Source organism: Phytohabitans kaempferiae (genome assembly GCF_042433955.1).
GTDB lineage: Bacteria > Actinomycetota > Actinomycetes > Mycobacteriales > Micromonosporaceae > Phytohabitans > Phytohabitans kaempferiae.
Map to the genome: position 1 here is coordinate 1 of NZ_JBHLUH010000005.1, position 115343 is coordinate 115343.

The 115343-nt window shown below is 71.8% G+C and carries 103 protein-coding genes and 5 pseudogenes (1 of these 108 running past the window's edge); 34 read left to right on the top strand and 74 right to left on the bottom strand.

Annotation, left to right across the window (positions count from 1 at the left end):
- Positions 1–131 precede the first annotated feature (131 nt).
- The 13 genes and pseudogenes from ACFFIA_RS04430 to ACFFIA_RS04490 form a co-directional block, all read right to left on the bottom strand.
- Positions 132–455, bottom strand: a pseudogene (locus ACFFIA_RS04430) (metal-sulfur cluster assembly factor); the annotation flags it as partial.
- A gap of 110 nt (positions 456–565) precedes the next feature.
- Positions 566–1021, bottom strand: a pseudogene (gene sufU, locus ACFFIA_RS04435) (Fe-S cluster assembly sulfur transfer protein SufU); the annotation flags it as partial.
- Positions 1021–2310 (bottom strand): cysteine desulfurase, encoded by a 1290-nt coding sequence (locus ACFFIA_RS04440; RefSeq protein WP_377245747.1) that lies wholly within the window; start codon positions 2308–2310, stop codon positions 1021–1023. The pseudogene sufU and the gene ACFFIA_RS04440, both read right to left, overlap by 1 nt.
- Positions 2311–2397: 87 nt before the next feature.
- Complete coding sequence (gene sufC / locus ACFFIA_RS04445) at positions 2398–3171, bottom strand: Fe-S cluster assembly ATPase SufC (RefSeq protein ID WP_377245750.1); 774 nt, start codon at positions 3169–3171, stop codon at positions 2398–2400.
- Positions 3168–3515, bottom strand: coding sequence for a bifunctional 3-phenylpropionate/cinnamic acid dioxygenase ferredoxin subunit (locus tag ACFFIA_RS04450; protein ID WP_377245753.1), 348 nt, complete (start codon positions 3513–3515; stop codon positions 3168–3170). The genes sufC and ACFFIA_RS04450 overlap by 4 nt, the downstream gene beginning before the upstream one ends.
- Complete coding sequence (gene sufD, locus ACFFIA_RS04455) at positions 3512–4654, bottom strand: Fe-S cluster assembly protein SufD (protein ID WP_377245756.1); 1143 nt, start codon at positions 4652–4654, stop codon at positions 3512–3514. The genes ACFFIA_RS04450 and sufD overlap by 4 nt, the downstream gene beginning before the upstream one ends.
- A complete protein-coding gene (gene sufB, locus ACFFIA_RS04460; protein WP_377246262.1) occupies positions 4655–6061 on the bottom strand; it encodes a Fe-S cluster assembly protein SufB in 1407 nt (468 codons plus the stop codon).
- An 8-nt stretch (positions 6062–6069) separates the two neighbouring features.
- Positions 6070–6777, bottom strand: a complete 708-nt coding sequence (locus ACFFIA_RS04465; protein ID WP_377245759.1) for a helix-turn-helix transcriptional regulator — start codon at positions 6775–6777, stop codon at positions 6070–6072.
- A gap of 230 nt (positions 6778–7007) precedes the next feature.
- The gene (locus tag ACFFIA_RS04470; protein WP_377246265.1) at positions 7008–7955 is read right to left on the bottom strand and encodes a COX15/CtaA family protein; all 948 of its coding nucleotides are present in this window, start codon (positions 7953–7955) and stop codon (positions 7008–7010) included.
- A 36-nt stretch (positions 7956–7991) separates the two neighbouring features.
- A complete protein-coding gene (locus ACFFIA_RS04475; RefSeq protein WP_377245762.1) occupies positions 7992–11180 on the bottom strand; it encodes a S8 family serine peptidase in 3189 nt (1062 codons plus the stop codon).
- 72 nt (positions 11181–11252) lie between these two features.
- Positions 11253–12161, bottom strand: a complete 909-nt coding sequence (locus tag ACFFIA_RS04480; protein WP_377245765.1) for an ATP-grasp domain-containing protein — start codon at positions 12159–12161, stop codon at positions 11253–11255.
- Positions 12162–12171: 10 nt separating this feature from the next.
- A complete protein-coding gene (locus ACFFIA_RS04485; protein ID WP_377245768.1) occupies positions 12172–12507 on the bottom strand; it encodes a hypothetical protein in 336 nt (111 codons plus the stop codon).
- 220 nt (positions 12508–12727) lie between these two features.
- A complete protein-coding gene (locus ACFFIA_RS04490; protein WP_377245771.1) occupies positions 12728–13729 on the bottom strand; it encodes a heme o synthase in 1002 nt (333 codons plus the stop codon).
- A 255-nt stretch (positions 13730–13984) separates the two neighbouring features.
- Between ACFFIA_RS04490 and tkt the strand changes: the two genes are divergently transcribed.
- The 6 genes and pseudogenes from tkt to pgl all read left to right on the top strand — a co-directional run bounded on the left by tkt (position 13985) and on the right by pgl (position 22434).
- Entirely contained in the window at positions 13985–16117 is a 2133-nt protein-coding gene (tkt, locus tag ACFFIA_RS04495; protein WP_377245774.1) for a transketolase, read from the top strand.
- 31 nt (positions 16118–16148) lie between these two features.
- On the top strand, positions 16149–17261 hold the full coding sequence (tal, locus tag ACFFIA_RS04500; RefSeq protein ID WP_377245777.1) for a transaldolase: 1113 nt from the start codon (positions 16149–16151) through the stop codon (positions 17259–17261).
- Positions 17254–18867 (top strand): phosphoglucose isomerase-related protein, encoded by a 1614-nt coding sequence (locus ACFFIA_RS04505; RefSeq protein WP_377245780.1) that lies wholly within the window; start codon positions 17254–17256, stop codon positions 18865–18867. Before tal ends, ACFFIA_RS04505 begins: the two co-directional genes overlap by 8 nt.
- 12 nt (positions 18868–18879) lie before the next feature.
- Entirely contained in the window at positions 18880–20397 is a 1518-nt protein-coding gene (gene zwf / locus ACFFIA_RS04510) for a glucose-6-phosphate dehydrogenase (RefSeq protein WP_377245783.1), read from the top strand.
- Positions 20398–20540: 143 nt separating this feature from the next.
- Positions 20541–21530, top strand: a pseudogene (locus ACFFIA_RS04515) (glucose-6-phosphate dehydrogenase assembly protein OpcA); the annotation flags it as partial.
- A 133-nt stretch (positions 21531–21663) separates the two neighbouring features.
- Positions 21664–22434, top strand: a complete 771-nt coding sequence (gene pgl, locus ACFFIA_RS04520; RefSeq protein ID WP_377245786.1) for a 6-phosphogluconolactonase — start codon at positions 21664–21666, stop codon at positions 22432–22434.
- Between the two features lie 45 nt (positions 22435–22479).
- Here the strand turns inward: pgl and ACFFIA_RS04525 are convergent, their stop codons facing one another.
- A complete protein-coding gene (locus tag ACFFIA_RS04525; protein WP_377245789.1) occupies positions 22480–22839 on the bottom strand; it encodes a YybH family protein in 360 nt (119 codons plus the stop codon).
- Between the two features lie 64 nt (positions 22840–22903).
- Between ACFFIA_RS04525 and ACFFIA_RS04530 the strand changes: the two genes are divergently transcribed.
- Positions 22904–23923, top strand: a complete 1020-nt coding sequence (locus ACFFIA_RS04530; RefSeq protein WP_377245792.1) for a helix-turn-helix transcriptional regulator — start codon at positions 22904–22906, stop codon at positions 23921–23923.
- A 133-nt stretch (positions 23924–24056) separates the two neighbouring features.
- Here the strand turns inward: ACFFIA_RS04530 and ACFFIA_RS04535 are convergent, their stop codons facing one another.
- Both ACFFIA_RS04535 and secG read right to left on the bottom strand, forming a co-directional pair.
- Entirely contained in the window at positions 24057–24401 is a 345-nt protein-coding gene (locus tag ACFFIA_RS04535; RefSeq protein ID WP_377245795.1) for an RNA polymerase-binding protein RbpA, read from the bottom strand.
- 103 nt (positions 24402–24504) lie between these two features.
- On the bottom strand, positions 24505–24759 hold the full coding sequence (gene secG, locus ACFFIA_RS04540; protein ID WP_377245798.1) for a preprotein translocase subunit SecG: 255 nt from the start codon (positions 24757–24759) through the stop codon (positions 24505–24507).
- 353 nt (positions 24760–25112) lie between these two features.
- On the opposite strand from secG, the gene ACFFIA_RS04545 reads away from it, so the two are divergent.
- On the top strand, positions 25113–28154 hold the full coding sequence (locus tag ACFFIA_RS04545; protein ID WP_377245801.1) for a BTAD domain-containing putative transcriptional regulator: 3042 nt from the start codon (positions 25113–25115) through the stop codon (positions 28152–28154).
- A 114-nt stretch (positions 28155–28268) separates the two neighbouring features.
- Here ACFFIA_RS04545 and ACFFIA_RS04550 read toward each other — a convergent pair whose 3' ends face one another.
- The 18 genes and pseudogenes from ACFFIA_RS04550 to rsgA all read right to left on the bottom strand — a co-directional run bounded on the left by ACFFIA_RS04550 (position 28269) and on the right by rsgA (position 47406).
- Positions 28269–28646, bottom strand: coding sequence for a DUF4328 domain-containing protein (locus tag ACFFIA_RS04550; RefSeq protein ID WP_377246268.1), 378 nt, complete (start codon positions 28644–28646; stop codon positions 28269–28271).
- Positions 28647–29052: 406 nt separating this feature from the next.
- Positions 29053–29430, bottom strand: a complete 378-nt coding sequence (locus ACFFIA_RS04555; protein WP_377245804.1) for a hypothetical protein — start codon at positions 29428–29430, stop codon at positions 29053–29055.
- Positions 29431–29622: 192 nt separating this feature from the next.
- Entirely contained in the window at positions 29623–30015 is a 393-nt protein-coding gene (locus ACFFIA_RS04560) for a hypothetical protein (RefSeq protein WP_377245807.1), read from the bottom strand.
- Complete coding sequence (locus ACFFIA_RS04565) at positions 30008–30886, bottom strand: polymorphic toxin-type HINT domain-containing protein (protein ID WP_377245810.1); 879 nt, start codon at positions 30884–30886, stop codon at positions 30008–30010. The genes ACFFIA_RS04560 and ACFFIA_RS04565 overlap by 8 nt, the downstream gene beginning before the upstream one ends.
- The gene (locus tag ACFFIA_RS04570) at positions 30867–32420 is read right to left on the bottom strand and encodes an RHS repeat-associated core domain-containing protein (protein ID WP_377245813.1); all 1554 of its coding nucleotides are present in this window, start codon (positions 32418–32420) and stop codon (positions 30867–30869) included. Before ACFFIA_RS04570 ends, ACFFIA_RS04565 begins: the two co-directional genes overlap by 20 nt.
- A gap of 55 nt (positions 32421–32475) precedes the next feature.
- A pseudogene (locus ACFFIA_RS42575) lies at positions 32476–32730 on the bottom strand (hypothetical protein); the annotation flags it as partial.
- 192 nt (positions 32731–32922) lie between these two features.
- Complete coding sequence (locus tag ACFFIA_RS04580; protein ID WP_377245819.1) at positions 32923–33300, bottom strand: LamG-like jellyroll fold domain-containing protein; 378 nt, start codon at positions 33298–33300, stop codon at positions 32923–32925.
- A gap of 186 nt (positions 33301–33486) precedes the next feature.
- Positions 33487–33621 carry a hypothetical protein gene (locus tag ACFFIA_RS04585; RefSeq protein WP_377245822.1) on the bottom strand — a complete coding sequence of 45 codons (135 nt, stop codon included), beginning with the start codon at positions 33619–33621 and terminating at the stop codon, positions 33487–33489.
- An 84-nt stretch (positions 33622–33705) separates the two neighbouring features.
- A complete protein-coding gene (tpiA, locus tag ACFFIA_RS04590) occupies positions 33706–34497 on the bottom strand; it encodes a triose-phosphate isomerase (RefSeq protein ID WP_377245825.1) in 792 nt (263 codons plus the stop codon).
- Positions 34497–35693, bottom strand: a complete 1197-nt coding sequence (locus tag ACFFIA_RS04595; protein ID WP_377245828.1) for a phosphoglycerate kinase — start codon at positions 35691–35693, stop codon at positions 34497–34499. The genes tpiA and ACFFIA_RS04595 overlap by 1 nt, the downstream gene beginning before the upstream one ends.
- Positions 35693–36697, bottom strand: coding sequence for a type I glyceraldehyde-3-phosphate dehydrogenase (gene gap, locus ACFFIA_RS04600; RefSeq protein ID WP_377245831.1), 1005 nt, complete (start codon positions 36695–36697; stop codon positions 35693–35695). Before gap ends, ACFFIA_RS04595 begins: the two co-directional genes overlap by 1 nt.
- 160 nt (positions 36698–36857) lie before the next feature.
- Positions 36858–37838 carry a DNA-binding protein WhiA gene (gene whiA, locus ACFFIA_RS04605; protein ID WP_377245834.1) on the bottom strand — a complete coding sequence of 327 codons (981 nt, stop codon included), beginning with the start codon at positions 37836–37838 and terminating at the stop codon, positions 36858–36860.
- 43 nt (positions 37839–37881) lie between these two features.
- A complete protein-coding gene (locus ACFFIA_RS04610; RefSeq protein ID WP_377245837.1) occupies positions 37882–38823 on the bottom strand; it encodes a gluconeogenesis factor YvcK family protein in 942 nt (313 codons plus the stop codon).
- 155 nt (positions 38824–38978) lie between these two features.
- Positions 38979–39869 carry an RNase adapter RapZ gene (gene rapZ / locus ACFFIA_RS04615; protein WP_377245840.1) on the bottom strand — a complete coding sequence of 297 codons (891 nt, stop codon included), beginning with the start codon at positions 39867–39869 and terminating at the stop codon, positions 38979–38981.
- A gap of 9 nt (positions 39870–39878) precedes the next feature.
- Entirely contained in the window at positions 39879–42011 is a 2133-nt protein-coding gene (gene uvrC / locus ACFFIA_RS04620; RefSeq protein WP_377245843.1) for an excinuclease ABC subunit UvrC, read from the bottom strand.
- Positions 42012–42071: 60 nt separating this feature from the next.
- A complete protein-coding gene (locus ACFFIA_RS04625; protein WP_377245846.1) occupies positions 42072–42548 on the bottom strand; it encodes a Rieske (2Fe-2S) protein in 477 nt (158 codons plus the stop codon).
- Between the two features lie 755 nt (positions 42549–43303).
- A pseudogene (gene uvrA / locus ACFFIA_RS04630) lies at positions 43304–46240 on the bottom strand (excinuclease ABC subunit UvrA); the annotation flags it as partial.
- 113 nt (positions 46241–46353) lie between these two features.
- Positions 46354–47406 (bottom strand): ribosome small subunit-dependent GTPase A, encoded by a 1053-nt coding sequence (gene rsgA / locus ACFFIA_RS04635; RefSeq protein WP_377245849.1) that lies wholly within the window; start codon positions 47404–47406, stop codon positions 46354–46356.
- Positions 47407–47588: 182 nt separating this feature from the next.
- Here rsgA and ACFFIA_RS04640 point away from each other — a divergent pair, with 182 nt between their 5' ends.
- The 3 genes from ACFFIA_RS04640 (at position 47589) to ACFFIA_RS04650 (ending at position 50703) form a co-directional block, all read left to right on the top strand.
- Positions 47589–48311, top strand: coding sequence for a maleylpyruvate isomerase family mycothiol-dependent enzyme (locus ACFFIA_RS04640; RefSeq protein ID WP_377245852.1), 723 nt, complete (start codon positions 47589–47591; stop codon positions 48309–48311).
- Between the two features lies 1 nt (position 48312).
- A complete protein-coding gene (locus ACFFIA_RS04645) occupies positions 48313–48966 on the top strand; it encodes an MBL fold metallo-hydrolase (protein WP_377245855.1) in 654 nt (217 codons plus the stop codon).
- A gap of 261 nt (positions 48967–49227) precedes the next feature.
- Complete coding sequence (locus ACFFIA_RS04650) at positions 49228–50703, top strand: Fic family protein (RefSeq protein ID WP_377245858.1); 1476 nt, start codon at positions 49228–49230, stop codon at positions 50701–50703.
- A gap of 308 nt (positions 50704–51011) precedes the next feature.
- Here the strand turns inward: ACFFIA_RS04650 and ACFFIA_RS04655 are convergent, their stop codons facing one another.
- Positions 51012–52223 carry an MFS transporter gene (locus ACFFIA_RS04655; protein WP_377245861.1) on the bottom strand — a complete coding sequence of 404 codons (1212 nt, stop codon included), beginning with the start codon at positions 52221–52223 and terminating at the stop codon, positions 51012–51014.
- Positions 52224–52265: 42 nt separating this feature from the next.
- Between ACFFIA_RS04655 and ACFFIA_RS04660 the strand changes: the two genes are divergently transcribed.
- On the top strand, positions 52266–52943 hold the full coding sequence (locus ACFFIA_RS04660; RefSeq protein ID WP_377245864.1) for a CGNR zinc finger domain-containing protein: 678 nt from the start codon (positions 52266–52268) through the stop codon (positions 52941–52943).
- A gap of 458 nt (positions 52944–53401) precedes the next feature.
- Complete coding sequence (locus ACFFIA_RS04665; RefSeq protein ID WP_377245867.1) at positions 53402–54436, top strand: LacI family DNA-binding transcriptional regulator; 1035 nt, start codon at positions 53402–53404, stop codon at positions 54434–54436.
- A gap of 99 nt (positions 54437–54535) precedes the next feature.
- On the opposite strand, the gene ACFFIA_RS04670 is transcribed toward ACFFIA_RS04665, so the two are convergent.
- From ACFFIA_RS04670 to ACFFIA_RS04705, 8 genes are read right to left on the bottom strand one after another with little or no spacing between them, the layout of a single operon-like run.
- Complete coding sequence (locus tag ACFFIA_RS04670) at positions 54536–55492, bottom strand: DNA topoisomerase IB (protein ID WP_377245870.1); 957 nt, start codon at positions 55490–55492, stop codon at positions 54536–54538.
- Entirely contained in the window at positions 55476–56360 is an 885-nt protein-coding gene (locus tag ACFFIA_RS04675; RefSeq protein WP_377245873.1) for a glycosyltransferase family 9 protein, read from the bottom strand. Before ACFFIA_RS04675 ends, ACFFIA_RS04670 begins: the two co-directional genes overlap by 17 nt.
- Positions 56357–57043, bottom strand: coding sequence for an SDR family oxidoreductase (locus ACFFIA_RS04680; protein ID WP_377245875.1), 687 nt, complete (start codon positions 57041–57043; stop codon positions 56357–56359). Before ACFFIA_RS04680 ends, ACFFIA_RS04675 begins: the two co-directional genes overlap by 4 nt.
- Complete coding sequence (locus ACFFIA_RS04685; protein ID WP_377245878.1) at positions 57043–58419, bottom strand: PfkB family carbohydrate kinase; 1377 nt, start codon at positions 58417–58419, stop codon at positions 57043–57045. Before ACFFIA_RS04685 ends, ACFFIA_RS04680 begins: the two co-directional genes overlap by 1 nt.
- On the bottom strand, positions 58416–59039 hold the full coding sequence (locus ACFFIA_RS04690) for a D-sedoheptulose-7-phosphate isomerase (RefSeq protein ID WP_377245881.1): 624 nt from the start codon (positions 59037–59039) through the stop codon (positions 58416–58418). The genes ACFFIA_RS04685 and ACFFIA_RS04690 overlap by 4 nt, the downstream gene beginning before the upstream one ends.
- A complete protein-coding gene (locus ACFFIA_RS04695; RefSeq protein ID WP_377245884.1) occupies positions 59039–60256 on the bottom strand; it encodes a glycosyltransferase in 1218 nt (405 codons plus the stop codon). The genes ACFFIA_RS04690 and ACFFIA_RS04695 overlap by 1 nt, the downstream gene beginning before the upstream one ends.
- Before the next feature lie 10 nt (positions 60257–60266).
- The gene (locus ACFFIA_RS04700; RefSeq protein ID WP_377245887.1) at positions 60267–61214 is read right to left on the bottom strand and encodes a glycosyltransferase; all 948 of its coding nucleotides are present in this window, start codon (positions 61212–61214) and stop codon (positions 60267–60269) included.
- On the bottom strand, positions 61211–62800 hold the full coding sequence (locus tag ACFFIA_RS04705) for an HAD-IIIA family hydrolase (RefSeq protein ID WP_377245890.1): 1590 nt from the start codon (positions 62798–62800) through the stop codon (positions 61211–61213). The genes ACFFIA_RS04700 and ACFFIA_RS04705 overlap by 4 nt, the downstream gene beginning before the upstream one ends.
- 434 nt (positions 62801–63234) lie before the next feature.
- Between ACFFIA_RS04705 and ACFFIA_RS04710 the strand changes: the two genes are divergently transcribed.
- The gene (locus ACFFIA_RS04710) at positions 63235–64041 is read left to right on the top strand and encodes an SAM-dependent methyltransferase (RefSeq protein WP_377245893.1); all 807 of its coding nucleotides are present in this window, start codon (positions 63235–63237) and stop codon (positions 64039–64041) included.
- Positions 64038–65750, top strand: a complete 1713-nt coding sequence (locus ACFFIA_RS04715) for a putative bifunctional diguanylate cyclase/phosphodiesterase (RefSeq protein WP_377245896.1) — start codon at positions 64038–64040, stop codon at positions 65748–65750. Before ACFFIA_RS04710 ends, ACFFIA_RS04715 begins: the two co-directional genes overlap by 4 nt.
- A gap of 324 nt (positions 65751–66074) precedes the next feature.
- Here ACFFIA_RS04715 and ACFFIA_RS04720 read toward each other — a convergent pair whose 3' ends face one another.
- A complete protein-coding gene (locus tag ACFFIA_RS04720; RefSeq protein WP_377245899.1) occupies positions 66075–67670 on the bottom strand; it encodes a phytoene desaturase family protein in 1596 nt (531 codons plus the stop codon).
- A gap of 10 nt (positions 67671–67680) precedes the next feature.
- Positions 67681–68082, bottom strand: a complete 402-nt coding sequence (locus ACFFIA_RS04725; protein ID WP_377245902.1) for a ChaB family protein — start codon at positions 68080–68082, stop codon at positions 67681–67683.
- 203 nt (positions 68083–68285) lie between these two features.
- On the opposite strand from ACFFIA_RS04725, the gene ACFFIA_RS04730 reads away from it, so the two are divergent.
- Genes ACFFIA_RS04730 through ACFFIA_RS04740 form a run of 3 tightly spaced genes read left to right on the top strand, consistent with a single transcriptional unit; the run spans position 68286 to position 70054 of the window.
- The gene (locus ACFFIA_RS04730) at positions 68286–69119 is read left to right on the top strand and encodes a YihY/virulence factor BrkB family protein (RefSeq protein ID WP_377245905.1); all 834 of its coding nucleotides are present in this window, start codon (positions 68286–68288) and stop codon (positions 69117–69119) included.
- 37 nt (positions 69120–69156) lie between these two features.
- The gene (locus tag ACFFIA_RS04735; protein ID WP_377245908.1) at positions 69157–69567 is read left to right on the top strand and encodes a DUF2795 domain-containing protein; all 411 of its coding nucleotides are present in this window, start codon (positions 69157–69159) and stop codon (positions 69565–69567) included.
- 34 nt (positions 69568–69601) lie between these two features.
- Positions 69602–70054 carry an SRPBCC family protein gene (locus ACFFIA_RS04740; protein WP_377245911.1) on the top strand — a complete coding sequence of 151 codons (453 nt, stop codon included), beginning with the start codon at positions 69602–69604 and terminating at the stop codon, positions 70052–70054.
- Here ACFFIA_RS04740 and ACFFIA_RS04745 read toward each other — a convergent pair.
- Positions 70051–71259 (bottom strand): MFS transporter, encoded by a 1209-nt coding sequence (locus ACFFIA_RS04745; RefSeq protein WP_377245914.1) that lies wholly within the window; start codon positions 71257–71259, stop codon positions 70051–70053. The genes ACFFIA_RS04740 and ACFFIA_RS04745 overlap by 4 nt on opposite strands.
- A gap of 145 nt (positions 71260–71404) precedes the next feature.
- Here ACFFIA_RS04745 and ACFFIA_RS04750 point away from each other — a divergent pair, with 145 nt between their 5' ends.
- Together ACFFIA_RS04750 and ACFFIA_RS04755 are read left to right on the top strand one after the other, a co-directional pair.
- A complete protein-coding gene (locus tag ACFFIA_RS04750; protein ID WP_377245917.1) occupies positions 71405–71614 on the top strand; it encodes a hypothetical protein in 210 nt (69 codons plus the stop codon).
- Between the two features lie 101 nt (positions 71615–71715).
- Positions 71716–72084: a DUF6401 family natural product biosynthesis protein gene (locus tag ACFFIA_RS04755; protein WP_377245921.1), complete on the top strand. Its 369-nt coding sequence runs from the start codon at positions 71716–71718 to the stop codon at positions 72082–72084.
- Between the two features lie 219 nt (positions 72085–72303).
- On the opposite strand, the gene ACFFIA_RS04760 is transcribed toward ACFFIA_RS04755, so the two are convergent.
- From ACFFIA_RS04760 to ACFFIA_RS04775, 4 genes are all read right to left on the bottom strand, one after another.
- A complete protein-coding gene (locus tag ACFFIA_RS04760; RefSeq protein ID WP_377245924.1) occupies positions 72304–73200 on the bottom strand; it encodes a mechanosensitive ion channel family protein in 897 nt (298 codons plus the stop codon).
- Positions 73201–73369: 169 nt separating this feature from the next.
- Positions 73370–73603 carry a PI-PLC domain-containing protein gene (locus tag ACFFIA_RS04765; protein ID WP_377245927.1) on the bottom strand — a complete coding sequence of 78 codons (234 nt, stop codon included), beginning with the start codon at positions 73601–73603 and terminating at the stop codon, positions 73370–73372.
- 40 nt (positions 73604–73643) lie between these two features.
- Positions 73644–74918 (bottom strand): cellulose binding domain-containing protein, encoded by a 1275-nt coding sequence (locus ACFFIA_RS04770; RefSeq protein WP_377245930.1) that lies wholly within the window; start codon positions 74916–74918, stop codon positions 73644–73646.
- A 105-nt stretch (positions 74919–75023) separates the two neighbouring features.
- Positions 75024–75380, bottom strand: coding sequence for a VOC family protein (locus tag ACFFIA_RS04775; protein ID WP_377245933.1), 357 nt, complete (start codon positions 75378–75380; stop codon positions 75024–75026).
- A 178-nt stretch (positions 75381–75558) separates the two neighbouring features.
- Between ACFFIA_RS04775 and ACFFIA_RS04780 the strand changes: the two genes are divergently transcribed.
- The 3 genes from ACFFIA_RS04780 to ACFFIA_RS04790 all read left to right on the top strand — a co-directional run bounded on the left by ACFFIA_RS04780 (position 75559) and on the right by ACFFIA_RS04790 (position 78090).
- The gene (locus ACFFIA_RS04780; protein ID WP_377245936.1) at positions 75559–75879 is read left to right on the top strand and encodes an STAS domain-containing protein; all 321 of its coding nucleotides are present in this window, start codon (positions 75559–75561) and stop codon (positions 75877–75879) included.
- Between the two features lie 157 nt (positions 75880–76036).
- Positions 76037–77425, top strand: coding sequence for a glycoside hydrolase family 6 protein (locus tag ACFFIA_RS04785; RefSeq protein WP_377245938.1), 1389 nt, complete (start codon positions 76037–76039; stop codon positions 77423–77425).
- 80 nt (positions 77426–77505) lie between these two features.
- On the top strand, positions 77506–78090 hold the full coding sequence (locus ACFFIA_RS04790) for a hypothetical protein (protein ID WP_377245942.1): 585 nt from the start codon (positions 77506–77508) through the stop codon (positions 78088–78090).
- 9 nt (positions 78091–78099) lie between these two features.
- Here ACFFIA_RS04790 and ACFFIA_RS04795 read toward each other — a convergent pair whose 3' ends face one another.
- The 3 genes from ACFFIA_RS04795 to ACFFIA_RS04805 are packed head-to-tail and all read right to left on the bottom strand — an operon-like array spanning position 78100 to position 80915.
- Positions 78100–79284 carry a zinc-dependent alcohol dehydrogenase gene (locus ACFFIA_RS04795; protein WP_377245945.1) on the bottom strand — a complete coding sequence of 395 codons (1185 nt, stop codon included), beginning with the start codon at positions 79282–79284 and terminating at the stop codon, positions 78100–78102.
- A gap of 28 nt (positions 79285–79312) precedes the next feature.
- Positions 79313–80269 (bottom strand): non-homologous end-joining DNA ligase, encoded by a 957-nt coding sequence (gene ligD / locus ACFFIA_RS04800; protein WP_377245948.1) that lies wholly within the window; start codon positions 80267–80269, stop codon positions 79313–79315.
- Positions 80256–80915, bottom strand: a complete 660-nt coding sequence (locus tag ACFFIA_RS04805; RefSeq protein ID WP_377245951.1) for a glycerophosphodiester phosphodiesterase — start codon at positions 80913–80915, stop codon at positions 80256–80258. The genes ligD and ACFFIA_RS04805 overlap by 14 nt, the downstream gene beginning before the upstream one ends.
- A gap of 93 nt (positions 80916–81008) precedes the next feature.
- Here ACFFIA_RS04805 and ACFFIA_RS04810 point away from each other — a divergent pair, with 93 nt between their 5' ends.
- Positions 81009–81515 carry a YflT domain-containing protein gene (locus ACFFIA_RS04810; RefSeq protein ID WP_377245954.1) on the top strand — a complete coding sequence of 169 codons (507 nt, stop codon included), beginning with the start codon at positions 81009–81011 and terminating at the stop codon, positions 81513–81515.
- Here ACFFIA_RS04810 and ACFFIA_RS04815 read toward each other — a convergent pair.
- The 4 genes from ACFFIA_RS04815 to ACFFIA_RS04830 all read right to left on the bottom strand — a co-directional run bounded on the left by ACFFIA_RS04815 (position 81512) and on the right by ACFFIA_RS04830 (position 85821).
- The gene (locus ACFFIA_RS04815) at positions 81512–82102 is read right to left on the bottom strand and encodes a DUF1684 domain-containing protein (protein ID WP_377245957.1); all 591 of its coding nucleotides are present in this window, start codon (positions 82100–82102) and stop codon (positions 81512–81514) included. The two genes, ACFFIA_RS04810 and ACFFIA_RS04815, sit on opposite strands and share 4 nt — an antisense overlap.
- Before the next feature lie 58 nt (positions 82103–82160).
- Entirely contained in the window at positions 82161–83057 is an 897-nt protein-coding gene (locus ACFFIA_RS04820; protein WP_377245960.1) for an RNA polymerase sigma-70 factor, read from the bottom strand.
- Positions 83058–83086: 29 nt separating this feature from the next.
- On the bottom strand, positions 83087–84259 hold the full coding sequence (locus ACFFIA_RS04825) for an NAD(P)/FAD-dependent oxidoreductase (protein ID WP_377245963.1): 1173 nt from the start codon (positions 84257–84259) through the stop codon (positions 83087–83089).
- Positions 84260–84711: 452 nt separating this feature from the next.
- Positions 84712–85821, bottom strand: a complete 1110-nt coding sequence (locus ACFFIA_RS04830; RefSeq protein ID WP_377245966.1) for a hypothetical protein — start codon at positions 85819–85821, stop codon at positions 84712–84714.
- 258 nt (positions 85822–86079) lie between these two features.
- Between ACFFIA_RS04830 and ACFFIA_RS04835 the strand changes: the two genes are divergently transcribed.
- Positions 86080–86232 (top strand): hypothetical protein, encoded by a 153-nt coding sequence (locus tag ACFFIA_RS04835; protein ID WP_377245969.1) that lies wholly within the window; start codon positions 86080–86082, stop codon positions 86230–86232.
- Positions 86233–86555: 323 nt separating this feature from the next.
- On the opposite strand, the gene ACFFIA_RS04840 is transcribed toward ACFFIA_RS04835, so the two are convergent.
- Positions 86556–86996 (bottom strand): Hsp20/alpha crystallin family protein, encoded by a 441-nt coding sequence (locus ACFFIA_RS04840; protein ID WP_377245972.1) that lies wholly within the window; start codon positions 86994–86996, stop codon positions 86556–86558.
- Between the two features lie 122 nt (positions 86997–87118).
- Here ACFFIA_RS04840 and ACFFIA_RS04845 point away from each other — a divergent pair, with 122 nt between their 5' ends.
- From ACFFIA_RS04845 to ACFFIA_RS04860, 4 genes are all read left to right on the top strand, one after another.
- Entirely contained in the window at positions 87119–87679 is a 561-nt protein-coding gene (locus ACFFIA_RS04845; protein WP_377245975.1) for a hypothetical protein, read from the top strand.
- Between the two features lie 405 nt (positions 87680–88084).
- Entirely contained in the window at positions 88085–88945 is an 861-nt protein-coding gene (locus ACFFIA_RS04850; RefSeq protein ID WP_377245978.1) for an NAD(+)/NADH kinase, read from the top strand.
- A 59-nt stretch (positions 88946–89004) separates the two neighbouring features.
- Positions 89005–89469, top strand: a complete 465-nt coding sequence (locus ACFFIA_RS04855) for a MarR family winged helix-turn-helix transcriptional regulator (RefSeq protein WP_377245981.1) — start codon at positions 89005–89007, stop codon at positions 89467–89469.
- 12 nt (positions 89470–89481) lie between these two features.
- Positions 89482–90474, top strand: a complete 993-nt coding sequence (locus ACFFIA_RS04860; protein ID WP_377245984.1) for a pirin family protein — start codon at positions 89482–89484, stop codon at positions 90472–90474.
- Between the two features lie 50 nt (positions 90475–90524).
- Here ACFFIA_RS04860 and ACFFIA_RS04865 read toward each other — a convergent pair whose 3' ends face one another.
- Positions 90525–90650, bottom strand: a complete 126-nt coding sequence (locus tag ACFFIA_RS04865; protein ID WP_377245987.1) for a hypothetical protein — start codon at positions 90648–90650, stop codon at positions 90525–90527.
- A 78-nt stretch (positions 90651–90728) separates the two neighbouring features.
- Here ACFFIA_RS04865 and ACFFIA_RS04870 point away from each other — a divergent pair, with 78 nt between their 5' ends.
- Positions 90729–92318 carry a phospholipase D family protein gene (locus tag ACFFIA_RS04870; RefSeq protein WP_377245990.1) on the top strand — a complete coding sequence of 530 codons (1590 nt, stop codon included), beginning with the start codon at positions 90729–90731 and terminating at the stop codon, positions 92316–92318.
- A 7-nt stretch (positions 92319–92325) separates the two neighbouring features.
- On the opposite strand, the gene ACFFIA_RS04875 is transcribed toward ACFFIA_RS04870, so the two are convergent.
- The 3 genes from ACFFIA_RS04875 to ACFFIA_RS04885 form a co-directional block, all read right to left on the bottom strand.
- Positions 92326–93432 (bottom strand): protein-L-isoaspartate O-methyltransferase family protein, encoded by a 1107-nt coding sequence (locus ACFFIA_RS04875; RefSeq protein ID WP_377245993.1) that lies wholly within the window; start codon positions 93430–93432, stop codon positions 92326–92328.
- Between the two features lie 72 nt (positions 93433–93504).
- Entirely contained in the window at positions 93505–94773 is a 1269-nt protein-coding gene (locus ACFFIA_RS04880; protein WP_377245996.1) for an asparaginase, read from the bottom strand.
- Between the two features lie 82 nt (positions 94774–94855).
- On the bottom strand, positions 94856–95884 hold the full coding sequence (locus ACFFIA_RS04885; protein WP_377245999.1) for an MBL fold metallo-hydrolase: 1029 nt from the start codon (positions 95882–95884) through the stop codon (positions 94856–94858).
- Between the two features lie 64 nt (positions 95885–95948).
- Here ACFFIA_RS04885 and sthA point away from each other — a divergent pair, with 64 nt between their 5' ends.
- Positions 95949–97361, top strand: a complete 1413-nt coding sequence (sthA, locus tag ACFFIA_RS04890) for a Si-specific NAD(P)(+) transhydrogenase (protein ID WP_377246002.1) — start codon at positions 95949–95951, stop codon at positions 97359–97361.
- Positions 97362–97563: 202 nt separating this feature from the next.
- Here the strand turns inward: sthA and ACFFIA_RS04895 are convergent, their stop codons facing one another.
- Positions 97564–99459, bottom strand: coding sequence for a HelD family protein (locus tag ACFFIA_RS04895; RefSeq protein WP_377246270.1), 1896 nt, complete (start codon positions 99457–99459; stop codon positions 97564–97566).
- A gap of 56 nt (positions 99460–99515) precedes the next feature.
- On the opposite strand from ACFFIA_RS04895, the gene ACFFIA_RS04900 reads away from it, so the two are divergent.
- Positions 99516–100145 carry a TetR/AcrR family transcriptional regulator gene (locus ACFFIA_RS04900; RefSeq protein ID WP_377246005.1) on the top strand — a complete coding sequence of 210 codons (630 nt, stop codon included), beginning with the start codon at positions 99516–99518 and terminating at the stop codon, positions 100143–100145.
- Here the strand turns inward: ACFFIA_RS04900 and fahA are convergent.
- Both fahA and hppD read right to left on the bottom strand, forming a co-directional pair.
- Positions 100092–101312 carry a fumarylacetoacetase gene (fahA, locus tag ACFFIA_RS04905; RefSeq protein WP_377246273.1) on the bottom strand — a complete coding sequence of 407 codons (1221 nt, stop codon included), beginning with the start codon at positions 101310–101312 and terminating at the stop codon, positions 100092–100094. The two genes, ACFFIA_RS04900 and fahA, sit on opposite strands and share 54 nt — an antisense overlap.
- A gap of 19 nt (positions 101313–101331) precedes the next feature.
- On the bottom strand, positions 101332–102525 hold the full coding sequence (gene hppD / locus ACFFIA_RS04910; protein ID WP_377246008.1) for a 4-hydroxyphenylpyruvate dioxygenase: 1194 nt from the start codon (positions 102523–102525) through the stop codon (positions 101332–101334).
- A gap of 109 nt (positions 102526–102634) precedes the next feature.
- Between hppD and ACFFIA_RS04915 the strand changes: the two genes are divergently transcribed.
- Positions 102635–103138 carry an Lrp/AsnC family transcriptional regulator gene (locus tag ACFFIA_RS04915; RefSeq protein WP_377246011.1) on the top strand — a complete coding sequence of 168 codons (504 nt, stop codon included), beginning with the start codon at positions 102635–102637 and terminating at the stop codon, positions 103136–103138.
- A 90-nt stretch (positions 103139–103228) separates the two neighbouring features.
- Positions 103229–105097 (top strand): sigma-70 family RNA polymerase sigma factor, encoded by a 1869-nt coding sequence (locus ACFFIA_RS04920; protein WP_377246014.1) that lies wholly within the window; start codon positions 103229–103231, stop codon positions 105095–105097.
- A 98-nt stretch (positions 105098–105195) separates the two neighbouring features.
- On the opposite strand, the gene ACFFIA_RS04925 is transcribed toward ACFFIA_RS04920, so the two are convergent.
- The 9 genes from ACFFIA_RS04925 to ACFFIA_RS04965 all read right to left on the bottom strand — a co-directional run.
- Positions 105196–105423, bottom strand: a complete 228-nt coding sequence (locus ACFFIA_RS04925) for a helix-turn-helix transcriptional regulator (protein ID WP_377246017.1) — start codon at positions 105421–105423, stop codon at positions 105196–105198.
- Complete coding sequence (locus tag ACFFIA_RS04930) at positions 105423–105845, bottom strand: hypothetical protein (protein ID WP_377246020.1); 423 nt, start codon at positions 105843–105845, stop codon at positions 105423–105425. Before ACFFIA_RS04930 ends, ACFFIA_RS04925 begins: the two co-directional genes overlap by 1 nt.
- 118 nt (positions 105846–105963) lie before the next feature.
- Positions 105964–107172 carry a D-mannonate dehydratase ManD gene (manD, locus tag ACFFIA_RS04935; RefSeq protein WP_377246023.1) on the bottom strand — a complete coding sequence of 403 codons (1209 nt, stop codon included), beginning with the start codon at positions 107170–107172 and terminating at the stop codon, positions 105964–105966.
- 196 nt (positions 107173–107368) lie between these two features.
- Positions 107369–108382, bottom strand: coding sequence for an allantoicase (alc, locus tag ACFFIA_RS04940; protein WP_377246026.1), 1014 nt, complete (start codon positions 108380–108382; stop codon positions 107369–107371).
- Positions 108383–108449: 67 nt separating this feature from the next.
- A complete protein-coding gene (gene allB / locus ACFFIA_RS04945; RefSeq protein WP_377246029.1) occupies positions 108450–109730 on the bottom strand; it encodes an allantoinase AllB in 1281 nt (426 codons plus the stop codon).
- Between the two features lie 7 nt (positions 109731–109737).
- Positions 109738–110895, bottom strand: a complete 1158-nt coding sequence (locus ACFFIA_RS04950) for a DUF6986 family protein (protein ID WP_377246032.1) — start codon at positions 110893–110895, stop codon at positions 109738–109740.
- 102 nt (positions 110896–110997) lie between these two features.
- Positions 110998–112527, bottom strand: coding sequence for a ferredoxin (locus tag ACFFIA_RS04955; protein ID WP_377246035.1), 1530 nt, complete (start codon positions 112525–112527; stop codon positions 110998–111000).
- Between the two features lie 8 nt (positions 112528–112535).
- Positions 112536–114617, bottom strand: coding sequence for an ABC transporter permease (locus ACFFIA_RS04960; protein WP_377246038.1), 2082 nt, complete (start codon positions 114615–114617; stop codon positions 112536–112538).
- A gap of 368 nt (positions 114618–114985) precedes the next feature.
- On the bottom strand, positions 114986–115343 hold the 3' portion of the coding sequence (locus tag ACFFIA_RS04965) for a type II toxin-antitoxin system VapC family toxin (protein ID WP_377246041.1). Its footprint extends 71 nt past the window's final position; only the last 358 of its 429 coding nucleotides appear in the window; its start codon lies beyond the right edge, outside the window — the gene reads right to left on this strand; the stop codon is at positions 114986–114988.

Genomic DNA, 115343 nt, shown 5'->3' on the forward strand with positions numbered 1-115343 from the left:
CACCCTAACCTGAAGCTACAACTCAAATCGGACCTAAGTCAACAAACTACCGCTAGATGGGCGACCGCCGTGGACGGTCGCGCCGCGCGAAAGCAGTCGCGGCTCGCGCGATGCCCGTCAGGACAACCGGCTCAGACGTTGAACCCAAGGGCCCGCAACTGGTCACGCCCCTCGTCGGTAATCTTGTCGGGACCCCACGGCGGCAGCCACACCCAGTTGATGCGGAAGTCCTTCACGAGGCCGCCGCCCGGACCGGTGGTCAGCGCGGACCGCGTCTGGTCTTCGATCACGTCGGTCAGCGGGCACGCCGCCGACGTGAGCGTCATGTCCAGCGTCGCCACGTTGTCGTCGTCGACGTGGATGCCGTAGACCAGGCCGAGGTCGACCACGTTGATGCCGAGCTCGGGGTCGACGACGTCCTTCATCGCCTCTTCGACGTCCGCGACAGCTGTCTTCGCCACGTCACTCATGCCTTTACCTCCGAACCAGACGGGGCCGAGCCAGAACCAGACGGGGCCGAGCCAGAAGAGGCCGGACCAGACGGGGACGAGTCAGAACCGGACTCGGGCGAGTCGGCCGCACCGGCCCGCACCGCGGCGTCCTTGAACGCCATCCACGGCAACAACGCGCACTTCACACGGGCGGGGTAGCGGGCCACGCCGGCGAAGGCGATGCCGTCGCCGAGCAGCTCCTCGTCGGGCGTGACCTGGCCGCGACCGCCCATCAGCTCGACGAAGCCGTCCATGATCTTGAACGCCTGCCCGGCGTGCTGGCCGCGCAGCAGCTCGTGCAGCACGCTCGCCGACGCCTGGCTGATCGAGCAGCCCATGCCGTCGTACGAGATGTCGGCCAGCACGTCGCCCTCGGTGGCCACCCGGATGGTGACCTCGTCGCCGCAGGTCGGGTTGACGTGGTGCGCCTCGCCCACCGACGAGCCGGCCCCCGGCTCGCGCAGGCCGCGACCATGCGGGTGCTTGTAGTGATCCAGGATGATCTCCTGGTATAGCTGCTCGAACTCCATCAGTCGAACACCTTCCGCACCTGCTCAAGGCCACGCACCAGCGCGTCGACCTCGCCGACCGTCGTGTAGAGGTAGAACGACGCACGGGTCATGGCGGGCACGCCGTAGCGCACACAGAGTGGGCGTGCGCAGTGGTGTCCGACCCGCACCTCCACGCCGAGCGAGTCGAGGATCTGCCCCACGTCGTGCGGGTGAATCCCGTCGAGCCCGAACGAGATCGTGCCGCCCCGGCCCACCGGCGTCGTGGGGCCGAAGACGCGCAGGCCGGGCACGGTGGAGAGAGCGTCCAGCGCGTACGCCGTCAGCTCCTTCTCGTGCCACCTGATGGCTTCCATGCCGATACCGGTCAGGTAGTCGACGGCCACGCCAAGCCCCACGGCCTCGGCGATCGGGGGCGTGCCCGCCTCGAAACGGGCCGGCGGCGCGGCGAACGTCGACCGCTCCATCGAGACCGTCTCGATCATCGAGCCACCGCCGAGCACCGGCGGCATCGCCTCCAGCAGCTCGTACCGCCCCCACAGCACGCCGATGCCGGTGGGCCCGCACATCTTGTGCCCGGTGAACGCGAGGAAGTCGGCGCCCAGGTCGGCCACGTCGACCGGCATGTGCGGCACGGCCTGCGAGGCGTCGAGCAGCACCAGCGCGCCCACCTCGTGCGCCCGCGCGATGATGGCGGAGGTGGGGTTGACGGTGCCGAGCACGTTGGAGACCAGCGCGTACGACACCAGCTTCGTACGCTCGTTGACCAGCTCGTCGAGGTCTTCCAGGTCGAGCCGCCCGGCGTCGTTGACCCGGAACCACCGCAGCGTCGCGCCGGTGCGCTCACACAGCAGCTGCCACGGCACGATGTTGGAGTGGTGCTCCATCTCGGAGATCACGATCTCGTCGCCGGGGCCGAGGGCCAGGCGCGACCCGGCCCGCGAGTTTGAGATCGCGTACGCCACGAGGTTGATCGCCTCGGTCGCGTTCTTGGTGAAGACGATCTCCTCGGGGCGGGCGGCGTTGAGGAAGCGGGCGACCTTGCCGCGTGCCCCCTCGTACGCCTCCGTCGCCTCGGTGCCCACCTGGTGCACCGAGCGGGCCACGTTGGCGTTGTGCCGCTCGAAGTGCGTGCGCATCGCGTCGATCACCTGGCGCGGCTTCTGCGACGTGTTGCCGCTGTCCAGGTAGACCATCGGGTGGCCGTTGACCTCCCGACCCAGGATCGGGAAGTCGGCCCGCACCTTCTCCACGTCGAGGCGCGGCACGTCGCCGAACTGCGGCATGCCCTCCGGGATCGTGATGGTCATGATCCGGTCTCCCGGTCTCTCGCCGCCCGCGGCCACGAATTCGCTGAGTTAGATGATTCGCTCGCAAGCTCGCTCATGTGTAACCCCTCAGGCGGTGGCCGGACCGGCCCCTGCCAGGTAGCGCTCGTAGCCCTCGGCTTCGAGCTTCTCGGCGAGCTCGGGACCGCCCTCCTCGACGATCCGCCCGGCCACGAAGACGTGCACGAAGTCGGGCTGGATGTAGCGGAGGATGCGGGTGTAGTGGGTGATGAGCAGCAGGCCGGTCTCGCCGGTCGCGCGCACGCGGTTGACGCCCTCGCTGACCACGCGCAGCGCGTCGATGTCGAGGCCGGAGTCGGTCTCGTCGAGCACCGCCACCTTCGGCTTGAGCAGCTCGAGCTGGACGATCTCGTGCCGCTTCTTCTCGCCGCCGGAGAAGCCCTCGTTGACGTTGCGCTGGGCGAAGGCCGGGTCCATGTGCAGCCGCTCCATCGCGGTGCGCAGCTCGGCCGCCCAGGTGCGCAGCTTCGGCGCCTCGCCGTCGACCGCGGTCTTGGCGGTGCGCAGGAAGTTGGCCACCGAGACGCCGGGGACCTCCACCGGGTACTGCATCGCGAGGAAGAGCCCCGCGCGCGCCCGCTCGTCGACGGACATGGACAGGACGTCCTGGCCGTCGAGGGTGACGGTGCCGCCGGTGACCTCGTACTTGGGGTGGCCGGCGATCGAGTACGCCAGCGTGGACTTGCCCGAGCCGTTAGGCCCCATGATCGCGTGGGTCTCCCCCGCCTTCACGGTCAGGTTGACCCCGGCGAGAATCGGCTTCAGCTCACCCTCGGGCAGCTTGACCGACACCTGCAGGTCGCGGATCTCCAGGGTGCTCATGACGGGTGTACTCCATTGCTAGGCGTAGGGCGGCCATTTTCGTCAACTGGGATATAGACGTCGCCGTCGCGGATCTCGACGGGGTAGACCGGGACCGGCTCGGTGGCCGGCAGCCCGGTGGGCTCGCCGGTGCGCAGGTCGAAGCGGGAGCCGTGCAGCCAGCACTCGAGTGTGCAGCCGTCGACCTCGCCCTCGGAGAGCGGCACGTCGGCGTGCGAGCACACGTCGTGGATCGCGTAGAAGTTGTCGTCTTCCGCGTGCACCACGGCGATCTCCGTGCCGTCGACGTCGGCGCTCACCGTGGAGCCCTTCGGCACGTCTTCGATCGAGCAGATCTTGATCATGCGCCCGCCTTCGCCAACCGGTCTTCGATCGAGGCGCCGAGCCGCTCGCGCAGCTCCTCGACGGAGATCTTGTTGATCAGCTCGGCGAAGAAGCCCCGCACGACCAGCTTGCGCGCCTCGGCCTCCGGGATGCCCCGGGCCATCAGGTAGAAGAGCTGCTCGTCGTCGAATCGCCCGGTCGCGCTGGCATGGCCGGCACCGGCGACCTCGCCAGTCTCGATCTCCAGATTGGGTACGGAGTCGGCCCGCGCCCCGTCGGTGAGGACGAGGTTGCGGTTGATCTCGTACGTGTCGGTGCCGGTCGCCTGCACCTGGATCAGCACGTCGCCGACCCACACGGTGTGCGCGCCCTCGCCCTGCAACGCGCCCCGGTAGCCGACGTAGCTGCGGCAGTCGGGCACGCTGTGGTCGACGAGCTGGCGATGCTCCAGGTGCTGGCCGGCGTCGGCGAAGTAGAGCCCGTACAGCTCGGCCTCGCCGCCCCGCTCGGTGTACTCGACGCTGGTGAACTGCCGCACCAGGTCGCCGCCGAGCGTGACCTGTACGTGCGTCACGCGGGCGTCGCGCCCCAGCCGGAACCGGACGTGCTGCGCCTGCACCGCGTCGGCGGCCCAGTCGGCGACCGTGACGAACGTGAGCTTGGCACCGTCGGCGAGCGCGACCTCGACGTTGTCGGCGAGCGTGACCGCGCCGGTCTGCTCCAGCACGATCGTGGCCTCGGCGAAGCGCCCGACCTCGACGAACGTGTGCCCGAACGCCACCGTGCCCGCGTCTTCGCCGACGACCCGCAGCACGACGGGCTCGGCGAGGACCGTGTCGGCGGCGACCGAGACGAGCGACGCGGTGGTGGCGCGGCCGTAGGCGAGCGCGCTGATCCGGTCGAACGGAGTCAGCACGCTCCCGATCCGCGGGTCGCTCTTATCCACAGTGGACACGGTGATGCCGGCCGGCAGCCCGGTGTGCCCGATGGCGGGAGCGGGACCACCGACCACCTCGCCGGTCAGGCCGCGCAGGCGCTTGAGCGGCGTGAAGCGCCACTCCTCCTCCAGGCCGGTGAGGGCGGGGAAATCGGCGACGTCGTACGACCGCAGCGCCTGCGACTTGGTCTTTGGAGGCGGTGCGGCGAGGGTGTCGGTCATTTAACCGACGGCTCCTTCCATCTGCAGTTCGATGAGGCGGTTGAGCTCCAGCGCGTACTCCATCGGGAGCTCCTTGGCGATCGGCTCGATGAAGCCACGCACGATCATCGCCATCGCCTCGTCTTCGCTCAGGCCCCGGCTCATCAGGTAGAAGAGCTGGTCCTCGCTGACCTTGGAGACGGTCGCCTCGTGGCCCATCGCGACGTCGTCCTCGCGGATGTCCACGTACGGGTAGGTGTCGGAGCGGGAGATCGTGTCGACCAGCAGCGCGTCGCACTTGACGGTGCTCTTGCTGTGGTGCGAGCCCTCGAGCACCTGCACCAGGCCGCGGTAGGAGGTGCGGCCACCGCCCCGGGCGATCGACTTGCTGATGATGGTGGAGGACGTGTTGGGCGCGGCGTGCACCATCTTGGCGCCGGCGTCCTGGTGCTGCCCCTCGCCGGCCATCGCGACCGAGAGCACCTCGCCCTTGGCGTGGTCGCCGGTCATGTACACGGCGGGGTACTTCATCGTGACCTTGGAGCCGATGTTGCCGTCGATCCACTCCATGGTCGCGCCCTCGTGCGCCACGGCACGCTTGGTGACCAGGTTGTAGACGTTGTTGGACCAGTTCTGGATCGTCGTGTACCGGCAGCGCGCGTTCTTCTTCACGATGATCTCGACCACCGCGCTGTGCAGCGAGTCGGAGGAGTAGATCGGCGCGGTGCAGCCCTCGACGTAGTGCACGTACGCACCCTCGTCGACGATGATCAGCGTCCGCTCGAACTGCCCCATGTTTTCGGTGTTGATCCGGAAGTAGGCCTGGAGCGGGATCTCCACGTGCACGCCCTTCGGCACGTAGATGAACGAGCCTCCCGACCACACGGCGGTGTTGAGCGCGGCGAACTTGTTGTCGCCGACCGGGATCACCGTGCCGAAGTACTCCTTGAAGAGGTCTTCGTGCTCCTTGAGCGCCGTGTCGGTGTCGAGGAAGACGACGCCCTGCTCCTCGAGGTCTTCACGGATCTTGTGGTAGACCACCTCGGACTCGTACTGCGCGGCGACACCGGCCACGAGGCGCTGCTTTTCCGCCTCGGGGATGCCCAGCTTGTCGTACGTGTTCTTGATGTCGGCGGGCAGGTCGTCCCAGGTGGCCGCCTGCTTCTCCGTCGAACGCACGAAGTACTTGATGTTGTCGAAGTCGATGCCGGTGAGGTCGGCGCCCCAGGCGGGCATCGGCTTGCGGCCGAACAGCCGCAGGCCCTTGAGCCGCAGGTCGAGCATCCACTCCGGCTCGTTCTTCTTCGCCGAGATGTCGCGGACGACCGCCTCGTTGAGCCCGCGCTGGGCGGCGGCGCCGGCGACGTCTGAGTCGGCCCAGCCGTACTCGTAGTTACCGAGGACGGCGAGCTGCTCCGCTTGGGTCATCTGCTCGGTCATCTATTGGTCCTCACCGTGGTCGTGTGGCGTGGTTGCGCCGGGATGTGCGTGGTGCACACCCCGTCGCCGTGCGCGATGGTGGCCAGGCGCTGCACGTGGGTGCCCATCAGGCGGGAGATGACCGCCGTCTCGGCCTCGCACAGCTGAGGGAACTCGGCGGCCACGTGCGCCACCGGGCAGTGGTGCTGGCAGAGCTGGCCGCCGGAGGCGATCGTGGACGCGTTGGCAGCGTAGCCCTCGGCGGTCAGGGCGGCGGCGAGCGCCTCCGCCCGCGCGAGAGGATCGGCACCGGCGCCCTCGAGGGCGGCCCGGCAGCGCGCCTCCAGCCCCGAGACCTGCTCTGCGGCGAACTCCGCGACCGCGGCCTCCCCGCCCGTGCGAGCGATCCAGCGCAGCGCGGCGGTGGCCATGCCGTCGTAGAAGTGAGTGCCGCAATCCTGCTTGCCGGCATCGGTGAGCACGAAGACCCGAGCCGGACGACCGCGACCGCGGTGGCCCCGGACCGGGCGCTCGCGCGAGACGACCACGCCGTCGGCCAGCATGGCGTCGAGGTGCTTGCGGATGGCGGCGGAACTGAGCCCCAGCTCGGCACCGAGCTCGCCCGCGGTGGCCGAGCCATGCTCCAGCAACAGCCGGGCGACGCGGTCACGGGTGCGCCCGTCGACCGCCGCCGGCTGCTCAGGGAGGGCCGCCGCGTTTTTCACAACGCCCACGTTACGTATTTCCGCTACTGCTCGCAAACCCGGGTCGGAGTGATACACCCCACCGGGGTGAGCACGATCCCCCGATTGCACGCGGCCACTCTTGATCTTACGGCGGCGGCCGGCCGAGCGTGGGTCGCTGCCATCGCGGGGACGCTCGTGTCCGCCGGTGTGCGCTCCTGAGCGCGGCGAAAACGTCCAGAGGCGGCGGCGCCAGGTGTCGGCGCGACGGGCTACAGGCGGGCGGCGGGCTGGCTCGGCTCGAAGGGCGGCGTGGCCGGCTCCGCGGCGGCGGTGACGGCGGAAGGAACGGCCGGCGAAGAGGCAGCCGGTGACGGGGCCGGGCGCAGGGCCCACATGGCCGCGAGCGTGGCCAGCCACACCAGGCAGGCGCCGACCATGTGGGCGCCGACCAGGATGACGGGCAGCTCGGTGAGGTACTGGACGAAGCCGATCACGCCCTGGCCCAGCTCCACCGCGAGCAGCACCGCCACCGCGCTGGCGGCCACGCGCAGGCCCATCGCGCGCAGGGCCAGCCACGCCGCGACCGTGAGCCCCACCAGCAGGAAGACCAGGTCGGCGTGGACCTGGGAGATGGTCTCCGGGTCGAGGCCGTTGCGGGCGGCGCCGTGGTCGCCGGAGTGCGGGCCGCTGCCGGTGACCCACGTGCCGACCACGAGCACCGCCGCGCTGGCCACGGCGAGCGCCCAGGCCAGTGGGCGCAGCTTGGGAGGTACGGGCGAGGGAGCGGCGGCGGGCGGGTCGGTGGAGCGCCAGAAGGCGTACGCGAGCGCGATCACCGCCATCGAGGCGAGGAAGTGCAGGCCGACGACCCACGGGTTGAGGTCGGTGAGCACCGTGAGGCCGCCGACCACGCCCTGCGCGGGGATGCCCAGGAAGACGGCGACCGAGAGCCACCGCCGCCGCCCGCGGTGGCGCCACGCGGCGATTACGCCGGCCACCGCAACGGCGGCCACGACGAAGGTGAGCAGCCGGTTGCCGAACTCGATGACGCCGTGGATGCCCATCTCGGCGGTCGTCGTGTACGACTCGTCGGTGCACCTCGGCCACGTGGGGCAGCCGAGGCCGGAGTCGGTCAGCCGCACGGCGCCGCCGGTCCCCACGATCGCGACGTTGGCGACGATGGACGCGAGGGCGAGACGGCGAAGCACGGCAACTATCGTACGTAGTAGAGCACCGCCGCCCCGACACACCCCCTACACGGCGAGCTTGTACGCCCGGATCACCGTCTGCGTGACCGTGTTGCCGGCCGAGTCGACGGCGGTGGCGCGGAGCGAGACGTACCCGTCGCGGGCCGGATGGTCGACCGTCGCCTGCCCGGCCGCCACCGGCGCGGGCGACCAGGTCACGCCGTCGTCGTACGAGACCTCGACGCGCAGGCTGGTGTTGGGGCCGGCCGCCGAGTCGGGCTGGGCCACCACGCTCACCGGGATGGTCGCGACCTGCCCGGCCGGCGCCGCGTTCTCGCTGTCGACGCGTGGCGCGAACCGCACCGTGGAGAGCGGCAGCCGGACCGAGTCGGCCACGTGCCCGGAGCGGAACGTCCATGCCACGCTCACCCTGGTCGAGAGCGTCGCCGGGCCGCTCCGCTCGGCACTCATCTCCAGCCGGTAGTCGGCCGGTTCCGGGGGGACCTCGAACTCGCCGGTCAGCTCCTCGACCGAGGCGACCACCTCCCCGTTTCGGGAGAGTGTGATCTGTCCGGCCGCGATCGACGAGTAGCCGGCCCGTCCGGCACCGTCGCCGTACAGGGGGGCGAGCACCAGGAGCGTGTCGCCTCGGCGGGTCACCCACTGGTGCTCGTACGCCGGGGAGGCCACCGTCGGGCCGAAGACCCCGCGGCTCCACTGCTCCTGGTACGCCTGCCCGGGGCGGTAGATGGCCGGCGGAGCGACCGTGGACGTGACGTACTGGTCGGCGGTCATCTCGTCGAACGAGCGGAACCACCGCACGCGTCCCTCGGTGTTGTAGTACTCGGTCCGCGCCGAGGGCAGGTCGACCGGCATCGCGTGGGCGAAGCCGCCCATCACCGTGCCGGGCAGCACCGGCCAGGCCATCTTCTGCCCGGTCGTACCCGCGGCCTCGTGACCGTGATCCGCGCGGACGGTGGCCAGGTCGGCGCCGGTCACGGTACGGCCGAAGCCGGTGGGCATGCGCTCCTCGGTGAGCCAGCCGAGCAGGTACGCGCCGCCGTCGAAGCCGTACGCGGCCGCGACCCGGTTGACGAAGCCGGCGCCGGTGCCCCCGATCCCGGCCGTGTAGAGCCCGCCGAACGAGCGCCCCAGCGTGCCCACCTCGACCGTGCGGCCGGCACCAACCGTGATGGCGGCCACCTCGGCGAACTCCTGCACCGCGTCGGCCCTCGGCACCGTCACCGAGAGCGGTGCGCCCTGGCGCGCGTCGACGGTCACCGCGGTCGCGCCGGCCACGTCGAGCGTGGGCTGACCGACGACGGTGGTGGCGTAGCCGGTGCCGTCCGGCCCGGTGATCGCGCTGAGCAGCGTGTACCGCCCCTTGGGGAGCCGCGTGGTGACGGTGCCGGCGGAGGCGGGCAGGTTGCGGGCGATGGTGCCGTCGGCGGAGGCGAGCACGGTCACGTATCCGTCCGCGTCCGCCCCGTCCCGCCCCACGTGCGACACGGTCACGTCGTAGCTTTCCACCTCGCGGTCGACGGCGAGCGGCAGCCGGAGGTCGCCCGCCACGAGGTGCCCGGTGAGCATGCCGTCCGGCCCCTCGGTCCGCCCGTCCGCGGTGACCGTCACCTCGGCCGCCCCACCGGGAGGGACGGTGACCGACGGCGGCGAGACCGTGAAGGTCCCGGGGCCGTCCACGGCGAGGTCGAGGTCGAGGGCGGCGGAGCCGTCGTTGTGCAGTGCCACGGTGCGGGTGACCGGCTCGTCGTCCGCGTGTGGCCAGGCGAGGCGGCCGAAGCTGAGGCTGGCCGGGCTCGCGGTGAGCGTCCGCGCGACCGCCCGCGCCACGTCGAGGCGCCCGGCTCCCTCGGCGAACACGTCTCCGGTCCGGGGGCGTGCGGAGGTCATCAGCGCGCCCTTGAGCCGCGCCGGCGTCCAGTCGGGGTGCTGCTGGGCGAGGATGGCGGCGGCGCCGGCCACGTGCGGGGCGGCCATGGAGGTACCGGAAAGGCTCGTCCCGGTCTCGCCGGGCAGGCCGGAGTCGGCGCCGCGGGCGGCGACGATGTCCACGCCCGGCGCGGTGATGTCCGGTTTGATCGCGCCGTCGGCACGCGGCCCACGGCTGGAGAAGCCGGCCAGCGCGTCGCTCTTGCTGACCGCGCCGACCGCGAGCGCGGCGTCGGCGCCGGCCGGCGACGCGATCGTGCCCGCGCCGGGCACGTTGCCGGCGGCGACCACGAAGAGCGTGCCGTGCGTGGCGGTCAGCGTGCCCACCGCCTCCTCGACCGGGTCGAGGCCGGGCGTGTCCGGGCCGCCGAGGCTGAGGTTGACGACCTCGGCGCCCTCGGCCGCGGCCCACTCCATGCCGGCGAGGATCCACGACTCCGCGCATCCGCCGACCACGCAGACCTTGCCGTCCAGCAGCCTGGCGCCCGGGGCCACGCCGCCGCTACCGGCCACAGTGGACGCCACGTGCGTGCCGTGTCCGCTGCGGTCCTTGTCGTCCTCGTTCTGTTCGGTGAAGTTTCGCTGGCCGGTCACCCGCCCGGCCAGCGCCGGATGGGTCGCGTCGATGCCGCTGTCGAGCACGGCCACCGTCACGCCGGTGCCGTCGTAGCCGGCCGCCCACGCCTCCGGCGCCCCCACCCGCGGCACGCTCTCGGCGAGCGCGGGCTGGCGCAGGCCGTCGAGCCAGATCGTGTCGACGCCCACGGTGAGCCGCCGCTCCGCCGGCCCGCCGACCGTGAACGTGCCCCAGAACGTGGCCAGCCGCTCCGCCTCGGCCGCGACCGCCAGCGCGTCGACCGCGGGCAGCTCGCGCCGCACGGTGGCGCCGCCCTCGGCCACGCGCTCGCCGACCCGGGCCCGTTCGTCGTCGCTGGCGTACGCCACGATCAGCGGCAGCTCGGCCCGCGTGTCGTAGCCGTACTCCAGCAGCGTCGTCACGTCGAACAGCCGCGGGTCGAGATCGCCGGCCCGGAGCAGCGGCAGCGCGTCGGCGGGGATGACGTGGATGTGGCCGCCGTCCCGCCGGGTCACGAAGGGCATCGCCTCGCGCCCGGGCGCCGGCCGCACCGACGCCTTGTCGCCCGCCGTCACGGTCACCCGGTCGCCGGAGACCAACGTGACCCCGCGCGACGCGACGCCCGCGAGCGGCGCGGGCGCCGTCTCCCCTTCAGCGACAGCGGGTACGACACCGACAGCCCCGCACAGCACCACAAGTGCCGCCGCTTGGCCAATAACCCGCCGCACTATGTCACCTCCACCGAAACGGACATCGATGGATGACTATACGCGTGATCGGCGGAGGGCGCGAGGCGAGCCTCACAGGCGGGCGGCGATCGCCTCCGCGAAGCGCTCCGGCGCGCTGTCGGCCGTCCCCAGGAAGAGGGATGGCTCGGTGAGCTCCAGCTCGACCAGCACCGGCAGGTCGTCGGGGCCGGGAATCAGGTCGACCCGCGCGTAGACGAGGCGTTCGGCGCCACCGGGCACCGCCGCGAGCGCCTGCCGCGCGATGTCGAGCTCGGCGTCGATCGGTCTGCGCGGGCGGACCGACTCCTCCTTGTAGAGCCCATCGACGCGCTCGTGCGGCCCGGTCAGCATCGCGTTCTTGCGGATCGCGTGGCTGAACACCAGCTCGCCGCCGGTGGCGAGGAAGGTGAGCGCGGTCTCCCCGTACGTGTCCACGGCGGCCAGGTACGGCTGCACCATGACCCGCCGCCCCGCGGCGAGGAGGCGGGCCACGTGCGCGGTGGCGAGGTCGCGGTGCTCGGCCCGGCCGAGGTCGTACCGCCCGCTGTCGAGGCTGCCCGCGCCGACGGCCGGCTTGATCACGACATCTCCGCCCGGCGGCCGCCGCCACGCGCTGCCCGGCTCGACCCAGGTGGTGGGCACGACGGGCACGCCGGCGAGGGCGAGGTCGCGCAGGTAGCGCTTGTCGGTGTTCCAGGTGATGACGTCGGCGGGGTTGGCCAGGCGGGGCACCTTGGCCGCCCAGGCAAGGAACTCGTCGCGGCGCGGCGGATAGTCCCACACCGAGCGGAGCACGGCCAGGTCGAAGGCGGCCCAGTCGACGTCTGGCGCGTCCCACACGACGGGCGCGGCGGTGATGCCCCGCCGGCTCAGCTCCGGGATGACCAGCCGGTCGTCCGGGTCGAGGGCGGTGATCTGGCCGCAGGTAACGAGAGCGACCCGGGATCGCTCCCGGGTCGCTGGGACAGAGTTTTCGTCCACGAGATGTATCTCAGCGAGCGAGTGACCGCCGGCCCATCGACCTCCACAGGTCATTGCTCGGGCGCATCTGGTCCATCAGCTCGCGCTCCCACTCGTTTTCCACCTCGACGCCCGCCTTGGCGCACGCCTGGCGCGCTACGTCGGTGGCGTCGGCGAACTGGTCCGCCCACTCTCCGTCACCCCCGACGAGAACGATCCGGGCGCCCCGCTTGCCGACGTACTCGATGACCGCCTTCGCGCCGCCGTGTCCGGCGGCGAAAGCCCGGATACCCGCGACGAGGCCGCTGGAGGCCTGCGCCGTGGCTGTCGGACCAGCGGTCATGTTGGTATCGGAACCATCTGCCATGTGATCGAGCGTAAGCAGATCACGGGGCACTCGACGTCCCTCTCGCGTTCTTTTGTGATGCCAATTACCCGACGTTTAAACCCCGTATCCTTGTCGTTTCGCCCGACTTATCGCCTTAAATCATGGCAATAGGCGCGGACAAAAAGGACACTATTCAAGGGCTTGATCGACCGTCCGGCAAATCCGGCGTTTCACGGATCGAAAGCCTCGAAACGGTCACTCAGACCAGGGCGTCGACGGCCACCGCGATGAAAAGGATCGTCAGGTAGGTGATCGTCCAGTGGAACAGCCGCATCGGGCGCATCTGCTCCCCGCGCCGCGCCCGCCCCACGAGCGCGTGCGACTCGCGCAGCAGCAGCGCGCCGGTGAGCAGCGCGACCAGCACGTAGATCGGGCCGAGCCCGAACGCCTCCCGGCCCAGCGGCCAGACCGCGACCGAGGCCGCGACGGTGAGCCAACTGAAGAGCACGATCTCCACGTTGACCCGGCGCTGCGAGGCGACCACCGGCAGCATCGGGATGCCGGCGCGGGCGTAGTCGGCCCGGAACCGGATGGCCAGCGCGTAGAAGTGCGGCATCTGCCAGAAGAAGACGACGGCGAAGAGCCCCCACGCGGTGGCCGAGAGCCCGCCGGTCACCGCGGCCCAGCCGATCAGCACCGGCGCGGACCCGCACACACCGCCCCAGAACGTGTTGGCCGGCGTGCTCCGCTTGAGCCACAGCGTGTAGACCACGTCGTAGTAGACGATCGCCGCCAGGGTGAGCCCGGTGGCGAGCCAGTTGGTGAACGCGGCCATCAGCGACACCGACACCACGCCCAGCACCAGGCCGAAGACCAGCGCGCTGCGGGGCGAGACCCGGTGCGCCGGCAGCGGGCGTCGCGAGGTGCGCTTCATGACCTGGTCGATGTCGCGGTCGATGTAGCAGTTGAGCGCGTTGGCCGCGCCCGCCGCGAGCGAGCCGCCGACCAGCACGACGGCGACAAGCCACAGCGACGGGATGCCACCGGCGGCGAGCATCATCGCCGGCACGGTGGTGACGAGCAGCAACTCGACGATGCGCGGCTTGGTCAGCGCCACGTACGCCTTGATCACCGCGAGCACGTCGCCCGCGCGCACGCGCTGCCGGGGCGGTACCAGGTCGCGCGGGGCGACCGGCACCAGCGGCCGGGCGGTGGCCGGCGGGTGGGGGCGCTCGGTGATCGTACTCACGTGGTGGGTCACCTTCCGGGCGTCGGCGCGGGGCGCGCGGCTCTGCGGGCGGCTCTGCGACGCGGTGATCCGGCAAGGTCAACGGCGCCGACCGACAGGGTACGCGCTGGCAGAACGCCACCTACTACGACCCCACGTAGATGAGACGGCACGTGCGCCCGGTCACAGCTCGCCGTCTCACGCGTCGGCCGGTCACCCCGCGCACGTTTAGCACGGGTAGATAGGGTCATCGCAAGAGGGTTGCCGCATTGCCGAGGAGCACAAATCGTGACCGCGAACGAAGCTTCACTGACCTGGTCCGAGCTCGACCGCAAAGCGGTCGACACCGTACGGGCCCTGGCCATGGACGCCGTGGAAAAGGCCGGCAACGGCCACCCCGGCACCGCGATGAGCCTGGCACCGGCGGCGTATCTGCTGTTCAACAAGCTGCTGCGTCATGATCCGACGGATCCACAGTGGCCGGGCCGGGACCGCTTCGTGCTGTCCATGGGTCACTCCAGCCTCACCCTCTACATCCAGCTCTACCTATCCGGCTACGGGCTGAGCCTCGACGACCTCAAGTCGCTGCGGCAGTGGGGCTCGCTCACACCGGGTCACCCCGAGCACGGCCACACCCCCGGCGTCGAGACCACGACCGGCCCGCTCGGCCAGGGCGTGGGCAACGCGGTCGGCATGGCGTTCGCGGCACGGCGTGAGCGGGGCCTCTTCGACCCGGAGGCCGAGCCGGGCCAGTCCCCCTTCGACCACCACATCTGGGCGTTCGCCTCCGACGGCGACCTCGAGGAGGGCATCAGCCACGAGGCGGGCGCGCTCGCCGGCCACCAGAAGCTGGGCAACCTGATCCTGCTCTGGGACGACAACGAGATCTCGATCGAAGACGACACCAGGATCGCCAAGAGCGAAGACATCGCCAAGCGCTACGAGGCGTACGGCTGGCACGTGCAGACCGTCGACTGGCGCGGCGGCCACCACGCCGACGAGGGCGAGTACAACGAGGACGTGCAGGCGCTGTTCGCCGCGTTCGAGGCGGCGCGGGCGGAGACCGAGCGTCCCTCGTTCATCGCGCTGCGCACCATCATCGCCTGGCCCGCGCCCACCAAGCAGAACACCGGCAAGTCGCACGGCTCGGCCCTCGGCGCCGAGGAGGTCGCCGCCACCAAGAAGCTGCTCGGCCTGGACCCGGACTCGTCGTTCGCGGTGGACGAGAAGGTGCTCGCCCACGCCCGCGAGGTGGTCGACCGGGGCCGCACGGCGCGCGCCACGTGGCAGGAGAAGTTCGACGCCTGGGCCGCCGCCAACCCCGAGCGCAAGGCCCTCTTCGACCGGCTGGCCAACCGTTCTCTCCCGGATGGCTGGACCGAGGCGCTGCCGGAGTTTCCGGCGGACCCCAAGGGTGTCGCGACCCGGGCCGCCTCCGGCAAGATCCTCTCCGCGCTCGCGCCGGTGCTGCCCGAGCTGTGGGGCGGCTCGGCCGACCTGGCCGAGAGCAACAACACCACGATGAAGGGCGAGCCCTCGTTCGTCCCGCCGGAGCACGCGACCAAGGAGTTCCCCGGCAACATCTACGGCCGCACGCTGCACTTCGGCATCCGCGAGCACGCGATGGGCGCCATCCTCAACGGCATCCTGCTGCACGGCGGTACCCGCCCGTACGGCGGCACCTTCCTGGTCTTCAGCGACTACATGCGCCCGGCCGTACGGCTGGCCGCGCTGATGAAGCTGCCGGCCATCTACGTCTGGACGCACGACTCCATCGGCCTCGGCGAGGACGGCCCGACGCACCAGCCGATCGAGCACCTGTCGGCACTGCGCGCGATCCCCGGCCTCGATGTGGTCCGCCCGGCCGACGCCAACGAGACCTCGGTGGCGTGGCGGCTGGCGCTGGAGCACACCGACCGTCCCACCGCCCTGGCGCTGACCCGGCAGGCGCTGCCGGTCCTCGACCGCGGCGTCGTGGCGAGCGCCGAGGGCGTCGCCAAGGGCGGCTACACACTGGCCGACGCGTCCGACGGGCAGCCGCAGGTGATCATCATCGCCAGCGGTTCCGAGGTGCAGCTCGCGCTCACCGCGCGGGAGCGCCTGGAGGCCGACGGCACGCCGGCGCGCGTGGTGTCGATGCCGTGCCAGGAGTGGTTCCGCGAGCAGGACGAGGCATACCGCGAGTCGGTGATCCCCCGTGGCGTACGAGCGCGGGTGAGCGTCGAGGCCGCGATCGCGATGTCCTGGCGCGATCTGATCGGTGACTGCGGCGAGGCTGTGAGCATCGAGCATTACGGGGCAAGCGCGCCCTACCAGGTGCTGTTCGAGCAGTTCGGCTTCACGGCCGACCGCGTGGTGGCCGCCGCACACGCCTCGCTCGCGAGGGTCGGCGCAATCACCGGCTCAACCACCGGAAACTAAGCAGACGGGCGACTGAGGGAGATTGGTATTCATGACTGACCGGCTTGGTGAACTGTCCGCTGCCGGCGTGGCGGTGTGGATCGACGATCTGTCGAGGGTGCGGCTGGAGTCCGGTGGGCTCGACCAGCTGCGCCGCGAGAAGCACGTGGTGGGCGTGACCACCAACCCGACCATCTTCGCGAAGGCGCTGGGCGACGCCCACGCGTACGACTGGCAGGTGCGCGACCTCGCCCTGCGCGGGGTCTCCGTCGAAGAGGCGGTGCGCATGCTGACCACGTACGACGTGCGGTGGGCGACCGACGTGATGAAGCCGGCGTACGAGGCTTCCGGGGGCGTCGACGGGCGTGTGTCGATCGAGGTCGACCCACGCCTGGCGCACGAGACCGAGAAGACCATCGCCGAGGCGAAGTCGCTGTGGTGGCTGGTCGACCGCCCCAACCTCTTCATCAAGATCCCGGCGACCCGCGCGGGCCTGCCGGCGATCACCGCGACGCTCGCGCAGGGCATCAGTGTCAACGTCACGCTGATCTTCTCGCTCCAGCGGTACACCGAGGTGATGGACGCGTTCCTCTCCGGCCTGGAGCAGGCGCGGGCCAACGGGCACGACCTCACCAAGATCGGTTCGGTGGCGTCGTTCTTCGTCTCCCGGGTCGACACCGAGGTCGACAAGCGGCTCGACAAGATCGGGTCGGAGGAGGCCAAGTCACTCAAGGGCAAGGCGGCGATCGCCAACGCCCGCCTGGCGTACGAGCGGTACACCGAGGTCTTCAGCTCCGACCGCTGGCAGGCGCTGGCCGACGCGGGCGCGCACCCGCAGCGTCCACTGTGGGCATCCACCTCGACGAAGAACCCGGACTTCCGGGACGTCATCTACGTCGAGGAGATGATCGCCCCCGGCGTCGTCAACACGATGCCGGAGCCGACCATCCACGCGTACGCGGACCACGGGGAGACCCGCGGTGACACCGTGACCGGCTTGTACGACGACGCCCGCAAGGTGCTCGACGACCTCGCCAAGCTCGGCATCGAGTACGACGACGTGGTCGAGACCCTGGAGCGCGAGGGCGTGGAGAAGTTCGAGGCGAGCTGGGTGGAGCTGTTGCAGACCGTGGAGAACCAGCTTTCCAATGCCACCGATGCGTGAAGTCGAGGCGGCCGCGGGGCTGGCCGTCTGGGGCGCGGACGCCGTTGGCGCCGCGGCCCGGGCGGCCCTCGTCAAGGACGGAGTCCCCGGGCTCCTCGTGCGGAAGGACCCCACGCTTTGGGGGCCCGACGCGGAGGCGGAAGCCAGGATCAGGCTGGGCTGGATCGACACGCACCGCCGCAGCCGCCAGCTCCTCCCCCTGCTCGCCGAGCTGAAGGAGGAGCTGGCTGACCTCGACCGCGTGGTGCTCGCCGGGATGGGCGGCTCGGCGTTCGCCGCCGAGGTGATCACCCGTACGCTCGGCCGCCCGCTCACCGTGCTCGACACCACCGACCCGGGTCAGATCGGCAGGGCCATCTCCGACCGGCTCGAACGCACGGTGGTGGTGGTCTCCAGCAAGTCCGGCACCACGATCGAGACCGACAGCGTGCGCCGCGCCTACCTCGGCGCCTTCCTCGACGCGGGGCTGACCCCGGCCGAGGCGGGGCGGCACTTCGTGATCGTGACCGACCCCGGCTCGCCGCTGGAGGAGGTCGCCCGCGAGATGGGCGCGACCGTGGTGCTCGCCGACCCGGAGGTGGGCGGGCGCTACGCGGCGCTGACCGCGTTCGGCCTCGTACCCGCGGCTCTGGCCGGTGTCGACGTGGCCGAGCTGCTCGACCAGGCCGAGGAGCTGCTGCCCACGCTCGCCCTGGGGGGCGACAACCCGGCGCTCGCGCTGGGCGCCGCACTCGGTGCGGCCACCTCGTCGGGCAAAGACAAGATCGCCCTGGTACCGGACGGCACCGGCATCGTCGGCCTCGACGAATGGGCCGAGCAGTTGCTCGCCGAGTCGACCGGCAAGGAGGGCACCGGCATGTTGCCGGTGGTGCTCGAATCGCCGGGGGCACCGGTCGACGGCGCCGACGTGCTCACCGTGACGCTGGGCGGCTCGCTGCCGGCCGGCGCGGTGCCCGGCGGCGGTGTACTCCCCGACGTCGCGGTCAACGGCCCGCTCGGCGCCCAGTTCCTGACCTGGGAGTTCGCCACCGCCCTCGCCGGCCGGGTGATCGGGGTCGACCCGCTCAGCCTGCCCAGCAAGAGCGACTCCAAGGACAACGCCGCCCAGATCCTGGCCTCCGGCCCCCCGGTGGAGCAGCCCTCCTTCGTCGAGGGCGCGATCGAGGTCTACGGCACCGGCACCTCCACGCTCGCCGGTGCGCTCAGCGCCGTGCTGCTCGATGCCCGCCCCACCGGGTACCTCGCGGTGATGGCCTACCTCGACCGGCACGCCGACGCCGCGCTCGCCGGTGTGCGGCCGCTGCTCGCGGCGATGGCCCGGCGCCCGGTCACCTTCGGCTGGGGGCCGCGCTTCCTGCACTCGACCTCGCTGTACCACAAGGACGGGCCGCCACTCGGCGCGTTCCTCCAGATCACCGGCGCGGTGGCTGCCGACTTGGCGGTGCCCGGCCGGCCGTACACCTTTGGCCAGCTCCAGGCGGCTCAAGCCGCCGGCGACCGGCAGGCGCTGGTGCGTCGCGGGCGTCCGGTCATCCGCCTCCACCTGACGGACCGGGCGTCGGGCATCGTTCAGTTGTTGGACGCTGCCCGGTCCCTAGGGAACTGAAAGGATAGTCCCGTGGGTAATCCGTTGCGCGATCCCCAGGACCGGCGGCTGCCGCGGATCCCCGAGCCCTGCGCTCTGGTGATCTTCGGGGTGACCGGCGACCTGGCACGCAAGAAACTGCTCCCGGCCGTCTACGACCTGGCCAACCGCGGGCTGCTGCCGCCCGGTTTCGTGGTGCTGGGCTTCGCCCGCCGCGACTGGGACCATGGCACGTTCGAGCAGGTGGCGTACGACGCGGCCAAGGCACACGCGCGCACGCCGTGGCGCGAGGAGGTGTGGGCCCGCCTCTCCGGCAACATGAAGTTCGTCGGTGGGGCGTTCGACGACGACGCGGCCTTCGACAAGCTCGACCGCACGCTCAACGAGCTGCGCGACACGCACGGCATCGGCGGCAACGCGGCGTTCTACTTCTCGATTCCCCCGGCCGCCTTCCCCACCGTGCTCAAGCAGCTCGCCCGCACCGGCATGGCCGACAACGAGAAGTGCGGCGGCTGGCGGCGCGTGGTGGTGGAGAAGCCGTTCGGCACCGACCTCACCTCGGCCAAGGCGCTCAACGACCTTGTCGACGACGTGTTCACCGGCCAGGACGTGTTCCGCATCGACCACTACCTGGGCAAGGAGACGGTGCAGAACATCATGGCTCTGCGCTTCGCCAACTCCCTGTTCGAGCCGGTGTGGAACTCCAAGTACGTCGACTCGGTGCAGATCACGATGGCCGAAGACGTGGGCATCGGCACGCGCGCCGGCTTCTACGACGCCACCGGCACCGCCCGCGACGTGCTGCAGAACCACCTGCTCCAGTTGCTCGCGCTGGTCGCGATGGAAGAGCCGACCAGCTTCGACGCCAGCGAGATCCGGGCCGAGAAGCTCAAGGTGCTGCGCGCGATCAGCCTGCCGAGCGACATCCACGAGGGCACGGTGCGCGGGCAGTACCTCCAGGGCTGGGTCGGCGGCGAGCGGGCCAAGGGCTACCTCGACGAGGACGGCGTGCCGGAAGACTCCACCACGGAAACATACGTGGCGGTGCGCCTCGGCATCCAGAACCGTCGCTGGGCGGGGGTACCTTTTTATATCCGCGCGGGCAAGCGCTTGCCTCGGCGGGTGACGGAGGTGGCGGTGCTGTTCAAGAAGGCGCCGCACCTGCCGTTCAACCCGGCCGACGTCGAGGCGCTCGGGCACAACCAGCTGGTCATCCGCGTGCAGCCGGACGAGGGCGTCGTGCTGAAGTTCGGTTCCAAGGTGCCCGGCACCACGATGGAGCTGCGCGACATCGCGATGGACTTCCAGTACGGCGAGGCGTTCACCGAGCAGAGCCCGGAGGCGTACGAGCGGCTGGTCCTCGACGTGCTGATCGGCGACCGGACCCTCTTCCCGGACGCCGCCGAGGTGGAGCAGAGCTGGCACGTGGTCGACCCGATGGAAGAGGCGTGGCGGGACACCAAGCCGGAGCCGTACCGGGCCGGCGAGTGGGGGCCGCGGGCGGCCGACGAGATGCTGGCCCGGGAGGGCCGCCACTGGAGGCGGGCATGAGCGGGAGTCGCGAGGCTACGGTCTCGACCACGACGGCGGACGAGCGCCGAGCGACGGAGCGGGGTAGGCATGAGCGGGAGTCGCGAGGCTACGGTCTCGACCACGACGGCGGACGAGCGCCGAGCGACGGAGCGGGGTAGGCAATGATCGGCTTGTGGGACACCACGGGGAACGAGGTCGTCAAGGCCCTCGCCGCGGAGCGGCGCAGCGCCGGCAGCGTGGCCAGCGGCATGGCGCTCTCGCTCATCGTCGTGGTCGACGAGAAGCGGGTACGTGAGGCGGAGGCGGCCGCCACGATCGCCACGGCCGCCCATCCGTGCCGGCTGCTGATGGTGGTGCGTTCCGACTTCGAGCGCCCCATCAACCGGCTCGACGCCGAGATCGTGGTCGGCGGGCGGCTCGGCCCGTGCGAGGCGGTGGTCATGCGCATGTACGGCCGGCTCGCCCTGCACGCCGAGTCGGTGGTGATGCCGCTGCTCGTGCCGGACGTGCCCGTGGTCACCTGGTGGCACGGCGAGCCGCCGGAGCTGATCGCCAACGACTTCCTCGGGGTCGTGGCCGACCGGCGGATCACCGACACGGCACAGGCGAGTGACAAGATCGCGGCGCTGCGGCAGCGGGCCAACGACTACGCGCCGGGTGACACCGACCTGGCGTGGACCCGCATCACCCCGTGGCGCACGCTGGTGGCCGGCGCGTTCGACACGCTCGACACGAAGGTCACCGACGCGACGATCGTGGCGCCCGCCTCCGACCCGACCGCGGCGCTGATGAGCGGTTGGCTCAAGGCGCGGCTGGGTATCGAGCCCAAGCTGGAGGCGACCACCGACTTCCCGCGCATGCGGTCGGTCACGCTCCGGTCCGGCAGCGGCGAGGTGCTCTCGCTGACCCGGGAGGACAGCACGGCAACCTTCTCCCGCACCGGGCACGCCGCGCGCAACCTGCCGCTCGTCCGCCGCCCCACCGGGGAGGAGCTGGCCGAGGAGCTGCGCCGCCTCGACTCCGACGAGATTTACGCGGACGCGCTGGGCACCTACGCCGGTGTGTCCGATCTGGACAGTCGGCCGGCCAAGCGGGTACACATCTGGAAGGACCCGGTCGTCGCCGCGCGGCAGCCCGCGTCCGCTCCAGCGCCGGTGTCCGCTCCCACGGTGGGCTTCCCCCCGTCTCCCAGCGCCGTCTCGTCCGATGGCGTCCCTCTGCCTGGCCGGGCCGGGGTAGCGTCGGACGATGCCCGCTCCTCGGGCGGCGAAGGGGGTTCGGACAATGGGTGAGACCAGCGTGATCGTCCACTCGGACGCCAAGGTGCTCGCCCAGGCCGCCGCGGCCCGGCTGGTCGTCCGGCTCATCGACGCCCAGGCCGCCCGCGGCTTCGCCGGCATCGTGCTCACCGGCGGCCGGGTCGCCGCGGCGGTCTACGAGGCCGTCCGCGACCTCCCCGCCCGCGACGCCGTCGACTGGTCCCGGGTCGACGTGTGGTGGGGCGACGAGCGCTTCCTGCCCTCCGGCGACCCCGACCGCAACGAGACCCAGGCCCGGGAGGCGCTGCTCGACGCGCTCCCGCTCGACCCGGCCCGGGTCCATCCGATGCCCGCCGCCGACGGCCCCGACGGCAACGACCCCGAGGCGGCAGCCGCGCGATACGCCGGGGCGCTCGCCGCAGCGGCCAAGCCGGGCACCGCCCAGCTCCCCCACTTCGACGTGCTGATGCTCGGCGTGGGCGAAGACGGGCACGTGGCGTCGATCTTCCCGGAGCACCCCAGCGCGTACGAGACCCGGGTCGTCAGCGCCGTCCGCGGCTCGCCCAAGCCCCCGCCGGTCCGCGTCACGCTGACCCTGCCGACCATCAACACGGCCGAAGAGGTCTGGCTGATGGCCGCCGGCCCGGAGAAGGCCGACGCGGTGGGCATGGCGATGGCCGGCGGCGGCCCGGTGCAGGTGCCCGCCTCGGGCGTACGCGGGGTCGAGCGCACACTCTGGCTGCTCGACCGCGCCGCCGCGGCCGAGGTGGCGCCAAGGCTGCGCAGCCTCCGCTGAGCTGATCTGTGCTTCGCCCGGCCCCGACCGGGCCGGGCGAAGCTGTCAGGCCACCCCGAAGGTCGGGTCGTCGATGAGAAAGCGCCAGCTGCCGTCCGGTTGCCGGCGCGCCACCTCGCCGCTCACTCCGGTGACCTCACCCCCATTGGCTCGGAATCTCGCCGACATCAGCGCGTGGTCGCCGTGGACGATCAGCTTGCGCGTCTCCCCGTCGATGCGGTCCACCGCGCCGACGAATCCCGCCAGCATCGCGCGCAGCGAGGCGTGATCGGAGAGCCGGGCACCGTCCAGGCCGATCGTCACCGAGCCGGGCTCGTAGAGCGCCAGCAGCGCGTCGAGGTCCTTGCGGTTGACGCCGTCGACGAAGAGCAGGTGCAGGTCTTCAGGGCGTTGTGCGTTCGGCATGGCCTGACCGTAGGCCGGCCGCAGAGCCCCGCGATATCCCGCGCCATGGGGGTAGCGTGGCGCTGTGCGCGCGATCCAGACGCAGACCCGCGACCGCGTGCTGCGGGTCGCCGAGTCGGCGCCGGACCTCACCTGGTTACTGCGGCAGTCCGCGGCGGCGCTCGGCCGCGCGGTGCCGGTGGAGGGCTGGTGCGGCTTCACCCTCGACCCCGGGACGCTGGTGAAGACGACCGGCGTGCACGCCACCCAGCTCTCGCCGGCTCTGCTCGGCAGGCTGTTCGAGCTGGAGTACCATCCCGGCGACGCCAACCTCTTCGCCGACCTCGCCCGCGAGCAGCGCCCCACGGCGGTCCTGACCGACCGGGGCGCCAGCAGCCGATACCACGAGGTGCTCCGGCCCAGCGGATACGGCCAGGAGCTGAGACTCGTCCTGCTCGACCGGGGCACGGCCTGGGGCGGTTTCGTCTTCCTGCGCGAGCCCGGCTCGCCACCGTTCACGCCTGCGGAGAGCCGCTTCGTCGCCACGCTCGGCCGTCACCTGGCCCGTGGTGTGCGCCGCATCCTCCTGCGCGCCGCGCCGCCCGAGACCGGCCAGGCGGCGCATCCGGGCCTGCTCCTGCTCGACGAGCGATACCGGGTCGCGTCGTCGACCGCCGGCACCGACGCGCTGCTGGCGGACCTCGCCGGTGGCAGCGCTCATCCCAGAGGGCTCCCGACCGCGGTGTACGCGGTGGCGGCCAAGGCCATCCCAGGGCAGGCACCTGCCTCGGTCCGCGTGCCCACCCGCCACGGTGGCTGGGCCACGCTCTACGGCTGGCGCCTCGCCGACCCGTCGCGCATCGCGATTTCCATCGAGCGCAGCCGCCCCGAGGCGGTCACCACGCTTGCCCTCGACGGCTACGGGCTCTCCGCACGGGAACGGCAGATCGTGGAGCTTCTGCTGGCCGGCCGCTCGACCCGCGAGGTGGCCACCGACCTGTACCTATCTCCGCACACGGTCCGCGACCACATCAAGACGATCTTCGCGAAGACGGGCGTACGAAGTCGCCCCGAGCTGACCGCGGCGCTACGCCCGGTCGGCTAGGGGCCTGTGTGTATCGAGGTCGGTCGAGCGAGGTCCGGGCCGAGTCCGTGCTGCCGGTCGTCGTCTGGGTCCGCCATGGTCCGGGCACGCCGTCGGAAGACAGGTCCTGGACGTGCGGGCTGGGCGACCGGCGTCAGAGCTCGCCCCGGCGGCGGCGCAGCGCGGCCAGCGCCTCGGCGAGCAGGGCCTCGCCATCGGCGTCGCTGCGGCGCTCCTTCACATACGCCAGGTGCGACTTGTAGGGCTCGGACCGCGACGGGCCGGGCGGGTTTTGCCGATCGAGGCCAGCCGGCTGGCCGCAACGGGGGCAGTCCCAGGTGGCGGGCGGGGCGGCCTCAGCCGCGAGAAGGACCTCGATCGTGTGGCCCCTGGCGCACCAGTACGTCACGGGCTGGCGAGGGGCGGGGTCGCACCGCTCGGTGGGCCGCACCGGGCCCGAACCGACGCGAGTGCCTCGGATGGCGCTGCCATGTGGCACGGCTCTTCGCTCCTGTCGTCGATTGAGGGTTCGACGTCGCGATGGGGAACCATGGATAAAACAGACCGCGCAGAGTCTATGACTACGTACGGTGCTGGAGACCCTAGGAGTTCATCGCGAGTTTGAGCCAAAGGCCCAGGCCGACAATGCAGGCGAACCAGACGATCCCCACCAGAATGGTGTAACGGTCCAGGTTTTTCTCCGCCACCGACGAGCCGGCGAGACTGGTGCTCACACCGCCACCGAACATGCTGGAGAGGCCGCCGCCCTTGCCCCGGTGCAGCAGGATCAGCAGCATCAGCAGGAAGCTGGTGATGATCAACAACACGATCAACGTGTATGCGAACGCGATCGGCATGGTGGCGGTCAGTCCTCTCGACACAGCGGCCCAAGGACCGCAGAGGCACGTCGGCAGCTGAAGTCCATCGACAACTGGAACACTGTAAGCCCACCAAGGATAGCGGAAGCTCGTCCGGACGGGCCGGCCCGTACCGCCCCCATATCCGGTGCGAACCGGCCCCTCCGGCCACGAGAACGATATGGATCGCCGCCCGCCGTTGACACAACGCTGAGCAGGTCGGAAGCGTGGCGGCGGCACCCCCGTTGACCGGCGGAAACGCTTTCCAGCCGGAAAGCTGGTTTCCCGGGGCGGCAGAAACCGGCAGGATGGCCCGGGTACCGCCCCGGATGCTCACGAGGAACAAACCGGATATGGCCCCGCAGAACGCCGAGGCGACGGTGGGCTCGTTGTTACGGCGCTACCGTCTGGCGGCCGGACTCTCCCAGCAGGAGCTGGCGACCGGCGCCGCGGTCAGCGTACGCACGATCCGGGACATCGAGCACGAGCGGGTCGACACGCCCCGTGCCCCCTCGCTGCGCCGCCTCGCCGAGGCGCTGGGGCTGGCGGCGCCCGACCGGGAGCGGCTGCTCGCGGCCGTCCCCGGGCCGCGTGCCGAAGCCGCCGCCGACCGCCACCTGCGCGCCGAGGTCCTCGGCCCCCTCTCGGTACGCACCGGCGGCTCGGCGGTCGATCTCGGCCCCGCGCCCCAGCGTGACCTCCTCGCGCTGCTCGCCATCCAGCCCGGCCGCGTGGTGAGCCGGGACGAGATCGTCGACGTGCTCTGGGGCGACCAGCCGCCGAAGACCTGCCTGAGCATGGTGCAGACGTACGTGGGGCGGCTGCGCGTGCGGCTCGACCCCGACCGGGAGCCACGCTCGCCGGGCAAGGTGATCCGGCTGGCCGGCGACGGCTACACGCTCGACCTCGCGGCCGACGAGCTCGACCTCGCCCGCTTCTCCGACCTGGCCGAGCGGGGCACCGCCGAGCCCTACAGTGCCGCTGCGGTCGACCTGCTCGACCGGGCGCTGCGCTGCTGGCGCGGGCCGGTGCTGGCCGGCGCGAGCCCTCGGCTCCGCTCCCATCCGGCGGCGGTGGCGGCGGCGCGGCAGCGCGTACGGGTCGCGCTGGCGTACGCGGACCTCGCCGCCGACCTGGGGCTGCACGCCGCGGCGGTGGCCCGCCTCCAGGAGCTGGCGCCCGACGAGCCGCTGCACGAGGGGGTCGCCGCCAAGCTGATGGTCGCGCTGGCCGGTTCGGGCGAGCGGGCCGCGGCGCTGTCGCTCTTCACCGAGGTGAGCCGCCGCCTCGCCGACGACCTGGGCGTCGAGCCCTCGGCCGAGCTGCGCGACACGCACCTGCGCATCCTGCGGCAGGAGCAGGTCGTCCGCCCCGCCGCCCCCCGGCCACGCCAGCTTCCGGCGGCGGTGCCGGGCTTCACCGGGCGCACCTCCCACCTGGAACGGCTCGACGCGCTGCTGCCCGTCGCGCGCTCCCCGCAGGGCACGGCCGTTATGATCACCGCGATCGACGGCACCGCGGGCGTGGGCAAGACCGCGCTCGCGGTGCACTGGGCACACCGCGTCGCCGACCGCTTCCCCGACGGCCAGCTCTACGTCAACCTGCGCGGCTTCGACCCGGCCGGCCCAGTGCCGCCCGACGAGGCCGTGCGCGGCTTCCTCGACGCCCTGCACGTGCCGGCCCAGCGGATGCCGGTGGGGCTGGACGCGCAGGCCGCCCTCTACCGCAGCCTCCTCGCCGGCCGCCGCATGCTCGTCGTGCTCGACAACGCGCGCGACGCCGACCAGGTACGCCCACTGCTCCCCGGCTCACCCGGCTGCCTGGTGATCGTGACCAGCCGCGACCAGCTCGCCGGTCTCGTGGCGGCCGAGGGCGCGCACCCCGTACCGCTGGATCTGCTCGGTCCCGCGGAGGCCGGCAATCTGCTCGCGGGCCGGCTGGGCGCGGACCGGATCGCGGCCGAGCCGGCGGCGGTGGCCGCCATCGTCGAGGCGTGCGCGCGCCTCCCCCTCGCCCTCGTGATCGTCGCCGCGCGGGCCGCGACCTGCCCCGGCATCTCCCTCGCCCGGCTCGCCGAGGAGCTGCGCGAGGCGCGCGGCGGGCTCGACGCGTTCTCCGGCACCGACCCCGCCACCGACGTGCGCGCGGTCTTCTCCTGGTCCTACCGCGCCCTGAGCGAGGCGACGGCCCGCCTCTTCCGGCTGCTCGGCCTCCACCCCGGCGCCGACCTGACGGCCTCCGCCGCGGCCAGCCTCGCTGGCATGCCGGTACGCCAGGTGCGCCCGCTCCTCGCAGAGCTGGTCCGGGCTCGGCTGCTGGCCGAGCAGGCGCCCGGGCGGTTCGCGTTCCACGACCTGCTCCGCGCGTACGCGGCCGAACTCAGCGCGGAGACCGACCCGGACGCCGAGCGGCAGGCGGCGCCACATCGGCTGCTCGACCACTACCTGCACACCGCGTACGCGGCGGACGCGCAGCTCAACCCGCACCGCGACCAGATCACCCGCACGCCCGCCCGGCCTAGCGTGACGATCGAGGAGGTCGGCGACCAGGGGCAGGCGCTGGCCTGGTTCGGCGCCGAGCACGCCACGCTGCTCGCGATCGTCGAGTGCGCCGCGTCCGACGGATACGACACGCACACGTGGCAGATGGCCTGGGCGATGACCACCTACCTCGACCGCCAGGGGCACTGGCACGACTGGCTAGGCGTGCAGGATCTCGCGCTCCGCGCCGCCCGCCGCCTCGGCAACCGCTCAGACGAGGCGGACGCGCACCGGGGCGTGGCGCGGGCGTACGCGCGGGTCGGGCGCTTCGTCGACGCGCACGTGCACTACTGGCGGGCGCTCGACCTCTTCGGCGAGATCGGCGACCGGCTCGGCGAGGCCAACACGCACCGCAACCTCGCCTTCATGTGCGGCACGCAGGGCCACCGGCGCGACGCGCTCTACCACGCCCGCAAGGCCCTCGATCTGTACCGGGCCGGCGGCCACCGGGTCGGCGAGGCGAACGCGCTCAACAACGTCGGCTGGTACCACGCGCAGAACGGCGAGTTCCGGGAGGCGCTGGAGTACTGCGCGAAGGCGCTGGCCCTGCTCCAGGAGATCGACCACCGGCCGGGCGTGGCGGCCACGCTCGACAGCATCGGCTACGCGCACCACCACCTGGGCAACCAGTGCGCGGCGGTGGGGAGCTTCCAGCGGGCGCTGGAGATGTTCCGGGCGGCGGGCGACCGGTCACACGAGGCGGGCACGCTGACCCGGCTCGGCGACGCCCACCACGCCGCCGGCAAGCTCGAACAGGCCCGCAACGCGTGGCGCCAGGCGCTGGTCCTGCTCGAAGAGCTCGACCTCCCCGAGGCGGACGAGGTACGCGGCAAGCTCGCCGGACTGGTCGGCTGACGCCCGCCCGAGATCTGGTGAGCAGGCGCTCCGGCTCTGCGGTGGCGACGGTGGCCGGCGGAGTGGGTGCGAGCCGCTCCTCCTGGGCGCGGCTGATCCGCGGAATGAAAGTGATCAGGAGCACGCCGACGAGGACTGTGAGGACTGCGCCCGGTAGGTTGCGCGGGATCTGATCCTGGTAGTAGCCGGCGTACTGCTGGAACTCGGCGGGCGTGCACACCGGGCCGGAAGCGCCTCGTAGGCGGCGGTGTCGACGCTGCCGAGGATCAGCTCAAGGCCGGTGCGGCAGACCCAGGCCAGCCACCAGGTCCAGAGCATCACTTCCAACGCAGTGGTACGGGGCAGGCTGGCACGCGCGACAGTGGCGGTGACACGAAACGGGACGACGAGGTTGACGACAGGAATGAGCCAACCGCCGATCGCCCAGCCACGACCGGGGCCGGCATTTGTGACGCCGAGAGAGTCAAGATTTGCCCGAGCGCGTAGAGCCAGATCATGACGAGTACCGCAGCGGTGATCGTAATGAGCTGGACTGCGCTGTTGACAAGGGCTTCGGCGATCAGCGCGTTATCCAGCGGGGTGGCGTCGCGATCTTTGGCGGCCTGCTTGGCGAGTGCGATGCCGACGATTGGCCATAGTGCACCACACACGATGGCGACGGCGGCTGCGGCAACGGCGACAGACGCGGCATGCCGACACCGCATACCGGATAGCCGGGGATCTTCGCCGGTGACGTCGAGCGCGGGCACCGTGCGCATCTCCGCGATCGAGAGCGCAGCGGCATGCCGCAGGTCTGGCAGTTCACTGGCCCTCCTTGCCGGATATGTCCGACGGGCAGCCTTCGCGTGAAGCAGTGTGCGTGGAAGAGAAAAGCAGCAGATCTCCGACTGGGCCGGTGTCAGGTGGTGACGAACAAGCCGACGCAGTCTACGACGATGTCGGCGATTCCCGCTGCCCCTACGGGTTGTGGAACTCGACAGACACCGCCGTGCTGGCGTTTCTGCGCCCAAAGGCCAAAGTCCACGATCTTGCCGTCCGGGATCACGTGAGAGGATCCCTCGGCCTCGACCCGCTCGGCTGTCTCGGTCAGGTCCAGCGCGTGACCGGAAGGGACGAATAGAACTTCGTTGCGATAGTGGTACGAGGTGGCCCGGAACATGCCTACGGGAACGGCAAAGTCGGCGGTGACGTGTTTAGGGTGGTAAATCTCGCGCAGCCAGCGGGCGTGGCCGCGCTGGGTTCGCACCACATCGGCGGTGATGACCTGACCGGTCACCTCCAGCGGGATGAACGCGGTGACCTCGTTGCTGGACTCCGCGGTACTCCTCGACGAACTCGACCTCCCCGACGCCGACGAGGTACGTGGCAAGCTCGCTGCTCTGATCGACCGAGCCCAATTCACGCCCACCCGAGCTCAGGCGGCCAGGCCGATGTCGCGCCGTTCGGATAAGTCATTCATAGGCGACAATTAAAAGTCATTCACATCCAGATCATCATTCTTACCCAGCTCATTCAGCCTAGCAACAGTCGCTTTGTACTGATCAATGGAGGCTCGCATCGTCAACGTAAGCCGGTTGAGGGCTACTAGCGCTTCACAGGTCAGGCTTCCACCCACAATCATCGAGCGAACCGAATTGAGACCCACCCAGGCGTCTTGATACTCCTCGATACGATCTTGAATTTTCTCGTTCGCATCGAACCATCCCTCCGTGCTGGGCTCTCCGTGCGCCAGCACCGCCTCAGTAAGGTCATCATCGACAATAACTATCTCGGCAGCAAGGCGCACGTGATCCCGCCCTACCCGCTTGCTCGCAATTATTTCCGCAAGCACGTCAAGCTGCCGCTTATCACCGTTATCCACCATTATTCATCTGCCGTTTCAACCATATCGCCCCCCGCGCCCCCTCCGGCATATCCACCCCTCCTGCCCTTAGGATAGCAACGCAGTAGGTGACGCAGCTATTGCTTATAGTGGAATAGGGTCCGAGGTCCGCACCCAATCCAGAGAGCTGATGCTTACGCGCCCCCGCCCCATCAGGAAGCGGAATCTTTATAGAGATCGCATTTGGCCCCATGGGATTTGCAATACCACCGGTTGTAGGGCCACCCGCGACACCCCCGTTGGGGCCATAGGCAGTCACGACCTGCTCAGTAGTCATGGCCCTTCCACCGGATGGCGTAACTGTGATCTGCGCATGTTTCATATCTGGATCCCAGTGCACCTCTGCCTCGCCGCAGTTGTGGACGAGGACCGGGGTGTTGCCGGCGAGTACATGGTACGTGTGAATGGTGTCGACGGTGAGGTCGCGCATCGTCTCGGCGCCGGTGAAGTTCTCCACCGCGGTGACCGTCGCCACCCTGCCATCCGCCGTACGCAGCTCGTGGCCGACCCGCAACTCGGACGCATCGACCCACGACCCAGCGGTCTCATCCCAGAATGGGTGATGCGCCGTCGTCTCCACCACCGCTGACGAGCCGACCGCCACACCAGCCGCCACCATCACCGCGGCAGCCGCCACCCCCACCCGAGCCTTCAACCCCGCACCGGCCCGCGCCGGCGCACGCGGTCCCTTACCGGAAACCTTCACCGTCACGTTTGTCAGTTCGGTGTCCGTGTTGATGTGCAGCCTCGTCACCGACCGGGAAGTGGTGAGCCCAGTCCTCGGATCGGTCGCCGCCACCCGCTCCCCGACGTTCACGTCCCGGATCGGCTTACTCGACCCATCCGCCATCAACACCCTGGTGTCGGGGCTGAAACTGTGCTTCCGGCAGTTCGTCACCCCACCCGAACCCCGGCCAGGTACGTCCACCCCGTCGCCACCAGGACGCGCGCCCCCGGCGGGCACACGCCCGCCGCGCCCGCGACCGCCCGACGCCGCGCCCATGCCGACCGACATGGCCACACCGGTCAAGCTCACCCGGCCCGTGGTGGCGTACTGGGTCACCGCGTCCTCGACACCGGCCACCGCGCCACCGGTCAGGACCCGACCGCCCAGCGACGCGGCGGCGCCGCCCAGCTTGCCCGCCGCGGCAGCGGCGATCCGGCCGCCGATCGCCCCGCCAGCGCCACCGAGCAGACCTTGGAACGCCTCCGGTACCGGCCGACGTCAACAGGTCGCCGACGCTGTTGATGTCGCCCTGGGCGTAATCCTTGGCGACGTTCACCAGCGCGGCCGCGCCCACCATGCAGGCCACCGCACCGGCGCCCGCCGTCGCCGCGGTGCACGCCAGGCCGGCCAGGATCCCGGCGCCGATGGCCGCGATCTCGATGAGGGTGTCCTTGTGTTCCTTGACCCATTTGCCGGTGGCCTTCGCGGCGTCCTTGACGACAGTGGCCGCCTTCTTCACCGTCCGGACGGCTTTCGCGACCGCCTTCTTGCCTGCCTGTTTGACCTTGTTGGCGGCCTGTTTGACCTTCTGTTTCAGCTGGTGGGCCTTGTTGGACACGTACTTGCGGCCCTTGTTGACCGCTTTCTTCGCCGCCTTGACAGCCTTCTTGGCCACCTTCTTCACGGCGCTGTGGGCCTTCTTGACGGTCTTCTTCGCAGCCGTGGCGGCTCGTTTGGCCGTCTGTTTCGCGGTGGTGGCGGCCTTCTTCACGGTCGTCGTCGCCGCGTTGTAGGCCCGGGACACGGTCGAGGTCGCCTTGCTGACGGTGCGGGTCACCGCCGAGGTGGCCTTCTTGACGAAGGACTTCAGGCCCCAGTGCCCGGTCGGGTCGGTGGTGGTCAGCGGGTTGTCGTCGCCGTACGCGAAACGGTTGGCGGCGACCGAGTCCGGTGTCGGCGACACGGTGGCGGTGTCCCTGGTGTCGAACTGGCCGGTGTCGGTGTTGTACCAGCGGGCCATCATGTTGACCCGGCCGGTGAACTCGTCCGTCCACTCCGACTGGTAGCCGAGGCTGCCCCACATCCCGGTGGTGACGAGTACCTTGCCCAGCGGGTCGTACGTCGTCGAACCGTCCAATGTGGTCGCTGTGCTGGTGAGCTGGCCCACCACGTCGTCGTGCAGGTCGGTCCAGGCCAGCCGGGTCGACGTGCCGTTGCGGACCGCGAAGAGGTCGTCGCCGGGGTCCCGGACGTACCTGGCGGTGCCGTCCGCGGCCAGCGTGTTGCCCACGCCGGTGTAGGCGAAGTTGGGCCGGATCACCCGGCCCAGACCGTCGTAGGTGTACGTCCGGGTGCCAGCGGTCGCGGCGTCCTGCGACAGGATCTGGTTGAAGGCGTCCGCCTCGGGTGTCCAGCGTCGCCGCGCCCGCCACCGCACGGGAGAGCGTTCCGCGCGGGGTGTACGTGTAGGTGGTGGTCGTCGCCCCGTCGACCTGTGTCGTCAGCTGGTTGCGGGCGTCGTAGGTGAACGTCCTGCCACCGTTCTGCACCCGGTTGCCGGCCTTGTCGTACGCGTACGCGACGGTCGCGGTGCCGTTGTCCCAGGAGGTGAGCCGGTCGGCGAGGTCGTACGTGTAGGTGTTGCTGGCCGATCCGGCGAAGCCGGTGGTCGACTTCGAGGTCTCGTTGCCGTTGGCGTCGTACCCGTACTCGATTTTGCCGACCGAGACGCCGGCCCCGGTCGTCACCTCGTCGGCGGTGAGTCGCTTGAGCGGATCGTAGGTCAGCGTCCGGGTGTTGCCGCCGGTACCGCCGTATCCGATCGTCCGGACGAGTGAAAGGTTGTCGTATGTGAGGGCGGCGCTGACCCGGCGTCCGGGTTGGCGATCGTCGCGACCCGACCGGCGGTGTCGTAGCCGTACGTCGTCGTGCCGGCGGCGTCAGTGCGGGTCGTCACCTGACCGTCCGGGTTGTACGCGAAGGAGGAACTGCCCGCCACACCGTCCACACTGGTCAGAAGGCCGCGGTCGTCGTACCCGAGGGTGATGGCCCCGGCCGACGCGGACGCCGACACCGTTGACGTAGAGCGTCACCGTCTTCGCGACCGCGTCGAAGACCCCGGTCAGGTGGGTCCATTCGCCACTTGTTGCCGGTCGCGGCGTAGCCAAGGGAGAACGTACTGCGGATCTCGCCGTCCTGGGACGCGGCCGCCCGGTTCGAGCCGGGCAGGCTGGCGAGCTTGACCGACGCCGCCACCGTGTACGAGCGGGCGGTGTCCAGGGCGGGGCCGTCCGTCGTGATGTGCGAGCCGGGCGCACCGGTGAACACGGCGGCGCCGCCGCGCTCGGTGGACCAGGTGACGTTGGCGGTCCGTCCGGTGCCGTTGCCGGACGAGTCGCGGGCGATGGTCCCGCTGCCCTCGTCGAGCCGCCACCGACCGACCGGCGTCGTAGCGGCGTCCCCGTTGTAGGTCGTGATGGCCAACGCGTCGCCGAGCGGGTCGTTCAGGGAGTCGGTGACGGCTCGGGATCGGGGGCCGTCCAGAGGGCCAACCCCACACCGGCGGCGACCAGGGCGAGCACTCCGGCGCCGATGTACCACGCCCGACGGCCACGAAGGAGTTCCTTCACGTTGACCACCGGATGAAGGTACGCCAACCGCCGGCCGCAGACGAGACGCGAAGGGCGGGCCCGCTGCGGGCCCGCCCATCGACAAGAAAACCCTTAGCGGGCGAGGTGCTCCGGAAAGCGGCAGATCTGCACGAACTCCTCGGCGTCGATGCTCGCCCCGCCGACCAGCGCGCCGTCGACATCCGGCTTGGCCATGATGCTGGCGACGTTGGCCGCCTTGACCGAGCCGCCGTACAGCACACGCACCGCGTCGGCCGTCGGCTGCCCGAACTTCTCGGCGAGCCGCTGCCGGATGGCCCCGCAGACCTCCTGCGCGTCCTCCGGCGTGGCGGTCTTGCCGGTGCCGATCGCCCACACCGGCTCGTACGCCACCACGACCTTCTCCACCTGCGCCGGGGTGAGCCCGTCGAGGCCCCCGTCGAGCTGGGCGATCACGTGCGGCACGTGCTCGCCGGCCTCGCGGATCTCCAGCCCTTCACCGATGCACAGGATCGGCGCCAGGTCGTTGGCCAGGGCCGCCTTGACCTTGGTGTTGACCAGCGCGTCGTCCTCGTGGTGGTACTGCCGGCGCTCCGAGTGCCCCACCACCACGTACTGGCAGCCGAGCTTGGCCAGCATCGGCCCGGAGACGTCGCCGGTGTATGCCCCCTTGGGGTGCGGCGAGAGGTCCTGCGCGCCGTATCCGAGCAGGAGCTTGTCGCCGTCGACCAGCGTCTGCACCGTGCGGATGTCGGTGTACGGCGGCAGCACCACCACCTCGACATCGTTGAGCTGCTGCTCGTTGAGGCTGGCGGCCAGCTTCTGCACGAGCAGGTTGGCCTCGAGGTGGTTGAGGTTCATCTTCCAGTTGCCGGCCATCAGGGGCCGGCGCGACGACTGGGCCATCACTGCTCCAACGCGGCGACGCCGGGGAGGGTCTTGCCCTCCAGGTATTCCAGCGAGGCGCCCCCGCCGGTCGAGATGTGCCCGAAGGCAGCGTCGTCGAGGCCAAGCGTGCGCACGGCCGCGGCCGAGTCGCCGCCGCCCACCACGGTGAAGCCGTCGACCTTGGTGATCGCCTCGGCGACGCCCCGCGTGCCGGACGCGAACGGCGCCAGCTCGAAGACGCCCATCGGACCGTTCCAGAACACGGTCTTCGCCGGGGCGAGCGCCTCGGCGAAGAGGCTCACGCTGGCCGGGCCGATGTCGAGGCCGAGCCGGTCGGCCGGGATCTCGCTCACGGGCACGACGTCCCACGAGGCGTCGGCCGAGAACTCGCTCGCGGCGGCCACGTCGACGGGCAGCACGATCCGGCCGGCGGCGCGGTCGAGCAGGTCACGGCAGGTGTCGACCATGTCGGCCTCGAGCAGCGACTTGCCCACCTCGTGGCCCTGGGCCTTGAGGAAGGTGAAGCACATGCCGCCGCCGACCAGCAGCTTGTCGACCTTGGGCAGCAGCGCCTCGATCACCGCGAGCTTGTCGGAGACCTTGGAACCGCCCAGGACGACGATGTACGGCCGAGCGGTGTCGCCAGCCTGCCCGGTGAGCTTGACCAGCACCTCCAGCTCGCGCAGCACCAGGCCACCGGCGAAGTGCGGCAGCCGCTGGGCCACGTCGTAGACGCTGGCGTGCTTGCGGTGCACGGCACCGAACGCGTCGTCGACGTACGCCTCGACGAGCGCGGCCAGCTCGTCGGCGAACGCGCCCCGCTCCGCCTCGTCCTTGCTCGTCTCGCCCGCGTTGAAGCGGAGGTTTTCCAGCAGCGCCACGTCACCGGAGGCAAGGCTCGCGGTCACCGACCTCGCCGACTCGCCGACCGTGTCGGTGGCGAAGGCGATCGGCCGGCCGAGCAGCTCACCGAGGCGCTGGGCGACCGGCTCGAGAGAGTACTTCGGGTCGGGCGCGCCCTTGGGCCGGCCCAGGTGGGAGGCGACGATGACCCGGGCGCCCGCCTCGCTCAGCGCGCGCAGCGTGGGCAGCACCGCACGGATGCGGCCGTCGTCCGTGATCGTCTTGCCGTCGAGAGGGACGTTGAGGTCGGCGCGCACGAGCACGCGCCGACCCTCGACTCCCTCGGCGAGGAGGTCGTCCAGCGTTTTCATCAGAGCGAGGAACCAACCAGCTTGACGAGGTCCACGAGGCGGTTGGAGTAGCCCCACTCGTTGTCGTACCAACCGACGACCTTGACCTGGTCGCCGATCACCTTGGTGAGGCCGGCGTCGAAGATGCAGGAGGCCGGGTCGGTAACGATGTCGGACGAGACGATGTCGTCCTCGGTGTAGGTGAGGATGCCCTTGAGCGCGCCCTCGGCGGCGGTCTTGATCAGGCCGTTGACCTCCTCGACCGAGGTCTCGCGGCCGGCGGTGAAGGTCAGGTCGGTCGCCGAGCCGGTCGGGATCGGCACGCGCAGCGCGAATCCGTCGAGCTTGCCCTTGAGCTCCGGCAGCACCAGGCCGATCGCCTTCGCGGCGCCGGTGGAGGTCGGCACGATGTTGAGCGCGGCGGCGCGGGCGCGGCGCAGGTCCTTGTGCGGGCCGTCCTGGAGGTTCTGGTCCTGCGTGTACGCGTGGATCGTGGTCATCAGGCCACGCTCGATCGTGAGCCCGTCGTGCAGCACCTTGGCCATCGGGGCGAGGCAGTTGGTGGTGCAGGAGGCGTTGGAGATGACCGTGTGCTGGGCCGGGTCGTACGTCTCGTGGTTGACGCCCATGACGACGGTCACGTCTTCGTTCTTCGCCGGCGCGGAGATGATGACCTTCTTGGCGCCCGCGTCGACGTGCGCCTTGGCCTTGCCGCCGTCGGTGAAGAAACCGGTCGACTCGATGACGACGTCAGCGCCCAGGTCGCCCCACGGCAGCTTGGCCGGGTCGCGCTCGGCCAGCGCCTTGAAGGTCTTGCCGTTGACGGTGATCTCGTCACCGTTGGCCTTGACCTCGTAGGGCAGGCGGCCCAGGATGCTGTCGTACTTCAGCAGGTGGGCGAGCGTCGCGTTGTCGGTCAGGTCATTGGCGCCGACGAGCTCGATGTCGGCGCCGGACGCCAGCACCGCCCGAAAGAAGTTACGGCCGATCCGGCCGAAGCCGTTGATGCCAACGCGGATGGTCACGGTCCATCTCCTCGTTTGTGACTCTGTCATTTATCGGCCTCGTCGCCGCCTATGACAGTATCCGAGTCGCCGTTTTGGTTTTGGGCCGGGGTGACCGGCTCCGGGCGGTCAACTTGATGCGTTACGCCCGACCTTGGTTACCCGTTTTCGGGCTTCTTCGTCATCCCACAAGCATTTCTGGTGTGACGGCCGCCTCAGTGTCGGGGATACCCAGATCCTTGGCGCGCTTGTCGGCGAGGGCCAGCAGGCGACGGATCCGGCCCGCGATGGCGTCCTTGGTCAGCGGCGGGTCGGCGAGCGCGCCGAGCTCCTCGAGCGAGGCTTGACGGTGCTCCAAGCGGAGCTGGCCGGCGCTCGTGAGGTGGTTGGGCGCGTCGTCAGCCAGGATCTCCAGCGCTCGCGTGACCCGCGCCGCCGCGGCGACCGCGGCCCGCGCGCTGCGGCGGAGGTTGGCGTCGTCGAAGTTGGCCAGGCGGTTGGCCGTGGCGCGCACCTCGCGGCGAACGCGGCGCTCCTCCCAGGCGAGCACGCTGGAGTGCGCGCCGATGCGGGTCAGCAGCGCGGCGATCGCGTCGCCGTCCTTGACCACGACCCGGTCGACCCCGCGGACCTCGCGCTGCTTGGCGCTGACGCCGATCCGCCGCGCGGCGCCGACCAGCGCGAGCGCCGACTCTGGCCCGGGGCTGGTGATCTCCAGCGCGCACGAGCGGCCCGGCTCGGTCAGCGAGCCGTGCGCCATGAACGCGCCCCGCCAGGCGGAGACCGCGCAGCACATGCCGGCCGAGACCACGTGTGGCGGGAGGCCGCGCACCGGGCGCCCGCGCACGTCGAGCAGCCCGGTCTGGCGGGCCAGCGCCTCGCCGTCCTTGACCACGCGCACGATGTAGTGGCTGCCCTTGCGCAGCCCGCCCGAGGCGAGAACGTGAATCTCGCTCGGATATCCGTAGACCTCCGCCACCTCGCGGCGCAGCCGCCGGGCCACCGCGCCGGTGTCCAGCTCGGCCTCCACCACGACCCGTCCGGAGACGATGTGCAGGCCGCCGGCGAACCGGAGCAGCGCGGCCATCTCCGATCGACGGCAGCACGGCTTCGGCACGTCGACCCGACTCAGCTCGTCCTTTACCGCCGCCGTCATAGCCATTTCGTCGTCATCTCCTGGACAGTTGCGGGCGCTTCAGTTGTGACTAACGACCGGCGCCCAAGACAGGCACCAGCGCGGCGCCAAGCGCCGCCGGATCATGCCGGGCGCTGCCGTCTGCCATCGCCACCGGGGCGAGAGTGAGCCGCGCACCCAGCGATTCTGCCGCATGGCGCACCGGTTCGGGGTCGCCTACGGCCTTCTCGTCTGCGATGACCGTGTCGATTCGCAGCTCGGGCAGGTACCACCGGAGGGCCGCCAGGTGCCCCGCGACCGACAGGCCGAGGGTCTCCTTCTCCTCCGCGAGGTTGAGCGTGACCAGGCGGTGGGCCGGGCTGGCGACGATCGCGGCGGCCAACTGGGGCATGAGCAGATGCGGGATCACACTCGTGTACCAGCTGCCCGGTCCGAAGATCAACCAGTCGGCCGCCGCGACGGCCTCGATGGCGTCGGGGCACGCCGCCGGCTGCGCCGGCGTCAACCGCACCGAGAGCACGCGCCCCCGGGTCACCGCGACGGCGTGCTGTCCGCGCACCGTCAGCACGTCGTCGGGTACGGCCGGATCCGCGCCCTGCACCTCGGCCTCGATCCCGAGCGGTTCGCACGACATCGGAAGTACGCGCCCCGCGGCGGCCACCATCGTCGCGGCGTGGTCGAGCGCCGCCACCGGGTCGCCGAACAGCTCCATCAGCCCGAGCAGCACGAGGTTGCCCACCGTGTGCCCGGTCAGCGGCCCCGGCGGGCGGAACCGGTGCTGGAAGAGGTCGACCGTGCGCATCGCCTCGGCGTCGGCGAGCGCGGCCAGCGCCTGGCGCAGGTCGCCCGGGGGCAGCGCGCCCCGCTCCGCCCGCAGCCGCCCGCTCGACCCGCCGTCGTCCCCCACCGTCACGACCGCGGTGATGTCGAGGTCGAGATCGGCCTGGCAGTGGCGCAGCGCCCGGAGCGAGGCGGCGAGCCCGTGCCCACCACCGAACGCCACGACCTTCATCGGCCGCCTCACCCTACGCCCCACGCCGTGCGTCTTCACCGAGCCCAATGGTTCACTCGCAGGCCGCCTGACACCAGGCCCCAGGCCGTCCGCCTTCACCGAAGCCAATGGCTCGCTCACGGGCCGCCTCGCAGTGCGGCCGATGCCAGACTCGCTCACTCCCGCCCCAGGTCCCGGTGCTGGGCGTGGGCCGAGATGCGCGCCTGTCGCAGGCGGTCGGCCAATTCCTCGGCGATCGCGACGCTGCGGTGCTTGCCGCCCGTGCAGCCGACCGCCACGGTGAGGTAGCGCTTGCCCTCCCGCTCGAACCCGGGCGCGGTGGCCCCGACCAGGTTGGCGTACGTGGCGACGAACTCGCCCGCGCCCGGCTGCCCCAACACGTACGTGCTGACCGCCTCCTCCTGCCCGTTGTGCTCGCGCAACTCGGGGACCCAGTACGGGTTGGGCAGGAAGCGCGCGTCGAGCACGAAGTCGGCGTCGGGCGGGAGACCGTACTTGAAGCCGAAGGAGAGCACGGTGACCCGCAGCCGCCGCGCGTCTTCGCCGCCGAACAGCTCCTCCACGCGCCGCCGCAACTGGTTGACGTTGAGGTGGCTGGTGTCGATGATCACGTCGGCGTGGTCGCGCGCCTCCTCAAGGAGCTTGCGCTCGGCCGCGATGCCGTCGGCGAGCCGCCCGTCGCCCTGGAGCGGATGCGAGCGCCGCACACTTTCGAAGCGCCGGATCAGCACCTCGTCGTCGGCGTCGACGAACACCACACGCGGATGGAAGCCCCGCTCCTTGAGCGCCTTGATCGCGCCGACCAGGTCGGTGGAGAACGCCCGGCTGCGCACGTCGAGCACCATCGCGGTGTGCCGGGCCGCACCGCCCGCCTTCTGGGCGAGCTCGGCCATGTCGAGCATGAGCGCCTGGGGCAGGTTGTCGACCACGTAGAAGCCGACGTTTTCCAGCGCCCGGGCCACGGTGCTGCGACCGCCGCCGGAGACGCCGGTCACCACCACCAGCTCGGTCTCGTCGTCGGGCGGTGCGCTGGAGTCGTCGTGCACCAGAGAATCCTAGGCGCTCGGGGCGGCATCCGCCCCGTCGGCATGGCCGGGCGTGCCCGGCTGGTCGTCCGGACCGGCACCATCCGCCGGGACGGCCGCACCTGGCGCGGGCGTGTCGCCGCCCCCCGTCTCCACGATCGCCTCCCCGCCGGCGTGGCCGGGCGTGGCCGCCTCCTCACCCGGATCCGCGCCAACCGCCAGGGCTGCCGCACGCGGTGTGGGCGCGTCGCCGCCCACCGCCTCCACGATCGCCTCCGCGGTGCGCCGGCCGATGCCGGGAACCTCGGTGATCTCGTCGGCGCTCGCCGCCGCCAGCCGCTTGAGCGAGCCGAAGTGTCGCAGCAACGCCTTGCGCCGCACCTCGCCGAGCCCCGGGATCGAGTCCAAACTGGACACTGTCATCCGCTTTGACCGCCGCTCGCGGTGGAACGCGATCGCGAACCGGTGTGCCTCGTCCCGCAGGCGCTGCAAAAGGTAAAGCCCTTCGGACGCGCGCGGCAGGATCAGTGGGAAGTCGTCGCCCGGGACCCACACCTCCTCCAGCCGCTTCGCCAGCCCGCACAGGGCCACGTCGTCGATGCCCAGATCGGCGAAGACCGCGGCCGCCGCGTTGACCTGTGGCTGGCCGCCGTCGACGACGACAAGCTGGGGCGGGTAGGCGAACTTGCGCGGACGCCCTGTCGTCGGGTCGATGCCCGGCCGCTCCGGATCCTCCGCCTCCTCGGCATCGAGCTCGCCAACCGAGGCGCGCGCCTCCAGGTATCGCGCGAACCTCCGCCGCAGCACCTCGGAGAGCGCCGACAGGTCGTCGGTGGCGCCGCGCACCGCGAAGCGCCGGTATTCACTCTTTCGTGGCAGCCCGTCTTCGAAGACGACCATGCTGGCGACCACGTCGGTGCCCTGGATCTGCGAGACGTCGTAGCACTCGATGCGCAGCGGCGCGGTCGTGAGCCCCAGCGCCTCGCCGATCTCCTCCAGCGCCTTGCTGCGCGTGGTGAGATCGCCCGAGCGGCGCAGCTTGTGGCGGGTGAGCGCCTCGGCGGCGTTGCGCGCGACCGTGTCCAGCAACGCTTTCTTGTCACCTCGCTGCGGCACGCGCAACTGCACGCGGCTCCCCCGGTGCTGGCTCAGCCAGTCGGCGAGCGCGTCGGCATCGGGCGGGAGGGCGGGCACGAGCAGCTCGCGGGGGACGTCGCCCTCGCCCTGCTCGCCGCCGTAGACCTGGCTGCAGAAGTGGTGCACCAGATCGCCGGTCGTCAGCTCCTCGGTCTTTTCCACGACCCAGCCGCGCTGGCCACGCACGCGCCCGCCACGCACGTGGAAGACCTGCACCGCCGCCTCGAGCGGATCCTCGGCGAAGGCCACCACATCCGCGTCGGTGCCGTCGCCGAAGACCACCGCCTGCTTTTCCAGCGCCCGCCGCAGTGCCACGACGTCGTCGCGCAGCCGGGCGGCCAACTCGAACTCCAGCCGCTCCGAAGCGGCCATCATCTCCCGCTCGAGCCGCTTGACCATCGTCTCGGTGCGACCGGCCATGAAGTCACAGAACTCCTCGACGATCGCCCGGTGCTCCGCGGCGCTCACCCGCCCCACGCAAGGCGCCGAACACTTGCCGATGTCGCCGAGCAGGCACGGGCGGCCGATCTGGCCGGCCCGCTTGAAAACCCCCGAAGAACAGGTGCGCGCCGGGAAGACGCGCAGGAGAAGGTCGAGCGTCTCGCGGATCGCCCAGGCATGTGAGTACGGACCGAAGTAGCGCACGCCCTTGCGCTTGGCGCCGCGCATCACCTGGAGACGGGGGTACTCCTCGTCGAGCGTGACCGCGAGATACGGGTATGACTTGTCGTCGCGGTATTTGACGTTGAAGCGCGGGTCATACTCCTTGATCCAGGAGTACTCCAACTGGAGCGCCTCGACCTCGCTCCCCACCGTCACCCAGTCGACCGCCGCCGCGGTGGTGACCATCTGCTGGGTGCGCTGGTGCAGGTGCCACAGGTCGCCAAAGTACGAATTCAGCCGGCTGCGAAGGCTCTTCGCCTTGCCGACGTAGATGACCCGCCCACTCACGTCACGAAAGCGGTAGACCCCCGGAGCGTCCGGAATCGTGCCCGGTGCGGGACGGTACGTCGACGGGTCTGCCACGCGTCGAGCCTAGCCCGCGCCTCTGTCACTTTCGCGAGGCGCGGGCCGGGCGGCGTGGTCTCAGGCGAGCGTGATGCTGTCGCCGTCCACCTTGATCTGACGCTCGGCCAGCGGCTTGGTGGCCGGGCCGGTCTTCACCGAACCATCGGTGATCGAAAACTTGCTGCCGTGGCAGTTGCAGTTGATCGTCCCGCCCTCGACGGCCGTCACCGGGCAACCCTGGTGCGTGCACTTCGAGTCGAAAGCCTTGAACTCACCCTCGGTCGGCTGCGTCACCACGAGACTCTGGGCCGCGATGATGGTGCCCCCGCCGACCGGCACCTCGCTCACCTGGGCCAGCGCGCCGCCCGAGTCACCGGCGCCCGCGCTGGGGTCGCTCCCGCCGTTCGACTGGGTGTCGCCGGAGGAGGTGGTGTCCTCGTCGGGGTCGGTGCCACACGCCGCCAACAGCGCGGTCGTGCCGATGGCCCCCGCACCCGCCAGTAGCGCCCGGCGGGTGGTGATCCCCGACTGCGTCACCGCCTGTTCCTCGCTCATGCCTCACCCTTCCTGTCTTCGGCTCACCGCGGTCGGGTCGACCACGGCCACGCCAGTACACACGAGTGCCCGGCCGCTCCGGTTCACCGAGCCTTCCGTGGTGTCCGGTTCGTCCCCTCGCGAGACCGACGTTGCCGCTGCTCATACCCCCTGCCACGAATCGTCAAAAGCTCAACATCACCGCTCCCGGAGATCGCGAATGAACGCACGTTCTTCGATTTCTCGTCCGCCGCCGAACGCGCTCGCGTCGCCCTCGTCACCGAACCGGGAAGGTCACTCTCCGTAACGTCCTCGACCGCGGAGGCGCACAGCAGCATCTCACCCCAAGCGATTACCACCACCGGCCGCGAGCGCGACGAGCCGCCCGGTCGACCGCCCAGGACAGCCGGACGGGCTCAGCCGCTCGCGACAGGCATCACCGGCCCGCGAGCCCGGCGCGGGCCGCCCGCTCTGGCCGGGCGCCACGAGCGACGGTGGGCGGGTCAGCCGCGGGTCTTGGCCGTCGCCCGGCGGGTCGCCTTCGCGGGGGCTGCCTTGGCCGTCTCCTTCGCGCCGCCCGCCGCCTTGGCGCCGCGCGTGGAAGCCGCCGGCTTGGCCGCTCCGGCGCTCTTCGCGGCAGCCGCCTTGGTCGCCCCCTTGGCCCCCGCCGCCTTACGGCCCGAGCCCGAAGCCGCGCCCGAGCCCGACGAAGCCGTGCCCGAGCCGGCCGCGCCCCCGCGGCCCGAGCCCGAGGATGACACCGCAGCGGTGCGGCCGGAGGACCGCGCCGAACGGGTCGAGGCGGAGCCGCGCGCGGTGCCGTTGGCCTTAGCGGCGCGGGAGGTGGCAGCCGCGGCGCCGGTGGCTTCGCCGGCGAGGCCGAGCACGTGGCGCAGGAACTCGCCGGTCGCGCTCTCCGGCACCTCGGCGATCTCCTCGGGCGTGCCGGTGGCGACCACAGTGCCGCCCCGGTGCCCGCCGCTCGGGCCCATCTCGATCAGCCAGTCGGCCGTCTTGATGACGTCGAGGTTGTGCTCGATCACGATGACCGTGTTGCCCTTGTCGACAAGGCTCTCCAGCACGCGCAGCAGCTTGCGGATGTCTTCGAAGTGGAGGCCGGTGGTCGGCTCGTCCAGCACGTACACCGTGCGGCCGGTCGAGCGCTTCTGGAGCTCGGAGGCCAGCTTCACGCGCTGCGCCTCGCCGCCGGAGAGCGTGGGGGCGGGCTGGCCCAGCCGCACGTATCCGAGGCCGACGTCGACCAGCGTCTTGAGGTGGCGGTGGATCGCCGGGATCGCCTCGAAGAAGGTAGCCGCCTCCTCGATCGGCATCTCCAGCACCTCGGAGATCGTGCGCCCCTTGTAGTGCACCTCGAGCGTCTCGCGGTTGTAGCGGGCGCCCTTGCAGACCTCGCAGGGGACGTACACGTCGGGGAGGAAGTTCATCTCGATCTTGATCGTGCCGTCGCCCGCGCAGTTTTCGCAGCGGCCGCCCTTCACGTTGAACGAGAAGCGCCCCGGCCCGTACCCCCGGACCTTGGCCTCGGTCGTCTCCGCGAAAAGCTTGCGGACATGGTCGAAGACCCCGGTGTACGTAGCCGGGTTTGACCTCGGCGTGCGGCCGATGGGCGACTGGTCGACGCCCACCACCTTGTCGACGTCGTCGATGCCGGTGATCCGCGTGTGCCGCCCCGGCACCAGTCGCGCGCCGTTGATCTGGTTGGCCAGCACCGTGTACAGGATGTCGTTGACCAGCGTCGACTTGCCCGACCCCGAGACGCCGGTGACCGCGATGAACTGCCCCAGCGGGAACGACACCGTGAGGTTTTTCAGGTTGTGCTCGCGGGCGCCCTGCACCACCAGCTCGCGCCCCGGGATCTGCATCCGCCGCACGCCCGGCGTGGGGATCTCGCGCCGGCCGGAGAGGTAGGCCCCGGTCATCGACTCCTTGTTTTTCAGCAGACCCTCGACCGAGCCGCTATGCACGATGCGCCCGCCGTGCTCGCCCGCGCCCGGACCGATGTCGACGACCCAGTCGGCGGTGCGGATGGTGTCTTCGTCGTGCTCGACCACGATCAGCGTGTTGCCGAGGTTTTTCAGCCGCACCAGCGTCTCGATCAGCCGGTGGTTGTCACGCTGGTGGAGGCCGATCGACGGCTCGTCCAGCACGTACAGCACGCCGACCAGCCCGGAGCCGATCTGCGTGGCGAGCCGGATGCGCTGCGCCTCACCGCCGGAGAGCGTGCCCGCCGGCCGGTCGAGCGAGAGGTAGTCGAGACCCACGTCGACCAGGAAGCGCAGCCGCGCGTTGATCTCCTTGAGGACCCGCTCGGCGATCATCTTCTGCCGGTCGTTGAGCGTCATCGCGCCCAGCAGGTCGGCGCACTCCCCCACCGAGAGGTTGCACACCTCGGCGATGCTCTTGCCGTCGATCGTGACCGCCAGCACCTCGGGCTTGAGCCGCGCGCCGCCGCAGGAGGGGCAGGGCACATCCCGCATGTACCCCTCGTACTTGTCGCGCGACCAGTCGGACTCGGTGTCGGCGTGCCGCCGCTCGATCCACTGCACCACGCCCTCGAAGCCGGTGTAGTAGGAGCGCTCCCGCCCGTACTTGTTGCGGTAGCGGACGTGCACCTGGTCTTCGGCGCCGTGGAGGATGGTCTTCTGCGCCCGCGACGGCAGCGCCCGCCACGGCGTGTCGATGTCGAAGTGCTCCTGGTCGCCGAGCGCTTCGAGCAGCCGCAGGAAGTATTCGAGAGTGGTGCCGCCGGACCACGGCTGGATCGCCCCCTCGCGCAGCGTGCGCTCCGGGTCGGGCACCACCAGCTCGGGGTCGACCTCTTTCTTGGTGCCGAGGCCGGTGCACTCGACGCAGGCGCCGTAGGGCGAGTTGAAGGAGAACGACCGCGGCTCCATCGCCTCGAACGACAGGTCGTCGTACGGACAGGCGAGGTGCTCCGAGAACGTGCGCTCGCGGTGCTCGTCATCCTCCGGCAGGTCGACGAAGTCGAGCAGCACCACGCCGGCCGCCAGGCGCAACGCGGTCTCCACCGAGTCGGTGAGCCGCTGCTTGGCGCTGGCCTTGACGGTGAGGCGGTCGACGACCACCTCGATCGTGTGCTTCTCCTGCTTCTTCAGCTTCGGCGGCTCGGTCAGCGGGTAGACCACGCCGTCGATGCGGACCCGCGCGTATCCCTTCGACTGGAGCTCGGCGAACAGGTCGACATACTCCCCCTTGCGACCGCGCACCACCGGCGCGAGCACCTGGAAGCGCGTGCCCTCGTCCATCGCGAGCACGCGGTCGACGATCTGCTGGGGCGTCTGGCGGGAGATCGGGCGGCCGCACTTGGGGCAGTGGGGCTCGCCGACCCGGGCGAAGAGGAGCCGCAGGTAGTCGTAGACCTCGGTGATCGTGCCGACCGTCGAGCGGGGGTTGCGCGACGTCGACTTCTGGTCGATCGACACCGCCGGGCTGAGCCCTTCGATGAAGTCGACGTCGGGCTTGTCCATCTGCCCGAGGAACTGCCGCGCGTAGGAGGACAGCGACTCCACGTATCGCCGCTGCCCCTCCGCGAAGATCGTGTCGAACGCGAGGCTGGACTTGCCCGAGCCGGAGAGCCCGGTAAAAACGATCATCGCGTCGCGAGGCAGGTCGAGGTTGACGTCGCGCAGATTGTGCTCGCGCGCGCCACGAATGATCAGCCGATCAGCCACTCTTTGCCCCCGGGGAGAACGTCCACAGACTGCCGGCGCAACTCTAGACCCCCGGTATGACACTTTCCCGCGCCGCCACATTCCCGCAGCTCAAGACCACACTTCAGAGCCACCTACGGGCGGTTTCGGCCGCGTACCTCCTTGTCTATCCGCTTCCACCGCGCCCGCTCCTCGGCCTGGAGCCGCGCGTCTTTGCGCCGCGCCTCGAAGGCGATCTCGCGTTGCAGCTTGCGCCAGCTCTCGTACCGCCGTGGGGTCAGATCTCCGGACTTCAACGCCGAGCGCACCGCGCAGCCCGGCTCGCCGTCGTGCTGGCAGTCCGCGAAGCGGCAGGTGGCGGCGAGGTCGGCGACGTCGGAGAAGGCCCGGTCGAGGCCCTCCTCCGCGTCCAGCAGCCCGACCGCCCGGATGCCCGGCGTGTCCAGAACAGCACCGCCGCCCGGAATCGGGATCAGTGCCCGGTACGTGGTCGTGTGCCGCCCCTTGCCGTCGACGCGCCGGATCTGCTGCGTGCCCATCACGGTCGCGCCGGCGAGCGCGTTGACGAGCGTGGACTTGCCCGCGCCGGAGGGCCCCAGCAGCGCCAGCGTCCGCCCCGCCGCGACGAGCGGCCGCACCGCGGCCAGGCCGTCGCCGCGCTGCGCGCTCACCGCGACGACATCCACGCCAGGTGCCGCCCGCGCGACCTCCGTGACGACCGCGTCCGGGTCGGCCGCCAGATCACATTTCGTGAGTACGACCACCGGCTGCGCCCCGGACTCCCAGGCGAGTGCCAGCAGCCGCTCGATCCGCCCCACGTCGGGAGCCGGATGCATCGGCTCGACCACCGCGGCCGCGTCGACGTTGGCGGCCAGCACCTGGCCCACCGAGTCCTTGTCGGAGGTGCGGCGCACGATGGCGGTACGCCGCGGCAGCACGGCCTCCACCGTGATCCGCGCGTCCGGCCAGCTCCGCACCGTCACCCAGTCGCCCGCGCACGGCAGGTTGACCGGGTCGGCGGCGGACGCGGCGAGGATGGCGCCGGCCAGGCTGGCGCGTACGGTGCCCCCGGCGCACAGCACCGTGCACACACCGCGGTCGACCCGCACGACCCGCCCCGGCTGGTGGTCGTGATCGGGCAGGGAACAGGTGGCGTCCCAACCGAGGGACGCGAGATCAAACGTCATCGGTACAAACCTTTTGCGAGGAGAGAGAAGAAACAGAGTGAGGCTGGCTTCAGCGATCCGCGCAGCTCGAGGCGAGGACAGTCATTACTCCCCACCTCCCCTCTCGTCGGGCCCGTCGACGTGTTGCCAAGACCGTATGGCCAAACCCGGTGCGAGGAAAGCCATTTCTGTAGTGTCGGGGTGTGACGGCTGATCCGCTCGTACTCCTGCCCGAGCTCGACCGCGCGACCGACCGCCTGCTCCGCACCGCAGAGGCCCTTGACGACGACGCCCTCGCCGGCCCCTCCCTCCTGCCCGGCTGGACCCGCGGCCACGTGCTCACCCACCTCGCCCGCAACGCCGACTCGTACGTCAACCTGCTCACCTGGGCCCGCACCGGCGTGCGTACGCCGGGCTACGCGAGCGCCGAGCAGCGCGAGGCCGGCATCCGGGCGGGCGCCCTCCGTCCCCTCGCCGAGCAGCTGGCAGACCTCCGCGCGTCCTGCGCACGCTTCGCCGAGCAGGCCGCCCAGATGCCGGCCGACGCCTGGGGCGCCATCATCGAACGCAACAGCGGCCGCGAGGCGCCCGCCGCCACCACCGTCTGGGGACGCCTTCGCGAGGTCGAGGTGCACCACGTCGACCTCGACGCCGGCTACCGGCCCGACGACTGGCCCGACGCGTTCAGCCAGCACCTGCTCCGCGAGGTGGTGAGCGACCTCAACGCCGCCGCCGGGGTCACCCCGCTGGTGCTCCGCCCCACCGAGCTCGAGCACGACCTCACCATCGGCCAGACCGAGGCCGACACGCCGGCGATCGCCGGCCCCACCTTCGAGCTGGCCGCCTGGCTCTCCGGCCGGTCGTCCGGTGTAGACCTCAACGCCACGCAGCAAGGCCCCCTGCCCACTCCGCCCGCCTGGATCTGACATGACCTACACCGGAGACGTGACCCCCGACGGCCCACCGGACACGCGCCAACTGGACGCCCTCACCATCACCAAGCTCTCCGTCGGCCCGATGGACAACAACGCGTACCTGTTGCGCTGCGAGGAGACCGGCGAGCAGCTTCTCGTCGACGCGGCCAACGAGGCGCCCCGCCTGGTCGAGCTGGTGGGCGACGCCGGATTGTCCACAGTGGTCACCACACACCGCCACATGGACCACTGGGTCGCCCTGGAAGAGGTGGTCGCGGAGACCGGCGCCCGCTCGGTCGCCCACGCGGCGGACGCCGGCGAGCTGCCCATCACCACCGACACCGTCCACGATGGAGACGTCATCACCGTCGGCGCCTGCCCGCTGGAGGTCATCCACCTGGTCGGCCACACGCCCGGCTCGATCGCGCTCCTCTACCGCGACCCGGCGGGCATCCCCCACCTCTTCACCGGCGACTCGCTCTTTCCCGGCGGCGTCGGCAACACGCGTGGCGACAAGGCCAACTTCCAGTCACTGATCGGCGACGTCGAGCGCAAGCTCTTCGACCGCCTGCCCGACGAGACGTGGTTTTACCCCGGGCACGGCAAGGACAGCACGCTCGGCACCGAGCGCCCCAGCCTGCCCGAGTGGCGCGCCCGCGGCTGGTAGCCAGCCGGCAGCCTCAGTCCCAGGCCGGCACCAGCTAAGCGGTTCGCCGGCACCAGCTCGGACCGCGACCCGCACTACGGCGACCCGCCGTTTGTCGCGGCCCCAACCGCAGTGAGGCATCGCGCGCCCGCATCCTCTGTCGCCGCGCTCATGGTCGCTGGGCTCCGGCCGCAACCGCGAAGACCACGACGCCTCCGTCGCCGAGGGCAGCCCGCATGCCATATTCCATGTTGATCTCTATTTCCGTGATATGGTTCCAACATGGGTAGGTGGCAGGAGGCCGTCTGGGTGCCTGACCTGTCCGCGCCCGGTGGGCGCCGCGCCCGCCAGCCATTCACCTATCGGGCCTACATCCCCGACCTCCTCGACCCGGCCGCCCTCAGCTTCAGCGCGGCCACCACCGCCGACATCGCAGAGGCGGAGGCGGCCATCGCGGTGGCTGACCACGGGCACCATCTCGTGGCCATGGAGACCCTGGCGCGGCTGCTGCTCCGCAGCGAGTCCGTCGCGTCCAGTCGCATCGAGGGCCTGGAGTGCAGTCAGCGGCGTCTGGCCGAGGCGGCGTTCGCCCCGGAGCACGCGGGCGAGACCGCTCGTCAGGTGCTTGCCAACATCGATGCCATGCGGCGCGCCATCGACATCGGCGCGTGCGAGCATGACCTCACCGTCGACCACATCCGGTCGATGCACGCGTTGCTCATGCGCGAAGACCGCGCCACGGGGCGGTTCGCCGGCGAGTTTCGCACACGGCAAAACTGGATCGGTGGGCGCGGCGACAGCCCGCGAGACGCCGCCTTCATCCCACCTCCCCCCGAGCACGTCGAGCCGCTCATGGCCGACCTGGTCGCGTTCATCAACCGGGATGACCTGCCGACGGTGGCACAGGCCGCGGTGGCGCACGCGCAGTTCGAGACCATCCATCCGTTCCTCGATGGCAACGGCCGGGTCGGGCGTTGCCTCATCCACACCGTCTTCGCCCGGCGGCACCTCGCGTCGCGCATTCTGGTGCCGGTCAGCCTGGTCCTCGCCGCCTATGGCGATCACTACATCCAGGGTCTCGTCGACTTCCGCGAGGGGCAGGTCGACCAGTGGTGCGGCACCTTCGCGTCAGCCGCCCGGCTGGCCGTCGACGGCGCCGGCCTGTTCGAGGAGCGCCTGGCGGCGATGATAAGCCGCTGGCGGCTCGAGTCGGAGGCACGTCCGGGCTCGCACCTGTGGCGGGCGTGCGAGCAGACGACCATCACACCGGTCTTCACGGTCACCTCGCTTCGCGACGATCTGGGCTCCTCTTCCACCGCCACGACCGAGGCGATCGAGCGGCTGGAAAAGATCGGCATCGTCGCCCAGGTGAGCCTTGGTCGGCGCAACCGTGTCTACCTCAACCGCGCCGTCCTCCGCCTGCTCGACGACTTCGAGCGCGACCTGCTCTCGACCGCTGACGGCACGGCCGGGAGGCTGCGGACCTCGGCCCGGGCGAAGACGGCGATCCCACCGGCTCTGCTCCCTTCTGTGGAGCACACGCTGTTGGAGTCCTTTCCGGTCGGCGCTCAGTCACCGCCCACCACGGCCGCCCTCGCCACGATCTCGGGCTACCGCCCAGACGAGGTCCGCGCCGTCCTCGACCGGTTGGCGGCAGACGATCTGGTGGAGCCGGCCGACCCGCCCGGATGGCTGCTGACCGCGAAAGGACACCAGCTCCGGTCGATGCTTCGCGCCAACGAGGACCTCCGGGACTGATCGGCACGGTGCTCGCGCGGCGCCACCTGTTCGATCCCCTCGCCGGCCGAGACCGCACAGCTCACGCTCCGGCGGCTCGGCCGCCACGCGAGGTCGGATGTTCGCCCTCGCCGGAGAAAACGCCGCGCGGGAGCCAGGAAGCGATCTACGATCCGGCGCATGACGGTCGAAGAGATGCATGGCGTGCGGGTACTCGACGTCCCCGGTGAGGGGGCGGCCCATGCCTAACCTCAGCACCGCCCGAGGCGTCCGCCCCGAGGCGTAGCCGCCACAGCGCCGGCGCCGCGGTGCCCCGGCCCGAGGCGACCTCAGCGCCGCGCCAGCCGGCGGCCCGAGCCTGTGCGGGCGGCGCCGGTCGGTGAGGGCGCGGAGCGCGCGAGCCTCGGCTCGGCCAGCAGGAGGGCGAGAGCGGCAGCCGCCAACGCGGCGCCGGCCAGCGCGACGCTTCGTACCCCGGCGGTTTGCACCAAACCGCCGCCCAGGAGTGAGCCGGCCGCGATGCCCAGGTTGAACGCGGTGCTGGTGCCCGCCCCCGCGAGGTCGGTGCTGCCGGGCGCGACCTGGAGCGTGCGGTACTGCACCGCGGCGGCGAACGCGGCGTAGGCCAGCACGGTCAGCGCGACCGCCACCACGGCCACGGGCTTGGCGGCGCCGAGGGCGTAGAGCGTGAGCAGCGCGGCCACGGTCACGGTGAGCGGCGCGGCCAGCGCGCCCCACGGGCTGCGATCGAGGAAGCGGCCGACGATCAGCGTGCCGGCCACGCCCGCCGCGCCGGAGACCAACAGGAGCGGGCCGAGCGCCGCCGGGTCGAAGCCGCTGACGTCGAGCAGGAACGGGGTGACGTAGGTGTAGGCGGTGAGCGAGCCGCCCACGCCGACCGCGCAGGCGACGACGAGCACCGCGTAGCGGCGGGCGTCGGGCGCGGTGCCTCGGGCCGCGCCGCCCTCGGCGGGAGCGTAGGTGGGGACGAGCGTCGCCACCGCCACGCACGTCGCCAGGCCCGCGGCCGCCATCACCAGGAACGCCACGCGCCAGCCGGCCTGCTGCCCGATCCACGTGCCCACCGGCACGCCGAGCACCGGGGAGAGGGCGGCGCCGATGGAGAGGCGGGCGACCGCACGGCCGCGCGCCTCGGGCGGGAAGAGGCCGGTGGCGGTCGGGCCGACGACCGACCAGAAGAGCGCCTGCGTGAGCGCGATGACCAGCCGGGCGGCCATCAGCACCCAGTAGCTGGAAGCGGCGGCGGAGACCAGCACCGCGACGACGAAGATGGCAAGCGCCACGGTGAGCAACTGGCGCCGCGGGATGTGGCGGGTCAGCCGGGTGAGCGGGATGGACGCGAGCACCACCACGCCCGCGTAGCCGCTGACCAGCAGCCCGATCTCGGAACGGGACCGGTCGAGGTCGTCGGCCATCACGGTGAGCAGCCCGATCGGCAGCACCTCGGTCGTCACGAACGTGAACGCGGCCACCGACAGCGCCACCAGGGCGCCGGTGGCACGCCGTCTCGAAACCGTCATGGCGACTCCACTAAAACGGGCTACGGTGGTAGCCTCCCAGGGGTGTCGGAGGAGCGCAAGCCGGTGCTGCGGATCGTCGGCGGGCACCCGGTGCTCGACCTGGTCAACACCGTGACGCCGCGCCGCCCGGGGGGCACCGAGCACCTCCCCTCCCCCACCGCGCTGCTCGCCTGGTCACGGCGGGTCGGCCTGGTCGACGCGGGCGAGGCCCACGGGGTGAGCGCGGCCTGGCGAGCCAGGTCCGGCTCCGCGGGCCAGGCGCTGCACGCGACACTCGACGTCCGGGAATCGGTGTACGAGGTGCTCGCTGCCCGCCTCGCCGACCCGAGACCCGAGCCGGGGGCGCGGCCCGGGGGCGACCCGGCGGCCGGCGCCGGAGCCGCGCTGGAGCATCTCGCGCTCCGCTGGTCGGCCGCGACCACACGCTCCACATTGGTCGGTTCGGCGGAGCGGGCCGCGCGCGTGGTGGTCGGCACCGACCCGGCGTTCCTGGTGCCAGACCGGCTCGCCTTCGCCGCGGTCGAGCTGCTCCGCACGGCCGACCTGAGCCAGCTCAAGGAGTGCCCGGTCGGCGAGGGCGGCTGCGGCTGGCTCTTCCTCGACCAGAGCCGCAACGGGTCGCGCCGCTGGTGCGCGATGGCCGACTGCGGCGTGCAGGCCAAGACGCGCAAACTCACCGCGCGCCGGCGGGCCGATCGAGCTGCCACCGTCCGAGCCTAGGGAGGTAGCCGGCTGGTGGCCCGACTAGCCGGGCGCAGGTCGGAGCCACCAGCCGGGGACCGTGGGGTGTGGTGCCCTCCCTCCTTTACTCAGCGACCTATCCACCGGGGTCAGGCCCGCATCGAAGCCGGGCCCCGGTCAGCTCAGGGGTGGTTCGCGGCGTAGCTGGCGGAGCTTCGCGGGACGGCGGCACCGGATGCCGCCGGCGGCGGTGCCGGCACGGGTCTCGGCGTGCGCGCGGCCGGTGCGGGTCGAGGCGGCGGCGTGCTCCAGACGCGCTCGCCACCGATGTGAGCGTGAACCCGACCGTGACCGGACATGCAGCCACCCTTGACGTACCGACAGGACCTGGCCGCCCGGTGGCCGAAAACCTTTTCGGCAATCTAGCGACGTCTCTGTAGCGCTGTCAAGGGTGGCTTGGTGTACCCTCCCACGAAACGGCTCACGAAAGGATTTCGGTGGCCAGGCAGCGCTCTCGAAATGTCACGCTGACCGACGTGGCCCGCCGTGCCGGTGTGTCGGTGGCCACCGCTTCCAAGGCACTCAACGCCCGCGACGAGGTGGCGCCGGAGACCCGCCGCCGCGTGCTGGAGGCCGCCGAGCAGTTGGCGTTCCAGCCCAACGTACTCGCCCGCGGGCTGCTCACCGGCCGCACGCGCACCATCGGCCTGCTCACCGACGAGCTGGGCGGCCGCTTCTCCATCCCGATCCTGCTCGGCGTGGAAAACGCCCTGGCCAACGGCCAGATGTCAGTGCTGCTCTGCGACGCCCGAGGCGACGCGATCCGCCGCCAGCACTACATCCGCACGCTGCTCGCCCGCCAGGTCGACGGCTTCGTGGTGCTTGGCGAGAGCAACGACCTGCGCCCCTCGCTGACCCGCCACATCCCGGTGCCTGTCGTGTACGTGTACGGCGAGTCCGACAACCCCGACGACCTCTCCGTCCTCGCCGACGACGAGCACGGCGCCCGCCTCGCCACCGAGCACCTGGTGTCGCTGGGGCGCCGCCGGATCGCCCACGTCACCGGCCCGGAGAGCTACCGCGCCGCCCGCGACCGCGCGGCCAGCGCCAGGGCCGTGCTCGCCGCCGCCGGCCTCCAGCTCGCCGGCGGCGCCCCGCTCTTCGGCGAGTGGTCGCAGCGTTGGGGCCGCCACGCCGCCCGCACGCTCCTCGCCGCCCACCCCGACATCGACGCCATCTTCTGCGGCAACGACCAGATCGCCGCCGGGGTCGCCGGGGCGCTGCGCGAGTTCGGCCGCCAGGTGCCCGAGGACATCTCGATCGTCGGCTACGACAACTGGCACGAGTTCGCGGCCGACTGCCAGCCGCCACTGACCACAGTGGACCTCAACCTCCAGCGCCTCGGCGAGACGGCCGTACACCACCTCTTCGCCGCGCTCGACGGCCAGCCGGCCACCGGCGTCGTCCGCCAGCCGTGCCGCCTGGTCGTCCGCGACTCCACCGGCCCACCGCCGCCCCGCCTCGCGCGGTAGCCGGCGGCTGGGGCGTGTTCCATAAGGGTCGGTCGAGCCGAGGCGGAGTCCAGGCGGCGCCTGGGCCCGCCGCAGGCCGGCCATTCCCTCATGCACGCCCTAGGAGAGCAGGGCGCGGACCGCGCGTTCGGTGGAGCCGGTCGCCACGCGCCCGTCGTGGAAGAGGTCGACCACACGCGGGTCGACGTACGACGCCTTGGCCACCGCGGGCGTGTTGCCCAGCAGCTCGGCCACCTCTCGCATCACCTCCGCCACCGCGCGCTTGCGCCGGGTCACCGAGGTCTGCGGGCCCAGTTCGGCGAGCTTCGCGGCGGCCAGCAGTGTCGCGTGCCAGGTGCGCAGGTCCTTCGCCGTCATGTCGGCGGCGCTCGCCTCGCGCAGGTACTCGTTGACCTCGTCGCTGCGCACGTCGTGCCACCGCCGCCCGTTCCAGTACGCGAACAGCCGCTCGCTCCCCCGCCGCCGTTTGCGCAGGTCGCGCAGCACGTCGCAGACCCGCTCGTCGAACACCTCGCAGACCTGCTCCACGCCGCCCTTGGCCGGAAACTCCAGCACGACGCGGCCCTTCCGCCCGCGTACGTGCTCGGGGCGGAGCGTGGCAACCCCGTACGAGGGGTCGTCGCCGCCCGCGTACTCGTCGCCGCCGACCCGGAACGCGCCGGAGTCGAGCAGCGCCGCCACCGCCGCGAGGACGCGTGCCCGCCCGAGCCCGCGCCCGCCCAGGTCGCTGTTGATCCGGCGGCGCAGCGCGGGGAGGCGGGACGCGACGTCGAGTACGTGCTCGTGCTTCTCCGCGTCCCGCTCTACTCTCCACTGTGGATGGTAGAGGTACTGCCGCCGCCCCGCCGCGTCGGTGCCCGTGGCCTGGATGTGCCCGCGCGGGTCGGTCGAGATCCACACGTCCTTCCAGGCGGGCGGGATCACCAGCGCGCGCAGCCGAGCCACGATCTCCGGGTCGGTGACCGGCTCGCCCCGCTCGTCGAGGAACGTCACGCCGCGCCCGCGCCGCCGCCGTCCGTACCCAGGCCCCGACGGCGAGCTACGCCGCAGCCGCACAGGTCGCCTCGTCCACGGCGGCGAGCACCTCGTCGACACCGATCGACGCCACCGTGGGCCCACGCCACAGTGCGCGGTGTCGCGTGCGCTCCGGCGGCGGCCCCCACTGCCCCGGTGTGACCGGTCCGAAGAGGACGACCGACGGGACGCCGTACGCGGTCGCGAGGTGCCCGACCCCCGTGTCGCCGCTCACCACCAGCCGCGCGTGGGCCACCAGCCCGGCCAGCTCCGCCAGCTCGGTGTGCCCGGCCAGCACCGCGTCCCCCGGCAGGCCGGCCCGCGCCGCCACCCGCCCGGCGGCCGGCCGCTCGGCGGCGGATCCGGTGACCACCACGTCGTACCCGCGACCGGCCAGCTCCCGCGCCACCGCCGCGAACCGCTCCGCCGGCCATCGCCGGGCGGCCGCCGTCCCGCCCGGATGGACCACCGCCACCTCGCGCCGTGGCGGTTCCGGCGCGCGGAGCGCGAGGTCGGTGGGATCGGTGGGTACGCCGTACCACTCCAGCAGCCGGCACCAGCGCCGGACCTCGTGCTCGCCGTCGCTCCACTCCGGACCGTCCACATGCTCCGCCTCGGGGCAGGCGTAGGCGCGCAGTGCCGAGGGGCGAGAGCGGCCCAGCAGCCGGTGCGACCGTGGCCCCCGGCCGTGCAGGTTGACCGCCCACGCCGCCTCCGGCAGCGCCCGCGGTGCCAGCCCGGCGCACGGCACCAGCGCGTCGACGCCGCCGACCAGGTCGACCAGCGGGCTGAGCGAGGCCGGCGCGGCGAGTGCCAGCGTCTCCCCGGGGAAGGCCCGCCGCAGCCCGCGCAGCGCCGGTACCGCGGTGACCAGGTCGCCGATCCCGAGCGCCCGCAACACCAGGATCACGGGTACGACGACTCCCGCTCGGCGCAGACCACGATCTCCCGGATCGCGCTGCCGGCCGGCTGGTGGAGCGCGAACATCACCGCGGCCGCCACGCTCGCCGGGTCGTTGAGCTGCGCGTCGGCGCCCGGCTTGTACTGCTCGTCGCGCCCGTCGAAGAACGGCGTGCGCATCCCGCCCGGCACCAGCAGCGTCACGCCGACCGTGCCGGCCAGCTCGGCGGCGAGCGCGCGCGTGAAGCCGACGACGCCGAACTTCGCCGCGCAGTACGCCGTGGCGTCGCTGACCGCCTTGAAACCAAGCGTCGAGGCGACCGTGACGACCGCGCCGTGCGCCTGCTCCAGTGCCGGCAGGGCGGCCCGCACGACGGCGGCGGTGGCGAGCAGGTCGACGGCGACCGTCCGCTCCCACACCTCCGTCGGTACGTCGGCCAGCCGCCCTGGCACATCCACACCGGCCGCTGTCACCACCGCGTCCAGCCGCCCCGCCTCGGCCGCGACCCGGCGCGTGGCGTCCTCGGCGGCGCGTGTGTCCGCGAGGTCGCACTCGATCCAGGTCGCGCCGTCGACCGGGGCGCCCGGCGCCTGGCGGTCCAGAATGTACGGTCGCCAGCCCTCCTTGGCTGTCGCGGCGACCACCGACGCGCCGAGCCCACTCGAACCGCCGGTCACCAGAACGGTCTTCATCAGACCCCCTCCAGATGCTGTGCCGCCGCGATCATCCGGGTCGTCGAGCGGCCGTCGAGGTACGGCACTATCACGCACTCGCCGCCCCACCGCTGGACGATGTCGGCCTCCGGCAGCAGCCCGCCGTCGCTGCCGTAGTCGCCGCCCTTGACCCACACGTCCGGACGGAGCCAGGAGAGCACCGCGTCCGGTGTGGACTCGTCGAAGACGACGACCGCGTCCACCGCGGAGAGCGCGGACAGCAGCCGGGCCCGGTCGTCCTGCCGCACCACCGGGCGCTCCGGTCCCTTGAGGCCGGTGACGCTGCTGTCCGAGTTGAGGCACACCACGAGGCAGTCGCCGAGCCGGCGAGCCGCCTCCAGCGTGGCGATGTGGCCGGCGTGCAGCAGGTCGAAGCAGCCGCCGGTGGCGACGACCCGGCCGCCCCGCGCGCGTACCCGGCTGACCAGGTCACCGGCCGCGTCCCGCCCGACGATCGCCGCGTGTCGCGGCGGCGTGCCCGGCGCGAGTGTGGCGCGCACCCCACCGCAGGCCACGTACTCGGTCGCCGCCCGCACGGCCGCCTGCACCGCCTCCGAGACCAGCGCGCCTTCGGCGAGGGCGAGCGCGGCCGCGGTGGCGAAGCGGTCGCCGGCGCCGCAGGTGTCCCCACCGACCCGCGCCGGCGCCGGTACGACCAGCGGGGTCGGGCCGTGGCAGAGCAGCGCGCCCTCGGCGCCCATCGTCACGGCGACGGCACCGGTGCGCCAGCGCCCGCGCAGCTCCTGACCGCCCCGGGCCGAGGCGGCGACCCGGTTGCCCCCGGCCGAGTCGCCGGTCAGGTGGCGGACCTCGGCCTCGTTCGGCGTCGCCAGCCGTACGCCCGGCACCGGCGCCGGCCCGCGCGGATGCGGGTCCCACACCACCGGTGCGGTCGTGTCGGCGAGCGCCGCGCGCAGGGCCGGCTGCCGCGCCACACCTCGGCCGTAGTCGCTGACCAGGATCGCGTCCGCCTCGGCGATCGCCATCAGGGCCGCCTCGGTCGCGTCGCCCGCCACGTCGGCGTCGCCCCGGTCGAGGCGGAGCAGCACCTGCCCGTGCGAGCGAAACCGCACCTTCTCCGGGGTCGCGCCGGACATCCGGATCGGGTACACGCGGACGCCCGCCGCGGCGAGCAGCTCGCTCAGGCGCGCGCCGCCCGCGTCGTCGGCCAGGCCGGTGACGAGCGCGACGTAGTGCCCCTGGCGCGCGGCGAACAGGGCCGCCAGCCCGGCGCCGCCGGGACGGTCCGATGTGGACTCCTCGGCGAGCACCGGCGCCGGAGCGTCCGGGCTGACCCGGGTCACCGTGCCGTCGACATCGCGGTCGAGCAGCGTGTCGCCGACGATAACGATCATGTCATGCCACCTACCGGTACGGCCTTCCACGGCGACGCGGAGAGCGACGGCAGCGCGAGGTCGACGTACTCGCAGAGCACGTGCACCGACACCAGGTGCAGCTCCTGCACCACCTGGGGGTCGGGCGAGGGCACGGCGAGCACGTCGGCGCAGACCTCGGCGAGCGGATTGGGCGTCGGGCCGGTCATCCCCAGCACCCGCAGACCGCGCTGTGCGCCGGCCTCGGCGGCCGCGAGCAGGTTGGTGCTGCACCCGCTGGTCGAGAGGAGCAGCAGGATGTCGCCCTGGCGGCCATGCGCGCGCACCTGGCGGGCGAACACCTCGTCGTACCCGAAGTCGTTGCTGATCGCGGTCAGCGACGAGGTCTCGGCGGTGAGCGCGATCGCCGACAGGGCCGGGCGGTCGTCGCGGAGCTTGCCGACGAGTTCGGCCGCGAGGTGCTGGGCCTCGGCGGCGCTCCCGCCGTTTCCGGCCACCAGCAGCCGCCCGCCGCCGACGAGCAGCCGGGCCAGGTCGTGCCCCCACCGGGAGAGCTTGCGGCCCGCCTGCCGGTACGGCACGAGCGCCGAAGCCAGCCCCGCGAGGTGACTGTCCAACACCGACACCTGGGAACCTCCCATCAAGCCGCCGCCCCGGCCGGCCGGCGCAGCTCGCCCACGGCCTCGTAGACCGCGCTCAGCTGCTCCGCCGCCCGCCTCCACGAGTAGCACTGGCGGGCCCGGTCGAGGGCCGCGGTGGCGTACGCGAACCGCCGCACCGGGTCGCCCAGCACGCGGCGCAGCGCCATGCCGAGCGACCGCGGGTCGCGGGGCGACACCAGGTCGCCGGTGAGTCCGTCGACCACCGTGTCGGTGAGCCCGCCGACCGACGAGCCGACCACCGGCACGCCACACGCCATCGCCTCGAGCGGGGTGAGCCCGAACGGCTCGTACCACGGCGCGGTCGCCAGCACGTCCGCCGAGCGGTACCAGCGCGGCATCTCGTTCGCCGGTACCGCGCCGACGAGCCGCACGCGGTCGGCGACCTTCGCGGACTCGGCGAGACGGCGCAGCTTGCCGGCGAACGAGTCGGCCTCGAGACCGGCGGCGGGCGGGCCGCCCACCACCACGCATTCCGCCTTCGGCACGATCCGCAGCGCTCGGATCAGGTCGGCGAAGCCCTTGCGCTCCACGTACCGGCCGACGGTGAGGATCCGCGGCCGGTCCGGGTCGCGCGGCTCGGCCGGGCCCTCGGGCGTGAACCGCTCACTGTCCACACCGGACGGGATCAGCGCCATGCGGGTCCGTGGGACGCCCATCCGGACCAGCTCGCGCACCTCGTCCTGGCACTGCACCACCACGCGGTCGACGGCCCGGCCGAGCGCCCGCTCGTAGCCGATCCGCTTGGGCGGGCTGGTGTCCGCGGCGCCCTGATGCCGCTTCTTGACCGAGCCGAGCGCGTGGTACGTCTGCACCACCGGCACGCCGGTCTGCCGGCCCGCGGTGACGGCCGCCAGGCCGCTCATCCAGAAGTGCGCGTGCGCCACGGTCGGTACCCACTCGTCGCCCCGCCACTCGTCGACGAGCCAGCGGCTGAAGTCCCTCATGTACGGCAGCAGCTCGTCCTTCGGCAGCGGCTCGGGCGGACCAGCCGGCACGTGCGCGACCACCACCCCGTCCCGCATCGGCACGAGCGCGGGCTGGTCGGCCGAGTCGCGTCGCGTGTAGACACGGACGTCGTGCCCCTGGCCGGCCAGCGCGGCGGCCAGCTCGGCGACGTGAGTGTTCTGCCCGCCGGCGTCGACGCCCCCGAGAGCGGCCAGCGGACTGGCGTGTTCCGAGATCATCGCGATGCGCATGCGAACCTCCTCAAACCCCAGGACCAACGATGGACTCCAACAACCTGTCCCAGTCGGCCAGAAACCGGTCGAGGCCGTAACGTTCTTGTGCGGCAGCGCGGGCGCGCGCCCCGAGCCGGCGCGCCTCGGCCGGCTCCTCCAGCAGCCAGCGGGCGCCCTCCACCAGGGTCTCCACGCGCGTGGAGAGCACACCGGCGTCGGGCGGCACCGCGCGGACCGCCTCGGTGGTGGCCAGTGCCACGACCGGCATCCCCATCGCCATCGCCTCGACGAGGCTCAGCCCGAGCGAGGTCCAGCGGCACAGGTGCAGGTACGCCCGGCGGCGGGCCAGCTCGGCGTGCATCCGCGCCTGCGGCACGTCCTCGTGGGCGTCCACGCCGGACAGTGCGTCGAGGTCGGTGACGCCCATGCCGTACACGTCGAGCGGCGCCACGGCGGCGAACCGTGGAAACAGGTCGGTGCCGGTGACCCGCCCCCGGCGCACCGGCTCGTTGGTGGCGAGCGCGAAGCGCGGCAGGTCGCCGGTGTAGCGGACGGAGGGCGGCACGATGCCGTGCTCGATCACCGCCGTGGGAGTGCCGCCGCTGTCCCAGAAGAGGTCGTTGAAGTGCGTCACGTGCACGAGGAGGAGGTCGTCCCGGTCGGCCATGGGGTGGCGCGTGTCGGGTACGTCGCCCTTCGGCGCGTTGTGCTCGACGTAGACGGTCGGCGGGCGCCGGCCCAGCCACCTGTCGACCAACTCCAGCTCGCGTGGGCGCTGCGCCACCACCACGTCGACGTCCTCGGCGGCGAGACGCTCGGGCGGGACCTCCTCCACGGTGTCCGGCCAGGCGTACGTGCGGGCGCGGCCCAGCCCGTACGGTCCCCGATCGGGCGTGACCGGCACGAGGTACCGGTGCTTGCCGTGCACGAACGCGGTCGTCCAAGCGCCGTGCACGTGCCAGAGCAGGACGTTCATGGCACACCGACCAGGCGTACCGCCTCGACCACGTCATGTGGGTCCACCGTGGACAAGCAGGGGTGGCCGGCGACCGGGCAGACCGCGGCGCGCGTGTTGCGGCACGGCGCGCCGGCGTCGCCGAGCCGCACCCACGGCACGCGGTACGGCCCCCACTGTCCAAACGGGACGGTCGGCGCGAAGAGGCTCACCACCGGCGTGCCCAGGGCGGCGGCGAGGTGAGCGGGGCCGGTGTTGGCGACCACGAGACAGGCGGCCCGGGCGATCACCGCGGCCAGCGCGCCGAGCGACGTCTGGCCGCCCAGGTCGAGCGCGGCCGCGCCGGCGACCCGGGAGCAGAGCGGAAGCTCGTCCGGCCCGCCGGTGACGACCACGCGGTGCCCGGCGTCGGTGAGCGCGCTGACGATGGCGGCGTACCGCTCGGGCGGGCAGGCACGGGCCGGCACGGAGGCGCCGGGATGCACCACCACGTACCCGGGTTCCAGGTCCGGTCCCCCGTCCACCTCGCGCAGCCGCATCTCCGGCACGTCGTCGGGAGGCGGTGGGAAGCCGGCCGCGGTGGCCAGCGAGAGGGCGCGCTCCGGCTCGGGGATGCCGAGCGGCACGCGGTGCCGTAGGTCCAGGAGGGAGCCGGGATAGTCGTCGCTGATCGCCGCGATCCGCCGTACGCCGGCCATCCGCAGCACGAGGGCGAGCGGGAGCGCCGACTGGTGGAAGGAGGTGAACAGCACCGCCTCCTCCGGCCCCGCCGCCACGATCCGGTCCACCATGCGGTCCACTTCGGAGCGGGCCAGCGGCTCGGGGCTGGGGTCGATCCAGGGCAGCCGCCACTCGATCAGCTCGTCCACGCCGGGGAGCAACTCGGCGGCGCGGCGGCCGCGCGGTCCGCAGAGCATGACCACGCGCTCGGCGCCGGCCGCGACCGCGCGGATCGCCGGGCCGGTGACCAGCACGTCGCCGGCGGAGTCCGGCCGGGCCACGAGCACGGTGCCGCGCCGGGCCGGCGTCCCCGGGGTGACCAGGCGGGAGCGGCGCAGGATCTGGTGGACCGCCGCATCCAGGTCGCCGGCCACTGTGGGCGCGGCGGCAACCTCCTCGGGTCGCGTGGAGTCGGTGGGCACCAGGATGCCGGCGGCTCCCGCCGCGCCGGCCGCCACCATGTCGCGGCCGATGTCGCCAATGACCACGCAGCGCTGGGGTGTGGTCCCCAGCGCCGCGGCGGCATCCAAGATCATGCCCGGCTGTGGCTTGCGACAGCGACAGCCGTCACGCTCGCCGTGCGGGCACATGTGCCAGGTGTCGAACGGCCCGAGCAGTTCCCTGACCCGCGCGTCGACCCGCGCCACGTCCTCCGCCGACAGCAGCCCGCTCGCCACGCCCGACTGGTTGGTCACCACACCGAGCCGGAAACCGGCCCCGCGAAGCCGATCCAGCGCCGCCCGCGCACCGGGCACCGGGCGCACGAGGGCCGGATCCCCGTTGTACGGCACGTCGTGTACGAGCGTGCCGTCGCGGTCGAAGAGCACCGCGTCGAACAGATGGCTTCGCACGTGACGCTGGTTCCCGGCGCCAGAAGGAGTAAACATCACCGGAAGGCGCCCGGAGAGCGGGCGAAAACCGGGTCCGACCACGGCTGATACCGAGCGGGACGGCCATCGTGGGGAGCGCGGTACGGGCCCGGCGAGGTGCCCGGCACATGCCCGCCGACGACCACCGCCGGGCCGCCGAGGATCACGCTCGCCTTCTCTTCCCCCACACCACGGGCGATACCCCCGCAACCCGGTTCTAACCACGCGCGGCGTGGCGCGAGCCGGCGTGTCGCGCGCCGGCCCGCCCCGGCCAGCCGTGTCGCCTGTCACCGGCACTCCGCGCGACGCCGGGGCGGAGATCGCTCCGGGACGGCCCTGACCTGTGACGGAACCACCAGGTCGGCGGGCGGCCATGGGAAGGCGTCGATCGAGGAATTGAGCTGTGAGGCCCAACACAGGATACTTGGGGTCCCACCACCCAAAGGAGTGCGATGACGGACCGACCGGACTGGGCCCCCGCCGATGTCGATCACAACACCGCAACCGTGGCCAGGGCATACGACTACCTGCTCGGAGGTTCGCACAACTTCGCCGCCGACCGGGCGCTGGCTCGCCAGCTGATATCCGTTTTTCCCGATGTGAAGGTGCAGGCCAGGGTCAACCGGGCATTTCTCCACCGCGCCACGCGCTACGTGCTCGACCAGGGCATCCGCCAGTTCCTCGACATCGGCTCGGGCATCCCCACCGTGGGCAACGTGCACGAGATCGCGCAGAAGGTGGACCCCGAGGCCCGCGTGGCGTACGTCGACATCGACCCCATCGCGGTCGCGCACAGCCGCCAGATCCTCGCCGGAAACCCGCACGCGACGGCGATCCGGGAAGACTTCGCCAATCCTCGGGCGATCGTCGAAGACCCGGCGGTGGTCGAGCTGATCGACTTCGACAAGCCGGTGGGGCTGCTGCTGGTCGCGCTCCTGCACGCGGTGCGCGACGACCGCGACCCGTACGGCGCGCTGGAGGTGCTCAAGAAGCGCATGGCACCGGGCAGCTACCTGGTGATCGGCCACGGCACGCACGAGAGCCATCCAGACGCGTACAAGGAGGCGGCCAAGGCCGTCGAGCGCACCCCCACGCCGCTCGCGATGCGCACGCACGCCGAGATCCTCCGGTTCTTCGACGGGTTCGAGCTGGTGGAGCCGGGGCTGGTCTGGGCACACGAGTGGCGCCCCGACTCGCCCGACGACAAGCCGAGCGGCATGTCGGCGCTCAACTACGGAGGTGTGGGACGCAAGCCATGACACCGGTCGAGCGGTTCGCGCGGGCGTGGAGCCGGTCCGTCCACGACGCCAGCTACGTGCTCCTGTCCGCCGCGGAGCGAGACGCCTTCTTCCTCGACCTGACCCGCCGGATCGCGGACGCGCTGACCGCCGAGCGGTTCGACCCGGCGGCCGGCTACCGGGTCGGCGTCGACCTGGCCAGCACCGAGGAGATCGCCCCCGAGGCGCTCGGCCGCACCATCACCGAGCTCTCCACGCGCCTGCTCGCCACGCTCGACCTGTCCGGTGTGGTCGGTCAGGAGCGGCTGACCGTGCTCGTCGAGGCGCTCTCGACGGGATACGCGGCCGCCCTGCACGACCACACGCTCGACCGGCAGGAGGCAGTACGCCGGGCCGACATCGCCGCCCGCTCCGAGGCCGAGCGGGCGCTGCGCCGCACCGAGGAGCGGCTCCGGCACGCCGCGCTGCACGACTCGCGCACCGGCCTGCCCAACCGCGCCCAGCTCACGCAGTGGCTGGGCGAGCTGCGCACCGACCCCGGCGCGGCACCGCGCTTCGGCGTCTGCCTGATCGGCCTCGACCGCTTCCGCTCGGTCAACAACAGCCTCGGCTTCGCGGCCGGCGACCGCCTCCTCGCCGCGGCCGCCGAGCGGCTCGACCAGCTCCCCTTCGGCGTCGCCTGCCACCTCGGCGGCGACGAGTTCGCGCTGCTGATCCGCGACACCGGCAGCCCCGAAGACGCCATCAAGCCGGCCGACCGCGCGCTGGCGGCGCTGCGCGCGCCCTTCGACGTCGACGGTCACGAGCTGCCGATGACGGCCAGTGCCGGCGTCGTCGAGCGGGCGGTCGACGACGGCGACCCGACCGACGCGCTGCGCGCCGCCGCGATGGCGCTGCACTGGGCCAAGATCGACGGCCGCGACCGGTGGCGGCTCTTCGAGGAGGCGCGCAACGCCGGCGACGTGGCCCGCTCCCGCCTCTCCGCCGAGATGCCGGGCGCGCTCGCCCGAGGTGAGTTCGTGCTGGCCTACCAGCCGATGGTCGACCTCGCCACCGGCGCGGTCGTGGGGGCGGAGAGCCTGGCACGGTGGGACCATCCCGCGCTCGGGCGGCTCGGCCCCGACCGGTTCATCGGGCTCGCCGAAGACTCCGGCTTCATCCTGCCGCTCGGCATGCACCTGCTGGAGACGGCATGCCGGCAGGCGGTGCGCTGGCACGGCGAGGGAGCCGAGCCGCCGTTCGTGAGCGTCAACCTCTCCGCCCGCCAGCTCTGCCATCCGGGCCTCGCCGCCGAGGTCGCGGTCGTGCTCGACCGGGTCGGTCTGCCGCCGCACCGGCTCCAGCTGGAGATCACCGAGCACGCCGCGATGACCGCCGAGGGCGACGCCGTCGACAACGTGCGCGCGCTCGCCGGCATGGCCGTGCGGGTCGCGCTCGACGACTTCGGCACCGGCTACTGTGGACTGTCCTACCTGCGCCGCCTGCCGGTGCACGCCATCAAGCTGGCCGGCACCTTCGTCGCGGGCCTCGACGGCGACGGCGCCGCCGCCGGCATCGACGAGGCCGTGCTCGCCGGCCTTGTCCACCTCGGACACACGCTCAAGCTCACCGTCACCGCTGAGGGCATCGAGTCGGAGCGGCAGCGGTCACGCCTGCGCGCGCTCGGCTGCGACGTCGGCCAGGGCTGGCTCCTCGGCCGCCCCACGAGCCCGGATCAGCTCTTCCAATAGATTCGGGCTACCGCGATGCCCGCCGTGGCCAAGACCGCCGCTCCCGCGGCCTCGCCCTCCGCCTCCACACGACCACGCCGTGCGCGCCGCCCCGCCTTCCCCATGAGCATCCCGGCCGGGTCCGCAGTGGCCGGTCACAACCATTGTGAACGCCCGCTCCCTGCCGGTTTGCTCGGCTCGACAAGGCCCGGGAGCAGGGCCACGCTCGTCGCGCAGCTAGTGCCGGCAGATCGTGGTAACGAACCGCCCTCATAGGGGAAGTTCAATACCACGATCTGTTGCTGGACGTGGTTGAGTGGCACGACCGCGGGCTGGGAGGCGGCCTCAGTACACCGCGCGGTGGGCGGTCGCGATCAGCGCGCGGTAGGCGTCGCCGGTCAGGAAGCGGTCGCGGGCGAGCGCCGCGCGGGCCGCGTTGGCGCCCGGGCCGCCGTGCACTCCCCCGCCGGGGTGCGCCGAGGAACTGGCCAGGAAGAGCCGGTCGACCGGCGTGTCGGCGCGGCCGAGACCGGGGATCGGGCGGAGGAAGAGCTGCTGGTACGCCGCCGCCGTGCCGCCGCCCAACGCGCCGCCGACCAGGCTCGAGTTGACCCCCTCCAGGTCGGCCGGCCCGGCCACGTGGCGACCGACCACCAGCCGGCCGAAGCCGGGCGCGTGCTCCTCCAGCACGCTCTCCATCCGCGCCACGTGTGCCAGCACCTCGTCGCTGGTCCAGTCACGACGAAACGGCAGGTGCGTGTAGCACCACAGCGACTCCGTCCCCGCAGGCGAGCGGGACGGGTCGGCGGTCGTCATCTGCCCGACCAGGAGGAACGGACGGGACGGCACCTCCCCGGTGGCGAGTGCGGTCGCATACCGCGTGAGGCCGTTGAGGTCGGCTCCGAGGTGTACGGTGCCGGCGCTGGCCGCCGCGGGATTCTCCCACGGCACCGGGCCGGAGAGCGCCCAGTCCACTTTGACCGTCGATCCGTCCCACTGGAAGTGCGCCAGGTCGTCCACCAGGCGGGGCGGGAGCGCGGCCGGGCCGACCAGTTCGAGGTAGAGCGCGGGCGCCGGTACGTCGGCGAGAACCGCGCGGCGGGCCCGCCACCGCCGTCCGTCCATAGTGGACACGCCGACGGCCCGGCCGCGCGCGGTCAGCACGCGGTCGGCGCGGGCGGTGTACTCGATGCGCCCGCCCCGGGCCCGCAGCCGCGCCACGAGCGCGTCGGTGATCCGCTGCGCGCCCCCATCCGGCACCGGCCAGCCGTACTCCTGGCCGAGCATCGTCAGCAGCCAGCCGTACACGCCGCTGCCCGCGTCCTCGGTGGAGAGGTCGGTGTGCAGCGCGCAGCCGCCCATGAGCACCTGGGCGCCCTCGCCCCGGAAGACCTCCTCACCGAGCCGGCGGCTGGTCAGGATCAGCCGGCGGGCCAGGCGCAGCGCCCCGGCCGGCTTGAGCCGGGCCAGCAGCGCCGCGCCACCGCGCACCGGCGGAAACGGCGTGAACAGCGTGTCGAGCATCGGGGCCGAGACCGACCGCCACTCGGCGTACGCCTTGAGCCACCGCTCCCCGTCGCCGGCGGCGAACTCCTCCACCGAGGCGGCGGTCCGCTCCGGCCTGCGGTTGAGCACCGCGGCGCGCCCGTCGGGGAGCAGGTGGGCGAGCACGTCCGGCGCGTGCCGCCAGGAGAGCCCGTGGTCGGTGAGGCGCAGGGCGCGCATCACCGGCGAGGCGTACCCCAGCGGGTAGAACGAGCTGTACAGGTCGCTGAGGTAGCCAGGCCCGGTGACGGCCGCGGACCGGATGGCGCCGCCGGGCGCTCCGGTTGCCTCCAGCACGACCACGTCCCAACCGGAGTCGGCGAGCAGGTTGGCGGCGACGAGGCCGTTGTGACCCGCGCCGATGACGACCGCGTCGGCTGCTTCCGGAGCGCTCACACCAGAGAAGCTACCGCTGGCGTGCCTTCGCCGTGCGGCGCTTGTTGCTCTTGTCGATCGCCTTGACCAGCTCGGCCTTGTTCATCCGCGACCGGCCCGGGATGTCGAGCTTGCGCGCCACCTCCATGAGGTGTTCCTTGGGGGCGTTGGCGTCGATGCCGCCCGCGGTCCGCACCGGCTCGTCCCGGTACGAGCGCTCGGCCTGCGCGTCGCTCGGCCCCTTGCGCCCCTTCGGCTCCCAGTGGTCGCCCACCTTCTCGAACGAGTGCTTCAGCGCGGCGAACGCGGTGCGGTGCGACCGCTCGCCCTCGCCGTACGTCTCCACGGCCGAGTCGTGCGTCTTGGCCCAGGTCTCCTGCGCCTTCTGCGGCGAGCGCCGGAGTGTGCTCGGCATGTCCTCACGTGCCGGCATGGCGAACCTCCTCAAGGTTCGGAAACACCTTTCTCAAACCCCATGCCCACGTGCCGGACGGGCAAACGTTTGCGCACTTCACAGGGCGGGTAGAGGCGGGCATGGCGGCAACCGCGGCATCGGCCGGCACCAGGCGCGGGAGGGCATCCCGGACATCGTTCGCGACCTGGCGAGGTGTTCTCGTCCGCGCCGTACGTGGCTTCATGGCCGACAACTGCACAGACTGGGCGGCCGCGCTCACGTACTACGGCGTGCTCTCCCTCTTCCCCGCGATGATCGTGATCGTGGCGCTCGTGGGGCTGGTCTCCGAGGGCGAGCGCACGGTCGACACCATCGTCGGCATCGCCTCCGACCTGGGCGCCGGCTCGATCGTCAACAACGCGAGCGTGATCGGGTACATCCGCGAGGTCACAAATGGCGGCTCGGCGAGCGTGCTGCTCAGTTTCGGCCTCATCGGGGCGCTCTGGTCGGCCTCCGGCTACATCGGCGCCTTCACCCGCGCCTCGAACGCGATCTACGACGTCGAGGAGAGCCGCAAGTTCTACAAGCTGCGCCCGCTCCAGCTGCTCATCACCGCCGCCGCGCTGGTGATGCTCGCGATGGTGGCGGTCGTACTGATCGTCAGCGGCCCGGTCACCAACGCGATCGGCGACGCGCTGGGCGTCGGGGACACCGCGCGTACGACCTGGTCGATCCTGAAGTGGCCGGTGCTGGTGGCGGTGATGATGCTGCTGCTGGGCCTCCTGTTCTGGGTCGCGCCCGACGTGAAGCAGCCACGCTTCCGGTGGATCACGATCGGCGGTGCGGCGACGCTGCTGGTGTGGGCGATCGCCTCGTTCGGCTTCGGGCTGTACGTCGCCAACTTCAACTCGTACGGCGGCACCTACGGCACGCTGGCCGGCGTGATCGTGTTCCTGGTCTGGCTGTACCTGTCGAACTGCGCGGTGCTGCTCGGCGTGGAGATCAACGCGGAGGCCCGCCGGGTCACGATGCCCGAGAACGCCGGCGAGCGTGAGGCGGCCGAGCCGAAGTCCTGAGGTGTTTGCCCCACCGGACCATGGGTACGACCCAGACATGGATCGGGGCAACAGCAAGCATGGCCCGCGCCTGGACGAGGAGATGGCCCGCGAAGTGCGGGGCACCGTCCAGGGCGTAGCCGGATCGCGGGCCGAGGAATGGCGCGAGCCGGAACCGGCCGGCGAGGACCAGCCCGAGGCCACCGGTGTGCCGGCGGGAGACCGCCGCGCCGGGGCCCCGCAGGGGATGACCGACCAGGAGGTGGAGCAGCGCAGCAGGCTGGGCCGCTACCTGGAGCTGTCGGCGCTCCCCGCCGACCGCGAACACCTGCGGCACACGGCCGAGAAGAACCAGGCACCGGACGACGTAATCGACGCGCTGAACCGCCTCCCGGCGGGACGCACGTACGAGACGGTCTCCGAGGTGTGGGCCACGCTCGGGCACGCGAACGAGTCGACACGCTGGTAGTTCCCCGGCACCAGCAGCGAAGGAGGTTTGACGGATGAGTGGGGTGACCGAGTCCGTGGACGTCGCGGTACCCGTGCGGACCGCGTACAACCAGTGGACCCAGTTCGAGGAGTTCCCCCGCTTCATGGAGGGCGTCCAGGAGGTCCGGCAACTGTCCGACACCATGACCCACTGGAAGACCGAGATCGGCGGGGTCAAGCGCGAGTTCGACGCGCGAATCACCGAGCAGATGCCCGACGAGCGGGTCGCGTGGACCACGACCGAGGGCACTCATCAGTCGGGCGTGGTGACGTTCCACCGGCTGGACGACACGCACAGCCGGGTCACCGCGCAGATGGTGTTCGAGCCGGAGGGTGCCATGGAGAAGGCCGGCGACCGGCTTGGCCTGGTGACGCACCGCGTGAAGGGCGACCTCAAGCGGTTCAAGGAGTTCATCGAGGGCAGAGGCCAGGGCCACGAGACCGGTGCCTGGCGCGGCACGGTCTAAGCAGTGCGAACCGTCGTCGTCTCGTCGCCGGCCCGGCGGCGGGACGATGCCGCGTAGAGGAGCATGAGCAGCAGGCTCATCACGACCAGGGACGGGCCGAGCGCCTCCACGTCGATCCGGCTGAGCAGGACGCCGACCAGGCCGGGCAGGAGCGCGCCGCCGAGGGCCGAGGCGCCCAACTGCACGCCGATCGTGCGGTCCGCGTGCGCCTCACCGACCCGGTCGGCGGTCATGAGCGTCATCAGCGGGAAGACCGGCGCGGCCGAGAAGCCGATGATCCCCAGGCCGAGCGCGGCGACCCAGCCGGGCGCCGGAAGCGCGACGAGCACCGCCCCGGCGGCCATGCCGGCGAGGCTGCCCCACAGCACCTGGCCACTGCCGACCCGCTCGGCGACCACGCCCTGCACCACACGGCCGAGGAAGAGGCAGGCCCAGTAGCCGGACACGCACACGCCGGCCACGGCCGCGCTGACCCCGCGCCCCTCGGTGAGCAGCGTGTACGCCCACAGGCCGGCTGCCACCTCCACCGCCACGTACACACCGAACGCGAGCGCGCCCAGCCACACCGCGGGGATCACGAGCGTGGCGCGGATCGGGACCGGCGGCGGGGCGGGCACGTCGGCCTGCGCCGGCCGGTGTACCGCCCAGCGGTTCACCGTCAGCACGAACGCGGTGGCGAGCAGCACCTGGGCGGTGGCGACCACGCCGTACCCCCATCGCCAGGACAGGTCCGCGGCGAGTGCGGTGGTCATGATCAGTGGGCCGATGGCGACGCCGAGGCCGAAGAAGGCGTGCAGCCAGTTCATGTGGCGGGGACCGAAGGCCGCCGCCGCGTAGGCGTTGAGGCCCGAGTCGATCGCGCCGCCGCCGAGACCGAGCACGAGCGCGAACGCCACCATCACGGCGAGGACCGGCGAGAACGCGTAGACGGCGAGGCTGATCGCGCAGAGCGCGGTGCTCCCGGCGAGCAGCCGCCCGACGCCCAGCCGCGCGATCGTGAACCCGGCCGCCACGCTCGACGTCAGGTAGCCCACCGTGCCGACCGTCAGCAGGATGCCGACGGTCTCCCGGGGTACGTCGAACTCCTCGCTGATCGACGGCCAGCCAACGCCGAGCAGGCCGTCCGGGAGACCGAGGCTGATGAACGCGAAGTAGGCCAGGAGGAGCATGCCCCCGCGGGTACCGGTACGGGTCGTGGCGGTCACGAGTACCGATCTTTCCCGACCGGCCCCTGGTTGCCCACTCAAGTTTCGGCGCGCCGGCCCGCGGCAGTGCCCTAACTGGACGCACACGGCAACATCGACCGAATGGCCGACGGGCGATCGGGGTACATCGAGCAAAACTGTGCGGATGCGCCGTGCCCCCCAAGCCTCCGGCTTCCTGAGCCCGCGCCAGCGCCGCCTCGCCTGGCTGGGCTTCTTCCTCCTCTCCTGCCAGGCCCCCGTCGCCGCGAAGCTGCTGCCCGACGACTCGTGGCTCCTCAGCATCGTCGTCGCCCTCATGGTGGCCACGGTCATCATGGCCGATGACTCGATGCGACGGCGTCCTGCCGCAGAGTAATCTCGCTCCGAGTGACGTCGGTCTCAACCCCGCATGGGACCACAAGATTCAGCCGACCGGCGGAGGCTGGCGCCACCGCGCCCCGACTACCGTCAGTGCCCATGACTGGGCTGTTCAGCGGCTTTACCTCACGGGCCGCCACGCGATCGGCACGCTCCGTAATCAACGGGATGATGTCGGCGTTCGGCGCGTCCGGCCTGGAGGCCGCCGGCCGCAATCCCGGCCTGCTCGCCGCGGTCGACCAGCACGCGGCGGCGATCCGCGACAGCCTGCACGGCGATCTGCGCCCGATCACGCCGGTCCACCTGGCCGGCTACGCCGAGGGCGTCCGCGACGCCGCCGCGGAGCACGGCTGGACGCTGCCCGTGGGCCCGATCGACTGGTCGGCGACGACCGACTGGGTCCTGCTCCGGCTGCTCGCCATCTGCCACCTGGCCTACGCGCGCGTCCCGGCGCAGCGCCGCCCCTAGGGTCTGCTCCACAAGGGACAGATTTGGGCTACCGCGCCGTCCGGACCACCGCTCCCGCGGTCGCACCTCCACGGTCCACAACCCGCCCACTCACGCGTCCGTGACGATTTCTTGACCCCATAATGGGTGAACTCTCGCGGGGCGGGACCGCCGTCCAACGGCGACCGGCGCTGGGCGCCCCCACAGGAGCATCCCGGCGCCGGTCGCGGTAAGGGCGTTCTACTGCTGAGGATCGATCCGCTGCGTCTCGTCGTTCGCCCGCGGGGGCATCGGCTCACCGCTCTGGTAGACGCCAGGCGCCACCGTGCCAGAGCCCGGCGCCGTGCCGGACATCGCCGGCATCGCCATCGGGGCGGCCTCGCCGGCGCGGTCGGCCATCTGCCGGCCCGCGTCGTCGCGGCCGGTGTTGTACGCCTGCGCCTTCTCGCGGATGACCTGCGACTCGGTCGCCGCCCGGTCGAGCAGGCCCTCCCAGCGCTGCTGCATCGGGCGGACCAGGCCGCCGCCCACGCCGACGATCAGGATGCCGGCGATGGTGGCGAGCGCGGCGATCAGCACCGGCGTGGTGACCGTGGTGGCGATGCCCACCTGGTTGAGGGCGGCGATGGCGCCGAGCACGATGATGAACGCCCAGGCGAGCGTGGCGAGCAGCTTGCCGTACGAGAGGCCGCCGAGCGCGCCGCTGACCAGGTCACGGACGGCGTTCGCGATCGCGATGGCGACCACCACGATGACGATCGCGACGAACGCCCTGGGCAGCCACGCCACGACGCTCGTGATGAGCGCGCTGACCGGGTTGGGACCCCAGACGGCGAAGGCGATCTGGAGTACGAGCAGCAGGAGCGCGTAGTACACGATGCGGGACGCGATCGTGCTCGCGTCGTACTTGCTGCGCTGGAACGCGCGGCCCATCCCGCCCCGCTCGATGGCGCGGTCGAGGCCGACCCGCTTCAGCGCCTTGTGGACGATCCGGCGGATGAAGCGCGCCACGATCCAGCCCACGAAGAGGATCGCCAGGAAGGCGACCGCCTTGGGGAGGAAGACGAACACGGATCTCCACATGTCGGTGAGTGCGCCGTCGATGTCGACTTGCCGCACCGCCAAGGGCTCGGACATTTGGTGCCTCCAGTAGGCAGAACGTGCGTTCCGATATTGAGCGTCAACTCAGATCATGCACCTCCTTGTAGGCATTTAGCCGGCTTTTCGGACAAAAGCCGTGTCGCGTCCTGAACACTTCCGGAAATGGAGGAAGCCCGCCCATCGAGGCGGGCTTCCTCGGGATGGGTCAGCGAAGGCCGTTGCGGATCGCCACGCCGTACTGCCAGACCAGTGCCACCGTGTCGATGCGGCGGCCGAGCTCGCGGGCCAGGAGGATCGCGCGCCAGTCGAAGGACTGGATGGTGACCCGGTCGACCAGGCCCGCCTTCCGCACAGACAACACCAGAAGGCGCGTGAAAACATCAAAGGGCGCGGTGTCGGCCACGGTCGGGCTGATCTTGGTTTCGATGTTCAGCCGCACGTCGCTCCGGTGCGCGTGCTCAGGGTGAACAGGAAGCTGACTACTCGCAGGGGCGTCCGTCGATCGCGCAACCGGTGGGCTCACCGGCCAGCAGCCCCGGCACATCGAACGTGAACGCGACCGCCCCGCCCGCCGCCAGCTCGCCACTCCCGGCCATCGGCGTGAAAATCACGAGCGCGCCATCCTGCCGCGCCACCGCACCGTCGACGCTCTCCACGCGCTGGCCGGCGGGCAGGCTGAGCGTGACGGTCCAGCCGGTCGCCGCGCCCTCCCCGCGGTTGTCGATGGTGACCTTGCCCCGGTAGCCGGTGAGCCCGAGCAGCCCGGTGTTGGCCGTTCGCTCGTATCGCGCGACCAGCTCGGCCGCCGCCGGCGGGGGCGCGCTCGACGCCTCTGGCGAGGGCGGCGCGGTGCCCGCCGGCTGGCTCTCGCCACCGGAGGGCGTGTCCGGCCGCTCGCCGCCGCCCGGCGCGGTGTCCGGCGCCGGCTCGACCGCCGGCCCGGCCTCCTCCGGCGGCGGCAGCTCGCCCGGCTCGGACGCCCCTCGCTCCCCCGCCGCCTCGACCGTCGGCAGCGGCAGCGGCACCTGCCCGGTCGGCGGCCGGTTGGCCGCCACCACGGCGAAGGCCCCGCCGACGATGGCCACCGCGGCCACCACCACGAACGCGACCGCAAGACCCACCTCGGTGCGGGTCCACGGCGGTCGGCCTTCCTTACCGGGTACGGGCCGCGCGTCACCGGCCCTCGGCGATCCGTCGCCCCCGGTGCCCCGATCCCCGCCCCCGGACACCGGCGGCTCCGCCGGACCTCCGCCGCCGCTCGCGTTGTCACCGCTCGTGTTTTCGGCGCTCGCGGTGCCGGCGCTCGCGGTGTCCCCGGTGGTCGGGTCGGCGGTGGTCGGGTCGGCGCTGGTCGGGTCGGCGCTGGTCCTGCCGCCGCCGGCTCCTCGGCTGCGCGGGGCGACCGCCGGCGCGCCGCTGACCAGGCCGGCGCGCTCGGCGGCGGAGGCGCGGCGCGGAGCCGGCACGCGGTCGAGCGCGGGGGCGCGATTGGGCGCGGAAACCCGGCCCGGCTGACCGCCGCCGGCCTGCTCCGCCGGCTCGACCGCTGCCGGCGCGCCACCGCTCGGCGCACCACCGCCTGAGGTGCCGCCGCCCGTGGCGGGGCCAGGCGATGCGGGGCCGGCTGTGGCGGGGCCGGTCATGCTGTCGTCGAACTGCTGGAACTGTGCGACGTATCCCATGACGCCGGCGTCGCGCTGGCGCGGGATGGACGCCTCGACCGCCTCTTGCGTCGCCTTGGGATCTGCCGTCACGCCGCGACTATATGTGTGCAGCTCATATCGGGCGCAACCCCCTAATCGCCAAGACCGGCCCGGGATCGCGGGCGGTCTTGGCGACCTCGCGCGGCCCCGGCCCGCCTACCAGCAGAGGCAGAACGGATGGCCGGCCGGATCGGCGTAGATCCGGAAGCTCACCTCTTCTTCCTCCTGCAACGGCAGCGGGCGGGCGCCCAGCGCGAGTGCCTTGGGCTCCGCCACGTCGATGTCGTCGACCGTGATGTCGAGGTGGAACTGCTGCGGATGGGCCGGGTCGGGCCAGCGCGGCGGCACGTACTCGGGCGCCTCCTGGAAACTCAGCGTGGTCGCGCCGTCGCTGATGTCGATCCAGCCGCCGTCGACCCGCGTGATCGGCAGGCCGAGCAGCTCCGAGTAGAACCGCGCCAGCACGTGCGGCTCGGGGCAGTCGAGCACCACTGAGGACAAACGACCGATCATCACGCTCTCGCTTTCTCTCCTGCTTTCCGGACCGCCCGATGATGCCTCCGGGGTACGACAGTCTCCCGATTGGTGTGATCGTTGCCGTACGGTGACCGTTTGCCGATGTCCCGGTGAAATGACCGGCCAGTACCGTGGCCGGTAGGCGAAAACCACACCCGCTTGGGGAGGGCACGGCGTGGTCGGAGCGTTGGTCCGCACCCGGGTCGCGAGCAACGGCAGCATGGTCGTGCAGGTGCGCGGCAATGTCAGCGAGGCGGCCACGGCACAGTTGCGACGCGCTCTCCGGCATGCCCTGCTCCGGGTCCGCTCCCCTCGCCTCGTCGTCGACCTGCGCGATGCCGGCTGGGTCGACCCGCTCGGCGTGGGCGCCGTGGTGGCGGGGTGCGACGTGGCGGGCGACCGGGCGGTCTCCGTGGTCGTGCACCGGCCCACCAGCGTCGTCGCCCGCCGGCTCCGCGCCGCCGGCCTGCCCGGGAGCGCCCTGCTGCACCGCTGACCCGCGCAGAAGAGATCCACGCACATCTATTTTTTCGAAACGCGGTGAACGCGGTTCGACGCGGGGTCTTCACATCCGCGCAACATGGCCGTACGGTAATCGATGTCCATGGGAGCGCTTCCAACGAGGAAGCTCTATGCCGGAAAGGAGTCCCCGCATGCGCAGGAGATCCGCGCTCTCCGCCATCGGCGCGGCTGCCGCCGCAGCATTGGCCACAGCGACGGCGGTGGGCGTCGGGCTGCTGCAGCCGCAGGCCGCGTCCGCCGCCGATTCCGTTTTCTATGTGGATCCGGACACCAACGCCGCCCGCTGGGTCGCCGCCAACCCCAACGACTCGAAGACGGCGGTCATCCGCGACCGCATCGCGAGCGTGCCACAGGCGCGGTGGTTCACGACCACCAACACCTCCACGGTCCGCGGGCAGGTGGACGCCTTCGTCGGCGCCGCCGCGGCGGCCGGCAAGATCCCGATCCTGGTCGTCTACAACGTCCCCAACCGCGACTGCGGCGGCGCGAGCTCCGGCGGCGCCCCCAGCCACCAGGCCTACCGCGCGTGGGTCGACGAGGTGGCGGCCGGGCTCAACAACCGCCCGGCGACCATCATCCTCGAGCCCGACGTGCTCGCGCTGATGAGCGACTGCCAGAGCGCGGCGCAGCAGGCCGAGACGTCCGCCTCGATGGCCTACGCGGGCAAGCGCCTCAGGGCCGGCTCCTCCCAGGCCCGTGTCTACTTCGACGCGGCCCACTCGGCGTGGCTCTCGGCCAGCGAAAACGCCCGCCGGCTGGTCGCCGCCGACATCGTCAACAGCGCGCACGGCATCTCGCTCAACGTCTCCAACTACCGGGCCAACTCTGAGCTCATCCCCTACGGCAAGAGCGTCCTCGCCGCCATCGGGGCGAGCAACCTCAAGATGGTGCTCGACACCAGCCGCAACGGCAACGGCCCGGCCGGCTCGGAGTGGTGTGACCCGCCGGGGCGCGCGATCGGTGTGCCGAGCACCAACAACACCGGTGATGCGGCGGTCGACGCGTTCCTCTGGATCAAGCTGCCGGGCGAGGCCGACGGCTGCATCGCCGGCGCCGGCCAGTTCGTGCCGCAGCGCGCGTACGACCTGGCGATCGCGGCCGGACCGGTCACCACCCCGCCGACCACCAGGCCGCCCACTACCCCGCCGACCACTCCCCCCACGACGCCGCCCACCACGCCGCCCACGACCGGGCCGACCACGGGCCCGCCGCCCACCGGTTCGTGCAGCGTGGTCTACGTCCCCAACCAGTGGAACGGTGGCTTCACGGCCGACGTGCGGATCACCAACCGGGGCTCGGCGGTGACCAACTGGACGCTGCGCTTCACGGTCGGCTCGGGCACGCGCCTGACCAACGGCTGGAACGGCACCTGGAGCCAGTCCGGCACGCAGATCACGGTCGGCAACGCCGGCTGGAACGGCTCCATCCCCACCGGTGGCACGGTCAGCACCGGCTTCCAGGGCACCGGCACCTTGGGCACGCCGACCGCGATCACCCTGAACGGCAACGCCTGCACCTGATGTACCTCTCCTGAAAGGGTGGCCCCGCGCGGTGTGGTGCGGGGCCACCACCAGGTCCCTCCAGATTGGACGGTGCCGACATGACCGCCGACCTCACCGCCGCCCCCGAGGCCGACACCCCGCCGCGCAGCCGTGGCCGTGCCCGGTGGATCGCCGTCGCGGTGGTGGTGGTCGCCGTCGCCGTCGCGGCGGTGTTGCTGCGGGTCGTCGGCACCGGTGGCTCGTCCCGCCCGCCAACGCTGCAAAACCAGCTCGCCGACCGGGTCGCCGCCATGTTCGAGCAGGCCACTCCGACCGACCACCACCGACACGGCCACCACACGGTCGGCGAGAGCAAGGTGCTGTGCGCCGCGAAGACGCTCGGCTTCGAGCCCACCAGCGCCACCACCGTCGCCGAGGTGCGCGTGTTCTACGGCTACCACTTCTGCGCCGTGATCGAGCCGGGCCGGCCGTGGGACTACGCGCAGAAGCTCTCCGGTCCGCTGTCGGTGGAGCTGACCGAGCCGCCGGTGGTGAAGGTCGCCGAAGGTGGCCTGGGCTTCCCCGACCGGGTCCGGGCGATCATCCCGGCGCCGTACCAGGAGGCGGCGTTGCAGGAGCTACTCGACGAGGACCAGATGCGCGACCTGCGCAAACGCTTCGACGCGGAGGCCGCCAAGGCCTGACCCGCCAGGCTACGGGCGGAGCAGCACCTTGATCGCGCCGTCCTGCTTCTTCTGGAACATGTCGTACGCGCGCGGCGCCTCGGCCAGCGGCAGCCGGTGGGTCGCGAACGTGTCCACGCCCAGCGGGTCGTCGTCGCGGGCCAGCAGCGGCACGATGTCGTCGACCCAGCGCTTGACGTTGGCCTGGCCCATGCGCAGCTGCACCTGCTTGTCGAAGAGCGTGAGCATGGGCATCGGGTCGGCGGCGCCGCCGTAGACACCGATCAGCGAGATCGTGCCACCGCGGCGGACGATGTCGATCGCCGAGTACAGGGCGGTGAGGCGGTCGACGCCGGCCCGCTCCATCACCTTGGTGGCCATCGCGTCGGGCAGGACGCCGGCCACCTGCTGGGCGAGCTTGGCGGCGGTGGAGCCGTGCGCCTCCATGCCGACCGCGTCGATGACGGAGTCGGGGCCGCGGCCGTCGGTGCGACCGCGGATCTCCTTCGCCAGGTTGTCGGTCTCGCGCAGGTCGATCACCTCGATGCCGCGGGCGCGTGCCCGGTCGAGGCGCTCGGGCACCAGGTCGACGCCGATGACCCGGCCCGCGCCGCGTTGCACCGCGACCCGCGCGGACATGTCGCCGACCGGACCGAGGCCGAGCACGACCACGCTGCCACCGGGCGGGATGTTCGCGTACTCGACCGCCTGCCAGGCCGTGGGCAGCACGTCGGAGAGGTACACGAAACGGTCGTCGGGCGGCCCCTGCGGCACCTTGATCGGCGTGTACTGGGCCTGTGGCACGCGCAGGAACTCGGCCTGGCCGCCGGGCACCTCGCCGTACAGTTTGGTGTACCCGAAGAGCGCGGCGCCCATCCCGGTCTCCCGCACCTGCGTGGTCTCGCACTGTGTCTGCAAGCCCTGGCCGCACATGTAGCAGTGCCCGCAGGAGATCTGGAACGGGATCACGACCCGGTCGCCGGGCGCCACCGTGCGCACCTCCGGGCCGACCTCCTCGACGACGCCCATCGCCTCGTGCCCGAGCACGTCGCCCTTGCCCATGAACGGACCCAGCACCTCGTAGAGATGCAGATCCGAGCCGCAGATGCCGGTCGATGTGACGCGGATGATCGCGTCGTTGGGCGCCGCGATGGTCGGATCGGGCACGCTGTCGACGCTCACCTCGCGGCGCCCCTGCCAGGTAACTGCTCGCATGACAGGAACCTTCCCCGGGTCGTACCTCTCAAACACCGCCTCGACGGGCGCGGGCCCGGCGCTTGCCCTCGTGCATCGCCTGCACGCGGGCGATGGGGATCGTGTGTCCCTCGGCGACGAGGTCGTCGGGAAGCCGTTGCGGCGCGGGCATCCGCTCCGCCCACGGGTCGGCGTCGCCGAGCAGCCCGGGGGCGGTGTGGACGGTGAAGTCGGCGGGCTTGACCCGGTCGAGCTCCTCCCACGCGACCGGGAACGACACCGGGAGCCCGGGCCGCAGCCGAGGGCTGTACGCCGCGACGACCGTCGCGCCACCGGCCCTTGTGGAGTCGAGGAAGACCTTGCCCGCCCGGTCCCCCTTGATGAACGCGGTGGTGGCGATCGCCGGGTCGATCCGCTCGGCGCGGGCGGCGAGCGCGCGCGTGGCGGCCGCCACGTCGACGATGTCGACCGACTCGTCGACCGGTACGAAGATGTGCACGCCCTTCGATCCGCTGGTCTTCACCGCGCCCGCGAGCCCCGCCTCGGCCAGCGCCTGCCGCACGAGGTGGGCGGCGGCCACCACCTGGTCGAACGCCTCGCCCTCCGGCGGGTCGAGGTCGAGGATCAGGTCGGTGACCGCGTCCCACCGCTCGCCGCGCGTGAGCGCCGGATGGTATTCGATCGCCCGCTGGTTGCCGAACCACAGCAGGGTGCGGCGGTCGTTGCAGAGCGCGTACCGCACCTCGCGCTTGGAGGCGTCGGCCCAGCGCGTGACCGTCTGGACCCAGTCGGGCGTGTACTTGGGGACGTTTTTCTGCATGAACGCGTCCTGCCCGCGCAGGATCCGGATCACCGACAGCGGGCGGTCGCGGAGCACCGGGATGATGCGGTCGCGCATCGCGTCGAGGTAGTCGACGAGGTCGCGCTTGGTCGCGCCGGCCCCCTCGAACAGGGGCTGGTCCAGGTTGGTCAGTGCGACGCCGTCCCGCTCCTCATCGGCTCCCATCGCCCCACCCTGCCATCACTTCGCGGAGCAGGTCCAGGTTCTTGCTGATCACGGCCGAGACGCCGAGCTGGCGGGCGTGCGCGAGCGCGGCCGGCGTATCGACCGGCCACACCATCACCACCTCGACCGACTCGCGCAGCTCGGCGACGACCGCGGGGCTGAGCAGCTCGCGGCGGATCGAGACGCCGTACGCGCGGCGCCGCCGCACTCGCGCGCGCAACTGCCGCAGCATCACGCGGTTGCTCGCGGAGAGCACCGGCCGCACCGGGTCGTCGAACGAGTCGAGCATCCCCCACTGCTTGGTGCACACCGTGATCGGCGCGTCCGGCGCCACCTCGCGCAGCAGCGCCGCGACGCGCGGCGCCAGCGCCGCCGCCGGACCCTTCAGGTCGAGCATCAGGCGATGGTCGCCCTCCGCCGCGGCCAGGACCTCGTGCAGCTCCGGGAGTACGGTGGCGCGCCGCCGCACGAGCATCCACTTGTCCCACAGCAGACCCGGGCCGAGGGTCTTGAGATGGCGTACCTCCAGCGCGCCGCGGAAGAGGTGGATGTCGGCCTCGACCAGGTCGACTCCGGCGTCGAGCGCGGCCCGGAGACCGGCCTTGTCGTTACCGGCGCGGTGGGCGATCGCCATGAGCGGGGGCATGGCTCACCGTAACCCGGTCGCGTTTGTCCGATCCGGCCACGGGGAACCGCACCAGGTGACACGCTGGTGCCGAACAGGTCCGAGGAGGCTCTCATGACCACATCCTGGACAGGGCCGCCGGTCGGTGGGGAGCAGTCGTCCGCCCGCCCCACGGTCACCGTGGCCAGCTACCCCGACTACCCCTCCGCACAGCGCGCGGTCGACTACCTGTCCGACAACCAGTTTCCGGTCCAGCGCGCCGCCATCATCGGCACCGATCTGCGGCTGGTGGAAAACGTGCTGGGCCGCATGACCGTGGTCCGCGCGGGCCTGGCGGGGGCGGCCACCGGCGCCTGGTTCGGCCTCTTCATCGGCCTGCTCTTCGGCCTCTTCAGCGAGTCCAACTGGGTCGGCGTGATCATCGCCGGCGTGCTGATCGGCGGCGTGTGGGGCGCGGTCTTCGGCGCGATCGCCCACGCGTTGACCGGCGGCCGCCGCGACTTCACCTCGACCAGCAGGCTTCAGGCCGCGCAGTACGCGGTGACCGTCGACGCCGAGCACGCCGACACCGCCCGCCAGCTCCTCACCCGCCTCAACTGGCAGGCCAGCGGCGCCGGCTAGGCGTGGTGGTACGCCAGCTCGCCGGCCTCGATCGGGTCGGCGAGCCGGTTCTCCTCTGGGGCCAACGGACAAGCCCACCGATCACTGAAGGCGCAGCTCGGGTTATACGCATAGTTGACGTCGAGCCGCACCCGGTCGCCGGCCAGCGGCACCACGCCCCGGCCAAAGGTGCCCTTCACGGTATCGGTGAGGTAGCGCCCCGCGCCGTACGTCGTCGACCCGTACGTGCCGTCGCGGAACGGCAGGAAGAGCCCGCCCCCGTACGCCTCGATCCAGAAGAGCGTCAGCGGACCCCACGGCGTCAGCGCCCGGGCAACCCGCCGATATCGCACCGCGCCATCTGGCCCACCGGTGTCGATCTCCAGCGTGCCCTCCGCCGGTTCCAGGGGCACCTCGACCACCGCGGTCGGGTTCTGCGGAAAGTACCGGAGACCGGCGAAGGTCGCGCGCTCGCGCGGCGGTATTGGTGACTGTGGATGTTCGGCATACAACCGGTCGCGGGCCACGCGGAATTCGCCCAGGTCGAGCCCGGAGAGGTACATGCGCGCGACCTGCTCGCGCCAGTCCGCCAGATCCAGATCCTCCACGCTTTCGAAGACTAGCCGCCACACCCGTTACCTAATGGGTCCAGGGCGACGGCGGTGTTCATCGCAGGGTGAGCGGGATCGCTGACTCGACGCGGGTGAGCTTTTCTGGGTTGCGGACGTAGTAGAGGCCGGTGATGCGGGTGTCCTGGACGTGGACGGAGAGGATGCCGTCGAGTTGGCCGTCCAGGCGCAGTACCAGTGATGGGTTGCCGTTGACCACGGTGGGCTCGGCGGTGAGGATGCTGTCGACCTTGCCGATGCCGGTGACGAACATGCGGGCCACCTTGTCGGCGCCGATGACGGGCCGCAGCGCGGCCTGTTTGATGCCGCCGCCGTCGGCCACCAGGACGACGTCTGGGGCGAGCACGTGGAGCAGGCGTTGCAGGTCCCCGGTTTCGATCGCGTGCCGCAGTGAGTCCAGTGCTGCCCGGGTCAGGCTGGCCGGGACCACCTGGCGCGGGCGGCGGGCGTCGACGTGCTGGCGGGCGCGGTAGGCGATCTGGCGGACCGCTGAGGAAGTTTTGTCGAGGGCGGCGGCGATCTCGTCGTAGCTGATGTCGAAGACTTCGTGGAGGACGAACACGGCGCGTTCGGTGGGCGTCAACGTTTCGAGGACGAGCATGAGCGCCATGGACATGCTTTCGGCGAGTTCGACGTCGTCGGCCACGTCCGGTGTGGTGAGCAGCGGCTCCGGCAGCCAGGAGCCGACGTACGCCTCCTTGCGGCGCCGCATGCTCCGTAGCCGATTGAGCGACTGTCGGGTGGTGATCCGCACCAGGTAGGCCCGCTGGTCGCTGACCCGCGCCAGGTCGACTTTGACCCAGCGCAGCCATGTTTCCTGGAGGACGTCTTCGGCGTCGGCCGCCGATCCGAGCATCTCGTAGGCGACGGTGAACAGCAGATTCCGGTGGGCCACGAAGGTTTCGGTGGCGGGGTCGGCGGGCGGTGTATCCACGGCAAGACCTTCAATTTTCGATGGTCGGTTCAGCGGGCAGCGAGCGCCTGAAGCCGCTGATTACGGCTGTCGTCCCGGAACTTCCAGGTGTAGGAGCCTGGCTTGTGCGCCTCATCCGCCAGGTGCCCGATCAGGCCGGAAAAACTGCTGCTCTTGATCTTCGCGCCGAGGAAGCCGCCGACAGCGAAACCTTTGGCAATGTCGTTCTTCGAGGCGATCTGTACGGTGGCGACGCCGTGCCCCAGGCTGACGCACTGCCCGAAGAATCCGATGGCGATGGTCTTGGGCTGTCCGCCCCCGATCCGCGCGAGCACCGTGTCGGCCGCATGCGCGCCGAGTGGATTGGCGGCCTGGCAGCTCATCCGCAGTGGCATGTCCGACGGTGCGGCCGAGTCCCCGGCGGCGACGATGCGGGCGTCGTCGATGCTGGTGAGTGTCTCGTCGGTCAGCAGGCGTCCGGCCGTGTCGGTAGTGAGCCCGCTGCGGGCGGCCAGGTCGGGGACGCTGAGCCCGGCCGTCCAGATGGTCACCGTGCTGGGCAGCTCGCGACCATCGGCCAGCAGGACGGCTTCGCGGCGCACCGCGGTGACCTTCGCACCAGGACCATCGATGATGGTCACCCCGAGCTTGGTCAGCCGTTTGGCGAACTTGCGGCGGATCCGGGGATGCAGATACGGGTGCAGTACCTTGCCGCAGACGAGCGTCACGGTTCGGCCCTCTGCTGCCAGCTCGGCGGCGACCTCGATGCCTGTCGCGCCGGCTCCGACCACCGTCACCACGGCCATCGTCGGTGTGGTGTCGAGCACCGCCCGTAGCCGCTGTGCCTCTTCCAGGCCGGCCATGCCGTGGGCGTACTGCGCTGCTCCGGGCACACTCGGGACTGCGCTGCCGCTGCCCACCGCGTAGACGAGGTAGTCGTAGGGCACCGTGCCGCCGTTCGCCAACAAAACGGTGCGCCCGGCCGCGTCGATCCGGCTGGCGGTGTCGACCACCAGCCGCACGCGGTCGGCCAGGATGTCGTGGTAGCGAACGACCGCGTCGCCGGTTGCGCCGACGAGCTGGTGCAGGCGGATGCGGTGAACGAAGTTGGGCCGCGGGTTGATCAGGGTCACGCTCACGTCGTCGCGCTGGGTGAGGCGGTTGGCCGCCATGACACCGGCGTATCCACCGCCGACCACGACCACCCTGTTGTTGTCCGTCATCGGGTCTCCCTCGTACCTCGGTGTTCAGCCACAAGACACCGCTCGAGGAGCTGGCATAACGGCTCGTGAGACGGGTCACTCGGCCCCGGCTCACGCCCGACGTTCGGCTGACAAATTCTCCAGACGCCTCGGCGTCCGGTCACCACTGGGTGATCAGCGGCCTGTCAGGTTCGTGCTGCCGCGAGGCGGGCGAGGCGGATGGGCGCGCTCTCCGCGGAGTTGTGCGGAACAGCACCCCGATCCCTGACAGAAACCGCATGTGGCATGGGCCCTTGTACGGCTAGCTTCGGGAGATCGGCCTGGCCTGCTCGCCTTGCGGGGCTGGCTTCGACCTGCCCGGTACTGGTCCCACACAGCCCTGACCGGGGTCGCCGCCTTCCGTGCCCGACCTCACAGGGCGTCCTGCCGTCCGTGGGAGCGGGCGCTGGCCGGGCCGTGCGGCAGGCCCGGGGCTACTCGATGGGATGGGTCCGGGCGAGATAGGCGCTCAGGACGAGCGTGGCGGCGGCGAGGGCGATGAGCAGCAGCGCCCAGAGAAAGCGGAGTCGGCGACGGTGGAACCACGGCGGTGCGACTGCCCCGCCCATGACGAGCAGCATGGTCAGGCCGCCGAGTACGAGGAGCCGGATGTCGTGCCCGGTAGCGCAGAAGTCGTCGGCACATGCGTCCCACCAGTAGTTGCCGCTGGTCGCCCAGGCGTTGAACCGCCAGCCGGCGATCGCGGCACCGACGACGATCGCGATCGTGGCGAGTACGTCGAGCACCGTCGAGGCGCGGGGAAGGCGGAGTGGCTCGACCTGGGGAGGTTTGTCGGGGTCCCGGACCGTCAGCACCTCGGCTTCGCAATTGGCCTCCTCGGCTTCGCCGCTGGCCACCTTGGGGAGGATCAACCGCCACCCGGGCTGCCAGTGCGGCTCCCGGGCAAGGTAGCCGCCGTCGGCCTCGTCCCCGAATATCTCGCTGACAGCCACGATCCCGCGTGACCCGAAGAGTCGCTGCGCTGCCTCCAGGGCCTTCTTGTCGGTGCCGAGCCGTCCGCACCAGGCTGCGACGGCGGCGTGGACCCGGCCGGCCCGCTCGTCGCCGAGGCGGTCATCGAGGACCAGCACGACCGGGGTCCATCCGTCACCAGCGGGGACGACGAACGACGTGCGGTACACCTGCCCGAGCACCGGCGCGGGGTTGGACAGGTAGCGTTGGTGCTGGGCACGGATCTGCTCGGGATGCTCGCGTCGGCCCTGCCGGATGGCGACCACGGCGGCGACGGTGAGCGCGATGGCGACCGCGATCCCGGCCAGTGGACCCCACGGCCGGATTGTGTCGAGGCCGCCTCCGACCGTGGCGCCGAGCGTGCCGAGCGCGGCCGTCGCCGCGAACAGCCCCAGGATGAGCCCGGCGCCGAGGTAGGTCCTGGGCACGTCGACCCGTCGCGCGAAGTCCTCCAGCGTGTCGATGGGCGGCCCCGGTACCCGATCGAGGTCGACGTCGTGCGTGACCGCTGCCCGTGTGGCTTCCGCCCACACCTGATGCGGGTCAGCCGGCCAGGTCGTTCGGTCGTTCATAGCTTCTGATCTTCCACCATGGATGCACGCGGTCGCGGTGGTGGCCCGCGCCCGAGGCGAGCGACGGCGTCGGCCACGGCAGCCTCCGCGGCGGGTTCGAGGGCCGCCGTCGCCTCGTCGAGCAACAGCACGCCGGGACTGGCCAAAGCGGCACGGGGCCAGGGCGAGAAGCTGACGCTGCCGCGCGACATTTGTAGCCAGGGTTCGGCCTTGACCGTTGACCGCCAACCTTGCCCGGCGGCAAGGTGCGGCGTATGGATGTGGCGCAAGGGCAGCATCCTCCCCTACGAAGTGCTCGGCTTGGCGCTGACCGACCCGCGCGAAGCCGAGGAGTTCACCGACGAGGACGTGCTGTTCATCCGCAGGACGCCACGCGAGTTGCGGCGGCGGTCACGGATCGCAAAGTCGTGAGAAGTGGAGGGGTCAGCCTCCACCAGGCATACATGGCTGAGCCTTTCGAGTGACGGTTTGTGACGGTGGGTGGTGTGCGGTTCGGACCGCCACGGCCGGTGATGGGAGACGACGGCTGAGCGGTCGGGTCGTGCGCCGCCGGCTACTGAGAGCGTCGACGACGAAGAGCACGCCGAGCAGGATCACGCCGCTGCCGTGGCGGGTGCGGGTGGTGACGTTGCCGGGGAGGCGCCGTGATCAGCTCGTCGAACTCGGCGGGCATCGTCACCACCGCGCACCCGGCGGGGCCGGAACAGCGAACCGCTGGTGCCCGGCCGACGCTGTCAGGCGTGGATCGCCTTTCGGTCAGTCGCGGAGGTTACGGCGACCTTGCGTGGCTTGGCCTGCTCGGCGATCGGGATCCGGACGAGCAGCACACCGTTGTCGTAGCTGGCCTGGATGCGATCGGTGTCGAGGGCGTCGCTGAGCAGCAGCTGACGGGAGAAGACCCCCAGCGGACGTTCGGACAGGTGCAGTTGCGCGCTGTCGCCGAGCTCGGGGGGACGGCGCTCGGCCCGCACGGTCAGCACGTTGCGCTCGACATCGATCTCGATCGCATCCGGGGCGACGCCGGGCAGGTCGAATGCCACAAGGAACTCGTCGCCGGCACGGTAGGTGTCGATCGGCATCGCGGCGGGCCGGGACCATGTGCCGGACGGATTGCCGGCGAGGAGTGTCTGGGTGAGCCGGTCCAGCTTGTGGAACGGGTCAATGCGCATCAACATGACTTCACCTCCCAATCTGTCAACCAACAGGGTGTCAATGCGCTTACACAATGTTTAGCATGTCATCGTAGCGACGACAAGTCCTGTGTCATCGTTACGACGACAGGATCAGGAGGGTTGTGATGGCTGAGTCGATCGGCGACCGCGCTCTGGCCGCGCTCGCGACCCTCCATGAGCTGCGTGAACTGCTGGACGAATGGGAGCCGCAGCTGATTGAGGTCGCGCGGGCCAGCGGTCTGAGCTGGGCCCAGTTGGCACCGACGCTCGGCGTGGCCAGCAGGCAGGCCGCCGAAAAGCGATACCTGCGACTGCGGCGCGCCGACTCGGAAGAAGCCGGCACCACTCAGGACCAGCGGGTCCAAGCCGTCCGAGACCGCCGGGCCGGCGACCGTGCCGCCACCGCCTGGGCCCGCACACATGGCGCGGACCTGCGACAGCTGGCCGGACAAGTCAGCGGCCTCACCGATCTTGGTGAACAGGCCCAGCCCAGCCTGGACCGCCTACACGACGCCCTCGGCTCCGAAGAGCCCGAAGCGCTTGTGCCACTGCTGGCGGCAACCCACGAACACCTCCCGAACGGCCACAGTGGACTCGCCGACCGGGTCGCAGAGATCTCCCGCGCCAGCGCCCAAGCTCGCCAGCACGGCGAGCAAAGCCGGCGCCGGACCCACCCAAGCGGCTAGCCTCCACAGCCGAAAGGACACCGGCGGCGGCAACGCGACACACGCCCGCTCGCCAGAACCAATGAGCTGACCAGCCTCACGCCAACCGAGCGGTCGTCACCGACGCCGCGGCGGTCCGGGCCGCCGCGAAGCTAGCGCGGGGCCATGCGTCGCTCGGCCGGCGGGATCGGTGACTGTCTGTGCTCGGCGAACAACCGGTCCCGGCCGCGCGGAATCCGCCCAGGTCGAGCCCGGACAGGTACATGCGAGCCACCTGCTCGCGCCAGCCTGCGAGATCCAGATCTTCCACGCTCTCGAACCCTAACCGCCCATCCAACGTATTCACGGCGGATGAGGCACTACTTTGCCCCGGCGCCCCGTCGGCCCACGCTGATACCGTTTGTCCGTGACTTTCCGGACAACCCGATGATCCACACGGTCGGGCTGGTGCTGCATCCACAGCGTGACAGCCGCGCGGCCATGTCGACCATCGGCGCCTGGGTGCGCGGGCACCAGGCGACGCTCCTCGGGCTGCCGGAAGAGGTCGCCCGCACCGACGGAGCCACCCCCGTCCCGGCGGAAAAGCTGGCCGAGCAGTCCGACCTCGTGGTGAGCCTCGGCGGTGACGGCACGATGCTCCGCTCGATGCGCCTCGCCTGCGGCGGGCGCGCGCCGGTGCTCGGCGTCAACCTCGGCCGCCTCGGCTTCCTCGCCGAGATCGACGTGCCACAGCTCCCCGAGGCGCTCTCCGCGATCGACGACAAGCGCTTCACGGTCGAGGCGCGGTCGGCGGTGCGCTCGCGCTTCCGCGACCATGAGGTGCTGGCCTTCAACGAGGTCGCGCTCGTCCGCCGCCCGGGCGGGCCGATGGCCGCGATCGAACTCTTCGTCGAGGGTCACCCGTTCATCCACTACGTGGCCGACGCACTGATCGTGGCGACGCCCACCGGCTCGACGGCATACAGCTTCTCCGCCGGCGGCCCGATCGTCTCGCCGCGCGCGCAGGGGCTGGTCGTGACGCCGGTGGCGCCGCACTCGGCGTACAACCGGGCGCTCGTGCTCTCCGAGGGCGAAAAGGTGACGCTCCGCGTGCTGGCCGCCAGCGGCGACCTGGAGGTCGAGGCCGACGGATCGGTCACCGGCCGCCTCAGCCCCGGCGACACGGTCGAGGTCGCCGCGGTGCCCGGCGCGGCAAAGGTGGTGCGGCTCGGGCACACCACGTTCTACCAGCGGGCCCAGCGCAAGCTCCGGCTCACCGGCTCCACCGAGGTCGACCGCTCCTGGTAGTGCGTGTCCGGCGACACACGGCAGTTGTTTCAGATTTTAAGTAGAGCTACCGTGGAGGCATGGCCGAGCCGCTCTCCCCCACCGAGCTGGCTGGCTGGCGGGCCTACATCGAGTCCAGCCAGCGGCTGATAACCCAGCTCGAAGACGACCTGCGCACCGACAGCGGGCTGACCTTCGCCGACTACCACGTGCTGGTGCTGCTCTCCGAGGCGCCCGGCCAGCGGCTGCGGATGGGCGAGCTGGCGAGCCGGTTGGTCTTCTCGCCGAGCCGCCTGACGTACCAGATCGGCTCGATGGAGAAGCGCGGGCTGGTGGCCCGCGAGAGCTGTCCGGCAGACCGCCGGGGCAGCGAGGCCGTGCTGACGGCCGAGGGTCTGCGCACGCTGCGCGAGGCCGCGCCGCACCACCTCCGCTCGGTGCGCGCCCATTTCGTGGACGACCTCGACGAGACCGAGATCGCCGTCCTGACCCGCGTCTTCACCCGGCTCGGCGAGCGCCTGCGCGCCGAGCACGTGGCCCAGTAAGGAGCACAGACCATGCCAGCCATCACCGTCGACGACGTCCTCGTCCTGCCCCGACTCTCTCAGCTCGACCCGGCCACGACCGAGTTTCGCGCCGTGCGCCGCCTGATCACCGCGCCGAGCGGCTTCGAGGGCGAGGGCTTCCCGGTCCGCCGGGCCTTCGCCGGCGTGCCGCTGACCGAGCTCGACCCCTTCATCCACCTCGACCAGATGGGCGAGGTCGACTACGCGCCGGGCGAGCCGAAGGGCACGCCGTGGCATCCGCACCGCGGCTTCGAGACGGTCACATACATCATCGACGGCGTCTTCGACCACCAGGACTCCAACGGCGGCGGTGGCTCGATCACCAACGGCGACACGCAGTGGATGACCGCCGGCGCCGGCATCCTCCACATCGAGAAGCCGCCGGAGCACCTCGTGGTCAGCGGCGGCCTCTTCCACGGCCTCCAGCTCTGGGTCAACCTGCCCCGCGCGAAGAAGATGAGCCCGCCCCGCTACCAGGACATCCGCGGCCGCGAGGCGAGCCTGCTCACCACGCCCGACGGTGGCGCGCTGATCCGGGTCATCGCCGGCGAGGTCGACGGCCACCAGGGTCCGGGCACGACCCACACTCCGATCACCATCGCGCACGTCACGCTCCAGCCCGGCGCCACGCTCGACCTGCCGTGGCGCAGCGACTACAACGCGCTGGTGTACGTGCTGGGCGGCCGGGGCACGGTCGGCACCGACCGCCGGCCCGTCCACACTGGACAGTTGGCGGTGCACGGGCCGGGCGAGGCGCTGCGGGTCACCGCCGACGCGAAGCAGGACTCGCACACGCCGGCGCTCGACCTGTACGTCATGGGCGGTGAGCCGATCCGCGAGCCGATCGCGCACTACGGTCCGTTCGTGATGAACACGCGCCAGGAGCTGGTGCAGGCGTTCGAGGACTACCAGGCGGGCCGGCTGGGGGTCATCCCCGCGGAGCGGGTCCCGCACTCGGGAGGCGAGCAGCCGCCCGTTTCGTAGGGATTTCGCACGTCCCGGACCGCCGCTTCCGCGCGGTCCGGGGCTGGTTCCTAAAGGGACACGAGGTACATGCCGGCGACGCCGAGCACGACCATCAGCAGCACGGTCAGCAGCAGGCCACGGCCGGCCTCGACAGGCGCCTCGGCCCGCTCGGTGGTGATGGACTCGGTGGTCACTGTGCTACCTCCTGTTGACTTTCCCGCTCGGTCACATTGACGTTATGGCGGCACCCGCACCTGGGTAATCACGGATTCGTGCCGCTGACGAACTGGTTCCTCACCGCGCCGGAACGCGATAACGACGTGTCCGCTATACCCGCCTGGACCGAGGCAAACACCGCCGAGCCGCTGATTCACGGCTCCACCTACTTCGATCGCCTCGTCACCGCCGTCGAGGCCATGTCGGAGGGTGACTACCTCTTCTTCACCGACTGGCGCGGCGACCCGGACGAGCTGATGCGCCCAGCCGGCCCGACCGTCGCCCAGCTCTTCTGCCGGGCGGCCGAGCGGGGCGTGGTGGTCAAGGGCCTCATGTGGCGCTCCCATCTGGACGCGTTGCAGTACAGCGAGGAGGAGAACCGCCACCTCGGCGAGACGATCGCGGCGGCCGGCGGGGAGGTGCTGCTCGACCAGCGGGTACGCCGCGGCGGCTCGCACCACCAGAAGCTCGTCGTGCTGCGCCACCCCGGCCGCCCCGAGCGCGACGTGGCGTACGCCGGCGGCATCGACCTGTGCCACAGCCGCCGCGACGACGCCGAGCACCGCGGCGACCCGCAGGCGGTGCGGATGTCCGTCCGGTACGGCGACCGTCCACCCTGGCACGACGTGCAGCTCCAGGTGACGGGGCCGGTGGTGGGCGCGCTGGACACGTCGTTCCGCGAGCGGTGGGACGACCCGACGCCGCTCGACTTCCACAGCCCGTTGGCGTGGCTGCGCGACAAGGTACGGGGCGCCGACCTCTCCGCCGGGCGGCTGCCGCCCCGGCCGCCCGATCCCCCGCCCACCGGCCGGCACGCGGTGCAGGTGCTGCGCACGTACCCCTCGGTGCGCCCCGGGTACGACTTCGCGCCGGACGGTGAACGCACCGTCGCCCGCGGCTACACGAAGGCGATCCGGCGGGCCCGGCGCCTCATCTACCTGGAGGACCAGTACCTGTGGTCCCGCGAGGTGGCCGACCTCTTCGCCGGCGCGCTCGCCGACAACCCCGACCTGCACCTGATCGCCATCGTGCCCCGCTTCCCCGACGTGGATGGCCGGCTCGCCTGGCCGCCCAACCAGGTCGGACGGGCCAAGGCGCTGGAGGTGTGCCGCCGCGCCGGCGGCGACCGCGTGCACGTGTTCGACGTGGAGAACCACGAGGGCGACCCGGTGTACGTGCACGCCAAGGTCTGCGTGGTCGACGACGTGTGGGCGAGCGTGGGCAGCGACAACTTCAACCGCCGCTCGTGGACCCACGACAGCGAACTCTCCTGCGCGGTGCTCGACGAGACCCGCGACGACCGCGCGCCCACCGACCCGGCGGGCCTCGGCGACGGCGCCCGGGTCTTCGCGCGGGACCTGCGGCTGCGGCTGATGCGCGAGCACCTCGACCGCGCCCCGGACGGCAGCGAGGACGCCGACCTGCTCGACCCGGCGGACGCGGTCGCCGCCGTACGGTCGCACGCGGCGGCGCTGGCGGCGTGGCACGAGAACGGTCGCGGAGGCCCCCGCCCGCCGGGCCGGCTGACGCCGCACGCGCCGGAACGGCTGTCCCGGCTGACCCAACTGTGGGCGGAGCCCGCGTACCGGCTGGTCTACGACCCGGACGGCCGGCCGCGCCGCCACCGCCGCCGCGCGACCTGGTAGGCCGGCGTCAGGTGGCGAGGTGCCACTCGCGGGGTACCCAGATCGGCTGGGCCGGGTCGCCGTCGAGGGCGAGGCGGGCACGCCACGACGGCACGGTCGGGCGGCCGCTCGCCAGCCAGCGGTCGACGAGAGCGGAGGCGCGCTCGGCGTACGGCTCGGCGTGCGGGCCGCTCCCCTCCACCGTGCCGTCCGGCCAGATCGTGGCGCCGCCCGTACCGGCCTCGTCGAGCAGCGCGCAGCCGCCGTGGACCGCGCCCGGCGGCTGGGCGTACGTGGTGCGGGCGTCCCAGGCGCCGAACGCGAACCACATGTCCTGGTAGCGGAAGGCGTCGAGCGGCGGGTCGAAGCGGGCCGGGCGGCTGAGCACCGGCTCAGGCAGGGGGCCGGAGCCGAGCGGATGCGCGCCGAGGTACGGGGCGGAGAGCGGGCCGGCGGCGGGCATGAAGCCAGCCGGGCACACGGCCGCCGCGCCCACGCTGCCGTCGCCGACGCGGGCGACGCGGAACACCGGATGGTGGCCGGCGTGGCGGACCGGGACGAGCACGAAGCCGCCCGGCGCGAGCTGGTCGAGCCAGCGGGGCGCGGCACCGGCGACGCCGACCGTCACGACGACCCGGTCGTACGGCCCGCCCGCCGGGCAGCCGGCGTAGCCGTCGCCGAGCTGGAGGTCCACATCGGACACACCGGCAGCGCGCAGGCCCGCCGCGGCACGCTCGACCACGTCCGGCTGTACGTCCACAGTGGTCACCTGGGCGCCGCAGGCGGACATGAGCGCGGCGTTGTATCCGGTGCCGGCGCCCACCTCCAGCACGCGCGTGCCGGGCGACAGGTCGAGCGCCTCGATCATCGCGGCCATCAGCGAGGGCTGGCTGGAGGAGCTGGTCGCCCGCCCGCCGACCACCTTGGTGACGAGGACGTCGTTGGTGTAGACCGCGTCCAGGAAGCCCTCCGCGTCGGGCGTGACCCACGCGCCCTCACGCCCCTGGAAGCCCTCGGACACGAACGCCTCGCGCGGCACCGCCGCGAACGCCGCCGCCACCTCGGGACGGGTGATGGCCCCCTCGCGGCACAGGGCGTCGACGAACCGCCGGCGCCGCTCGACCGAGGAGACCATCACACCACCGTAAGGCCATCGGGGCCGGACGGCGCGCCATGCGGCGCCCCGCCCGAGCCCCTGAGCAGCGGATCAGGGGGCGGTGTCCCACTCCGGGTTGCCCAGGCCGGTGACCCAGCGCCGCACCTTCTCCACGTCGCCGCCGGCGAACGCGAGGCTGAGCAGGAGCAGGATGCGCGCCTTCTGCGGCAGCAGGTCGTCGCCCGCGATGATCGGCTGGGTCGTGCTGCCCCCGTACACCGAGCCGGAGCCGGTGCGCGTCGTGCTCACGAAGACCACGCCCTTGGCCGCGGCCGCCGTACGGGCCGCGCTCTGCGCCGAGGAGATGCCGCCCGCGCCGGTACCGGCGGTGACGATGCCCTTGACCCCGGCGTCCGCGAACGCGGTGATCGCCTCGCCACCAGCCTGCTGGTAGCCGACCACCACCTCGACCCGGGGCAGCGCCTCGGGGCCGACCTTGGAGAGGTTGAAGGGCGTGTACCACTTGGCGCGGTCGTCGCACTCCTGCACGCGGGAGGGCGCCCGGCCGACCTTGATGTTGCCGCCGTCGATCCAGCCGAGCACGCCGAACTCGCGGCTCTGGAACGTGTCCATCCGGTACGAGCTGGTCTTCGTGACGTCCCGCGCGGCGTGGAACTCGTCGCCGAGCATCAGCACCGCGCCGTAGCAGTACGTGGTCTGGCTGGCGGCGAGCACGATCGCGTTGTAGAGGTTGGCCGGGCCGTCGGCGCCGATGACCTGCGGGCCGTCCGGCCGGAGCGCCGCCCAGGGCCGCATCGCGCCGGTGAGCACGACCGGCTTCTGGCTGCGTACGGAGAGGTCCAGCCAGTACGCGAACTCCTCCATCGTGTCGGTGCCGGTGGTGACCACCACGCCGTCGGAGGAGCGGAGCGCCTTCTCCACCGCGAGGGTGAGCGCGTGGAACTCGGGGATCGTGTAGCCGCCCGAGCCCTTGTTGCCGAACTGCACCGTGCTGACGTCGGCCACCTGCCCGATCTCTGGCTGGAGCTGGCCGACCATGGCCGAGATCTCGATCTGCCCGGAGCGGTAGTCCTGGAAGCTGCTGCGCGAGGTCGCCACACCGGAGATCGTGCCGCCGGTACCGATGACGGTCACCTTGGGCTTCTTGTTCTTGGCGGAGGCGACCGCCTGCGTGTAGGCGACACTCTCGATGTTGGTCAGGGTCTCGACGCCGTCGACCTTGACGGACGTGGATTCGCCTTCCGGCGTGGGGGCCGCGGAGGGGTGGGCCAGCGCGGAGACGACGACGGCCGCGGTGACCGCGGCCGACACGACGGGGAGGAGGAGGGCACCGATGCGCGTAAACGATCTCTTCGGCATGCGGAGGATCGTGGAGGCGGTTCATTTCAGCGGCGTTGCCGCCGCATTGCACTGGTTGATCAAGTATCAGCTTGATCTAGTATCAGCCGCTGAGCGGCTGCCACCACGCGTCCACCACCGGCGGGGCCGCCACGTCGACCCGCTCCCCCGGCCGTGGGATCGCGACCCGCACGTCAGCCGCCTTCGCCTCGCGCCACAGCCGGTCGACCGGCTCGCTCCACGAGTGGTACGAGAGCACGAACGTCGCCCAGTGCACCGGCATCAGCAGCCCGGCGCGCAGGTCGACGTGTGCCCGCACCGCGTCCTCCGGCGTCATGTGGATATCCGGCCACGCCGGGCTGTAGGCGCCGATCTGGACCAGGCTCACCTCGAACGGGCCGTGCTTCTCGCCGATCGCCGCGTATCCGTCGAAGTAGCCCGAGTCGCCCGTGTAGAAGACCTTCCGGCCGCCGCTCTCCACGACCCACGAGCCCCACAGCGTACGGTCGCGGGCGAAGAGCCGGCCGGAGAAGTGCCGCGCCGCTGTGGCGGTGAGCCGCAGCCCGGCGAGGTCGGCGGTGTCGTCCCAGTCGAGTTCGACGATCCGCGCCCGCGGCACGCGCCAGCGGTCGAGGTGGGCGCCCACGCCGAGCGGCACCACGAACGGCGCCTCCTGCGTGCGCACCAGGGCACGCACCGTGGGCAGGTCGAGGTGGTCGTAGTGGTCGTGCGAGATCACGATCGCGTCGACCGGCGGCAGCGCGTCGAGCGGCACCGGCGGCGGATGCAGCCGCTGCGGCCCCACGAACGGGAACGGCGAGCAGCGCTTGCTCCACACCGGGTCGAAGAGGACCCGGCGACCGGCCAGCTCGACCAGGCTGCTCGCGTGCCCGTACCAGGTGACATGCAGGCCCTCGGCGGGCGCCGCACCGGGCGTGACCAGCGGGACCGCTCTGGTGGGTCGGCGCACCTGCTTGCCGAAGAGCAACTCCCGCGCGGCCGCGCGGGCCGTGCCCCGGGGCAGCACGGTGGCCGCCACGGTGTTGCGGAACCGCCCGCCCCGGTACTGCGGGGAACCGCCCACCGTGGCGGCGTCGGGACGTCCACCGAAAACAGCGGGTCCGAACCTCACTGACCAACCGTACGACGGTCACGGCCGGATCTTCGTAAGGCTCCGGTAACCAGGGCCTGCGAGAATGGTCGGCGTGTATGACTTCGACGTGCTCGTGCTGGGCTCCGGCCCCGGCGGGCAGAAGGCCGCGATCGCCGCCGCCAAGCTGGGCCGCCGGGTCGCCGTGATCGAGCGACGTCACATGGTGGGCGGGGTGTGCATCAATACCGGCACCATCCCGTCGAAGACCCTGCGCGAGGCCGTGCTCTACCTCACCGGGCTCAACCAGCGCGAGCTCTACGGGCAGAGCTACCGGCTCAAGGACGACGTCACCGTCGACGACCTCACCGCGCGCACTCAGCACGTGATCGGGCGCGAGATCGACATCATCCGCAGCCAGCTCGCCCGCAACCGTATCCGGCTGCTCACCGGCACCGGCGGCTTCGCCGACCCGCACACGCTCCGCATCGTCGACGACTCCGGCCGCGAGTCCAAGGTGACCGCGGAGAAGATCGTGGTCGCCGCCGGCACGCGCCCGGCACGTCCGTCCTCGGTGGAGTTCGACGACCGCACGATCATCGACTCCGACGGCATCCTCAACCTCGAGCACGTCCCCCAGTCGCTGGTGGTGGTCGGCGCCGGCGTGATCGGCATCGAGTACGCGTCGATGTTCGCCGCGCTGGGCTCGAAGGTGACGGTCGTGGAGCGGCGCGACCGCATGCTGGAGTTCTGCGACCTGGAGATCATCGAGGCGCTCAAGTACCACCTGCGCGACCTGGCGGTGACGTTCCGGTTCAGCGAGGCGGTCGCCTCGGTCGAGCACCACGCGCGTGGCGCGATCGCCGTGCTGGAGAGCGGCAAGCGGATCGCGGCCGACGTGGTCATGTACTCCGCGGGTCGCCAGGGCATGGCCGACCAGCTCAACCTGGAGGCGGCCGGGCTGACCGCCGACGGCCGGGGGCGCATCAAGGTCGACGAGCACTACCGCACGGAGGTGCCGCACATCTACGCGGTGGGCGACGTGATCGGCTTCCCCGCACTCGCCTCCACCTCGATGGAGCAAGGCCGGCTCGCCGCCCACCACGCCTGCGGCGAGCCGGTGCGCGCGATGCACGAGCTCCAGCCGATCGGCATCTACACGATCCCGGAGATCAGCTTCGTGGGGCGCACCGAAGACGAGCTGACCGAGAGCCGCGTGCCCTTCGAGACCGGCGTCTCCCGCTACCGCGAGCTGGCCCGCGGCCAGATCATCGGCGACTCGTACGGCATGCTCAAGCTCCTCGTCTCCCCCGACGACCACACGCTGCTCGGCGTGCACGTCTTCGGCACCGGAGCCACCGAGATCGTCCACATCGGCCAGGCGGTGATGGGCTGCAAGGGCACGATCGACTACCTGGTCGACACGGTGTTCAACTACCCGACGCTGGCCGAGTCCTACAAGATCGCGGCGCTCGACGCGATGAACAAGATGCGCAGCATCGACCGCCTCCGCACGTAGACCGCCCTCCGGTCGCGCCGCTACCGGCAGAGATTTCGAGCTACCGCGATGTCCGCCGCGCTCCAGACCGCTGCTCCCGCGGCCTCACCCTCCGCGACACGGCTTCCTGCCGCCGCCAGACCAGGAGGGCGGGCTCGACCCGCCGTTTGTCCATAGTGGACCCGCGATGGGACCGCGTCCTGATGCCGGTCAACCGTCTCGGTCAGGGCGCGGGGTGGATGGCTGGCGGCAGTGGGCGGCGGTGCACGATGTCGAGGCGGGAGACCGCCCTGGTCAGCGCCACGTAGAGCAGGCGCGGCACGAGGTCGGCCGGCTCGACGAGCACCACATGGTCAAACTCGAGGCCCTTCGCCATGGCCGGAGGCAGCACCGTGACCCGGTCGCTGTCGGATACGAAGGGCTCGCGGGTGAGCACACCTACCGAGCCTTCGTACGCCAGTGCCTCGCGTACCGCCGCCGCCGTCGCCGCCGGGAGGTCGTCGCTCCGGCGTACTCGCACCGAGCCCTCGCCGCGTACCGCCCGGGTCGGCGGCACGTCCACGTCGAGGGTGGCGAGCAGCCGGTTGGCCAGCGCGAGCACGGCGCCCGGCACGCGGAAGCCGGCGGTCAGCGCCACCAGACGGGCGTCGGGCTTGCCGAGGTGGGTCAGCTGCTGCGACCAGTTCGTCGCTGCCCACGGCGCGGTGCCCTGGGCGAGGTCGCCGAGCACGGTCAGCGAGCCGTGCACGCTGCGGCGGGCCAGCGCGCGGCACTCCATCGGGGAGAGGTCCTGGGCCTCGTCGACGATGATGTGCCCGTACGTCTCGGGATGGTTGATCAGCCCGGCCACCTCGTCGAGCAGCACCAGGTCGGCGGCCGACCACCTGGTCGTACGCCGGGTGATCGCCTCCTGCTCGGCCGGCGTCAGGATGCCGTCGGCGGCCTCGGACGGGTCGCGGAGCAGCGCGGACACCACCTCCTGCGGGCGTACCGCGGGCCACACGCGGTCGAGGAGGTCGCGGACCGGGCGGGAGCGGCCCATCCGCTGCACCCAGGCGGCGCCCGGCGCGTACCCGCGCGCCTCGGCCTGGCGCCGCAGCAGCCCCACCACGCGGGAACGCAGCCGCTCGCGGCCGATGCCGTACGGCAGCGACTCCTGCCAGACCTCGTCGATCAGGCGGCCGAGCGCGTGCTCGGAGACCCGCCAGCGGGCCGAGTCCTCGGCGACGGTCAGCGGACCGGCCGGCTCGCCGAGGCGGGCGTAGAGGGCGCGGGCGAGCACGGCGGCCATCCGCGCGTCGTGCTTCACGATCGCCGCCGCGTCGGTGTCGGTGGTGGAGACCGGCCGGCGGGCGAGCAACTGGTCGAGCGTGCGCTGCGCGACGTCTACCTCGCCGAGGGCCGGGAGGACCGCCGAGATGTACCGCAGGAACGCCGGGTTGGGGCCGATGACCAGCACGCCCTCGCGCTTGAGGCGGCGACGGTTGGTGTAGAGCAGGTACGCGGCGCGGTGCAGCCCGACCGCCGTCTTGCCGGTGCCCGGAGCGCCCTGCACGCACACCGATCCGTCCAGACCGGCGCGGACCAGGTCGTCCTGCTCGGGCTGGATCGTGGCGACGATGTCCCGCATCGGCCCGACCCTCGGCCGCTCGATCTCCTCGGCCACGATCCGGCTGGTGCCCTCTTGGCCCTGGCTGAGTCGCTCGTCCTCGAAACCGGTCAGGATGCCCTCGCGCCACCCGTACCGGCGGCGGACCGCGACGCCCATCGGATCGCGGGCGCTGGCCCGGTAGAAGGTGCGGGACACCGGCGCCCGCCAGTCGATGACCATGGGCTCGCCCGCCTCGTCGGCGATGTGCCGCCGGCCGATGTAGTAGGTCTGACCCCCGTGGTCGCCCGCGGTCGCGCCGTCGCCGAAGCGGAGGCGGCCGAAGTACAGCGGTCCGTCCGGCTCCTCGGCCAGCTCTTTGGCGTGGCCGCGGAGCATCCGGCCGAGTGTCTCGGCGGTGTACCGGTCCCCGGCCACCTGCTCGCCGGTGGCGACGCGGTGCCGGGCGAGGTCGAGCATGCGGGCCAGCGCGGCTCGCGCGGCGCCGAGGTACGCCCGCTCCTCTTCCATCGTCACGCGACTAGCTTAACCCAGTAAAGAGTTTGTCCGAGTGTAGTATCGGCTACGTGACCGGCCTCCGCGAACGCAAGAAGCAGCGCACGCACGACACGATCTCCGCGGCGGCGATCTCACTGTTCCTGGAGCGTGGCTACGACGCGGTCTCGGTGGCGGACGTGGCGGAGGCGGCCGAGGTCTCCAAGCCGACCCTGTTCAAGTACTTCGCGACCAAGGAAGACTTGGTCCTGCACCGCATCGCCGATCATCAGGGCGAGGCGGCCCGCGTGGTGCGGGCGCGGCGCCCCGACGAGAGCCCGCTCGCCGCGCTGCGGCGGCACTTCCTCGACGGCCTCGACCGGCGCGACCCGGTGACCGGCCTCAACGACGACGCGCGCGTGCTGGCGTACCACCGGCTGGTCTTCTCGACGCCCAGCCTGGCGGCCCGCGTGGCCAGCTACACCGAGGCGGAGGAGACCGCGCTCGCCGAGGCGCTCGGCGGCGGCCTGACCGCACTGGTGGCGGCGGGGCAGATCGTCGCGGTGCAACGGATCCTGGCCCGCGACAACTGGCGGCGGCTCATCGCGGGACGCTCCGCCGCCGAGATCCACCGGGAGGCCGCGGAGGCCGCCGGCGACGCCTTCGACCTACTGGAGCGCGGCCTTGGCCACCACTACCCCGGTGACCTCGCCGAGGGCTAGCTCCGGACGCCCCGGCGCGGCCGGCACGCGACCCCGGATCACCACCTCGTCACCGTCCTCCAGGAAGGATCGGGTCGCCCCGCCCGGCAGCGACAGCGGCGACCGGCCGCCCTGGCTCAGCTCCAGCAGCGAGCCCGCCTGATCCGGCTCCGGCCCGCTCACCGTGCCGGAGGCGAAGAGGTCGCCGGGGCGGATCGAGGCGCCGTTGACCGTCATGTGCGCGAGCATCTGCGCGGCCGTCCAGTACATCGCCGGGAACGGCGGCCGGGACACGACCGCGCCGTTGAGCTCGACCTCCAGCGCGATGTCCAGCCCCCACGGCGCCAGGCTCGAATCGTCCAGATAGGACACCAACGCAGGCTCGCGCGGAGGCGGCGGCGTCCGCGCGCTTTCCAAGGCATCCAGCGGTACGACCCAGGGGGAGACCGACGTCGCGAAGGACTTGCCGAGGAAGGGGCCGAGCGGAACGTACTCCCACGCCTGCAGGTCACGCGCGGACCAGTCGTTGACGAGGCACACGCCGAAGATGTGCTCGGCCGCGTCGGCGAGCGCGACCGGCTCGCCGAGGCGCGTACCGGCGCCGAGCACGAAGCCCACCTCGGCCTCGATGTCCAGGCGACGGCTCGGGCCGACCTCGACACCGCCGCCGGAGACGCGGCGCTGGCCGTGCGGGCGGGCGATCGGCGTGCCCGAGACGACCACGGTGCCGGAGCGCCCGTGGTAGCCGATCGGCAGGTGCTTCCAGTTGTCCGGCAGCGGCGGTGTGTCGGGCCGGAAGATGCGCCCGACCGCCGAGGCGTGGTGCTCGGAGGCGTAGAAGTCGACGTAGTCGCCGACCTCGAACGGCAGGTGGGTCGCCGTGCCGGCCAGCGGACTGAGCAGCGGCTCGACCACCGGCCGGACCGAGGCGTCGGTCAGCCAGCCGCGCAGCGCGACCCGCAGCCGCCGCCAGGTGGTCGCCGGCGCGGCCAGCAGCGGGTTGAGCACCGGCCCGCTGACCAGTGGCGCGACCTCGGGCAGCAGCCGCTCGCAGGCCGCCGCCAGGTCGAGCGCCAGGTCGCCGATCCGCACCACCAGCCGGGGCGGGCCGCCGGCCGAGACAGCGCCGTAGGGCAGGTTGTGCACGCCGTACGGATGTCCGGCCTCGACGCCGGGCGCCCACGTCACGAGACTCACGCGGCCGACACTAGAGGTTGCCCCGGCGCTGCTGCTCGCGTTCGATGGCTTCGAAGAGGGCCTTGAAGTTGCCCTTGCCGAAGCCCAGCGACCCGTGCCGCTCGATGAACTCGAAGAACACCGTCGGCCGGTCGCCGATCGGCTTCGTGAAAATCTGCAGCAGATAGCCGTCTTCGTCCCGGTCGACCAGGATCTTCCGCTTCTGCAGCTCCTCGACCGGCACGCGTACGTTGCCGATCCGCGCCCGCAGCTCGGGGTCCTCGTAGTACGAGTCCGGCGTGTCCAGGAACTCCACGCCCGCCGCCCGCAGCCGGTCCACCGTGGTCAGAATGTCGTTGGTGGCGAGGGCGAGGTGCTGGGCGCCGGGGCCGCGGTAAAACTCCAGAAACTCGTCGATCTGGCTCTTTCGCTTGCCCACGGCCGGCTCGTTGAGCGGGAACTTGACCCGGTGGTTGCCGTTGGCGACCACTTTGGACATCAGCGCCGAGTAGTCGGTGGCGATGTCGTCGCCGATGAACTCGGCCATGTTGGTGAAGCCCATGACCCGGTTGTAGAACGCGACCCACTCGTCCATCTTGCCAAGTTCCACATTGCCCACGACGTGGTCGAGGGCTTGGAAAAGCCGGCGGCGCTTGGGGAGTGTGGCGGTACGGGCGACGTAGCCGGGCAGGTACGGGCCGTGATAGCGGGAGCGGTCGACGAGCGTGTGGCGCGTGTCCCCGTACGCCGCGATGGCCGCCAGCCGCACGGTGCCGTGCTCGTCGCTCAGCTCGTACGGCTCGTCCAGGATCGTCGCGCCCTGCGATCGGGCGTGCGCCACGCAGGCGTCCACATCGGGCACCTCCAGCGCGATGTCGCTCACCCCGTCGCCGTGCTTGTCGTGGTGCGTGACCAGCGGGCTGACCGGGTCGACCGCGCCCTTGAGCACGAACCGCACGGCGCCGCTGCGCAGCACGTACGCGCAGTGGTCGCGGTTGCCGGTCTCCGGCCCCGAGTACGCGACGAGGTCCATCCCGAACGCCAGCTGGTAGAAGCGGGCGGCCTGGGTCGCGTTGCCGACGATCCACACGATCGCGTCCCAGCCGATCACCGGGAACGGGTCGGCGTGCTCGTCGTACTCCACCAGCCCCACGAGTTGTTTCAGCTGCTCGAGGCTGAGATCCGCGAGCCGCTCGTCATCGGTCAGAACGTGTTCGACGGTCATGACAAACATCTGAACGCGTGCCGGTCGCCTATGCAACTGGCGTATCGTGAGCTAGTCAGGTTGAACAATTCGCACAGCACATCCGGCAAAAAGCTAGGCAGGTTGACTAATGGAGCTGGACGCCCTCGACATCGCCCTGCTGCGCCTGCTCACCGAGCATCCCCGGATCGGCGTGCTGGAGCTGTCCCGGCTGGCCGGCGTCGCCCGCGCCACCGTGACCGCGCGCATGGAGCGGCTGCGCGCCTCCGGCGTCGTCACCGGCTACGGGCCGCAGATCGACCTCGGTGCCGCCGGCTACCCCGTCCAGGCGTACGTGACGCTGGAGATCGCGCAGGGGCGGCTCGACGAGGTGACCGAGCACCTGCTGGCGCTCCCCGGCGTGCTGGAGGCGTACGCGACGACCGGCACCGGTGACGTGCTCTGCCGGCTGGCCGCCCGCTCCAACGACGACCTGCAACAGATCCTGCTCGAACTCAACCGCTCGGCCGGCATCCGCCGTTCCACAAGTGTGGTGGTCCTCTCCACGGTGGTCGCGCACCGCACGCTGCCGCTGCTCACGCAGGGTCCGCGGCGGGGCGCGCACCACGCGCCGTCGTACAAGAATCCGCGCTGATTTCTGTAATCCGGCGGTGGGCCGCGGGTCTCCACATACGGAAGGGTCGGCACCGGCACGCGTGGCGTGCCGTCGGAGGGAGGCAGGCGGATGTCCCGTACCGGTCGGGCCACACCGGACGCCGCGCTGGTCAGCGCGGCGCAGCAGGGCGGCGCGCACGCGCTCGACGCGCTGGTCGCCGCCTCGCTCCCGCTGGTCTACAACATCGTCGGGCGCGCGCTGCGCGGTCACGCCGACGTCGACGACGTGGTCCAGGAGACGCTGGTACGGGTGGTGCGCCACCTCTCCGACCTGCGCGACCCGGGCGCCTACCGCCCCTGGCTGGTGGCGATCACGATCCGCCAGGTGCGCGACTGGGAGCTGCACCGGCGCACCTCGCCCGCGCGGCCGGTCGGCGTCGAGGCGATGCAGGACGTGCCCGACCCCGGCCCCGACTTCGCCGACCTGACCATCGCCCGGCTCGGCCTCACCGACCAGCGGCGCGAGGTGGCCGAGGCGACCCGCTGGCTGGATGCCGACGACCAGGAGCTGATCGCGCTCTGGTGGCTGGAGGAGGCGGGCGAGTTGGAGCGTTCCGACCTCGCCGGCGCGCTCGGCCTCTCCCCCAACCACGCGGGCGTGCGCATCCACCGGATGAAGGAGCAGATCCAGACCGCCCGCACCGTCGTACGCGCGCTCCGCGCCCAGCCCGGATGCGCCGCCCTCCGCGCGGTCGCCACCTCGTGGAACGGCGTGCCCGACTCGCTCTGGCGCAAGCGGCTGGCCCGGCACGTACGCGACTGTGTGGTCTGCGCCCGCACCTCCGGCGACCTCGTACCGATCGACCGGCTGCTGGCCGGCGTCTCGATGCTGCCGGTACCGGCCGCGCTGGCCGGCAAGTTCGGCGGGCCGGCCGCCCCGACGCTGCTCGCCGGAAAGGCGGGCGCGGTGGCGACGTCGGCGAAGGTGGCCGGCGCCGCGGCCGGGTCCAGTGGGCTCACCGTGCCGCTCGCCGCCGCGGCCACGGTCGTGGTGCTGGCGACGGCGACGCTGGTCGGGGTCCACCTCAACCGCTCCCCCGCCCCCGCACCGGCCGCCAATCCTCTGCCCCCGGTCGTCACGACCGTGGAGAGCCCCAGCCCGGCCGCGACTCCCACTCCCGCGCCGACGACCGGGCCGCCGGCCAGCCCGACCGCCACGCCCCGCACCACCACCAAGGCGCCCGCCGCTCCGCCGGCCGCCACGTCGCCCAAGAAGGGCGTGGCGGTCTGGGAGTTCGACGGCGTCAGCCAGGCGCTCGCCGCTTCGAAAGCGAGCTGGTACTACACCTGGAACCCCCGCCACGAGGGGGTCACCACGCCGCGGGGCACGCAGTTCGTACCGATGATCTGGGGCGCCAAGGACGTCAACGACTCCGCGCTCGCGGCGGCCAAGGCGGCCGGGCCGTACCTGCTCGCCTTCAACGAGCCCGACCTGGACGGGCAGGCCAACATGAGCGTCGAGCAGGCGCTCGAGCTGTGGCCCCGGCTCCAGGCGACCGGCAGCAAGCTGAGCAGCCCCGCGGTTGCCTTCGGCGGCGCCGACCCGGGCGGCTGGCTCGACCGGTTCATGTCCGGCGCCAAGTCCCGCGGCTACCGGGTCGACTTCGTGGCCCTGCACTGGTACGGCGGCGACTTCACCACCGCCAACGCCGTCGACCAGCTCCGCCGCTACCTCCAGGCGGTGTACGACCGGTACAAGAAGCCGATCTGGCTGACCGAGTTCGCACTCATCGACTTCTCTGGTGGCGGTGTCCGCTTCCCCAGCCAGGCCCAGCAGGCCGCCTTTCTGACGGCGGCGGCGAAGATGCTCGGCGGTCTCTCGTTCCTGCACCGGTACGCCTGGTTCGGCCTGCCCGCAACCGACAAGGACCAGTCCGGCCTCTTCCGCAGCGGCACGTCCCCGACCGCCGTGGGCCGCGCCTTCGTCGCCGCCCGGTAGCCGTCCCGGCCCGGTCAGGCGCTGTACGCGCGATGCGGCTCACGCCGCCGAAGGTCGCGCTCCGCTCGATGGCCCACCACGCCGACTGGACGCCGTGATCACGAGGGCTCGTCATCGGGGTACTGGAAGACGTCGTCGAGTGGCACCTCGAAGACGCGTGCGATGAGAAAGGCCATCTCCAGCGACGGCGAATAGCGCCCCTGCTCGATCGCGATGATGGTCTGGCGGGTCACACCGATGCGGTCGGCCAGCTCGGCCTGCGTCATTTCCCCGTGGTTGAAGCGCAGCGCGCGGATCGAGTTGGTGACCCGAGTGGGCTTGACCATCAGAAGCCCCGCCGGTAAGCGACGATCTTCGCGATCGACGAGCCGAGCGCCGCCAGGCAGAACGCCAGGTAGATCGCGTTGGCGATCCAGAAGTAGGCGGCCTCGGTCATCGCCAGCACGAGCGGCACCAGCGCGGCGAGGCTCATCACGTGGAAGCCGACCCACTCACCGACCCGGTGGATCTGGCGGTCGCGCTCGTCCTTGCGATCCACGTCTTCGCGGCGGCTGAACATGCCGGCCACGATGTTTGCCACGACGTTGAGCACCATCGCGGCGACGATCGCGGTGATCAGGGGCCGGATGTAAGCCACGTCGGCGACATCGGTGCCGGCGAGCCGTCGCAGCACCACGACGGCGTAGACCGCCGGCACCGCCACCGCGATCGCCGCGTAGATCCACGCCCGCTTCTCCTCGAAGGACATGACCATGAAGGTAAAGCGAACCAGACACGATGTCAAGTATTCTTAACTCAGCCAAGCTGGGCGTGGCCGTGTGGGGGCGAGTTGGGGCGCGGGCCCACGCCCGGTGGGCCCGCGCCGGTCACCAACTGTGCAGCGTGCCGTCTTCGAGGCGGTTGACCGGCAGCGCCGCCGGCTTGTACGGGTATCGGGCCGCCAGCTCCTCGTCGATGTCGACGCCGAGCCCCGGCTCCTCGGACGGATGGAGGTAGCCCTCCGCGAACCGGTACGTGTGCGGGAAGACCTCGTCGGTCACCTCCGCGTGCGGCATGTACTCCTGGAGTCCGAAGTTGGGGATGCTGATGTCGAGGTGGAGCGCCGCCGCGAGGCAGACCGGCGAGAGGTCGGTGGCGCCGTGCGAGCCGCTGCGCACATGGTAGAGGGCGGCGAAGTCGAAGATCCGCCGCAGGTGTGTGATGCCGCCCGCGTGCACCACCGTCGCCCGCACGTAGTCGACCAACTGCTCGCTCACCAACCGCTGGCAGTCCCAGATGCTGTTGAAGACCTCGCCCACCGCGATCGGCGTGGTGGTGTGCCGCCGGATCAGCCGGAACCCCTCCTGCAGCTCGGCCGGCGCCGGGTCCTCCATCCAGGTGAGCGCGTACGGCTCGAGGCTCTTGCCCAGTCGCGCTGCCTCGATCGGGGTCAACCGGTGGTGCACGTCGTGCAGCAGCTTGAGGTGCGGGCCGAACTCCTCGCGCACGCGGGCGAAGACCGCCGGCACGTGGTCGAGGTAGCGCTCGGTCGACCACACCGCCTCGGTCGGCACGGCGGCGCCGGCCGGCTCGTACACACCGGGGCCGGCGTGCACACCGTACACATCGGAGAGCCCCGGTACGCCGGTCTGCACGCGCACCGCCCTGTAGCCCTGCCGCACGAAGTCGGCCGCGCGCGCCAGCACACCGTCCACCGTGTCCGCGCTCGCGTGCCCGTACACCGTGACGCCCTCGCGCGACCGCCCGCCCAGTAGCTGGTACACCGGGAGGCCGGCCACCTTGCCCTTGATGTCCCACAGCGCGGTGTCGACCGCGGCGATCGCGCTCATCGTGACCGGCCCGCGCCGCCAGTAGGCGCCCTTGTAGAGGTACTGCCAGGTGTCCTCGATGCGCGCCGCGTCCCGCCCGATCAGCAGCGGCACCACGTGCTCGCTCAGGTAGCTCGCGACGGCCAGCTCCCGCCCGTTGAGCGTGGCGTCGCCGACCCCGGTCACGCCGTCTTCGGTGACCAGCTTCAGCGTCACGAAGTTGCGACCGGGGCAGGTGACGATCACCCGCGCGTCCACGATCCTCACCCGAGGTCCTCCTCGCCCGACACGGCGCGCGCGGGCCGCCGCCCACCGCGACGACCCGCGCCCGCGACCCGTCCGCCCGCACGCGAGAGGTCGCGGCTGCCAGAACACTCTTTCCGGAACTGTTCCGGAAGGGAACGTAGCCAAGCGCCGCCCAGGTAGTCAAGCGATGCGATCGTCGCCGGAGGGCGCGGCGGGGTCAGGGCCGGCTGGTCGACTGCCAGCGGGCGGCCAGCGCGGCCCGGCCCTCGCCGGTCAGCTCGCCGTAGAGGCGCAGGCGGGCCATGCCGCCGTCCGGGAAGATGTCGAGCCGAGCGTGCGTCGCCGGCGTCGCGCTCGGGATCGGGAAGCGGTGGCGCGTGTCGGGCTGGAGGCGCGTGCGGGGCAGGATGTCGAACCAGGCCGCCGGGTCGTCCAGGTCGGCCGAGCGCGCGTCGGCGCCGCGGAGGCTGGCCGCGCCGGGCGCGTTGCCCTTGAAGTGGCTGGTGTCGAGCTCGGCGACGCGTACGACGCCGGGCCCGGCCAGCTTGACGACTGCCCAGTCGTTGCCGTCGTCGCGGCGGCGGGCGGTCTCCCAGCCCTCCCCCATCACGCGGGCGAGACCGGGCGCGATGAGGCGGTGCGGCGGGCCGTAGAACATGTTGCTGCACCCCACCACCAGCGCGCCGTGCTCCATCGCCGCGAGGTCGAACACCGCCGGCAGGAGCGCGGGGTCGGGGACCACCTCACCGTGTACGCGCAGCCGCGCCACGCCGCCGTCGGGATGGATGGTGAGCCGCACGTGAGTGCACCGGTGCGGGTCGGTCACGTCGAACTCGTTGCGCGTGTCCCCCGCGAGCGGCGACTTCGCCACCAGCGGCGCCCACGGCGCGGACGACAGCTCCGCAGGGCTCGGATACCCGTCCACGGCGACGCCCTCGACGGCGGCGTACGGCGGGAAGTTGCCGGTGAAGTACGCGGTGTCGACCACCACGCCACGCACGATGCCGGGCGCGCCAAGCCGCACGATCGCCCAGTCGTGACCCGGCTCGCGGCGCCGGCGGGTCTCCCAACCGTCGTAGACCTGACCCTTGGGGCCGAAGGTCTGCGCGGCGAAGCTCGGCGGCGCGTCGGTGACGAGGTTGTCGCGGGCGGCGAAGAACTCGTCGTTGGCAGCCACGACGCTCCCGCCCAGCAGGCGGGACGCGAGGTCGGGCGACAGCCGCCAGCTCATGCCCGTCCTCGCTTCGCCGCGGGCGGGCACGAGGCTCCACACGCGCTGTGCCCAACGATTAGCTCGCTCACGCCGCACCTCGCGACAGCAGCCGCCCTCTCGGCTTGACGCCGTCTACGACCGTGCCGCGCAGCCAGGTGGTGCGGACCTTCCCGAGCAGCGCCCGGCCGTGGTACGGCGTGACCGCGTGCCGGTGGCGCAGCCGGCCCGCGTCGACGACGAAGGCGGCGTCCGGCTCGAAGGCCACCAGGTCGGCGTCGTACCCCACCGCGATGCGCCCCTTGCCGGAGAGGCCGACGATCTCCGCCGGGCGGGCCGCCATCCACCGCACCACGTCGGCGAGGGTGAAGCCGCGGGCGGCCGCCTGCGTCCACACCACCGGCAGGCCGAGCTGGAGCGAGGCGATGCCGCCCCAGGCCGCGGCGAAGTCGCCGGTGTCGGCGCGCTTCAGCTCCGGTGCGCAGGGCGAGTGGTCGGAGACCACGCAGTCGATCGCGCCGCTCGCCAGCCCCTGCCACAGCGCGTCGCGGTTGGCCGCGCCGCGGATCGGCGGGCAGCACTTGAACTCGGTCGCTCCGTCCGGCACCTCCTCGGCGGTGAGCGCCAGGTAGTGCGGGCAGGTCTCGGCGGTCACGGTGGGCGCGTCCACGATGGACGGCAGTGCCTCGGCGGCGGAAAGGTGCAGCACGTGCAGCCGCCGGCCGGTCGCCGCGGCCGCCGCCACGACCGTGCCGACCGCGCCGGTCTCCGCGAGCGGCGGGCGGGAGGCGACGAAGTCGGCGTAGTGCGGCGACGTGGTGGCGGGGGCGATGGCCGCCGGGTCCTCGGCGTGGATGACGAAGAGCGCGTCCACGGCGGCGAGCGCCTCCGCCAGCTCCGGAGGAGAGAGCGGCGGAAACTCCGGCACGCCGGAGTCGACGAGGAACGCCTTGAAGCCGAAGACGCCGGCCTCGTACAGCGCGGGCAGGTCGGCGGCGTTGCCGGGGACGGCACCTCCCCAGAAGCCGGTGTCCACATGACACTGTCCGGTCGCGGCCGCCCGCTTGAGCGCCAACGCGTCGACCGAGACGGTGGGCGGCAGCGAGTTGAGCGGCATGTCCACGATGGTCGTCACCCCGCCTGCCGCCGCGGCGCGGGTCGCCGTGGCGAAGCCCTCCCACTCCGTGCGGCCAGGCTCGTTGACGTGCACGTGCGTGTCGACCAGCCCGGGCAGCAGCGCGACCTCGCCCAGGTCGACGCCGTCGGGCCCGGGCGCGTCGTACGGCTCGACCGCCGCGATCCGGCCGTCGCGCACGAACACCGCCGCGGGCCGCTCCCCGTCCGGCAGCACCGCCCGGCGCGACCGCACCACAAAATCATAGCTCAAGGTCCGCCTCCGAGGGGTCGAGCGCGCCACAGTGGACGCCCCGCGCCAGGAAGCCCTCCAGGGCCCGCGCGGTGGCCGGCTCGTCGAGGATGCCGCCGGCGCGCCGCTCCCGGTAGGCCGCGAGCCGGGCGCGGGCGGCCGGTGCGCCGTCCCGGAAGAAGGCGTACGTCGCCGCGTAGCGGGTCGGCAGCTGCGCCGGATGCAGATCCCAGCCCTGGTAGAAGCCGCGTTCCAGCGACCGGCGCACCAGCCGCGCGTGCAGCGCCCACGCCTCGTGCACCGCCGCGGTGTCGCCCACCGGCAGCACGTTGGTGGAGCCGTCGGAGAGGCGCACGCCGGTGCCGGCCGCCGCCACCTGCATCACCGCCTTGGCGTGGTCGGCCGCCGGATGCTCCAGGCTCTGCTGCGCCGCCGCGATGCCGAGGCCGGCGCTGTAGTCGTACGTGCCGTAGTGCAGCCCGGCCAGGCGACCCCCGGCCGCCTCGATCAGCCGCGCGACCGTGGCCCGGCCGTCGGCGCCGAGCACGGCGGGCGCCGTCTCCACCTGCACCTCGAAGCGCAGCCCGCCGGGCGGCAACCTCAGCGCCTCCTCCAGCCGCCCACACACGACGGACATCGCGGCCACCTGCTCCACCGCGCTCACCTTCGGCAACGTCACCACGAAGCCGGGCGGCAGCCCGCCGTACCAGAACAGGAAGACGGCGAGCGTGCGGACCGCGCGGCGGCGGGTCGGCGCCTCCAGGCTCTTGACCCGCAGCCCCACGAACGGCGGCACCTCCCCGTCGCGCAGCGCGGCGGCGGTGGTCACCGCGTCGGCGTCCTCGGTGGCGTCGTCGCGGATGCCGTAGCCGTCCTCGAAGTCGATCCGCAGGTCTTCGATCGGCTCCCGCTCCAGCTTCGACAGCACTCGCGCGCGAAGCTCCTCGGCGAAAGGCAGTGGCGGATGCGCGTCGAGCGCGGCGCGAGCGGCGTCGCCCCACTCGGCGAGCAGCCCGGTGTGCATCCGGTCGGCCGGCACGTAGACCGTGTGCACCGGCTGCCGCCCGCCCGGATCCCCCGGATACCGCGCGGCCAACTCCGCGTCGACCCCGCCGAGCAAGGTGTCCAGCTCGGCGAACACAGTGTCCAGAAAGGAGTCCGGAAACACTTGGGCTAGCCGGTCAGCTCGTACGCCGGCGAGGTCAGGAGGTCGGCGACGAACTCCCGGGCCGCGTCACTGGGTATCTCGGTCACTCATGAACGTTAACCCCTAGCGGAGCGGTTTTGACGGTCTCCGCTTGGCTTCCTTGGTCTTGCCGCGCTTGCCGCCGCTCTGCGCGACGCCGGTGAGCCGGAGCGCGAGCCCCGGGCACATGTCGACGGCCCGGCGGGCGTCCGCCTCCAGCCAGTTCGGCACCGGAGTGTCGGCGATCGCGGGGTAGCCGTTGCCGTCCAGCCGGATCAGCTCCGGCACGAGGTGGGCGCAGAGCCCGTGCCCGTCGCACCGGGTCCAGTCGACGACGAGCTTGCCGACGCCGCCGGTCGTACCCTCGGTCTCCGGAGAGCTGGAGAGCGGCAGCACGCCCTTGACCCGGCGGCCGCAGCCGTCGTGGTACGCGTGCGCGGCGATGTCCTCGGCGAAGACCTCCAGCGCGGAGAGCGCGAAGCGCGACGTGCCGTCGGGGTGGCTGCACGCGCCGCGCCCCTTCACCACGCCGGCCGCCGCGCGCACGGCCGCCTGGCCGCCGCCCCCCTCGACCAGCTTCGAGACGGTACGCGCGAGGTCGGGCAGGCCGAGTCGGCACGGGCCGCACTGCCCCGCGGACTCGGCCGCCATGTAGTGCATGACCCGCTCCACCTCGCCGAGCGGGCAGGTGTCGTCGGGCAGCGGGACCATGATGCCCGCGCCGAGCGTGCCGCCGACCTCGGTGAGGCTCTCCCGCGAGACCTCGGCGCGGGAGGCGGCCTCCGGAGTGATCCACTTTCCGTGATACCCGCCGAGGAGCAGCCCCTGCCCGGGCGTGGTCCCGCACATGCGCAGGACCTCCTTCAGCGGTACGCCGGTCGGCGCCTCCACCACGCTCGGCTTGCCGTTGGCGGTGATGGTGAGCATGACCGTGCCCGGCTCCTTGGCGGTGCCGACCGCGGCGTACTCGTACGGGCCGATGCTCGCCGCGTACGCGAGCTGGGCGTACGTCTCCGCGTTGGAGAGCAGCGTGGGCAGCCCGTCCACACCGGAGTCGCTGGAGCGCACCTTGCGGCCGGGCGGGATGTGCGCCTCGCCGTTGATGCCGCGGACCAGCGCGCCGCCCTCGCCGGAGATGAACCGGTGCGGTACGCCCACGATCCGGGTCGGCGCGGGCATCCGCCGCTCGGCGAGCGCCTGGCGCAGCGACTCGTGCCCGACGTGGTCCTTCTCCACGCCGATCACGATCTCCTCGGCCTCCAGCGCCCACGCGGCCAGCGAGGCGCCGTCGAGGATCAGGTGCGGCGCACGGGCGAGCAGCACCTTGTCCTTCCAGGCCGCCGGCTCGCCCTCGGTGGCGTTGACCACCACGACGATCGGCTTCTCCTGCCGCATCGCCGAGTCGATGACCGCGCGGACCTTGCGGGCGAACGGGAACGCCGCCCCGCCCCGCCCGGTGAGCTTGATCTGTTCGGCGAGGGAGATGAGCTCCGCGCTCGACATCGGGCGCAGGTCACCGTGGACCTGCTGGTGATCCCAGAGATCCAGGCGCCCGAACTGTTCAAAGCCCGCGGTCAACCGGGCCGGGCCGGCGCGACCGACGGCCGGAACCATCCCTCCGTTCACCTCCCATACCCTTCCCTCGGTCGAGTCCAGTAGGCGTCACGGTCGTCCAGGTCCTCGCCGCCGGCGGCCCGACGGCCGCGCCGCGAGGGCCGCTCACCAGCGTCGGCCATCTCCGACGCCGCGCGCCGCGCACGGCGCGACGGGGCCGGGTCCACCGCCGGCGGGTACGGGCCGGGGCGCTCGTAGCCCGGCTCGGAGGCGTACTGGACCGGCCCGTCGTCCTCGCCCAGGCTGTGCCGGGCCTCGTCGCGGCGGCTGTGCCGGGACTCCTCGCGCTCGCGCCGGGCCGACCGGGAACGGCGCGACTGGCGCGGCGCGTCGTCCTCGGTGGTGACCAGGCGCAACGCCGCCCGGCGGGGGCGCTCCTCCTCGTACCGCTCGTCGTAGCGCTCCTGGTCGTACCGGCCGGCCGGCGCGGAGACCGGGTCGACGCGGCTCTGGTCGTAGCGCGGGGCCGGACCGGAGACCGGCTCGCGGCTCTGGTCGTACCGGCCGACCGGGGCCGAGACCGGGTCGATGTCCGCGTACCGCTCGTCGGCCGGCGACGTCCACCGCTCGCCCCCCGAGTCCGCCCGGCGCTGGCCACCGCCTTGCTCGGAACGGCCGTACCGCTCCCGCTCCGGCTGGGGCGCCGGGGCCGGCGAGGAGGGGGCGTACGCGCCGGAGACCGGGCCGTACCCGGAGACCGGCTCGTTGCCGCGCAGGCTCTCGTACCACTCACGGTCGGCGAGCTCGGCCTCCTCCTTCTTCCCGCCCTTGGACCGGCGGCGCCACTGGGTCGCGCTGCGCTTGTCCTCGGCGCGCGTCCCGGAACGCGAGGAGCGGCGCTCCTGCTGGCGCAGATCGTCGATGCGCTCGCCCATGTCGACCCGCTCGGCCCGCCGGGCGGCCGGCCGCTCGATCACGCGCCGCTCCTCGGCCCGCTCGTCCATCTGCTCCAGCCGCGAGCGCCGGGCGTCCGAACGCTCACCGCGCTCCACACGCTCACCGCGCTCAACACGCTCACCGCGCTCAACACGCTCACCGCGCGCCGAACGCTCCACACGCTCCGAACGCTCCCCGCGCGAAGCCCGCCGCTCGCCCGGTGAGACCAGCTCGTCCGGCGCCCGCTCCTCCTCGCGAGGGCGGCGCTGCTGGGGCGGCGCGACCGGCATCGCGTACCCGACCCGCGTGTCCTGCCGCTCGGCCTCCCGCTCGCGCGGCGGCCGCGCAGTGGTCATCATCCGGGTCGCCTCGGCAATCGCGGCCTCCTCGTCGCGGATCGCACGCTGCTCGCGGGTCGACGTCATCGGGTTCTCGCCCGTCTCCCGGCGCAGTGGGCTGTCGGTGATCCGCGGCATGATCGCCGTCTCCACGTTGACGCCGACCGCGGCGGGGCCGACCTTGCCGGTGGTGCGGCGGCCCAGCGTGACGTACACCCGCACCAACAGCGCGACCAGCACGCCCACCACGCAGGCGGCGTAGCTCAGCACGACCCAGGTCGCGGCCGGGCGGCCGGCGTTGAGACCGTGGCCGAGCGCGGCCGGCCAGGCGACGTACGAGGTGGCGTGCAGCGTGCGCCACATCCACGGCTTGCCGCTGCCGGCGAAGCGCGCCCGGATCAGGCCGGTCCAGAACGTGGTCACCATCAGATAGCTGGCCACCGTGCCCAGTCCGATGTAGATCGGGTCGAGCGGGTTGGCGAACGGCACGAACGGGTCGATCACCGTCGCCGCCCCGGACAGCACCTTCATCGAGATGTGCAGGCCCAGGAAGACCATCGCGATGATCGCCGTCGCCCGGTGCAGGCCCTGGAAGAAGACCCGGTGACCGATCTTCAGGAAGAAACGGTCGGTGGCCACCAGGCCACACATGACCGTCAGCGAGAGCGCCACCAGCGAGACCACGCCGGCGAAGAAATTGAGGAACGCGTAGACGTAGACCGAGGCGAGCGCCCCACCGAACGTGGTGCTCGCGGCCCACATCGCCAGTGACAGGAAGACGAGCCCACCGAACAGCGGGAGCCGCGGAAGCTTCCGCTTCGCACCGGTCGTGCTGCTCGTCGTCTCCACCGTTCCGGTATCACCGTCGCGTTCCACGGAGCGCTCTTCGTACTTCCGCTTCAGCAAGACTTACCGACCTTCCCCAACCTAGTGACTTGCCCTTCACCCGGTCCGATCGTGCTCACCGCATCGAGTGGTCACCTCGCTTCGCGCACACGTCTCCGCCCCACGTGTACGTACCGAGGGTCGAACTTGGTTGAACCGACTTTGGAAGATCTGCGTGTCTTAAGGGACGCATAAGGGGGCGCTAACCGGGCGCTGCGATCCGCAACCGCCGGTATACAACGGCGGCGTTTACCGAGGCCAGACGCCTGCTCGCGGTAACCGTCCGACTACAGCTCGACCACCGGTCCGAGCATCCCGGGCGACCGGGGTCCGGCACCTCGCGGCGGCGGCGATCTCCGCTACGGCGACGTCAGGCGGGCACCAGCGCGAACGCCGCGGCCGCACGACCGAGAAGTGCCTGCGATCCAGGGTCGCGATCTCCACCGCTCCCAGCCGCTCGGCCAGTGCCACGACGGCCGCGTCTGATCCGCCCAAGGGGAAATCGGCGTAACGCGCACCAACTCCGCCATCCGCAGATAGTCCCCAGGTCCGGGCGCCACGACCTCGAACGGCTCGTTGTCGACCAATGCCTCCAAGAACGCGGCCTCGACCTCCGCCCCGCATCGACTGCCGAGCAGATAGCACGCTTCAGCGACGATCGGCGACGGGATCACCAAACGGGCGGTGCAGGTGCGGAGCCATTTCACACACCGCTCA

Coding starts and splice junctions, on each gene's coding strand:
- ACFFIA_RS04740 (WP_377245911.1), top strand. CDS start 69,602: ATGAGTGGGGTGACCGAGTCCGTGGACGTCGCGGTACCCGTGCGGACC.
- ACFFIA_RS04685 (WP_377245878.1), bottom strand. CDS start 58,419: ATGATCGTTATCGTCGGCGACACGCTGCTCGACCGCGATGTCGACGGC.
- sthA (WP_377246002.1), top strand. CDS start 95,949: ATGGTCGGCGTGTATGACTTCGACGTGCTCGTGCTGGGCTCCGGCCCC.
- ACFFIA_RS04690 (WP_377245881.1), bottom strand. CDS start 59,039: ATGGGAGGTTCCCAGGTGTCGGTGTTGGACAGTCACCTCGCGGGGCTG.
- ACFFIA_RS04715 (WP_377245896.1), top strand. CDS start 64,038: ATGACACCGGTCGAGCGGTTCGCGCGGGCGTGGAGCCGGTCCGTCCAC.
- ACFFIA_RS04565 (WP_377245810.1), bottom strand. CDS start 30,886: ATGGCGGATGGGTCGAGTAAGCCGATCCGGGACGTGAACGTCGGGGAG.
- ACFFIA_RS04810 (WP_377245954.1), top strand. CDS start 81,009: ATGACCACATCCTGGACAGGGCCGCCGGTCGGTGGGGAGCAGTCGTCC.
- ACFFIA_RS04915 (WP_377246011.1), top strand. CDS start 102,635: ATGGAGCTGGACGCCCTCGACATCGCCCTGCTGCGCCTGCTCACCGAG.
- ACFFIA_RS04645 (WP_377245855.1), top strand. CDS start 48,313: ATGACCTACACCGGAGACGTGACCCCCGACGGCCCACCGGACACGCGC.
- whiA (WP_377245834.1), bottom strand. CDS start 37,838: ATGGCTATGACGGCGGCGGTAAAGGACGAGCTGAGTCGGGTCGACGTG.
- ACFFIA_RS04920 (WP_377246014.1), top strand. CDS start 103,229: ATGTCCCGTACCGGTCGGGCCACACCGGACGCCGCGCTGGTCAGCGCG.
- ACFFIA_RS04440 (WP_377245747.1), bottom strand. CDS start 2,310: ATGACCATCACGATCCCGGAGGGCATGCCGCAGTTCGGCGACGTGCCG.
- ACFFIA_RS04785 (WP_377245938.1), top strand. CDS start 76,037: ATGCGCAGGAGATCCGCGCTCTCCGCCATCGGCGCGGCTGCCGCCGCA.
- alc (WP_377246026.1), bottom strand. CDS start 108,382: ATGAGCTGGCGGCTGTCGCCCGACCTCGCGTCCCGCCTGCTGGGCGGG.
- ACFFIA_RS04880 (WP_377245996.1), bottom strand. CDS start 94,773: ATGCCGAAGAGATCGTTTACGCGCATCGGTGCCCTCCTCCTCCCCGTC.
- tal (WP_377245777.1), top strand. CDS start 16,149: ATGACTGACCGGCTTGGTGAACTGTCCGCTGCCGGCGTGGCGGTGTGG.
- ACFFIA_RS04680 (WP_377245875.1), bottom strand. CDS start 57,043: ATGAAGACCGTTCTGGTGACCGGCGGTTCGAGTGGGCTCGGCGCGTCG.
- ACFFIA_RS04805 (WP_377245951.1), bottom strand. CDS start 80,915: ATGCCCCCGCTCATGGCGATCGCCCACCGCGCCGGTAACGACAAGGCC.
- ligD (WP_377245948.1), bottom strand. CDS start 80,269: ATGGGAGCCGATGAGGAGCGGGACGGCGTCGCACTGACCAACCTGGAC.
- ACFFIA_RS04595 (WP_377245828.1), bottom strand. CDS start 35,693: ATGAAAACGCTGGACGACCTCCTCGCCGAGGGAGTCGAGGGTCGGCGC.
- ACFFIA_RS04705 (WP_377245890.1), bottom strand. CDS start 62,800: ATGTTTACTCCTTCTGGCGCCGGGAACCAGCGTCACGTGCGAAGCCAT.
- ACFFIA_RS04760 (WP_377245924.1), bottom strand. CDS start 73,200: ATGTCCGAGCCCTTGGCGGTGCGGCAAGTCGACATCGACGGCGCACTC.
- ACFFIA_RS04700 (WP_377245887.1), bottom strand. CDS start 61,214: ATGAACGTCCTGCTCTGGCACGTGCACGGCGCTTGGACGACCGCGTTC.
- pgl (WP_377245786.1), top strand. CDS start 21,664: ATGGGTGAGACCAGCGTGATCGTCCACTCGGACGCCAAGGTGCTCGCC.
- ACFFIA_RS04655 (WP_377245861.1), bottom strand. CDS start 52,223: ATGACGGTTTCGAGACGGCGTGCCACCGGCGCCCTGGTGGCGCTGTCG.
- ACFFIA_RS04450 (WP_377245753.1), bottom strand. CDS start 3,515: ATGATCAAGATCTGCTCGATCGAAGACGTGCCGAAGGGCTCCACGGTG.
- ACFFIA_RS04730 (WP_377245905.1), top strand. CDS start 68,286: ATGGCCGACAACTGCACAGACTGGGCGGCCGCGCTCACGTACTACGGC.
- ACFFIA_RS04695 (WP_377245884.1), bottom strand. CDS start 60,256: ATGCGCATCGCGATGATCTCGGAACACGCCAGTCCGCTGGCCGCTCTC.
- ACFFIA_RS04545 (WP_377245801.1), top strand. CDS start 25,113: ATGGCCCCGCAGAACGCCGAGGCGACGGTGGGCTCGTTGTTACGGCGC.
- ACFFIA_RS04710 (WP_377245893.1), top strand. CDS start 63,235: ATGACGGACCGACCGGACTGGGCCCCCGCCGATGTCGATCACAACACC.
- ACFFIA_RS04750 (WP_377245917.1), top strand. CDS start 71,405: ATGCGCCGTGCCCCCCAAGCCTCCGGCTTCCTGAGCCCGCGCCAGCGC.
- ACFFIA_RS04625 (WP_377245846.1), bottom strand. CDS start 42,548: ATGAGCGAGGAACAGGCGGTGACGCAGTCGGGGATCACCACCCGCCGG.
- tpiA (WP_377245825.1), bottom strand. CDS start 34,497: ATGGCCCAGTCGTCGCGCCGGCCCCTGATGGCCGGCAACTGGAAGATG.
- ACFFIA_RS04650 (WP_377245858.1), top strand. CDS start 49,228: ATGGGTAGGTGGCAGGAGGCCGTCTGGGTGCCTGACCTGTCCGCGCCC.
- secG (WP_377245798.1), bottom strand. CDS start 24,759: ATGCCGATCGCGTTCGCATACACGTTGATCGTGTTGTTGATCATCACC.
- ACFFIA_RS04895 (WP_377246270.1), bottom strand. CDS start 99,459: ATGGAAGAGGAGCGGGCGTACCTCGGCGCCGCGCGAGCCGCGCTGGCC.
- hppD (WP_377246008.1), bottom strand. CDS start 102,525: ATGACCGTCGAACACGTTCTGACCGATGACGAGCGGCTCGCGGATCTC.
- ACFFIA_RS04525 (WP_377245789.1), bottom strand. CDS start 22,839: ATGCCGAACGCACAACGCCCTGAAGACCTGCACCTGCTCTTCGTCGAC.
- ACFFIA_RS04755 (WP_377245921.1), top strand. CDS start 71,716: ATGACTGGGCTGTTCAGCGGCTTTACCTCACGGGCCGCCACGCGATCG.
- ACFFIA_RS04825 (WP_377245963.1), bottom strand. CDS start 84,259: ATGACGGACAACAACAGGGTGGTCGTGGTCGGCGGTGGATACGCCGGT.
- rsgA (WP_377245849.1), bottom strand. CDS start 47,406: ATGACGTTTGATCTCGCGTCCCTCGGTTGGGACGCCACCTGTTCCCTG.
- ACFFIA_RS04925 (WP_377246017.1), bottom strand. CDS start 105,423: ATGGTCAAGCCCACTCGGGTCACCAACTCGATCCGCGCGCTGCGCTTC.
- ACFFIA_RS04840 (WP_377245972.1), bottom strand. CDS start 86,996: ATGTTGATGCGCATTGACCCGTTCCACAAGCTGGACCGGCTCACCCAG.
- ACFFIA_RS04860 (WP_377245984.1), top strand. CDS start 89,482: ATGCCAGCCATCACCGTCGACGACGTCCTCGTCCTGCCCCGACTCTCT.
- ACFFIA_RS04795 (WP_377245945.1), bottom strand. CDS start 79,284: ATGCGAGCAGTTACCTGGCAGGGGCGCCGCGAGGTGAGCGTCGACAGC.
- sufC (WP_377245750.1), bottom strand. CDS start 3,171: ATGAGCACCCTGGAGATCCGCGACCTGCAGGTGTCGGTCAAGCTGCCC.
- ACFFIA_RS04830 (WP_377245966.1), bottom strand. CDS start 85,821: ATGAACGACCGAACGACCTGGCCGGCTGACCCGCATCAGGTGTGGGCG.
- ACFFIA_RS04485 (WP_377245768.1), bottom strand. CDS start 12,507: ATGGCAGATGGTTCCGATACCAACATGACCGCTGGTCCGACAGCCACG.
- ACFFIA_RS04850 (WP_377245978.1), top strand. CDS start 88,085: ATGATCCACACGGTCGGGCTGGTGCTGCATCCACAGCGTGACAGCCGC.
- sufD (WP_377245756.1), bottom strand. CDS start 4,654: ATGACCGACACCCTCGCCGCACCGCCTCCAAAGACCAAGTCGCAGGCG.
- ACFFIA_RS04610 (WP_377245837.1), bottom strand. CDS start 38,823: ATGAAGGTCGTGGCGTTCGGTGGTGGGCACGGGCTCGCCGCCTCGCTC.
- ACFFIA_RS04875 (WP_377245993.1), bottom strand. CDS start 93,432: ATGGTCTCCTCGGTCGAGCGGCGCCGGCGGTTCGTCGACGCCCTGTGC.
- ACFFIA_RS04790 (WP_377245942.1), top strand. CDS start 77,506: ATGACCGCCGACCTCACCGCCGCCCCCGAGGCCGACACCCCGCCGCGC.
- ACFFIA_RS04930 (WP_377246020.1), bottom strand. CDS start 105,845: ATGTCCTTCGAGGAGAAGCGGGCGTGGATCTACGCGGCGATCGCGGTG.
- ACFFIA_RS04835 (WP_377245969.1), top strand. CDS start 86,080: ATGTGGCGCAAGGGCAGCATCCTCCCCTACGAAGTGCTCGGCTTGGCG.
- ACFFIA_RS04855 (WP_377245981.1), top strand. CDS start 89,005: ATGGCCGAGCCGCTCTCCCCCACCGAGCTGGCTGGCTGGCGGGCCTAC.
- ACFFIA_RS04775 (WP_377245933.1), bottom strand. CDS start 75,380: ATGATCGGTCGTTTGTCCTCAGTGGTGCTCGACTGCCCCGAGCCGCAC.
- sufB (WP_377246262.1), bottom strand. CDS start 6,061: ATGACCCAAGCGGAGCAGCTCGCCGTCCTCGGTAACTACGAGTACGGC.
- ACFFIA_RS04955 (WP_377246035.1), bottom strand. CDS start 112,527: ATGGTTCCGGCCGTCGGTCGCGCCGGCCCGGCCCGGTTGACCGCGGGC.
- ACFFIA_RS04735 (WP_377245908.1), top strand. CDS start 69,157: ATGGATCGGGGCAACAGCAAGCATGGCCCGCGCCTGGACGAGGAGATG.
- ACFFIA_RS04725 (WP_377245902.1), bottom strand. CDS start 68,082: ATGCCGGCACGTGAGGACATGCCGAGCACACTCCGGCGCTCGCCGCAG.
- ACFFIA_RS04845 (WP_377245975.1), top strand. CDS start 87,119: ATGGCTGAGTCGATCGGCGACCGCGCTCTGGCCGCGCTCGCGACCCTC.
- ACFFIA_RS04505 (WP_377245780.1), top strand. CDS start 17,254: ATGCGTGAAGTCGAGGCGGCCGCGGGGCTGGCCGTCTGGGGCGCGGAC.